The sequence below is a fragment of the Phenylobacterium sp. 58.2.17 genome, from assembly GCF_026411515.1.
GTDB lineage: Bacteria > Pseudomonadota > Alphaproteobacteria > Caulobacterales > Caulobacteraceae > Phenylobacterium.
This window is the reverse complement of the sequence record NZ_JAPMTQ010000011.1, coordinates 1-111470: the sequence shown is the minus strand read 5'-3', so window position 1 is coordinate 111470 and position 111470 is coordinate 1. Positions and strand designations below refer to the sequence as shown.

102 protein-coding genes, 1 tRNA gene, 1 other RNA gene and 1 riboswitch are annotated in these 111470 nt (G+C 69.1%); of the genes, 39 read left to right on the top strand and 65 right to left on the bottom strand.

All coding sequences use genetic code 11. The annotated features are described in order from the left end of the window. Positions 1-103: 103 nt before the first annotated feature. Positions 104-3253, bottom strand: a complete 3150-nt coding sequence (locus OUA97_RS10165) for a TonB-dependent receptor domain-containing protein (protein ID WP_267231779.1) — start codon at positions 3251-3253, stop codon at positions 104-106. A 469-nt stretch (positions 3254-3722) separates the two neighbouring features. Then, positions 3723-6698: a TonB-dependent receptor domain-containing protein gene (locus OUA97_RS10160; protein WP_267231778.1), complete on the bottom strand. Its 2976-nt coding sequence runs from the start codon at positions 6696-6698 to the stop codon at positions 3723-3725. 303 nt (positions 6699-7001) lie between these two features. On the opposite strand from OUA97_RS10160, the gene OUA97_RS10155 reads away from it, so the two are divergent. Next, a complete protein-coding gene (locus tag OUA97_RS10155; RefSeq protein WP_267231777.1) occupies positions 7002-7580 on the top strand; it encodes an acyloxyacyl hydrolase in 579 nt (192 codons plus the stop codon). 66 nt (positions 7581-7646) lie between these two features. Here the strand turns inward: OUA97_RS10155 and OUA97_RS10150 are convergent. Together OUA97_RS10150 and cpdR are read right to left on the bottom strand one after the other, a co-directional pair. Beyond that, positions 7647-7721, bottom strand: a tRNA-Val gene (locus OUA97_RS10150). Positions 7722-7811: 90 nt separating this feature from the next. Then, on the bottom strand, positions 7812-8171 hold the full coding sequence (gene cpdR / locus OUA97_RS10145; RefSeq protein WP_056023153.1) for a cell cycle two-component system response regulator CpdR: 360 nt from the start codon (positions 8169-8171) through the stop codon (positions 7812-7814). 155 nt (positions 8172-8326) lie between these two features. On the opposite strand from cpdR, the gene OUA97_RS10140 reads away from it, so the two are divergent. Beyond that, positions 8327-9235, top strand: coding sequence for an N-formylglutamate amidohydrolase (locus OUA97_RS10140; RefSeq protein WP_267231785.1), 909 nt, complete (start codon positions 8327-8329; stop codon positions 9233-9235). Here OUA97_RS10140 and recR read toward each other — a convergent pair. Next, on the bottom strand, positions 9232-9834 hold the full coding sequence (gene recR / locus OUA97_RS10135; protein ID WP_267231776.1) for a recombination mediator RecR: 603 nt from the start codon (positions 9832-9834) through the stop codon (positions 9232-9234). The two genes, OUA97_RS10140 and recR, sit on opposite strands and share 4 nt — an antisense overlap. Positions 9835-9920: 86 nt before the next feature. On the opposite strand from recR, the gene OUA97_RS10130 reads away from it, so the two are divergent. Next, positions 9921-10409 (top strand): GNAT family acetyltransferase, encoded by a 489-nt coding sequence (locus OUA97_RS10130; protein WP_267231775.1) that lies wholly within the window; start codon positions 9921-9923, stop codon positions 10407-10409. Further along, positions 10396-10914, top strand: coding sequence for a GNAT family N-acetyltransferase (locus OUA97_RS10125; protein WP_267231774.1), 519 nt, complete (start codon positions 10396-10398; stop codon positions 10912-10914). Before OUA97_RS10130 ends, OUA97_RS10125 begins: the two co-directional genes overlap by 14 nt. A gap of 14 nt (positions 10915-10928) precedes the next feature. Here the strand turns inward: OUA97_RS10125 and OUA97_RS10120 are convergent, their stop codons facing one another. From OUA97_RS10120 to ffs, 3 genes are all read right to left on the bottom strand, one after another. Further along, on the bottom strand, positions 10929-11255 hold the full coding sequence (locus OUA97_RS10120; protein WP_267231773.1) for a YbaB/EbfC family nucleoid-associated protein: 327 nt from the start codon (positions 11253-11255) through the stop codon (positions 10929-10931). A gap of 7 nt (positions 11256-11262) precedes the next feature. Then, positions 11263-13059, bottom strand: a complete 1797-nt coding sequence (locus tag OUA97_RS10115) for a DNA polymerase III subunit gamma/tau (RefSeq protein WP_267231772.1) — start codon at positions 13057-13059, stop codon at positions 11263-11265. Positions 13060-13096: 37 nt separating this feature from the next. Further along, positions 13097-13195: signal recognition particle sRNA small type (ffs, locus tag OUA97_RS10110), an RNA gene on the bottom strand. A gap of 60 nt (positions 13196-13255) precedes the next feature. Here ffs and nudC point away from each other — a divergent pair. Next, positions 13256-14185, top strand: coding sequence for an NAD(+) diphosphatase (gene nudC, locus OUA97_RS10105; protein WP_267231771.1), 930 nt, complete (start codon positions 13256-13258; stop codon positions 14183-14185). A gap of 6 nt (positions 14186-14191) precedes the next feature. On the opposite strand, the gene OUA97_RS10100 is transcribed toward nudC, so the two are convergent. The 3 genes from OUA97_RS10100 to OUA97_RS10090 form a co-directional block, all read right to left on the bottom strand. Next, positions 14192-14494: a hypothetical protein gene (locus tag OUA97_RS10100; protein ID WP_267231770.1), complete on the bottom strand. Its 303-nt coding sequence runs from the start codon at positions 14492-14494 to the stop codon at positions 14192-14194. Continuing rightward, positions 14494-15342, bottom strand: coding sequence for a prephenate dehydratase (locus OUA97_RS10095; RefSeq protein WP_267231769.1), 849 nt, complete (start codon positions 15340-15342; stop codon positions 14494-14496). The genes OUA97_RS10100 and OUA97_RS10095 overlap by 1 nt, the downstream gene beginning before the upstream one ends. Positions 15343-15421: 79 nt before the next feature. After that, positions 15422-16162: a 3-deoxy-manno-octulosonate cytidylyltransferase gene (locus tag OUA97_RS10090; RefSeq protein ID WP_267231768.1), complete on the bottom strand. Its 741-nt coding sequence runs from the start codon at positions 16160-16162 to the stop codon at positions 15422-15424. A gap of 139 nt (positions 16163-16301) precedes the next feature. Here OUA97_RS10090 and OUA97_RS10085 point away from each other — a divergent pair, with 139 nt between their 5' ends. Next, positions 16302-16976 carry a c-type cytochrome gene (locus OUA97_RS10085; protein WP_267231767.1) on the top strand — a complete coding sequence of 225 codons (675 nt, stop codon included), beginning with the start codon at positions 16302-16304 and terminating at the stop codon, positions 16974-16976. A gap of 6 nt (positions 16977-16982) precedes the next feature. On the opposite strand, the gene OUA97_RS10080 is transcribed toward OUA97_RS10085, so the two are convergent. Together OUA97_RS10080 and OUA97_RS10075 are read right to left on the bottom strand one after the other, a co-directional pair. Then, positions 16983-17816, bottom strand: coding sequence for an NlpC/P60 family protein (locus OUA97_RS10080; RefSeq protein ID WP_267231766.1), 834 nt, complete (start codon positions 17814-17816; stop codon positions 16983-16985). Beyond that, complete coding sequence (locus OUA97_RS10075) at positions 17813-19195, bottom strand: leucyl aminopeptidase family protein (RefSeq protein ID WP_267231765.1); 1383 nt, start codon at positions 19193-19195, stop codon at positions 17813-17815. Before OUA97_RS10075 ends, OUA97_RS10080 begins: the two co-directional genes overlap by 4 nt. A 100-nt stretch (positions 19196-19295) precedes the next feature. Between OUA97_RS10075 and OUA97_RS10070 the strand changes: the two genes are divergently transcribed. Continuing rightward, on the top strand, positions 19296-20138 hold the full coding sequence (locus tag OUA97_RS10070; RefSeq protein ID WP_267231764.1) for a tetratricopeptide repeat protein: 843 nt from the start codon (positions 19296-19298) through the stop codon (positions 20136-20138). Between the two features lie 16 nt (positions 20139-20154). Here OUA97_RS10070 and OUA97_RS10065 read toward each other — a convergent pair whose 3' ends face one another. Beyond that, positions 20155-20331, bottom strand: coding sequence for a hypothetical protein (locus tag OUA97_RS10065; protein WP_267231763.1), 177 nt, complete (start codon positions 20329-20331; stop codon positions 20155-20157). Further along, entirely contained in the window at positions 20328-20543 is a 216-nt protein-coding gene (locus tag OUA97_RS10060) for a hypothetical protein (RefSeq protein WP_267231762.1), read from the bottom strand. The genes OUA97_RS10065 and OUA97_RS10060 overlap by 4 nt, the downstream gene beginning before the upstream one ends. Positions 20544-20955: 412 nt before the next feature. Here OUA97_RS10060 and OUA97_RS10055 point away from each other — a divergent pair, with 412 nt between their 5' ends. Together OUA97_RS10055 and OUA97_RS10050 are read left to right on the top strand one after the other, a co-directional pair. After that, positions 20956-21177: a hypothetical protein gene (locus tag OUA97_RS10055; RefSeq protein ID WP_267231761.1), complete on the top strand. Its 222-nt coding sequence runs from the start codon at positions 20956-20958 to the stop codon at positions 21175-21177. A gap of 71 nt (positions 21178-21248) precedes the next feature. Further along, on the top strand, positions 21249-21626 hold the full coding sequence (locus tag OUA97_RS10050) for a hypothetical protein (RefSeq protein WP_267231760.1): 378 nt from the start codon (positions 21249-21251) through the stop codon (positions 21624-21626). Positions 21627-21771: 145 nt separating this feature from the next. On the opposite strand, the gene OUA97_RS10045 is transcribed toward OUA97_RS10050, so the two are convergent. After that, positions 21772-22803: an NAD(P)-dependent alcohol dehydrogenase gene (locus OUA97_RS10045; RefSeq protein WP_267231759.1), complete on the bottom strand. Its 1032-nt coding sequence runs from the start codon at positions 22801-22803 to the stop codon at positions 21772-21774. 341 nt (positions 22804-23144) lie between these two features. Here OUA97_RS10045 and OUA97_RS10040 point away from each other — a divergent pair, with 341 nt between their 5' ends. From OUA97_RS10040 to OUA97_RS10030, 3 genes are all read left to right on the top strand, one after another. Next, positions 23145-24689, top strand: a complete 1545-nt coding sequence (locus OUA97_RS10040; protein ID WP_267231758.1) for an L-serine ammonia-lyase — start codon at positions 23145-23147, stop codon at positions 24687-24689. Between the two features lie 25 nt (positions 24690-24714). Continuing rightward, positions 24715-26211 carry a hypothetical protein gene (locus OUA97_RS10035; protein ID WP_267231757.1) on the top strand — a complete coding sequence of 499 codons (1497 nt, stop codon included), beginning with the start codon at positions 24715-24717 and terminating at the stop codon, positions 26209-26211. A gap of 157 nt (positions 26212-26368) precedes the next feature. Then, a complete protein-coding gene (locus OUA97_RS10030) occupies positions 26369-28183 on the top strand; it encodes a flavin-containing monooxygenase (protein ID WP_267231756.1) in 1815 nt (604 codons plus the stop codon). 58 nt (positions 28184-28241) lie between these two features. Here the strand turns inward: OUA97_RS10030 and OUA97_RS10025 are convergent, their stop codons facing one another. Continuing rightward, entirely contained in the window at positions 28242-28679 is a 438-nt protein-coding gene (locus OUA97_RS10025) for an Rrf2 family transcriptional regulator (RefSeq protein WP_267231755.1), read from the bottom strand. 104 nt (positions 28680-28783) lie between these two features. Between OUA97_RS10025 and OUA97_RS10020 the strand changes: the two genes are divergently transcribed. After that, positions 28784-29677 carry an NAD(P)/FAD-dependent oxidoreductase gene (locus OUA97_RS10020; protein ID WP_267231754.1) on the top strand — a complete coding sequence of 298 codons (894 nt, stop codon included), beginning with the start codon at positions 28784-28786 and terminating at the stop codon, positions 29675-29677. Here OUA97_RS10020 and OUA97_RS10015 read toward each other — a convergent pair. Continuing rightward, on the bottom strand, positions 29674-30354 hold the full coding sequence (locus tag OUA97_RS10015; protein ID WP_267231753.1) for a Crp/Fnr family transcriptional regulator: 681 nt from the start codon (positions 30352-30354) through the stop codon (positions 29674-29676). The two genes, OUA97_RS10020 and OUA97_RS10015, sit on opposite strands and share 4 nt — an antisense overlap. An 83-nt stretch (positions 30355-30437) precedes the next feature. Between OUA97_RS10015 and OUA97_RS10010 the strand changes: the two genes are divergently transcribed. Then, positions 30438-31265, top strand: a complete 828-nt coding sequence (locus OUA97_RS10010) for a TauD/TfdA dioxygenase family protein (protein WP_267231752.1) — start codon at positions 30438-30440, stop codon at positions 31263-31265. A gap of 165 nt (positions 31266-31430) precedes the next feature. Beyond that, positions 31431-33560 (top strand): MASE1 domain-containing protein, encoded by a 2130-nt coding sequence (locus OUA97_RS10005; protein ID WP_267231751.1) that lies wholly within the window; start codon positions 31431-31433, stop codon positions 33558-33560. 58 nt (positions 33561-33618) lie between these two features. On the opposite strand, the gene OUA97_RS10000 is transcribed toward OUA97_RS10005, so the two are convergent. Next, positions 33619-34173 carry a TetR/AcrR family transcriptional regulator gene (locus tag OUA97_RS10000; protein WP_267231750.1) on the bottom strand — a complete coding sequence of 185 codons (555 nt, stop codon included), beginning with the start codon at positions 34171-34173 and terminating at the stop codon, positions 33619-33621. Positions 34174-34236: 63 nt separating this feature from the next. Between OUA97_RS10000 and OUA97_RS09995 the strand changes: the two genes are divergently transcribed. Both OUA97_RS09995 and OUA97_RS09990 read left to right on the top strand, forming a co-directional pair. Beyond that, a complete protein-coding gene (locus OUA97_RS09995) occupies positions 34237-34638 on the top strand; it encodes a hypothetical protein (protein WP_267231749.1) in 402 nt (133 codons plus the stop codon). An 83-nt stretch (positions 34639-34721) separates the two neighbouring features. After that, a complete protein-coding gene (locus OUA97_RS09990) occupies positions 34722-35108 on the top strand; it encodes a limonene-1,2-epoxide hydrolase family protein (RefSeq protein ID WP_267231748.1) in 387 nt (128 codons plus the stop codon). Between the two features lie 52 nt (positions 35109-35160). Here OUA97_RS09990 and OUA97_RS09985 read toward each other — a convergent pair whose 3' ends face one another. The 10 genes from OUA97_RS09985 to OUA97_RS09940 form a co-directional block, all read right to left on the bottom strand. Beyond that, positions 35161-36141, bottom strand: coding sequence for a type II secretion system F family protein (locus OUA97_RS09985; protein ID WP_267231747.1), 981 nt, complete (start codon positions 36139-36141; stop codon positions 35161-35163). Positions 36142-36145: 4 nt separating this feature from the next. Next, a complete protein-coding gene (locus tag OUA97_RS09980; RefSeq protein ID WP_267231784.1) occupies positions 36146-37123 on the bottom strand; it encodes a type II secretion system F family protein in 978 nt (325 codons plus the stop codon). A gap of 6 nt (positions 37124-37129) precedes the next feature. Then, complete coding sequence (locus OUA97_RS09975) at positions 37130-38656, bottom strand: CpaF family protein (RefSeq protein WP_267231746.1); 1527 nt, start codon at positions 38654-38656, stop codon at positions 37130-37132. Then, positions 38657-40153, bottom strand: a complete 1497-nt coding sequence (locus OUA97_RS09970; RefSeq protein WP_267231745.1) for an AAA family ATPase — start codon at positions 40151-40153, stop codon at positions 38657-38659. It abuts the gene before it with no gap. Next, positions 40153-40833 carry a CpaD family pilus assembly protein gene (locus tag OUA97_RS09965; RefSeq protein WP_267231744.1) on the bottom strand — a complete coding sequence of 227 codons (681 nt, stop codon included), beginning with the start codon at positions 40831-40833 and terminating at the stop codon, positions 40153-40155. Before OUA97_RS09965 ends, OUA97_RS09970 begins: the two co-directional genes overlap by 1 nt. Beyond that, complete coding sequence (locus OUA97_RS09960; protein WP_267231743.1) at positions 40830-42287, bottom strand: type II and III secretion system protein family protein; 1458 nt, start codon at positions 42285-42287, stop codon at positions 40830-40832. Before OUA97_RS09960 ends, OUA97_RS09965 begins: the two co-directional genes overlap by 4 nt. Then, the gene (cpaB, locus tag OUA97_RS09955; protein ID WP_267231742.1) at positions 42284-43147 is read right to left on the bottom strand and encodes a Flp pilus assembly protein CpaB; all 864 of its coding nucleotides are present in this window, start codon (positions 43145-43147) and stop codon (positions 42284-42286) included. The genes OUA97_RS09960 and cpaB overlap by 4 nt, the downstream gene beginning before the upstream one ends. A gap of 139 nt (positions 43148-43286) precedes the next feature. Continuing rightward, positions 43287-43802, bottom strand: coding sequence for an A24 family peptidase (locus tag OUA97_RS09950; RefSeq protein WP_267231783.1), 516 nt, complete (start codon positions 43800-43802; stop codon positions 43287-43289). Between the two features lie 124 nt (positions 43803-43926). After that, entirely contained in the window at positions 43927-44106 is a 180-nt protein-coding gene (locus tag OUA97_RS09945) for a Flp family type IVb pilin (protein WP_267231741.1), read from the bottom strand. Positions 44107-44204: 98 nt separating this feature from the next. Beyond that, complete coding sequence (locus OUA97_RS09940; protein WP_267231740.1) at positions 44205-44387, bottom strand: Flp family type IVb pilin; 183 nt, start codon at positions 44385-44387, stop codon at positions 44205-44207. Positions 44388-44691: 304 nt separating this feature from the next. Between OUA97_RS09940 and OUA97_RS09935 the strand changes: the two genes are divergently transcribed. From OUA97_RS09935 to OUA97_RS09925, 3 genes are read left to right on the top strand one after another with little or no spacing between them, the layout of a single operon-like run. Continuing rightward, the gene (locus OUA97_RS09935) at positions 44692-45084 is read left to right on the top strand and encodes a pilus assembly protein N-terminal domain-containing protein (RefSeq protein ID WP_267231739.1); all 393 of its coding nucleotides are present in this window, start codon (positions 44692-44694) and stop codon (positions 45082-45084) included. A gap of 54 nt (positions 45085-45138) precedes the next feature. After that, positions 45139-45759: a TadE/TadG family type IV pilus assembly protein gene (locus OUA97_RS09930; RefSeq protein ID WP_267231738.1), complete on the top strand. Its 621-nt coding sequence runs from the start codon at positions 45139-45141 to the stop codon at positions 45757-45759. Continuing rightward, positions 45750-46274, top strand: coding sequence for a TadE/TadG family type IV pilus assembly protein (locus OUA97_RS09925; protein WP_267231737.1), 525 nt, complete (start codon positions 45750-45752; stop codon positions 46272-46274). Before OUA97_RS09930 ends, OUA97_RS09925 begins: the two co-directional genes overlap by 10 nt. Here OUA97_RS09925 and OUA97_RS09920 read toward each other — a convergent pair. From OUA97_RS09920 to OUA97_RS09910, 3 genes are read right to left on the bottom strand one after another with little or no spacing between them, the layout of a single operon-like run. Next, positions 46264-47028 (bottom strand): aminotransferase class IV, encoded by a 765-nt coding sequence (locus OUA97_RS09920; RefSeq protein ID WP_267231736.1) that lies wholly within the window; start codon positions 47026-47028, stop codon positions 46264-46266. The two genes, OUA97_RS09925 and OUA97_RS09920, sit on opposite strands and share 11 nt — an antisense overlap. After that, the gene (gene pabB / locus OUA97_RS09915; protein WP_267231735.1) at positions 47025-48362 is read right to left on the bottom strand and encodes an aminodeoxychorismate synthase, component I; all 1338 of its coding nucleotides are present in this window, start codon (positions 48360-48362) and stop codon (positions 47025-47027) included. The genes OUA97_RS09920 and pabB overlap by 4 nt, the downstream gene beginning before the upstream one ends. Before the next feature lie 37 nt (positions 48363-48399). Then, positions 48400-49845 (bottom strand): MFS transporter, encoded by a 1446-nt coding sequence (locus OUA97_RS09910; RefSeq protein ID WP_267231734.1) that lies wholly within the window; start codon positions 49843-49845, stop codon positions 48400-48402. Between the two features lie 230 nt (positions 49846-50075). Between OUA97_RS09910 and OUA97_RS09905 the strand changes: the two genes are divergently transcribed. Next, a complete protein-coding gene (locus OUA97_RS09905; RefSeq protein WP_267231733.1) occupies positions 50076-51911 on the top strand; it encodes an ABC transporter ATP-binding protein in 1836 nt (611 codons plus the stop codon). A 145-nt stretch (positions 51912-52056) separates the two neighbouring features. Here OUA97_RS09905 and OUA97_RS09900 read toward each other — a convergent pair whose 3' ends face one another. The 3 genes from OUA97_RS09900 to OUA97_RS09890 all read right to left on the bottom strand — a co-directional run bounded on the left by OUA97_RS09900 (position 52057) and on the right by OUA97_RS09890 (position 55140). Then, positions 52057-53226 (bottom strand): pyridoxal-phosphate-dependent aminotransferase family protein, encoded by a 1170-nt coding sequence (locus OUA97_RS09900; protein WP_267231732.1) that lies wholly within the window; start codon positions 53224-53226, stop codon positions 52057-52059. Between the two features lie 85 nt (positions 53227-53311). Further along, positions 53312-54085 (bottom strand): tyrosine-protein phosphatase, encoded by a 774-nt coding sequence (locus OUA97_RS09895; RefSeq protein ID WP_267231731.1) that lies wholly within the window; start codon positions 54083-54085, stop codon positions 53312-53314. A gap of 50 nt (positions 54086-54135) precedes the next feature. Next, on the bottom strand, positions 54136-55140 hold the full coding sequence (locus OUA97_RS09890) for a YeiH family protein (RefSeq protein WP_267231730.1): 1005 nt from the start codon (positions 55138-55140) through the stop codon (positions 54136-54138). Positions 55141-55220: 80 nt separating this feature from the next. Between OUA97_RS09890 and OUA97_RS09885 the strand changes: the two genes are divergently transcribed. Beyond that, positions 55221-56105 carry a LysR family transcriptional regulator gene (locus tag OUA97_RS09885; protein ID WP_267231729.1) on the top strand — a complete coding sequence of 295 codons (885 nt, stop codon included), beginning with the start codon at positions 55221-55223 and terminating at the stop codon, positions 56103-56105. A gap of 144 nt (positions 56106-56249) precedes the next feature. Here OUA97_RS09885 and OUA97_RS09880 read toward each other — a convergent pair whose 3' ends face one another. After that, a complete protein-coding gene (locus OUA97_RS09880) occupies positions 56250-56927 on the bottom strand; it encodes a hypothetical protein (RefSeq protein WP_267231728.1) in 678 nt (225 codons plus the stop codon). 172 nt (positions 56928-57099) lie between these two features. Between OUA97_RS09880 and OUA97_RS09875 the strand changes: the two genes are divergently transcribed. Beyond that, positions 57100-59127: a TonB-dependent receptor domain-containing protein gene (locus OUA97_RS09875; RefSeq protein ID WP_267231727.1), complete on the top strand. Its 2028-nt coding sequence runs from the start codon at positions 57100-57102 to the stop codon at positions 59125-59127. A 77-nt stretch (positions 59128-59204) separates the two neighbouring features. Here the strand turns inward: OUA97_RS09875 and OUA97_RS09870 are convergent, their stop codons facing one another. Continuing rightward, positions 59205-60653, bottom strand: coding sequence for an AMP nucleosidase (locus tag OUA97_RS09870; RefSeq protein WP_267231726.1), 1449 nt, complete (start codon positions 60651-60653; stop codon positions 59205-59207). A gap of 123 nt (positions 60654-60776) precedes the next feature. Here OUA97_RS09870 and OUA97_RS09865 point away from each other — a divergent pair, with 123 nt between their 5' ends. The 4 genes from OUA97_RS09865 to htpX all read left to right on the top strand — a co-directional run bounded on the left by OUA97_RS09865 (position 60777) and on the right by htpX (position 65682). Beyond that, on the top strand, positions 60777-62027 hold the full coding sequence (locus OUA97_RS09865) for a dicarboxylate/amino acid:cation symporter (protein WP_267231725.1): 1251 nt from the start codon (positions 60777-60779) through the stop codon (positions 62025-62027). A 190-nt stretch (positions 62028-62217) separates the two neighbouring features. After that, the gene (locus OUA97_RS09860; RefSeq protein WP_267231724.1) at positions 62218-63696 is read left to right on the top strand and encodes a putative bifunctional diguanylate cyclase/phosphodiesterase; all 1479 of its coding nucleotides are present in this window, start codon (positions 62218-62220) and stop codon (positions 63694-63696) included. A gap of 116 nt (positions 63697-63812) precedes the next feature. Continuing rightward, positions 63813-64640: an alpha/beta fold hydrolase gene (locus OUA97_RS09855; protein ID WP_267231723.1), complete on the top strand. Its 828-nt coding sequence runs from the start codon at positions 63813-63815 to the stop codon at positions 64638-64640. 67 nt (positions 64641-64707) lie between these two features. Further along, the gene (gene htpX, locus OUA97_RS09850; RefSeq protein ID WP_267231722.1) at positions 64708-65682 is read left to right on the top strand and encodes a zinc metalloprotease HtpX; all 975 of its coding nucleotides are present in this window, start codon (positions 64708-64710) and stop codon (positions 65680-65682) included. Between the two features lie 55 nt (positions 65683-65737). Here the strand turns inward: htpX and OUA97_RS09845 are convergent, their stop codons facing one another. Beyond that, positions 65738-66532 carry an enoyl-CoA hydratase/isomerase family protein gene (locus OUA97_RS09845; RefSeq protein WP_267231721.1) on the bottom strand — a complete coding sequence of 265 codons (795 nt, stop codon included), beginning with the start codon at positions 66530-66532 and terminating at the stop codon, positions 65738-65740. A gap of 76 nt (positions 66533-66608) precedes the next feature. Between OUA97_RS09845 and OUA97_RS09840 the strand changes: the two genes are divergently transcribed. Continuing rightward, positions 66609-67208 (top strand): class I SAM-dependent methyltransferase, encoded by a 600-nt coding sequence (locus tag OUA97_RS09840; RefSeq protein WP_267231720.1) that lies wholly within the window; start codon positions 66609-66611, stop codon positions 67206-67208. 137 nt (positions 67209-67345) lie between these two features. Here OUA97_RS09840 and OUA97_RS09835 read toward each other — a convergent pair whose 3' ends face one another. After that, positions 67346-68374: a ribonucleotide-diphosphate reductase subunit beta gene (locus tag OUA97_RS09835; protein ID WP_416362423.1), complete on the bottom strand. Its 1029-nt coding sequence runs from the start codon at positions 68372-68374 to the stop codon at positions 67346-67348. A gap of 132 nt (positions 68375-68506) precedes the next feature. Here OUA97_RS09835 and OUA97_RS09830 point away from each other — a divergent pair, with 132 nt between their 5' ends. After that, on the top strand, positions 68507-69160 hold the full coding sequence (locus OUA97_RS09830; protein WP_267231718.1) for a glutathione S-transferase family protein: 654 nt from the start codon (positions 68507-68509) through the stop codon (positions 69158-69160). 21 nt (positions 69161-69181) lie between these two features. Here OUA97_RS09830 and OUA97_RS09825 read toward each other — a convergent pair whose 3' ends face one another. The 3 genes from OUA97_RS09825 to OUA97_RS09815 all read right to left on the bottom strand — a co-directional run bounded on the left by OUA97_RS09825 (position 69182) and on the right by OUA97_RS09815 (position 72622). After that, positions 69182-69427: a DUF2798 domain-containing protein gene (locus OUA97_RS09825; RefSeq protein WP_267231717.1), complete on the bottom strand. Its 246-nt coding sequence runs from the start codon at positions 69425-69427 to the stop codon at positions 69182-69184. Positions 69428-69602: 175 nt separating this feature from the next. Beyond that, positions 69603-70439: a lipid A-modifier LpxR family protein gene (locus OUA97_RS09820; protein WP_267231716.1), complete on the bottom strand. Its 837-nt coding sequence runs from the start codon at positions 70437-70439 to the stop codon at positions 69603-69605. 317 nt (positions 70440-70756) lie between these two features. Continuing rightward, positions 70757-72622, bottom strand: coding sequence for a ribonucleoside-diphosphate reductase subunit alpha (locus OUA97_RS09815; protein ID WP_267231715.1), 1866 nt, complete (start codon positions 72620-72622; stop codon positions 70757-70759). Between the two features lie 325 nt (positions 72623-72947). Continuing rightward, positions 72948-73095: riboswitch (yybP-ykoY riboswitch) on the top strand. Between the two features lie 79 nt (positions 73096-73174). On the opposite strand from OUA97_RS09815, the gene OUA97_RS09810 reads away from it, so the two are divergent. After that, positions 73175-73732 carry a TMEM165/GDT1 family protein gene (locus OUA97_RS09810; RefSeq protein WP_267231714.1) on the top strand — a complete coding sequence of 186 codons (558 nt, stop codon included), beginning with the start codon at positions 73175-73177 and terminating at the stop codon, positions 73730-73732. Here OUA97_RS09810 and OUA97_RS09805 read toward each other — a convergent pair. The 3 genes from OUA97_RS09805 to OUA97_RS09795 form a co-directional block, all read right to left on the bottom strand. Continuing rightward, a complete protein-coding gene (locus OUA97_RS09805) occupies positions 73729-75513 on the bottom strand; it encodes an SLC13 family permease (RefSeq protein ID WP_267231713.1) in 1785 nt (594 codons plus the stop codon). The two genes, OUA97_RS09810 and OUA97_RS09805, sit on opposite strands and share 4 nt — an antisense overlap. Positions 75514-75665: 152 nt before the next feature. Then, entirely contained in the window at positions 75666-76856 is a 1191-nt protein-coding gene (locus tag OUA97_RS09800; RefSeq protein ID WP_267231712.1) for an OmpA family protein, read from the bottom strand. 490 nt (positions 76857-77346) lie between these two features. After that, entirely contained in the window at positions 77347-79152 is a 1806-nt protein-coding gene (locus OUA97_RS09795) for a cation:proton antiporter (protein ID WP_267231711.1), read from the bottom strand. Between the two features lie 84 nt (positions 79153-79236). On the opposite strand from OUA97_RS09795, the gene OUA97_RS09790 reads away from it, so the two are divergent. The 4 genes from OUA97_RS09790 to OUA97_RS09775 all read left to right on the top strand — a co-directional run bounded on the left by OUA97_RS09790 (position 79237) and on the right by OUA97_RS09775 (position 83985). After that, positions 79237-79545 (top strand): hypothetical protein, encoded by a 309-nt coding sequence (locus OUA97_RS09790; RefSeq protein WP_267231710.1) that lies wholly within the window; start codon positions 79237-79239, stop codon positions 79543-79545. Positions 79546-79619: 74 nt separating this feature from the next. Beyond that, a complete protein-coding gene (locus OUA97_RS09785; RefSeq protein ID WP_267231709.1) occupies positions 79620-80117 on the top strand; it encodes a copper chaperone PCu(A)C in 498 nt (165 codons plus the stop codon). A gap of 101 nt (positions 80118-80218) precedes the next feature. After that, positions 80219-81850 (top strand): AMP-binding protein, encoded by a 1632-nt coding sequence (locus OUA97_RS09780; RefSeq protein ID WP_267231708.1) that lies wholly within the window; start codon positions 80219-80221, stop codon positions 81848-81850. A gap of 89 nt (positions 81851-81939) precedes the next feature. Then, positions 81940-83985, top strand: a complete 2046-nt coding sequence (locus tag OUA97_RS09775; RefSeq protein WP_267231707.1) for a M13 family metallopeptidase — start codon at positions 81940-81942, stop codon at positions 83983-83985. A 358-nt stretch (positions 83986-84343) separates the two neighbouring features. On the opposite strand, the gene hisG is transcribed toward OUA97_RS09775, so the two are convergent. The 10 genes from hisG to OUA97_RS09725 all read right to left on the bottom strand — a co-directional run bounded on the left by hisG (position 84344) and on the right by OUA97_RS09725 (position 94855). Beyond that, positions 84344-85294, bottom strand: a complete 951-nt coding sequence (gene hisG, locus OUA97_RS09770) for an ATP phosphoribosyltransferase (protein ID WP_267231706.1) — start codon at positions 85292-85294, stop codon at positions 84344-84346. Next, entirely contained in the window at positions 85291-86424 is a 1134-nt protein-coding gene (locus OUA97_RS09765) for an ATP phosphoribosyltransferase regulatory subunit (RefSeq protein WP_267231705.1), read from the bottom strand. The genes hisG and OUA97_RS09765 overlap by 4 nt, the downstream gene beginning before the upstream one ends. Further along, positions 86421-87890: a histidine--tRNA ligase gene (hisS, locus tag OUA97_RS09760; protein WP_267231704.1), complete on the bottom strand. Its 1470-nt coding sequence runs from the start codon at positions 87888-87890 to the stop codon at positions 86421-86423. Before hisS ends, OUA97_RS09765 begins: the two co-directional genes overlap by 4 nt. A 290-nt stretch (positions 87891-88180) precedes the next feature. Continuing rightward, complete coding sequence (locus tag OUA97_RS09755; RefSeq protein ID WP_267231703.1) at positions 88181-88831, bottom strand: glutathione S-transferase family protein; 651 nt, start codon at positions 88829-88831, stop codon at positions 88181-88183. After that, positions 88828-89301 (bottom strand): SRPBCC family protein, encoded by a 474-nt coding sequence (locus OUA97_RS09750; RefSeq protein ID WP_267231702.1) that lies wholly within the window; start codon positions 89299-89301, stop codon positions 88828-88830. The genes OUA97_RS09755 and OUA97_RS09750 overlap by 4 nt, the downstream gene beginning before the upstream one ends. Further along, on the bottom strand, positions 89285-89635 hold the full coding sequence (locus OUA97_RS09745; protein WP_267231701.1) for an ArsR/SmtB family transcription factor: 351 nt from the start codon (positions 89633-89635) through the stop codon (positions 89285-89287). The genes OUA97_RS09750 and OUA97_RS09745 overlap by 17 nt, the downstream gene beginning before the upstream one ends. An 86-nt stretch (positions 89636-89721) precedes the next feature. Then, a complete protein-coding gene (locus OUA97_RS09740; protein WP_267231700.1) occupies positions 89722-90576 on the bottom strand; it encodes an SDR family NAD(P)-dependent oxidoreductase in 855 nt (284 codons plus the stop codon). Between the two features lie 47 nt (positions 90577-90623). Next, a complete protein-coding gene (pgi, locus tag OUA97_RS09735; RefSeq protein ID WP_267231699.1) occupies positions 90624-92240 on the bottom strand; it encodes a glucose-6-phosphate isomerase in 1617 nt (538 codons plus the stop codon). 113 nt (positions 92241-92353) lie between these two features. Beyond that, the gene (locus OUA97_RS09730) at positions 92354-94483 is read right to left on the bottom strand and encodes a protein-disulfide reductase DsbD family protein (protein WP_267231698.1); all 2130 of its coding nucleotides are present in this window, start codon (positions 94481-94483) and stop codon (positions 92354-92356) included. An 81-nt stretch (positions 94484-94564) separates the two neighbouring features. Further along, on the bottom strand, positions 94565-94855 hold the full coding sequence (locus OUA97_RS09725; protein ID WP_267231697.1) for a hypothetical protein: 291 nt from the start codon (positions 94853-94855) through the stop codon (positions 94565-94567). Positions 94856-94958: 103 nt separating this feature from the next. Here OUA97_RS09725 and OUA97_RS09720 point away from each other — a divergent pair, with 103 nt between their 5' ends. After that, entirely contained in the window at positions 94959-95351 is a 393-nt protein-coding gene (locus OUA97_RS09720) for an acyl dehydratase (protein ID WP_267231696.1), read from the top strand. Positions 95352-95412: 61 nt separating this feature from the next. Here OUA97_RS09720 and OUA97_RS09715 read toward each other — a convergent pair whose 3' ends face one another. Beyond that, on the bottom strand, positions 95413-96216 hold the full coding sequence (locus OUA97_RS09715; protein WP_267231695.1) for a SapC family protein: 804 nt from the start codon (positions 96214-96216) through the stop codon (positions 95413-95415). Between the two features lie 212 nt (positions 96217-96428). Here OUA97_RS09715 and OUA97_RS09710 point away from each other — a divergent pair, with 212 nt between their 5' ends. Next, positions 96429-97310, top strand: coding sequence for a MaoC/PaaZ C-terminal domain-containing protein (locus OUA97_RS09710; RefSeq protein ID WP_267231694.1), 882 nt, complete (start codon positions 96429-96431; stop codon positions 97308-97310). Positions 97311-97366: 56 nt separating this feature from the next. Continuing rightward, a complete protein-coding gene (locus OUA97_RS09705; protein WP_267231693.1) occupies positions 97367-98167 on the top strand; it encodes an acid phosphatase in 801 nt (266 codons plus the stop codon). Here the strand turns inward: OUA97_RS09705 and OUA97_RS09700 are convergent. The 5 genes from OUA97_RS09700 to OUA97_RS09680 form a co-directional block, all read right to left on the bottom strand. Next, positions 98164-98700 (bottom strand): GNAT family N-acetyltransferase, encoded by a 537-nt coding sequence (locus OUA97_RS09700; protein ID WP_267231692.1) that lies wholly within the window; start codon positions 98698-98700, stop codon positions 98164-98166. The two genes, OUA97_RS09705 and OUA97_RS09700, sit on opposite strands and share 4 nt — an antisense overlap. Next, positions 98697-99224 (bottom strand): GNAT family N-acetyltransferase, encoded by a 528-nt coding sequence (locus OUA97_RS09695; protein WP_267231691.1) that lies wholly within the window; start codon positions 99222-99224, stop codon positions 98697-98699. The genes OUA97_RS09700 and OUA97_RS09695 overlap by 4 nt, the downstream gene beginning before the upstream one ends. Positions 99225-99258: 34 nt before the next feature. Next, positions 99259-100137, bottom strand: a complete 879-nt coding sequence (gene aguB / locus OUA97_RS09690) for an N-carbamoylputrescine amidase (protein ID WP_267231690.1) — start codon at positions 100135-100137, stop codon at positions 99259-99261. Next, a complete protein-coding gene (locus OUA97_RS09685; protein WP_267231689.1) occupies positions 100137-101144 on the bottom strand; it encodes an agmatine deiminase family protein in 1008 nt (335 codons plus the stop codon). The genes aguB and OUA97_RS09685 overlap by 1 nt, the downstream gene beginning before the upstream one ends. Before the next feature lie 125 nt (positions 101145-101269). Continuing rightward, positions 101270-104581 carry a TonB-dependent receptor gene (locus tag OUA97_RS09680; RefSeq protein WP_267231688.1) on the bottom strand — a complete coding sequence of 1104 codons (3312 nt, stop codon included), beginning with the start codon at positions 104579-104581 and terminating at the stop codon, positions 101270-101272. A 216-nt stretch (positions 104582-104797) separates the two neighbouring features. On the opposite strand from OUA97_RS09680, the gene OUA97_RS09675 reads away from it, so the two are divergent. After that, positions 104798-106354, top strand: a complete 1557-nt coding sequence (locus tag OUA97_RS09675) for a glycosyltransferase family 39 protein (protein ID WP_323690649.1) — start codon at positions 104798-104800, stop codon at positions 106352-106354. On the opposite strand, the gene msrA is transcribed toward OUA97_RS09675, so the two are convergent. After that, the gene (gene msrA, locus OUA97_RS09670) at positions 106323-106901 is read right to left on the bottom strand and encodes a peptide-methionine (S)-S-oxide reductase MsrA (protein WP_416362424.1); all 579 of its coding nucleotides are present in this window, start codon (positions 106899-106901) and stop codon (positions 106323-106325) included. The two genes, OUA97_RS09675 and msrA, sit on opposite strands and share 32 nt — an antisense overlap. A gap of 203 nt (positions 106902-107104) precedes the next feature. On the opposite strand from msrA, the gene OUA97_RS09665 reads away from it, so the two are divergent. Beyond that, on the top strand, positions 107105-108022 hold the full coding sequence (locus OUA97_RS09665; RefSeq protein ID WP_267231686.1) for a transporter: 918 nt from the start codon (positions 107105-107107) through the stop codon (positions 108020-108022). Positions 108023-108026: 4 nt separating this feature from the next. Here the strand turns inward: OUA97_RS09665 and OUA97_RS09660 are convergent, their stop codons facing one another. The 3 genes from OUA97_RS09660 to OUA97_RS09650 form a co-directional block, all read right to left on the bottom strand. Then, positions 108027-108668, bottom strand: coding sequence for a 3-oxoacid CoA-transferase subunit B (locus OUA97_RS09660; protein ID WP_267231685.1), 642 nt, complete (start codon positions 108666-108668; stop codon positions 108027-108029). A 1-nt stretch (position 108669) separates the two neighbouring features. Then, entirely contained in the window at positions 108670-109386 is a 717-nt protein-coding gene (locus OUA97_RS09655) for a CoA transferase subunit A (protein ID WP_267231684.1), read from the bottom strand. Positions 109387-109458: 72 nt separating this feature from the next. Then, positions 109459-111306, bottom strand: a complete 1848-nt coding sequence (locus OUA97_RS09650) for a monovalent cation:proton antiporter-2 (CPA2) family protein (protein ID WP_267231683.1) — start codon at positions 111304-111306, stop codon at positions 109459-109461. Positions 111307-111470 lie beyond the last annotated feature (164 nt).

The window sequence follows — 111470 nt, the reverse complement described above, 5'->3', positions numbered from 1 at the left end:
TTTCGGGTGATCCGGGGGCCCCACAGTGACGCGTACCCCATACAAGACAAAACGCCGCCCCCTCTCGGGGACGGCGTCTGCCTACGCGTACTGAAGCTGAAGCCTAGAAGCGCTTCTTCACGGCCACCGCGAAGACGCGGCCCAGCGGGTTGGCGCTGGAGGGGTCGTAGTTGTACTGGGTGCCGATCGCGAACGGCGGCTCTTCGTCGAAGATATTCTGCACGGTCGCGGTCAAGGTGGTGTCCCACGGCAGTTCGGCCCGATAGGTCAGGTCGTGCTGCCAGTATTCCGGGATCTTGGTCGTGGTCTTGGTGGCGATCGCCAGACCGATCGAGTTGCTCTCGACTTGGTTGACCGAGCTGATGAAGCGAGTCTGCCAACGCAGGTTGTGGATGCCGCTCGACCAGTTGACGTAGGCGTTGGCCCGCAGCCGGTTGTAGCCGGTGAAGATCGACGCGCGGTAGGTGCCCGCCCGTTCCTGGGTGCCGCGGGCCGGAGCCGGGACGCCTTCGATCAGGTAGGGGTCTTCGTCGTACTGGATCAGGTAGGTGCCGTCGAAGCCGGTGGTCAGCTGACCGTCGAACAGGTCGCCGACGTCGAGGCTGGCCTGGAAGTCGACGCCCGACGTCTTCACCTTGCCGCCGTTGATGTACTGCGTGCGGTACGACTGGACGTTGGCGCGGCCGCAGCCCAGGTCGGTGAAGGTGAAGCGCGAACGCAGCGCCACATAGGCCGGGTCCGTGCTGGTGCAGACGTTCGCGCCCGTCGACGGGAACGCGGCGGCCAGCATGTCGGTGGCGCTTTCGAGGATCAGCTGATCTTCGAAGTCGAAGCTCCAGTAGTCGACCGTGGCGCGGAACGCCCCGATCTTGGCCATCGCGCCGACGCTGTAGGTGAAGGCGGTTTCCGGATCGAGGTCCGGGTTGCCGTACTGGTCGTTGGCGCGCCATGTGCCGTTGGCGTTGGTCAGACCGCGGGTGAAGTTCGTGGTCGTGATGATCGCCGACGGGGCGCGGTAGGTGGTGCCGACCGACCCGCGCAGGGCCAGCCAGTCCAGGGCCTGCCAGCGCAGCGAAGCCTTCGGATTGAAGGTCTCGCCCTGGCCCGCATAGTACTCGTAACGGGCAGCCAGGGTCAGTTCGAGGTCGTCGGTGATCGGCAGCAGGGTCTCGGCGAAGACCGAGCTGATCTCACGCGAGACGTCGTACTGGGCCAGGTTGGCGTTGAACAGGTACGGCCCGGTGGGCACCAGGCAGTAGGGCTGTCCGTCGCCGAACGGCGGGGAGTCGACGCAAGGCGTGGCGTTGACGTCGTGGAGGATTTCCGGGTTCTGCTTGTACTGGTCGTAGCGGTACTGGGCGCCGGCGGCCCACTTCACCGCACCGCCGCCCAGCTCCCACGGCAGGTCGCCGTTCAGGACAATGTCGGCGACGAACAGGCGGGTCGACATCTTGTTGACCAGCCGCTCATCCATCCAGTCGACCACCTCGTTGCGGGCGGCGACGGCGTCATTGAAGCCCGGGATGGCGCTCGAGCCGACATAGAACGGGTTGGCCGGGACGTCCGACAGGCTCTGATCGAAGCCGTTCGAGAACGGGTTGAAGTAGTAGCAGCCCATCGCCGCGTTGCCGGCGTTGTTCTGCCAGTTGTTGGTCTCGGCCGCGGTGCACTGGTCGGCGGCGCCGGCCCGGCTGGCGAAGCCGCGCAGGCCCTGTTGCAGGCGGTTGACCGACAGGTCTTCCTGAACGCGGGTGTAGTCCTGCTGCTGATAGGTCAGCGCGCCGTCCCAGTTGATCCCGAACGGCAGCTCGCCCTTGAAGCCGCCCGACACGCGGAAGGTGTCGACCTTGTAGGAATAGTGGGCGTGCTTGTCTTCGGTGTACGGGTTGCCGCCGAAGCCGATCGGACGCCAGGCCGTCTGGCTGGCCGCCACGCCGTTGGTCGCCGCCGTGGCCACCGCCGTGCGCGCCGCGTTCAGCGCCGTCTGGCAGCTGGCCGCGTCGATTCCGTAGGGCAGCACCGAACCGTTACAGTTAGCGCTGTTGACCTGGTTGACCAGGGCCATCAGGCCCGGGTTGCTCGCCGGAATGTAGAAGCGGCCCTGGTCGGACGGGCTGAGCGCCGGGATCGGCGAGGTGCCGCCGGCCGACAGCGGGGTCGGGAACTGATTCGGCCCGGTCACCGCCCAGCTCTGGTTGGGCGTGTCGTGCATGGCGTAGAGCACTTCCACATTGGCCGACAGGGTGTCGGTGATGTCGAAGTTGAACTTGCCGTAGGCCTGGAAGTGCTCTTCTTCCTCAACCAGGTTGTCGAACACTGTGTACTGGAACTGGCAGGAGTTGGCGTCGGGATTGAGCTGACGCAGGCCGATCACGGCGGAGATGTTGTAGGGCGCGCCGCCGTTGGCCGCACAGCCGATGTCCGGCAGGCCGGCGCCCAGCGTCGCCGAGGTGAAGCCGGTGTTCGGGCTGCCCGCGAACGACGAGATGACATTGTACTGGCCGGGGTTGCCGGTGCTGGCCCAGCCGCCGAGCGGATTTTGCAGGAAGCCGTCGACGCCGGTGCGCAGCGCCCAGTCGCGCTCCTGGATCGGCAGTTGCGAACGGTGGCGATAGCCGAGCGTGATCAGGGCGTCGGCGTTGTCCCACTTCTTGCCCCAGGCGAGGTTGGCTTCGTAGTCGCCGTCCGAACCGTCGATGAACTGGTACTGTCCGCTGAACTCGAAGCCGTCGAGATCGGTGCGGGTGATGAAGTTTACGACGCCGCCGATGGCGTCCGAGCCGTAGGTGGCGGCCGCGCCGTCCTTCAGCACCTCGACCCGGCCGATCGCGGCCGTCGGCAGCAGGTTCACGTCGACCGAGTTCAGGCTCTGCGGCGAGACCGGCACGCGCCGGCCGTTGAACAGCACCAGGGTCCGCGAGCCGGTCGTCGGCGAGTTGAGGTTGCGCAGGTTGATGGTCGCCGCGCCCGACCCCGAGCCGAAGCGGTTGTTTTCGCCGATCACCGCCCCGGACGACGGGATGGTCTTGATCAGCTGGACCATGGTGGGCGACCCGCGCGCCTCCATTTCCTTCGAACCGATGACATCGACCGGCAGGGCGGCGTCTTCAGGCGTCCCGGCGATGAATGAGCCGGTGACGACCACCTCCTCTACCGTGGCGCCGCCATCCTGGGCGGCGGCCGTACCCGACACGCCGAACGCCAGGGCGACGGCCAAAAGCGACCCGCCGCAGAAATATCTGCTCTTCAACATAAGTGTTTCCTTTCCCCCTCGGGCGCGCGCGGCGATTGAAATGCCGCGTTTATCTATGCCCGAGTATGGCGATCATCGACGCAGATGCGCCAAGACGCCAGTACGTTGTCGCCCTCATTGCAAACTTGAAATGCGGCACAGATCAGCGCATATTTTTGACATAACTGAGAGTTTTTGAAATCAACCACATACCGTCTTGAGTAAATTTTGATCACCCAGGAATAATACTTACTAAGATATTGGTTTTGCGTATTTTCTGGATTTTTGGACCAATCCAAACGACGCCCGGATCAAACCGGAGCTTCGAATAATTCGCTGCGCGCTAAAAACGCCGCCGCAGGACGCCCTCGGACGGGTGTGGCGCCGGCGCCGCGCCCATAGAAAAAGGCGCCGCGGGGGAAGCCCACGGCGCCTTCAGGTCACAATCGGAGCCGGCTGCAAGACTCAGCTCGCAGCCGTCCCGTGAGCGTCAGAACTTCTTTTTGACCGCCAACTTGTAGGTGCGGCCCAGTGCATTGCCGGTGAACGGGTCATAGTTCAGGTCGAGGCGGGCGAACGACGGCTCGGTGTCGAAGAGGTTGTCGATCGACACGTTGACCGTCACATCCCACGGCAGGAAGACGCGATAGTCGAGCTCGTGCACCCAGCTCTCATCGATCTTCGCCCCTTCAGGCTGGATCGCTCCATTGACCGGGTTCGCCGCGAAGATCGAGGCCCGCTGATCGACATAGGAGTCGATGTAGTTGACCGTCCAACGCAGGTTGTGCGCCCCGTGGGTGTACTCGGCATAGACCGAGCCCTTGAGCTGCGGCAGCGAGGTCGCAGTCAGCTGGTAGTTGAGGTAGCCGGCCGCATCGAACTCCTTCTCGACCGTCACGTCGCCGATCTTGAACGGGTCGACCTTGTATTCCAGCGTGTAGGTGACCGAGCCGCCGATCCGCAGATCGCCGCCCCAGACGTCGCCAGCGTCGTAGTCGGCGAGCACGTCGATGCCGGAGGTCTTCACGCCCGGACCGTTGGTCCAGTTGGTCCGCACCCGCGAGATCGTCGCGATGCTGCAAGCGCCCTGGAACACGAAGCGGGCCTGCAGATCGGCATAGGCCGCCTGGCCGCAGTTGGTCGAGAGACCACCCGGGAACATCGTGTTGACCATCGAGGCAGAGGGCTCGGCGACGATCGGGTTCTCGAAGTCGAAGTTCCAGTAGTCGACGCTGCCCTTGAAGTTGCCGACGTTGAGGATGGCCCCGACGCTGTAGGTGGTGGCCTTCTCCGGCTCCAGATCCGGGTTGCCGAAGATGTCGATGGCGCGGAAGGCGCCGCCGATGAACGACAGGGCCGTCACGCTCGACGTGGTCAGCTGGGTCAGCGGCGGACCGCGGAAGGTCGAACCAGCCGAGGCGCGGAACGCCAGGGCCTCCGTGGCCTGCCAGCGGACGGCGACCTTCGGATTGACGGTCGAACCGGTTTCGCCGCCGTAGTCCTCGTAACGGGCGGCCAGCTGGATCTGCAGGTCGTCGGTGACCGGCAGCGCCATTTCGGCGAACAGCGCGTAGACGTCGCCCTCGAGATCGGCCTCCTCGCCGGTGCCGAGGAACATCAGCGGCCCGTTGCGCACCGAGCACGAGGTCGAGCCGTTGAACGGCGTGTCGATGCAGGGGTTGGCGTCGATGTTGCTGAGGTCGTTGTACGACGAGGTGAACAGGCTGCGGCGGAACTGCGCCCCGGCCGCCCACCCGACCGCGCCGCCGCCCAGCTCCCAGCCGAGCTCGCCGTTGAACACTGCGTCGGCGACGAACAGCTTCGAAGACTGCTTGGTCGAGACCTCCTGGAAGAACCAGCGCACCAGCTCGGGATTATTGGCCAACGAGGCGTTGAAGCCCGGATTGGTCTGACCGGTGATGGTGTTGTTGGCGATCGCGTTGGAGAACGGGTTGAAATAGTAGCAGCCGAGCGCGGCGTTGCCGGCGTTGGTCGTGAAGTTGTTGGTTTCGGCCGCGGTACAGCCGCCGGCCGTGCCGTTGTTCAACGAACCATAGCCGCGCAGGGCCATCTGGAAGCGCGACACGATCGTGTCGTAGCCGGTCCGCACCCCGGTCTCCTGGCCGTAGGTCAGGGCGAAGTCATAGCCGATAGCGTCGTTGAACTGACCCTTGATGCCGCCGCTGACGCGGAAGGCGTCATAGTGACGGCGGCCTTCCGACGGCCCGTAATCGAAGGCTGGGTTGCCGCCGAAAGACAGCGGCCGATAGCGGACGCCGGGGATGTGGACGCCGGTCGCAAAGGCCGGGATCTGCGTCGGGTTGGCGTTGCGGTAGGCGATGAAGCCCGGGTTGCTGGCCGGGACGAAATAGCCGGCCAGCACCGAGGCCGGCAGTTGGCCGACGGTCGGATTGGTGTTGGCCGTCGGGGTCTGCAGCGCCAGGTAGGACGGCGAAGTCTTCCACTCCGGCACGTCGGTCTCGGAATAGAAGACCTCGACATGCAGTTGGGCGTTGTCGCCCAGGTCGGCGTTGGCTTCCCCGTAGAGCTGGAAGCGATCCTCTATCTCGACGAGGTTGTCGTAGGGGATGAAGTTGAAGAAGCAGGCCGGCAGCGCGCCGCCCTGGACCACCCCGCCCAGCGCGCCGCAGCCGTTGTCGAGCGCGAAGCCCGCCGCCGGAATGAAGGCGCCCGTAGCCGGGTTGTTGGTGACCGGCAGGAACGGCGCGACGGCGTTGCCCGCCGACCAGCCGCCTTCCGGGTTGTTGAAGTAGGACTGGGCCGCCCAGTCGCGTTCGGTGGTCGGCAGCTCCGAGCGATGCTGGTAGCCGGCGCTCAGCAGGACGTTGCCGTTCTCCCAGGTGTGGCCCCAGATGATGCTGCCGTCATAGTCGCCGTCGGACCCGTCGATGTAACGGTAGCTGCCGTTCAGCTCGAGGCCTTCGAAGTCCTTGCGGGTGATGAAGTTCACGACCCCGGCGATGGCGTCCGAGCCGTAGGTGGCGGCCGCGCCGTCCTTCAGCACCTCGATCCGGCCGACCGCGGCCGAAGGAATGATGTTGGTGTCGACGATCCCCGCGCCGCCTTGGCCGAACGGGTTCGGCGCCATGCGGTGGCCGTTGATCAGCACCAGGGTGCGCTGGGCCCCCAGGCCCCGCAGGTTGACCGAGCCCGAACCTTCCGAGCCCTGGGCCCGCGGGTCGAACTGGTTGGTGTCGCCCAGCACGCCGCTGGAGACCGGCAGCGCCTTCAGAAGTTCGACGGTGCTCGGCGAGCCCTGTTTGGCCAGGTCGTCGGCGCCGATCACGTCCACGGGCAGAGCCGCGTCCTCGGGCGTGCCGCGAATGAAGGACCCGGTGACCACCACCTCCTCGACGGTGCTGGCCTGTTGGGCATAGGCCTGGCCGCCGAGGGCCAGAGCGACGGCCATGACTGAGCCGCCGCAGAGATACCTGCTCTTCAACATCATTTTCCTCCCCCTCGACGGACGCCGTTTTCGATCTGACGCGATGGTCGCCCGTGGGTGAGAGGATCAGACGCGAGTTCGCAGCCCCCGCGCTAGGTGAATTTTGCAGCCTCGCAATAAAGCATTCGAACTGCGTTCAAATCGCAACACCGTTATTCGGCAAGGTTTTTTGACATCCGACAACAAAACTGGGCCCTTCGCACGGGTTGACGCAGCGTCCCATGGACATCGGCTTCGACCCGGACCAGGTCCTCGGGGTTTCGCCCCATAGGCGCGGCCCGAGGGCTTCGCTCTACTGCGCCCATGAGGTGGGCGCCATTCTCGCATGAAGTACGGCTGACCGCGGCCCTGGGGGTCGCCCTGGGCGCCGCCAGCGGCGCGGCGCAGGCTCAGGAGCTCCGTGTCGGGGCCGGGTATTCGCCGCACGGGCCGGAAGAGGGCGCCTCGGTGATCGTCGAGTACCTGTTCCCGCCGGTCCAGGCCCTCAAGGCGGTCGGGACGCCGCGGCCGTTCCTCAGCACCCAGCTGAGCCTCGACGGCTATACCAACTACGCTCAGGGCGGACTGATCTGGCGGTTCGAGCGCCAGCAGGCCTATCTGGACCTGGGGGCCGGCGTGGCGGTGCACGACGGCTCGCTCTACCTGGCGCGCCCCGAGCCCGGCCAGCCGCATGAAGAGAACCTGCGCCGGCGGGCGGCGCGGGACGAATATATCGAGTTCGACAAGCGTTGGGTGTTCCACGCCACGTTCGCGGTCGGCTACCGGCTCAATGAGCGCTGGGCGGTCGAGTTCGAGGGCCAGCACTGGAGCAACGGCCAGTTCGGCAGCGACACCCACGACGGGGTCGACAGCCTGGGCCTGCGGGCCGCCTATCGCTTCTGACCGCGGACAGGCGTTCGCCGCGCAGCAGCTAGGCGGCAAGGGCTTGGAGCTAGCTTGTCAGGAGGATGGTGGACGTGACAGGGATTGAACCTGTGACCCCCTCGATGTCAACGAGGTGCTCTCCCGCTGAGCTACACGTCCGAACCAGTCGGCTCCCTTTCGGGAACGGGAGGCGGCGGTATAGCGGCGAGGGCCAGCTTACGCAAGCGCCCAAAACCGCATTTTCACACCTTATGCGGCGGCCATCATCCGCTCCACCTCGGAGACGATCTCGCGCAGGTGGATCGGCTTGGACAGCACCTTGGCGCCGGGAGGGGCGCTCTCGCCCGCGGCCAGGGCCACGGCGGCGAATCCGGTGATGAACATGATGCGCAGACCCGGGTGCCGGGCCGCGGCTAGACGCGCCACTTCGATCCCGTCCATGCCTGGCATGACGATGTCGGTCAGCAGCAGGTCCCAGTCCTGGTCGAGCACCGCGGCGGCTTCCTCGCCGTCGGCGCAGGAGGTCACCTCATAGCCGGCCCGCTCCAGGGCGCGGGACAGGAAGCCGCGCAGCGAGTCGTCGTCTTCGGCGAGGAGAATTCGGGGCATGGGAGCTCGCAAGGCGTAGTCGTAAGGCTCCATATTAGCTGGGCAGACGTAAATCGCCGATGAACCCGCCCCCAAAAGGCTCTGGGCGCTCCGGGGCCCGCGCGCGGCGTGCGATCTGTTTGACCCGCGCGGAGACGCACCGTCATATGGCGGCGATGAACGCCTGGGAGCCCCTCGCCGCCGATCGTCCAGCCCCGGCGCTCGCCCCCTTCGAGGTGCGGCGTGCAGCGGCCGACGGCGCCCCTGCGCCGACCCCCCTGGTGTTCGCCTCGCCGCACTCCGGGCGGCTCTATCCCGACGACATGATGGCCGCCGCCGCGCTCGACGCCCTGGCCATTCGCCGCTCCGAGGACGCCTTTGTCGACGAGCTGATCAGTTCGGGCCCGGCCCAGGGCGCGGCGCTGATCTGCGCCAACCTGGCGCGGGCCTATATCGACGTGAACCGCGAAGCGTTCGAGCTGGACCAGGCGATGTTCGCCGACGAGCTGCCGGACTTCGCTCGCGCCCGAACCGCCCGCGTCGCCGCCGGCCTGGGGGCCATCGCCCGCGTGGTTTCCGAAGGCCAGGAGATCTACGCCCGCAAGCTGACCTTCGCCGAGGCCCGCCGGCGGATCGACGGCGTTCACGCGCCCTATCACGCCGCCCTGGCGCGACTGCTGGGCGAGGCGCACGCGGCCCACGGCTATGCGATCCTGATCGACTGGCATTCGATGCCGGCCGCAGCCGCCAAGGCCGGCGGCCGCGACGGCCCCTGCGACATGGTGCTGGGCGACCGCTTCGGCGCCTCCTGCTCCAGCCTGGTGGCCCAGAAGGTCGAGCGAGAGCTGGAAGCCCGCGGCTACAAGGTGGCCCGCAACGCCCCCTATGCCGGCGGCTACACCACCGAGCACTACGGCCGCCCGAACCGGCGCACCCACGCCCTGCAGATCGAGATCAACCGCGGGATCTATCTGAACGAGGGCACGCTGGAGCCGACCAAGGGCTTCCAGCGGCTGAAGGCCGACCTCGACGAGGTCATCGCCGCGCTCGGCGCCGCCGACTGGTCGGGCCTGAATAGAGCTTAGGCCGGCCGGCGCGCGCGCATGGCCTGGTTGATCGTGCCGTCGTCGAGCCAGTCGAGCTCGCCGCCGACCGGCACCCCCCGCGCCAGCATGGTGACGCTCACCCCGGCCCCTTCGAGCCGTTCGGCCAGGTAATGGGCCGTGGTCTGGCCGTCGACCGTCGCCGGCAGCGCCAGGATGACCTCGCGCACCCCCGCATCGGCGGCGCGAGCGACCAGCGGCCCGATCCGCAGCGCCTCCGGGCCGACGCCGTCCAGCGCCGACAGCAAGCCGCCCAGCACGTGATAGCGGCCGCGGAAGGCGGCGGCTCGCTCCATGGCCCACAGCGCGCCGACCTCCTCGACCACGCAGATCAGCGCCCCGTCGCGCTGGGGGTCGGTGCAGATCGCGCAGGGGTCCTGGGTGTCCAGCGAGCCGCAGACGCCGCAGGTCTTCACCCGCGCGGCCGCCGTCGACAGGGCCTCCGACAGCGGCAGCAGCAGCTGGTCGCGCCGCTTCAGCAGCGCCAGGGCCGCACGCCGGGCCGAGCGCGGGCCGAGGCCCGGCAGCTTGGAGAGCAGTGAGATCAGCCGTTCGATCTCGGGGCCGGCGGATGCAGCCAAGTGAACTCCGTCCAGGATGGGCGCCAAGCCCGGAAAACGACACTCTGCCGCGAAGCAGCAACGCGGGGGAGGATGGAGATGCGGCCGTGACAGGACAAGAGGCGCCGCTCTCAGGCCTCGATATCGAACCCATCGCCGATCCTGACGTCGACGCCGTCGTCGCCCTGTGGCGCGCCTGCGGCCTGACCCGGCCTTGGAACGACCCGTACGCCGATATCGCCCTGGCTCGCCGCACCGCCAGCGCGACGGTCCTGGTCGGCCGGGCCGACGGCGAGATCACCGCGACGGCCATGGCCGGCTCCGACGGCCATCGCGGCTGGGTCTACTACGTGGCGGCCGCGCCTGACGCCCGAGGACGCGGCCACGGGCGCGCCATCATGCGCACGGCGGAGGCCTTCCTGAGGGCTCAAGGCGTGCAAAAGGTCGAACTGCTGGTGCGCGCCGACAACCTCTCCGCCCGCGACTTCTATGACCGGCTCGGCTACGTCACGGAGGAGGTCACGGTGATGAGCCGCCCGCTCGTCGACGCCCCCCATTCAGATGCCGAGGAAGCCGCTCCAAATGGTCGTTTCTGATCTTCCTCAAGTCGAGGGGGCGCAACTCGCCCTGATCTCCGGAAGCGCGGTCCCCGAACTGCAGGAACTGCTGGAGCGCTGCGCCGACTTCGAGGTGATGGTCACCGGCTCGCCGCCCGACGCGCACGCCGCCGCCGACCTGCTGGTCGAGGTCCCGCCGGAGCACGCGCTGCGCGACAAGCTGGTGATCGGGGTCTGGACGGACCAGGGACTGACGGCGGCCATCGACCTGCTGCGGGATTTTCCCGATCCGCACGCCTGGTATCTGGGGATGCTGCTGGTCGCGCCCGAAGCGCGCGGCCGCGGACTGGGCGCAGCCATTGTCGCGGCTCTACGGCCCTGGATCGTCGCCAAAGGCGGCTGGACGATCCGGCTGATCGTCCAGGAGCAGAACCCCGCCGCCCTGCGGTTCTGGAACCGTCAGGGGTTCGTCGAGGTCGGCGCGGCGGTCCAGGAGCTGGACGATCGCACCAACCAGGTGCGCCGCCTGGAACTGCGGCTCTGATCTAGAACTTCGGCCTAGAACTTCGGCATGCCCGGCAGGCCCATGGCCGCCAGCGGGCCGGCGGCCTCGCGCATCAGTTCGGACTGCTGGGCGTCGAGCTTACGCTTGGCGTCGGCGTGAGCAGCCACGATCAGGTCCGAGATCACCTCGCCCTCGCCCGGCGCCAGCAGGCTCTCGTCGAGCTCGACGCCGGCCATCTCGCCGGTGCCCTTCAGGGTCACCTTGACCATGCCGCCGCCGGAGGTGCCTTCGACCACGATCTCGGCGATGCGCGCCTGGGCGTCGGCCAGCTTCTGCTGCATGGCCTGGGCCTGCTTCATGATGGAGCCGAGGTCTTTCATCGCAATCTCACTCTTCGTCTTCGTCGTCTTCCGCGCCCTCGGTGACAGGCGCGACATCCGGCTGCGGCAGGTTGCGCACGCCGACAATCTCGGTCCCCGGGAAGGCCTGCATCACCGCCAACACGAAGGGATCGGCCTCAATCTCGGCGCGGACCTCCTGGGCCTCACGCTTCTGACGCTCCCAGGCGCTCTCGGTTCCGCCGCCGCCGCGCGCGGCGATCAGCCAGGGCTGGCCGGTCCACTCCTTGAGCCGCGCCACCAGGCGCTGGGCCAGGTTGTTCGGCGCGCCCTGGACGGGCTCGTACTCGATCGCCCCCTGGCGGAAGCTGATCGGGCGCACGAAGCGCTCGACGTCGAGCTGCAGGACGATGTCGCGCTTGTTCTTGATCAGCGTCAGGACGTCGGCGAACGAATTCAGGGTCGGAACCGCGTCGGCCTGCTCCTGCGGCGCAGCCATGACGCGCGCCTGCGCGGTCACGCCGCCGCCGCCCATCGCCGCAACGCCGCCGCCCCCACCGCCACCGCCGCCGCCAGGCGCAGGACCGCCCGGAAGCTGGTCGCCGGCCGCCAGGCGCTTGAGCGCCTCTTCCGGGCCCGGCAGGTCGGCGGCATAGGCCAGGCGGATCAGCGCCATGTCGCAGGCCGCAGCCGCGTCCGGGGCGCGGCGCACCTCCTCGTGGGCCTTCAGCAGCAATTGCCAGATGCGCGAGAGATTGCCGGCCGAGACCGAGGCGCCCACCGCCGCCAGCCGCGCGGCCTGCTCCTTGGGCAGGGTCAGGGCCTGCGGGCCGATCGCCTTGGCCACCGAGGCGCCGTGGGTGTGGTCCATCAGGTCCAGCATGATCTGGCCCGGCTCGGCGCCGAAATTGTAGAGCCCGCGGAAGGTCTCGACCGCCGGCCCGGCCTGGCCGCGCATCACCTGCTCGAACAGGCTGATGGTCTGGGCCCGGTCGGCCAGGCCCAGCATGTCGCGGATCGAGGCGGCGGTGACCGTCTGGCCGGCCTCGGCCTGGACGATCGCCTGGTCGAGCATCGACTGGGCGTCGCGCATCGAGCCTTCGGCGGCGCGCGCGATCAGCAGCATGCCCTCGGCCTCGACCCGCGCGCCCTCCTTCTCGGCGATCATCTCAAGGTTCTTGATGATCACGTCGGGCTCGACACGGCGCAGGTCGAAACGCTGGCAGCGCGACAGGATGGTCACCGGGACCTTGCGGATCTCAGTGGTCGCGAAGATGAACTTGGCGTGGGGCGGCGGCTCTTCGAGCGTCTTCAGGAGCGCGTTGAACGCCCCTGTCGAGAGCATGTGCACCTCGTCGATGATGTAGACCTTGTAGCGGGCCTCGACCGGGGCGTAGCGCACCCCATCCAGCAGCTCGCGCATGTCGTTGACGCCGGTGCGGCTGGCGGCGTCCAGTTCCAGCACGTCCATGTGCCGGCCCTCGATGATGGCGCGGCAATGCCGCCCCTCTTCCGAGAGATCGAGATTCGGCTCGTGGACGGTGTCGGTGTCGTAGTTGAGGGCCCGGGCCAGCAGGCGCGCGGTGGTGGTCTTTCCGACCCCGCGCACCCCGGTCAGCATAAAGGCGTGGGCGATCCGGCCGCTGGCGAAGGCGTTGCGCAGCGTGCGCACCATCGCCTCCTGGCCGTACAGGTCGGCGAAGGTGCGCGGGCGGTACTTGCGCGCGATGACGGTATAGGCGGCGGATTCTTCGGTCGGCGCAGGCGGCGGCGCCGCAGGCGCGCCGAACATGTCGCTCGTATTGGGGTCGCGCTCGAGAATCTCGGGTTCGTCGTCTTCTGCCATTGGCGCCCGAGGATGGAGGCTTGAGCCTTGTGGGGCTGGGTGGAGACCGAACGACGACCCGGAGCGAAACTCGTTGTGGCTGCTTCCTTCCGGACCTGACCAGGTTGGCGAGGCGTCCGCCCGTCGCCGATCTCCGCCCCCTATATCGCGACCTTGGCGCTCGCGCGCAAGCGCCAGCGCAGCTACAACTCCGCCCATGCCGCTTTCCGCCCATCAAAACACCTTCGCCGGCAACCCGCTGAACCGCGCCAGCGAAAGGCGCGGCGACGTTTCCTGGCTGGCCGAAAAACTTCTCGCCCAGGACTCGCTGGCCATCGCGCTCTGGAACGGCCAGCCGTTCGTAGAGACCGCTCCGGACGGCGGCGTGCAGATCGCCTACCTGCCCTCGCGCATGGCCGAGGACCTGGCGGGCGGGGCCGAACGCCTGCTGTTCATGGGCTTGTGGCAGGAGACCGCAGTCTTCGCCGTCGACCTCGAGGGCGGCCACGATCCGGCCGACGGCCCGCTGGCCGGGCTCGGGCGATTCGAGGACCTGCGGGCCATGGCCCTGCGGCTGCCAGCCACCGACGCGGCGATCATGGCCACCGCCAAGTCGATGTTCGAATGGCGGCGACGCCACCGGCACTGCTCGTCCTGCGGCGAACAGACCGACGTCGTCGACGGCGGCTGGAAGCGCGCCTGCCCGGCCTGCAAGGCCGAGCACTTCCCGCGCACCGACCCGGTGGTGATCATGCTGGCCGTCCACGGCGACCGCTGCATGCTCGGGCGTCAGGAGATCTGGCCGAAGGGGATGTTCTCGGCCCTGGCCGGCTTCCTGGAGCCCGGCGAATCTATCGAGGAGGCCTGCGCCCGCGAGCTGGAAGAAGAGGCGGGGCTGAAGACCCTGTCGGTCGAATACCACTCGACCCAGCCCTGGCCCTATCCGTCGTCGCTGATGATCGGGCTGATCGCCCAGGTGGCCAGCGACGAGGCGACCCCCGACCAGACCGAGCTGTCGGAAGTGCGCTGGTTCACCAAGGCCGAAGCCCGCGACGTGCTGGCCGGCAAGGTCGAGGGCACGTTCGCCCCCGGCGCCATGGCCATCGCCCACCAGCTGCTGAAGACCTGGGCCGAGAGCCCAGACTAGAAGTCCCTAGGCGCCGACCTTCAGGCTGACCTCGACGTCGTCGCCGCGCCGCGTGCGGCGCTCGAGCCGCGCCTGGCCGATGGCGTTGGACAGGTCGGCCGCGAAGGCGCGAACCTCCGGCCGCAGGTCGCCCAGCACGACGATCCGGTAGGGCGGCGACAGCTCGCTCATGGTCCCGAACACCATCGAGTCCACGAAGGCCTCGACGCTGGAGCCGTGACCGGGCAGCGCCTGGATGGTCTCCTGCAGCAGCTTGGCGAATTCCTTGCGGTTCCAGCAGCCGCTGGCGTCAATCTCGATGGTGTTCATCAGCCGGCTCGCGAACGGAAGGGGTCGGCCGGATAGACGCCGAGGATCTCGAAGCGTTCCGAGAAGAACTTCAGTTCGTCGAACGCCAGGGCCAGGCCGCGATCCTCGGGCCGCCCATCCACCTCGGCATAGAAGAAGGTCGCGGTGAAGGCGCCGTTCTCCATGTAGCTCTCGAGCTTGGTCATGTTGACGCCGTTGGTCGCAAAGCCGCCCAACGCCTTGTAGAGCGCGGCCGGAAGGTTGCGGACCCGGAAGATGAAGCTGGTCACGCAAGGGGTGGTGAACGGCGGCGGCGGCGGATCCTTGTCGGCCGTCATCACCAGGAAGCGCGTGGTGTTATTGTGCTCGTCCTCGATGTCGCGGGCGACGATGTCGAGGCCGTAGAGCTCCGCGGCCAGGGCCGGCGAGACCGCGCCGCGGGTCGGGTCCGGATGCTCCGACAGCAGCTTGGCGGCCAGGGCGGTGTCGCCCACCGGCTCGGTCTTCAGGCCCATGCGGCGCAGGGACTTGCGGCATTGGCCGAGCGCGATCGGCATGGAGGCGACGGTCTCGACGTCCTCCAGCTTCACGCCGGGGTTGACCATCAGCTGGAAGTGGATCGGCTTGAACCGCTCGCCGATGATCTTCAGGCCCGAGGACGGCAGCAGATGGTGGACGTCGGCGACGCGGCCCGCGATCGAGTTCTCCACCGGGATCATGCCCAGCTGGCAATCGCCGTGCTTCACCGCGTCGAAGGCCTCCTCGAACGAGGCGTGGGGGACCGGCTCCATGTCCGGAAACGCCGCGACGCAGGCCTCGTGGCTATTGGCGCCGAGCTCGCCCTGGAAGGCGATGCGTCCCTTGGTCATGCGTGGTCCCTTGCGTACTCCGACCATTTTCCGCCGAAGTGGCGGCCGGTTCGGCGTAGAAAATGGTCTATCTAAAAAATCATTGAGCATTCGCTCGCGCGAATGCTCGGGCTCGTTCGAGGTCGGCGGGGTTGTCGACCGAGATCGGGGCTTCGTCGATCACCGCGGCCCAGATGGACAGGCCCATCTCCAGGGCGCGCAGCTGCTCCAGCCGCTCGCGAAGCTCCAGCGGCGACGGCGGGGCGGCGCAGAACCGCGCCAGCGCCTCGCGGCGGTAGCCGTAGACCCCGTGGTGCAGCCACACCGGCGCGTCGCCATAGAGCACAGAGCGGGTGAAATAGAGCGCCCGGGCGCTGCGGCCGTCGGGGGCCATCGCGGCCACGACCTTGGGAATATCGGGATTGCTGCGCTCGGCGACGTCGGCCTCGGCGACCATCACCGTGGAAATATCGCAGCTCGGCTGATCGACCAGCAGCCGGGCCGTCGCCTCGACGACGGCGGGCGCGACGAACGGGATGTCGCCTTGCAGGTTGATCACCACGTCGTGCACGCCGGCCGGATCGAGGCTGTTCAGCGCCGCCAGGATGCGGTCCGAGCCGGACGGCAGGTCGGGATCGGTCAGCACCGCCTGGCCGCCCGCGGCCCTTACCGCCTCGACGATCTCGGCGTCGCCGGCGGCCACCGCCACGGGTCCGACGCCGGCGGCCTGCGCCTGGCGCAGCACCCGGACGATCATTGGCAGACCCTCGATATCGGCGAGGGGCTTTCCCGGCAGCCGAGTGGCCGCCATGCGCGCTGGAATAAGGACGATCGGTTTCATGACACCCGGAAGCGACCAACTGGCTGGTTGCGCGGGCGGCGGTAGCGTGTAAGAGAGCCGGGCGCAATAAGGGGCGGGGATTCCCGTGCTGACGCCAGCCCGCTTTTGGCTGGCCGTTGAGAGGGCCGATTTAGAGACTATGAGCGACCTGACGTTCAATAAAGTCGCGGGCGCCGTGCTTGCGACCGGCTTGGCCATTGTCGGCCTGCGTGAAATTTCGTCGGGCGTCTTCGCCCCCCATCCGGTCGAGAAGCCGGGCTACGCGATCGAGGTCGCCGAGGAGGCGGGCGCCGGCGGCGGCGCGGCCGAGGCGCCGATCGACTGGGGCACCGTGCTGCCGACCGCCGACGTCAAGGCCGGCGAAGCGGTCTTCGCCAAGTGTAAGTCCTGCCACACCATCGAAGCGGGCGGCGCCAACGGCACCGGTCCCAATCTTCACGGCATCCTCGGCAAGAAGTCCGGCCAGCACGCCGGCTTCGCCTACTCGCCGGTCATGGTCGAACACGGCACCCACGGCGTCTGGACCTTCCAAGAGACTTCGGAATTCCTCAAGGCGCCGCAGAAGCACCTGCCGGGCACCAAGATGACCTTCGTCGGCCTGAAGAAGGCCGAGGACCGCATCAACCTGCTGGCCTATCTGAACACCCAGGGTTCGAACCTGCCGTTCCCGGCGCCGAACCCGGCCGCCGCCGCTGCTCCGGCTGCGGACGCTGCTGCGGCTCCGGCCGCCGCCGAAGGCGCGGCTCCGGCCCCGGCCGAAGGTGCTGCGGCTCCCGCCGCGGCGGCTCCGGCGGCTCCGGCCGCCGCGCACTAAGCCTTTCTAATAACGGCGGAAAGCGGTGGGTTCGCCCACCCCCGCCGCGACGTAGCGAGCCCTTGTCACCGACAAGGGCTCGATTGCTGTGGCCATATGGTGCGCGTTGGCGTGCACGATGGTCTCGCCGTCCAGCATCATGGCCACGTGGCCCTTCCAGAACACCAGATCGCCGCGGGCCAGCTCGCCCTCGGCCACCGCACCCCCGCCCTGCGCCTGCTGGTCGGTGTCGCGCGGCAGGGCCACCCCGCACGCGCCAAACGCTTGCAGCGTAAGGCCCGAGCAATCGAGGCCGAGGCTCTCGCGCCCGCCCCAGAGATACGGCGCCCCGAGATAGCGCAGGGCCACGGCGGCCGGATCGGTCTCGAACACGCCGATTTCAGCCAGGTGATCCTCCACGAACCAGCCGATCCCGGCGGCCCGGGCGAAGCGGCCTTCGCGCTCTTCGATGTCCAGCAAGCTGCCGAGCGAGTACGGGCCGAGCGCCCGCGACTTGATGCTGGGCGCCTCGAAGGCGTAGCTGCGCAGCGCCGATAGCTTCATATTCGGCGCCCTATCGGCAGGTTTCAGCGCCGATAATTCCACAAACCCGACATAACCGTCGCGGCGGGCCTGGCCCCAGGCGTAGCCGCCTTGCTCGTCGAGGACGTCAAACCCTTCTCCGTAAAGCAGTTGGTCGACCTGCTCGGCGCCGGCGGCCGGCTCACGCAAAATCCCAGCGGCAGGTTTTGCGCAGACGTATCGGCGCCTATCGGCATAGCGATCGGCAGCGACGACAGCCTCCAGCTCGCGGGCGGCCAGGTCGCCGCGGGCCAGGGTCACGCGGGGGTCGAAGCTCATGCGTAGCGGCCCGCCAGCATCGCATAGAGGGCGCGAATCGACTGCGCTTCGCCGCCCGAGGGCCAGCCCGGCCGGCCGCGCGGGTTCCAGGCGAAGATGTCCAGGTGGACCCACGGGCCGCTGGGCGCGAACTTCTGCAGGAACAGGGCCGCGGTCACCGAGCCGGCCTGGGCCCAGGCGTCGGAATCGTTCTTCAGGTCGGCGACGTCGGAATCGAGCGAGTCGGCGTAGCCCTTCCACAGCGGCATCCGCCACAGCGGGTCGGCGACGGCGGCGGCGGCGGCCTCGATCTGAGCCGCCAGCTCCTCGTCGTCGGTGTAGTAGGGCGGCAGCTGCGGGCCGAGCGCCATGCGCGCCGCGCCGGTCAGGGTGGCCAGGTCGATGGTCAGGGCCGGCTCCAGCTCGGCCGCGCGGGTCAGAGCGTCGGCGAGGATCAGCCGGCCCTCGGCGTCGGTGTTGCCGACCTCGATGGTCAGCCCCTTGCGGCTGCCCAGCACGTCGCCGGGCCGCATGGCGTCGCCCGAGATCGCGTTCTCGACCACCGGCAGCAGGATCGCCAGCCGCACCGGCAGGCCGGCGGCCATCACCATCCGGCCGAGCGCCAGGGCGTGGGCGGCGCCGCCCATGTCCTTCTTCATGTTGCGCATGCCGGCCGAGGGCTTGATGTCGAGGCCGCCGGTGTCGAACACCACGCCCTTGCCGACCAGGGCGACCAGCGGATTGTCGGCCGCCCCCCAGGTGATCTCGATCATCCGCGGCGCGCGCTCGGGCGTCGCGGCGCGGCCGACGGCGTGGACGGCCGGATAGTTCGCCTCCAAGAGGCCCTCGCCGGTGACCACGGTGACCTGCGCGCCGTACTGCTCGGCGATCTCGCGGGCGATGGTCTCGATCTGCAGCGGCCCCATGTCGCCGGCCGGGGTGTTGACCATGTCGCGGGCCAGCGCGCAGGCGTGGGCGATGCTGCGCACCTCGGCAACGTCGACGCCCTCGGCCGCCACCAGCCGCGGCTGCTTGTCGCCCTTCTTCTTGTAGCGATCGAAGCGGTAGCTCCCGAGCGCGAAGGCCAGCGCGATCTGGTCGGCGGCGATCTCGGCCGGGGCCGAGGCGATGCGGTAGTCGCCGGCCGGCAGCCTGGCCGCCAGCACCCGGAAGCCCTGGGCGTCGCCGGCCGCGCCGAGCCCCAGCAGCACCCGGTCGATCCCGCCGGCGGTGTCGGGCACGACCAGCACCTGGCCGGCCTTGGCCTTGAAGTCCGAGAGTTCGGCGAAGGCCTTCACGAACGCCTGGCGGCCCTCGAGGAAGCCGGCCAGCTCGCTGTCGCGCAGGGCGTGGACCGGGACGACGGCGCCCTCGGCATGGTCGACGACGACTTCGGTCATGGCGTTCTCCTGCCCCGCCCGGCGGCGGAAAATTATGCTTAACGCTTCCTTTAAGCGGGCGGGGCGAAGCTGGCGGCGATCACCCGGAGCCCGTCATTCCATGTGTCGCATGTCGGCCCTCGCCGCAACCGCCCTCGCCTTCGCCTTGGGCTCCAGCCCGGCCCTCGCCTTCCCGTTCGGCAAGAGCGCCGACAAGGCAGAGGCGGGGGACAAGGCGCCCGCCACGGCCGCGCCAGCGCCGCGCAAGGCCAGCGCCCAGGAGCGCGCCCAGGTGGCGCGGCTGGACCCGCTGGCCCGCGCCGCCTTCTGGGCGCACGAGACCCAGCTCGACGCCAGCGACGCCGAGGCCGGGATCAAGCTCTCCCAGGCCCTGCGCCAGATGGGCAACTACGGCGACGCCTTGCAGGCGGCCGAGCGCGCGCTGATCGTCGCGCCGAACGACGTCGAGGCGCTGCTGGAGGTGGCCCGCAGCCAGATCGGCCGCGGCCAGGGCTTCTACGCCATCGACCCGGCCCGCCGCGCCGAGAAGCTGGCCCCGCGCGACTGGCGCATCCCCTCGCTGCTGGGCGTCGCCTACGAGCAGGCCGACCGCTACGACGAGGCGCTGGCCGCCCACCGCCAGGCCCTGGCCCTGGCCCCGGACAATCCCGTCGCGCTGGGTAATCTCGGCATGTTCTACGCCTCGCGCGGCGACACCGCGAAGGCCGAGGCGACCCTGCGCCAGGCCGCCGCCCGCCCCGACGCGCCGATCGCGGTGCGCCAGAACCTGGCCCTGGTGGTCGGGCTGTCGGGCCGCATCGACGAGGCCGAGCGCCTGGCCCGCCAGGACCTGCCGCCGGAAATGGTCGAGAACAACCTCGCCTGGCTGCGCAGCGCCCAGGCCCCGGCCCCCGCGCCGAGCGCGGCGAGCGCGCGGTCGTGGGAGAGCCTGCGGACCCCTTGAGAAACGTCGCTCAGGCTCAATGGGTTGTGGGGCGCTCTTCCTCGATGATCGCAACGAGGGTCTCCCGGCCATCCGGCGGCCAGAACGCGATCTCCAGCAGCAGTTGTTCGATCTCGTAGGGCGCTGCGGTCCGCAGCCACTTTCTCAATTGGACGATCGAGTCGAGGGGAAGTCGCGCAACGAGCGGCGTCATGATCGCCCCGCTTCGCCGGCGGCGCGCGGGGGCTCGCCTCCGGACGACACCAGCCGGTCGCCTTGCCACACCGAAACCTTGGTCGCGCTGTCGTGTTCGCTGAGCACCGCCGACGCTCGCCGCGAGGCGCTCGCGTCGCTGGAACAGTAGATCGCCTCGAAGCTGGCGGACACCCCATCTGCTTTGGCGGGGTAGATCATATAGAGTTTCATCGTCGGCTCCGGCTGAGGCAGGGAGCTTCCCGGTGCAGCTAAAAGCTTCCAGATTTCAGTAAAAACTCAGTCATACGTCGCTAGATAGAACGGTACGCCGAATTTTTTGGACTCGAAACAAAATTCATAATTTGTGATAAATCCGACAACTCGCCGGTTGCGCCGCAACGATTTCAATTTTGATCGGTTTATACTTCATGGATTTTCGGCACACGCCACTAGAACGTGCGTTTCAACTCGCCAGAACGGGAGACTTTCCGGGAGTAGGCGCCGTTGTCGACCGTCTTCGCGTCGAGGGATTCAGCGTGACTCAGATTGAGGGACCGCTGCTCAAGCGCCAGATCCGCGACCTCTGCGCGGCGTCGCGCGCCGCCAAGGACAAATAGCCCGTGCGTCCGGCGCCTCGCGGCCGGTGGACGTCGCGGCGCTGGCGACATGGGAGGCGGAGGTCATGACGCTCCAGTACGAAGCGCGCCGTGACGAAGCCGGTTGGACGGTGTTCGATCGCTGGACCGGGATGACCGTGATCCTCAGTCGCGTCCGACTGGCCGGGCTGTCCGCGCTCATGGCGGAGGAAATCGTCGAGCGCCTCAACAGCGAACAGGAACGCGGCGACCGCACGATCCATCAGTAGCGTAGCCGCCGCCACCGATCCAAAGCGCGACTGTCGCGCGGCTGACGCAGAGGCCGTGCAGGCTGTCGCCCATGCGAATCGCGGCGCCGCTCGTCCTGGCTTTCGCGCTGGCGGCGGGCCAGGCTCCGGGCCTTGCTCGCGCCGCGCCGCCGATCGAGGCGGCGTTCGGCAACACCGTCGTCTCGACCTTCGCCGACGGCAAGACCCAGCACATCTGGTTCGACGAGGGCGGCGGCTATAGCGCCAGCGGCCGGCGCGGGCAGCGGTCCAGCGGGCGCTGGAACCTGAAGGGCGGCGAGATCTGCCTGCGCCAGCTGCGCCCGTTCCCGGCCCCGATCGTCTATTGCACGCCGGTCCCGAAGGACGCGGCGACCGTCGCCTGGACCTCGAAGGCGCTGGACGGCCGGCCGGTGCGGCTGCAGCTGGTGCGGGGGCGGTTCGGGCCGTGAGCGCCACCGCAACACCGCTCATCCCCGCGAAGGCGGGGACCCATTCGGCGCTTCGGCCTGGCTAGGCGGATTGTCGCGGATTCAGCTTGGGTCCCCGCCTTCGCGGGGATGAGCGGTGAGTTGGGGACCGCCTTCGCGAGCGACGCTACGGCCGCAGCACCGCCCGGCCGTGGATCTTGCCCTCGCGCAGCCGCTGGTAGACGTCGACCGCCTGGTCGAGGGCGAAGGTCTCGATGTCGGCCTTGATGGCGCCGGACTGCGCGAGCGCGATCACCTCCATCAGCTCGGTGCGCGAGCCCCAGTAGGGGATGCTGACCTGGGTGCCGTAGGGCGGGTTGTTCGCCGAATAGCTGAGCACGCCGCCGGCCAGGCCGACGATGGTCAGGCGGCTGGCGCGGCCGACCGTGCGCGCGCAGAGGTCGACGGTCGGCTGGGCGCCGACGAAGTCCAGCGCCACGGCGACGCCGCGCGGGCCGGCGAGGTCGGAGATCTCCTCGACCGCCAGATCGCCGTTGCGGGTGTTGATCGTGTGGGCGACGCCGAGCTGGCGGGCGTGGGCGAGCTTGGCCTCGTCGATGTCGCCGGCGATGATCTTCGCCGAGGTCATCGCCTGGAGGATCTGCACGGCCATGTGGCCGAGGCCGCCGACGCCGAGCACCAGCACCGTGGCGTCGGGGGTCAGCAGCGGCAGCGCCGCCTTGATCGCGTGATAGGGGGTCAGGGCCGCGTCGCTGAGCGGGGCGGCGGCCAGCGGGTCGAGGCCGCCGAGCGGCACCAGCAGCCGCGCCGAGGGGACGATCATGAACTCGGCCATGCCGCCGTCGGAGCCGAGGCCGCCGCCGTAGCTTTCGATCGAGGCGTGGCGCTCGCAATAGTTCTCGGCCGAGGACTGGCAGGTGCGGCACTGGCCGCAGCCCCAGGGGCCGTAGACGGCGACGGCGTCGCCCTCCTTCCAGCCGGTGACGCCCTCGCCGAGCTGCTCGATCCAGCCGGCGTTCTCGTGGCCGAGGGTGAAGGGGCCCGGCACGCTGAAGCCGTGGTCGAGCACATGCAGGTCTGAGTGGCAGACCCCGGCCCCGCCCATCCGCACCAGCACCTGGCCGGGGCCGGGGACGGGCTTGGGGATATCGACGACCTCAGGCGGACGGCCGGAGGCGATGAAGCGGACAGCCTTCATGCCGGGACTCCTGGTTGTGGTGGCAGGAGTTTGGGCGGCTGGCGTCGGGGAAGGCAATGGTTGACGACGCGCGAGCCGCACAGGCGCGCCGGAGAAGCACGGTGAAACGTGTTTCCCACCGCCCTCTACCTCTGAATTCATAACAGTCGCAAATCTCGACCTGCGGGCGCGCGGCCCGAAGCATCGGGTACTTAGGGGATACGCGCAGGCGGCCTAGGCACTTCACCCTATGCTAGGCTCGAGCTTTCGGCCGCATCATGCATGAACCGGATTTCTTCAAAAGGTTCAGGGTGATGACCAGCGACTTCGAGTCCGAAAAATACCCCGTTCCACAATTGGACATGAGCCAGCCGCCCCCCGGTTCGGATCGGCGCGCGTTCATGGTGCGCAGCGCCATGGCCGCGGCGATCGCGACGCTGACCGGACGCCCCATCGCGGCCTATGCGCAGACGCCGGCGACCTCGCCGCAAGACTCGGTCAAGCTCGATCCGAGTCTCAACGTGGTGAAAAAGTCCAAGGGTCCGGTGATGACCCTGGTCGACGAGTTCTACAAGGTCGGTCCCGGCCCCTCGTCGTCCCACACCATCGGGCCGATGCGGATCACCTATGACTTCTACCAGCGGGCCGCCAAGCTGCCGCCCGACCAGCTGAACCAGGCCACAGCCCTGCAAGTGAACCTCTTCGGCAGCCTGAGCGCCACCGGCAAGGGCCACGGCACCGAGCGCGCGGCGCTGGCCGGGCTGATCGGCAAGGAGCCGGCGACGGTCGATCCGGCCTTCCTCGACAGCCTGGCCGCCGATCCGAACCAAACCTTCAAGGTCAAACTCGGCGACAAGGAAATCCCGGTCTCGCTGAAGAACATCATCTACGACGCCACCAAGGGCGACTTCCACCACCCCAACACCATGACGGCCAAGCTGCTGGCTGGCGACAAGGTGCTGTTGGAACAGGAATACTATTCGGTCGGCGGCGGCTTCATCGAATGGAAGGGCTACGAGCCGCCCAAGAAGAACCCGCCGAAGTATCCGTATGAGCGGATCAGCCAGGTCATCGAGCACTGCAAGCGCGACAACATCTCGATCGCCCAGCTGGCGCGGGCCAACGAGACGGCGATTTCCGGCAAGAGCGACGCCGAGATCGACGCCTTCCTCGACAAGATCCTCGGCGCCATGGAGGCGACCGTGAAGACCGGACTGGCGGCGCCCACCTCGACCCTGCCCGGACCGATCAAGCTGAAGACCAAGGCGCACGACGTTTATGAGAGCGCCCAGAAACAGGAGGGCGAGGCGCGCCGGGCCATTGGCCTGGTCGCCGCCTACGCCCTGGCCGGTTCGGAGGAGAACGCCCGCGGCCACCTGGTGATCACCGCCCCAACCGGCGGATCGGCCGGGGTGCTGCCAGCGGTCATCTACTCGCTGGGCCCGAACGGGGTGAAGATGTCGAAGGAGAAGCTGCGCGAAGCGCTGCTGGCTGGCGCGGTCATCGGCTATCTCTGCAAGCACAACGCCACCCTGTCGGCGGCCGAGGGCGGCTGCCAGGCCGAGATCGGCGTCGCCTCGGCCATGGGCGCGGCGGCCATCTCCCAGGCCTATGGCGACAGTCCGCAGGTGGCGGCGAACGCGGCCGAGGGCGCGTTGGAGCACCACCTGGGCATGACCTGCGATCCGGTGGCCGGTTTCGTGCAGATTCCCTGCATCGAGCGCTGCGCCTTCGGGGCGGTGAAGGCCTGGACCGGCTATCTCATCGCCAAGAACGAGATCCCGACCAATCGCCGGGTGGACTTCGACTCGACGGTCGACGCACTCGCCCTGACGGCCAAGGAGATGAACTCCAAGTACAAGGAGACCTCCGAGGGCGGGCTGGCGGTCTCGCTCGTGCTCTGCTGAGGCGCCTGTGGAGCCGGGGGCATCATTGCGGCGAGCGATCGCGGCCGGCGCGCTCGCCGCCGCGCTCGCGACCCCCGCCCAGGCGCAGGACCGGCCCGCCACGACCGCCGAACTGGAAGCGCAGGTCAACGCGCTTCAGGCGCAGCTACGCGCCATGCAGGAGCAGCAGCAGGCGCTGACTGCGACGCTTGGCCGGCTGCAACAGCAGCTGAACAGCCAGAGCGCGGCGGCTGCGGTCCCGCCGCCCACCGCAACGCCCCCCGTGCAGGCGGCGCTCGCCCCGCCGCTGGCGGCGACGGCCTCGAGCGAGTCGATGGGACAGAAGCTGGCCGAGCGTTATCAGGACGGCATCGTCATCTGGCAGACGCCGGACGACGCCAAGGTGCCGTTCCTGTTGAAATACAACATCAACTCGCAGGTCCGGTACCTGAACACCACCTCGGGCGACGAGACCTTCACCGACCATCTGGGCGCGGTGCGCGCGGTCAATCTGCGCAACGACATCACCGTCAACCGCACGATGTTCATCCTCGGCGGCTACATCTTCGATCCACGGCTGCGCTACAGCTCGACGGTGTGGACTTCGGCCGGGTCGAACTCGATCGTCATCGCCGGCAACATCGGCTGGCAGTTCAACAAGGCCTTCACCCTGACCGGCGGCTATACCGGCGTGCCCGGCAGCCGCTCGCTGGTGAACACCTTCCCGTTCTTCCAGTCGACCGACCGAACCATGGCCGACAACTTCTTCCGTCCGGGGTTCACGCAAGGCATCTGGGCCAACGGCGACATCACCAAGGAGCTGCACTACCTGGCTTTCGTCGGCAACGGGCTGAACACGCTGAACATCTCGGCGGCCAAGATCGACGAGAACCTGATGGCGTCGGGCAGCCTGTGGTGGGAGCCGCTCGGCGACTACGGCCCGCCCGGCAAGTCGCGCAATATGTACGACGACTACTACGCCGCGTCGAACCTGCGCATGCGCCTGGGCACGTCGTTCACCTGGGCGCGGGAGGACCGCTTCTCGGACCTCGACCAGTCGAGCCCGGAGAACACTTCGATGCACAATTCCGACGGCGTGCTGACCTTCGCCACCGGGGCTTTCGCGCCGGGGGTGACCGTGGAGAACGCCACCTATCGGATGTGGGCCATCGACGCGGGCCTGAAGAAGGCCGGCTGGTCGGTCAACGGTCAGTACTATTTCCGCTGGTTGGATGACTTCAAGGCCGACGGCCCAATGCCGATCGACAGCACGTTCGACCACGGCTTCGAGCTGTCGGCGGCCGGGTTCGTCATCCCCGAGAAGCTGATGGCCTATGGCCGCGGCTCGATGGTGTTCGGCGAGTTCCGCGACTCCTGGGAGGCCGGCGTCGGCGTGAAGTGGTACTTCGTGCCGACCGAACGCATGTGGCTGACCGCCGAGGTGATGCGCGTGGTCGACGTGCCCTATGGCGGCGTCTTCACCCCCTACACCGCCGGCCTGACCGCCTGGGTGCCGATGGTCCAGGCGGTCTTGGCGTTCTGATCCTGGAAAGCCGAGCGGCCGGTCGCGCCTCCCCGATTGCAGAACGCCGATAACATACTGTATGTTCGAAAAATAAGACGCCCGCCGGGGCGTCGCTGCGGCCTGGGCCGGGCGGCGCGCTGAGCGGCGACATATTGATCAAGTTGGGGAATTTCGCATGACCGCCGTCACCGACGCGCCCGCCAAGGGGCGGATCGACAAGCAGGCGCTGCTGGCCCGGTACGTCGCCGAGCGCGACAAGCGGCTGCGGGCCGACGGCAACGACCAGTACCAGCAGCTGACCGGCCGCTTCGCCCACTATGCGCAGGACCCCTATACTCCGGTCACCGAGCGCGAGCCGAAGACCGACCATGTGACCTTCGCCTTCGTCGGCGGCGGCTTCGCCGGGCTGGTGACCGGGGCGCGGCTGGTCGAGCAGGGCGTCACCGACGTGCGCATCATCGAGAAGGGCGGCGACTTCGGCGGCACCTGGTACTGGAACCGCTATCCGGGCGCGCAGTGCGACACCGCCTCGATGATCTACATGCCGCTGCTGGAAGAAACCGGTCACATGCCGACCGAGAAGTACGCCCACGCGCCGGAGATCCTGGCCCAGTGCCAGCGGATCGGCAAACAGTACGGCCTCTATGAGAACGCCCTCTTCCACACCGAGGTGACCGACATCGCCTGGGACGAGGCCAATTCTCGCTGGGTGATCTCGACCAACCGCGGCGATGTCTTCACCGCCAGCTTCATCGGCCTGGGCACCGGGCCGCTGCACGTGCCCAAGCTGCCCGGCATTCCCGGCATCGAGGACTTCAAGGGCCACGCCTTCCACACCAGCCGCTGGGACTACGACTATACCGGCGGCGATCCGCAGGGCGGGCTGATGGAGAAGCTGGCCGACAAGAAGGTGGCGATCATCGGCACCGGGGCGACCAGCGTGCAGGCGGTGCCGCACCTGGCGCGGGCCTGCAAGGAGCTGCTGGTCGTGCAGCGCACCCCGTCCTCGGTCGACGTGCGCGCCAACGCGCCGATCGATCCGGAGTGGTTCGCGAGCATCGCCACCCCCGGCTGGCAGCAGCGCTGGCTGGAGAACTTCACCGCCAACCAGGCCGGCGGCAACGCCGAGGTGGACCTGGTGATGGACGGCTGGACCGACCTGTCGCGGCGCATCCGCGAGAAGATCGCCCAGCTGCCGCCGGGCGAGCGCACGCCGCAGAAGATGCTGGCCGCCTACGAGGACTCCGACTTCGAAAAGATGGAGGAGATCCGCGCGCGGGCCGCCGCGATCGTGCAGGACGGCGAGACCTCCGAGAAGCTGAAGGCCTGGTATCGGCAGCTCTGCAAGCGGCCGTGCTTCCACGACGCCTATCTGCAGGCGTTCAACGTGCCGGGCGTGCGGCTGGTCGACACCGACGGCCAGGGCGTCGAGAGGGTCACGGAAAACGGCTTCGTGGTCGGCGGGGTCGAGCACGAGGTCGACTGCATCATCTACGCCTCGGGCTTCGAGGTCGGCACCGACTACAAGCGCCGCTCGGGCTTCGAGGTGACGGGCCGCGACGGCCTGACCCTGTCGGAGGCCTGGGGCGAAGGCGTCAAGTCCAAGCACGGCATCCACGTGCGCGGCTTCCCGAACGCCTTCTTCGTGCAGCCGACCCAGGGCGCGAACCTGATCTCGAACATCCCGCACAACCTGACCGACTCCGGCCGCACCATCGCCGTCACCATCAAGCACGCCCTGGACGGCGGCTTCCGCGAGATCGAGGTCAGCCAGCAGGCGCAGGACGACTGGGTGGCGCTGATGCTGACCAGCATGGGCCGGATGACCGGGGCGCCGGACTGCACGCCCGGCTACTACAACAACGAGGGCCAGGACCCTGGGCCCGCGGCCAAGCTGAACGTCGGCTATCCGGCCGGGGCCAGCGCCTACTTCCAGTATATCGACGGCTGGCGGAAATCGGGCCAGTTCGAAGGTCTGGAATTCCGTTAAGCGCCGTCCTTTATTTTGGGGCGTGACGGGCGCTTCAACCGGCTTCCACTTGAAGCTGTCACGCCCCGCGCCCCGCCGCGAAGCGGTCGTCGAAATCGCGGGAGAGATCCCCGAGGGTGACGGCCGCGAACCGCGCGGAGATCAGGTCGCGGGCCTGACTGAGGGTTCCCTCCAGCGCGCCGTTGACCGCCTGCTCGACCAGGCATTCGGGATGGTCCTGCGACTGGCCGATGGCGAACAGCGCCGGCTCGCCCAGGGCCCGGTAGATGTCCATCAGGGTGATGTCGTCGAGGGACCGGGCCAGCGCCCAGCCGCCGCCCTGCCCGGACTCCGAGGCCACCAGCCCGTCGCGGCGCAGGCCGGCCATGGTGCGTCGCACGACCACGGGATTGGTCGCCAGCATCGCCGCCAGCTGCTCTGAGGTCGCCCGCCCGCCCAGCCGGTCCATATGGATCAGGGCGTGCAGCATTCGCGAAAGTCGGCTGTCGGTGCGCATGGCGCAGATATGGCCCCTGCGCACAATCGTAACAAGGACAGTTGCGGAAATGATCGCGACACCCATATCCGTAACTTCGAAAGTATCGAATACGGAGATGGACGATGTACGACGCGATCGTGGTGGGGGCGAGCTTTGCGGGCTTGTCGGCGGCGATGCAGCTGGCGCGGGCGCGGCGCAAGCTGCTGGTGATCGACGCCGGGGCGCCGCGCAACCGCTTCGCCGAGGCCGCGCACGGATTCCTCGGCCAGGACGGCGTCGCGCCGGCGGCGATCATGCGCACGGGCCTCAACCAGCTCAGCGCCTATCCCAGCGTCGAGTTCGCCGACGGGCTGGCGACCCGCGCCTGGGGCGAGATCGACGCCTTCCGGGTCGAGCTGGACGACGGGGTCGAGCTGGCGGCGCGGCGGCTGATCCTGGCCACCGGCGTGCGCGACGCCCTGCCCGACCTGCCGGGCCTGGCCGAGCGCTGGGGGACGAGCGTCCTGCACTGTCCCTACTGCCACGGCTACGAGATGAACCGCCGGCCGCTGGGCCTGCTCGGCGGCGACCCGGCCCTGGCGCTCAAGGCCGGGCTGATCGCCGAATGGGGCCCGACCACCCTCTTCCTGCAGGGCGGCGCGGCGCCCGACGCCGAGACGGCCGCCAAGCTGGCCGCGCGCGGGGTCGCCATCGAGGCTGCGCCCATCGCCGAGTTGGTCGGCGAGGCGCCGCGGCTGTCGGCGGCGCGGCTGGCCGACGGCCGCGAGATCGCGCTCGCCGGCCTGTTCGTCGCCCCACGCACCCGCCCGGCCAGCCCGCTGGCCGAGCAGCTGGGCTGCACCTTCGAGGACGGCATGAGCGGCCCCTATGTGCGGGTCGACGACAGGCAGCAGACCAGCATCCCCGGCGTCTATGCGGCCGGCGACCTGGCGATGCAGATGCACAACGGCACGCTGGCCTCGGCGGCGGGCGCGATGGCCGGGTTTGGCGCGCACCAGTCGCTGGTCGGGCTTTAGCTTTCCGCCACCCGCTCGAGCCGGCGCAGGTCGAGCACGGCGAGCCCGCCATAGTCGAGGTCGATCAACCCCTCGCGCGCGAACTCGAGCAGCAGGCCGTTGACGGTCTTGCGGCTGAGCCCGACCATCTCGGCCAGGGCCTGCTGGCTGAGCCGCAGCTCGGGCGGGCCCTGGCGGCTGCGGGCCAGGGCCAGCAGCCGCGAGGCCAGCCGCTGGCGCGGCGGCAGGGCGATGGCGTCGGCCGCCATCCGCACCGCGCCGCGCAGTTGCAGGTAGACGAGCGCGGCGACCGCGCGCCAGACCTCGGGCCGGGTGCGGGCGATGCGCTCGAGCCCGGCGTCGGAGACCCGGAGCAGCAGGCTGTCCTGGGCGCACACCGCGGTGACGATCCGGGGCCCGCCGCCGAAGGCCACGCTCTGACCCAGCGCCGCGCCGGGCCCGGACTGGCTGAAGCGCACCTCGCGGTCGCCGGGCGCCTGGCAATAGAGGTCGACCGCGCCCTCGATCACCACCAGCACGCCGGCCGCCTCGTCGCCCTCGGCCTGGGCCCAGCGGCCGGCGGCGAGCCGGGCGAGCTGGCCCTCGGCCAGCAGCGCCTCGGCCAGCTCGCGGCCATGCGGCGCCAGCCAAGTCGAGCCCAGCAGCACCGCCAGCGCCTTCCCGCGATCATCGGTCATGGCAAGACTGTAACCTGGGTGACAATCTTCAGCGAGCAGCGTTCCTAGATTTTGTGCAACATCACGCCAGGGAGGCGACCAACATGACCGCCATCGTCCGCGACACCGAAGGCTGCGGCGCCGAGATCGCCAACATCTCGCTGCCCGACGCCAGCGCCGCCGAGATCGACCTGATCCGCCAGACCGTCTTTCGCCGCGGCGTCGCCTTCCTGCATGGCCAGCACCTGAGCCCCGAGCAGCACATCGCCTTCGCCGAGCAGATCGGACCGATCGTGGTCAACCGCTACTTCCCGCCCTCGGAGAAGTACCCGCAGATCGCCAAGGTCGAGAAGACCGAGGCCCAGACCACCAACATCGGCGGCGGCTGGCACACCGACCACAGCTATGACGCCGAGCCGGCCATGGGCTCGGTGCTGCTGGCCATCGAGACCCCGCCGAGCGGCGGCGACACCATGTTCGCCGACATGTACGCCGCCTACGAGGCGCTGTCGGACGGCCTGAAGGCGACGCTGGCGTCCTTGCGGGCGGTCCATGCCTCCGAGCACATCTATGGAATGGACGGGGTCTACGGAAAGACCGACCAAGCGCACCTGGCCGGCAAGACCGACACCCCCAGCGCGACGCATCCGGTGGTGATCACCCACCCGGGCAGCGGCAGGAAGGCGCTCTATGTGAACCCGGCCTTCACGCTCGGCTTCGAGGGCTGGAACCGCGAGGAGAGCCGGGCCCTGCTGGCCTATCTCTACCAGCATGCGGTGAAGCCGGAGTTCGTCCACCGCTTCGCCTGGAAGCCCGGCTCGATGGCGATCTGGGACAACCGCGCCACCTGGCACCAGGCGATGAACGACTATCAGGGCCACCACCGGCTGATGCACCGCATCACCATCGCCGGCGGCCCGCTAGCAGCGTAGCGGCCCCGACCGCAATGTCCGCGGCGGGCGCGCAGCCGACAGCTTGCGGACATTGGTCGGTCGGAAGCGAGAGGGTCAGGAAGCAGGTGCGACAACGCCGTCGCCCATAGAGGGTTCAGGATCGCCTTTTCCGCCCCTTAACCCCTCAACGCTATTTGGGACGGCGTGCTCCAAGATTCGCCGAGAAGCCGTATCGCCATGCCTGTTCGCCAAGCGGGGCTTTTCCTGCTGGCGCTTGCAGGCGTGTACAGCCTGGCTTGGTTCTGCATAGAGATCCCGGAGCGTTCGGGCCTGGTCGCGCCAATCTGGCTTGCGAACGGGTTCCTGCTGGCTCTGTCGCTGAGGGCTCCTCCCCGCGGCTGGCCAATGTTGATGTTCGCAGGGTTCGCCGGCAATCTGCTTGCCTATCCTGGCTTCCAGGATGCGCTTGCCTCAGCCGTGCACTTCGCCGCCAGCGATGTCGCCGAAGTGCTAATCGCTCTTCTCCTGATCCGCCTTTCAATCGGCGCCGCTCCCGACTTCTCCAGTCGACGCGACCTGATCCTGTTCATCGTGGTTTGCGGTCTCATCGCGCCAGGCGCCGGCACGCTCCTGGCCAGCGGGCACCTGACTGGCGAACCGTTCGATCGTCCGGCCGGTCAAATGATCCGCTGGATGGTCGCCAATGCGATGGGACTTCTGGTTGCAACGCCGCTGCTGCTGGCCTTGGCGGATATGCGCGAGGACCTGCTCGAACGGCGCCCTGAGCCTGGCGCGCTGCTTTGTCTCGGGGGGCTGGGCGTCGTGCTCGTCGTCGCCCTGAGCAGCTCTGCCGTGGCGGCGTTGTTTCTCATCGCGCCAGTATTGATGTGGGTCGTCTTCAGACTTGAGCGCGTGGGCGCCGCCCTGGGCGGAGCCATGGTGGGACTGTCGACGATCGGCGCAACCCTATGGGGGCGAGGTCCAATCGCGGCCCAGGGCGCAGGGGCCGACGCGATGCTCCTGCTGCACGGCTTTCTGACTTCGCTGATGCTGACAAGTCTCGTCGTCGGCGCCGTCCTGCGCGAGAGGCGCGTGCTTCGAGAGCAACTAGCCATCGCCAGTATCGCCGCCGTTGCGGCGCAGGAACGGGCGTTGATGGAGGAGAGCAAGGCTCGCCAGGCGGCGGAAGTCGCTGCGGAGATGAAAGCGACTTTTCTGGCGGAAATGACCCATGAGCTGCGGACGCCAGTGACCAGCATGATCGGCTTCGCCCGCATCGCGCAGGATGAAGCTCCGGCATCGCTGGCCTCTAAGATTGAAAAGATCGTCGGTGCGGGCGAAGGCCTTCTGCAGACCGTGAACGACCTGCTCGACTTCTCCAAGCTCGAGGCGGGCCGATTGGTGATCAGGCCTCAGCCGACCGGGCTGCGCGAGTTGGGCCGAAAGGCGCTCGAATTGCTGGAGCCCCAGGCCGACGCCAAGGGCCTGAAGTTGGTGCATGAAGACGGTCCTGACTGGACCCTGATGGTCGACGGGCCGCGGCTGAACCAGATCCTCGTGAACTACCTTAGCAATGCGGTGAAGTTCAGTCCCACGGGCGAGGTTCGCCTGCGAACCCGGTATGATGTTGACCGGGGCATTCTACGGCTTGAGGTGAGCGACAACGGGCCAGGCGTTTCTCCAGAGCAGGCCTCGCTGGTCTTCGACCGATATGCACAGACGGAGGCTGGCGCAGCAGCGCCTGGAACCGGGCTCGGATTGTCGATCTGCCGCCAGCTCGCAGAAGCTATGAGCGGGTCCGTGGGAGTCGACAGCGCGCCAGGCGGCGGCAGCACCTTCTGGCTGGAAATCCCTGCGCAGTCGGTGCGCCCATTGGCGGCTAAGGCTTCGCCCCCGCAGCCCGCCATCGGCCAGCAATTTGAAGGAAGAGTTCTGGTCGCCGACGACAACCCAGGAAATCGTCACATCGCCCGGCACTTCCTGGAGGCGATCGGCTTTGAGGTCGTGGAGGCGACGAACGGAGCCGAAGCGGTCGAACAGGCGCGGGCAGCGACCTTTGACATCGTCCTCATGGACTTGAACATGCCTGTGCTGGGCGGACGCCAGGCCGCTGCAATCCTTCGGGAGAGCGAGGGGCCGAACCGGAGCGTCCCGATCATCGCCTTTTCGGCCGGAGCAGCGGAACACGGGGAGGGCCTCGATGGGCGTCTCTTCAATGGATTTGTCCAAAAGCCGCTGCAGCCACGCGAACTGATCGAAGCGCTCGCAGCCAGCGCGTCGCGGGCAAACAGCCGGGAGTCAGATTTCATCGTCCAGGCCGCGGCGGTATCCTGAACGGCCAATATCTCCTGCTGACGCGTTCGAGTCCGGCGCCTGCGGCGACGCCTTCCCATCAGTCCCTCGCCAAAGCCTCAAGGACCTCCACGGCCCGGAGGGCAGCCTCGTGGCCGGCGCCGATTTCCACCAGCACCAAGCCGTCCACGAGCGCCAGGATCCCCGCCGCCTGACCAGACGCGGAGTGTCCGTCGAGAGGACGCAACCGTTGCTCGATCCATTGCAGGAAGCCCTGCATCACCGCCGCTGAGATTTGGGCGAAGGGCGGCTCGCCTCTTCCCGCGGCGGCCACGACCTCAAGCCACAAGCGCATGTAGGGCAGGAAGTCCGGCTCGATGACGATCCGGGCGGCGCGTGCAGTCAAAGCGGCCGCTGAGAGCCGGGCGTCTTCGGGGATCGCCGCGTCCAGCCGTTCGGACATGGAAGCCGCCAGGCGGGCCATGACCTGTGCGAGCACCTCGGCCTTGTCGACGAAGTAGTAGAGCAGCATGCGATCGCTGACCTCTGCCGCAGCAGCCAGTTGCCGCAGGCTGGACTGCGACAAGCCGGTCCGCAGCAGATGGCCGGTCAGAGCTCCGATCACGCGTTCGCGTTGCTCATCTCTGGGCGACATGACTCCCCCTTGTAGCGACTGCTACATCGTGCAAACGTGTAGCGATCGCTACAGGAAACTAAGATGGACCTCGACCTCTACGAAATCCTGCCTTGGATTGCAGCCCTGGCGTTCGCGGCCATCGGGTTGATGCACGCCTCGGACCGTCCGCCCATGCGGGGATCATGGCTCGCGCCTAGCGCTCTCGCGGCCCTCCTCTTCGGGTGGAGCGCATTCACCATCGCTCGCGAGGGCTTCGCCGTTTGGGCCGAGCACACGCGCAACGCCTGGGGAAACCAGATTTGGTTCGATCTCCTGCTGGCCGCGGGGCTCGCGCTGACGCTGCTTTTCCCGCGGGCCAGGGCGGTCGGGATGCATCCCGCCCGATGGCTGCTGTTCGTGGGGTTGAGCGGCAGCATCGGCCTGTTCGCCATGCTGGCGCGATGCCTCTTCCTAGAAGAGCGCCGGCGGGTCGCCGCGCCCTGACCGGCGCGCCCCCTTCCGCATTCATCAGCCGCGTGCAGTTCGACACCATGGGCCCGGGAAGCGGCCCCGAAAGGAGCTTCACTATGACTGCCGAGACCTCTTCGTCGCTCGAGATCGTCCGGGGATTCATGAAGGACATGGAGGGGCTCGACTACGCCCGTGCCGTGCAAAGGGTGGCGGCCGACCTCGAGTATGTGAACCCCCCGCCAATCGGCACGGCCCATGGGCCCGACGGCATGCGGGCGGTTCTTGAGCCCTTCTTCGCCCCGACGCTCGAGAACGAGTTCGTGATCCTGCGAGACGCCATGGCCGGCGAGACCGTGTTCCTGGAAAGGCTGGATCGGCACCGGCTGGCCGATCGCTGGGTCGAGTTGCCGGTGACCGGAGTGTTTCGGGTCGAGCGAGGACTGATCACCTACTGGCGGGACTATTTCGACGCGGCGACGATCCTCAGCCAGTGGCCGAGCTAACGCCGCGTTGCGACCTGCGTCGTGGCCGCCGCCGTCAGAGGCCGTCTAACCGTCAGCCGCCGCCGGCCCGCATCAGGTCGCTGACCTTGAGCGCGGCGGGGCCGAGGATGACGATGAACAGCACCGGCAGGAAGAAGACGATCATCGGGATCGTCAGCTTGGCGGGCAGCTGGGCGGCCTTCTTCTCGGCGGCGGAGATGCGCATCTCGCGGTTCTCCTTGGCCATGACCCGCAGGGCCGCGCCCAGCGGGGTGCCGTAGCGCTCGGCCTGGATCATGGCGGTGGTCACCGACTTGATGCCCGGATGGTTGGTCCGCCGGGCCAGCCCCTCATAGGCCAGCCGCCGCTCGGGCAGGTACGAGATCTCGGCGGTCAGCAGGGTCAGCTCCTCGGCCAGCTCGATCGAGGCGCCGCCGATCTCCTGGGCGACCTTCTGGATCGCGGCCTCGATCGACATGCCGCTCTCGACGCAGATCAGCAGCAGGTCGAGCGCGTCGGGCCAGGCGCCGACGATGGAGTCGCGGCGCTTCTGCGAGACATTGGTGATGAACACGTTCGGCGCGTAGTAGCCGCCGGTCATCGCCGCCACCGCGAAGAAGAACCGGGTCATCGGCGGCAGGTCGAAATCGTTGACCAGGAAGAGGTAGCCGCCGACCACGATGAAGAACACGAACGGCAGGATGAACCGGAAGAAGTAGAAGGTGGAAACCGGGCGCGGGCCGCGGAAGCCGGCCTGGGCCAGCTTCTCGACCACCTTCGGATCCTCCAGCAGGCGCGAAAGCTGGAGGCGTTCGACGACCTTCTTGTAGAGTCCCTCGTCGACGTGGCGCAGGCTGCTCTGGCCGCGGGATCCGGCCAGGGCCTCGCGCGACTTGCGGCGCAGCTCCTCGCGGCGGGTCGACACCGACTTCAGCCGCGCCTCGAGACCGCGGCGGTTCATCATCGGCGTGGCGATGGTGACGATGGTCGCAAAGCAGACCACGGCCACGAAGATGGTCAGCAGGTTGGTCGGGTTGGTGAGTGTCTCGACCATGCCGTCAGAGCCTGAAGTTGATCATCTTGCGCATCGAGAGCACGCCGAGCGTCATCCAGAAGGCCCCGATCATCAGCATCACGCGGCCGCGCGGATCGGTGAACAGCGGGCCCATATAGTCGGGCGCGGTGATGAAGATCAGGATCGCCACCGCCGGCGGCAGGCAGCCGATGATCGCCGCCGAGGCCACCGCCTCGGCCGACAGCGCCTTGACCTTCTCGCGCATCAGCTTGCGCGAACGGATGACGGTGGAGAGGTTGCCGAGCGCCTCGGCCAGATTGCCGCCGGTCTTGGCCTGGATCGCCAGCACGATGGCGAAGAACCGCACCTCCGGGGTCGGCATCTCGGCGTGCATCTTGTCGAGCGCCTGGTCGATGGTCATGCCCATGCCGATGCCCTCGACCAGGCGGTGGAACTGACCGGCCAACGGCTCGGGCGCCTCCTTGGCGATGACCCGCAGGCTGTCATGCACGGGCAGACCCGACTTGATGCCGCGCACGACGATGTCCATGGCGTCGGGAAAGGCCTCGGTGAACTTCTTGATCCGCGACTTGGCGATCGCGCCCACCACCCAGCGCGGCAGGCCCAGACCCGCGGCGAAGGCCAGGCCGACGGCCGCCAGCGGCATCTTGGTGACCGCCCAGACGACCAGCAGCACCACGAGGGCGAGGCCCGCGCTGATCAGCCAGAACGTGCCGACCTTCATGCCGATGCCGGCCTGACGCAGCTTCGAGGAGATGCTGAGCAGGGCCTTCTTCTGCTCGCGGTCCTGATCCTTGAGCGTCTTGATGATCTGCCGGCGGCGCTGTTCCTGGGCGCTGACCACGGGGCGGCGGCGGTTGGCCTCGCGCACCTCCTCGCCGCCGACCAGGGCCTGGGCCCGCTTCAGCGTCTTGGCGTCGGCGGTCGAGCCGCCGGCCAGGGCGAGGCCGACGCCGGCGATGGCGACGAACCCGAGCACGGCGATCAGCAGCGTCAGCAGCATCGGCTATTCCGCCGCGTCGAGGGCTTCGGCCAGCTCGCGCTCCAGGCCGTAGTAACGGGCGCGGTCCCAGAACCGCGGCCGGGCGATGCCGGTGGAGCGGTGACGGCCGAGAACCTTGCCGTCGGCGTCGTCGCCGGTGATCTCGTAGACGAACAGGTCCTGGGTGATGATCACGTCGCCTTCCAGGCCGACCACCTCGGTGATGTGGGTGATGCGGCGCGAGCCGTCGCGCAGGCGGGCGGCCTGGATGATCACGTCGACCGAGCCGACGATCATTTCCCGGATGGTCCTCGAGGGCAGGCCGTAGCCGCCCATGGTGATCATCGACTCCATCCGGCTGATCGCCTCGCGCGGGGAGTTGGCGTGCAGGGTGCCCATCGAGCCGTCGTGGCCGGTGTTCATCGCCTGGAGGAGGTCGAAGGCCTCCGGGCCGCGGACTTCGCCGACGATGATTCGCTCCGGACGCATCCGCAGGCAGTTCTTGACCAGGTCGCGCATGGTGATCTGGCCCTGGCCCTCGAGGTTCGGGGGGCGGGTTTCCAGACGCACGACGTGCGGCTGCTGGAGCTGCAGCTCGGCGGCGTCCTCGCAGGTGATGACGCGTTCGGACGGGTCGATGAAGGCGGTCAGGGTGTTGAGCAAGGTGGTCTTGCCCGAGCCGGTCCCACCGGAGATGACCAGGTTGCATCGGCAGGCGCCGATGACCCCGAGAACCCGCGCCCCTTCCGGGCTGATGGAGGCGAACTCCACCAGGTTCTTCATGGTCAGCTTGTCCTTCTTGAACTTCCGGATGGTCAGGGTGGGACCATCCAGCGCCAAGGGCGGGGCGATGACGTTGACGCGGGAGCCGTCAGGCAGGCGCGCGTCGCAGATCGGCGAGCTTTCGTCGACCCGGCGGCCGACCTGGCTGACGATCCGCTGGCAGATGTTCATCAGCTGGCTGTTGTCGCGGAAGCGGACATTGGTCAGCTGCACGCGGCCGGCGACTTCGATGAACACCCGGCCGGCGCCGTTGACCATGATGTCGGCGATGTCGTCGCGGGCCAGCAGCGGCTCCAGCGGGCCGTAGCCGAGGACGTCGTTGATGATGTCCTGGACCAGCATGTCCTGCTCGGACACCGACATCGAGACGTTCTTGATCGCCACCAGCTCGGCGACGATGTCGCGGATCTCCTCGGCGGCCTGCTTGGTGTCGAGCTGGGCCAGCTGCGCCAGGTCGATCGTGTTGATCAGGGCGTTGAAGATCGTGGTCTTGGTGGCGTGGTAGTAGTCGCTCTGCTCGCGGACGACCTGGGTGGTCGGCGCCGGCCCCTGGGCGGCGCGCAGCTGTTCGAAGCCGAGGGTCGGCTTCGGGCCGGCCGCGGGCTTGGCGCGCTCGCTGGCCGGCGGCGGCGTCTGCACCGGCGCAGCCGGCGTGGACGACGGCTCGATCCGCTGCGGGCGCGTAGCGATCGCCGGACCTTCGGCGGCGGGAGGCGGCGCCTGGCGCGGCGCCTGCGACCCGCCTTCTGTGGGGCGCTTGCCGAACATCTACTTCTTCTTGAACAGGCCGGAGAACAGCGAGGTCTTCTGGACCTGCGGCGGCTCGCGGCGGGCGATCTGCTGAGCCAGCTGGTCGAGGCCCTCGGCGGCCTTCGACTTGGGACCGACCTCGCTGATCATCTGGCCGTTGTTGGCGGCCTGGCCGAACAGCTTGGGATCGAACGGCAGGCAGAGCGCCGGCGTCAGGTCGAGCGCCTCGCCGAAGTCCTTGACCGGAATCTCCGGCCGGCCGGGCACGCCGACCTGGTTCAGCACCAGGCGCGGCGGCGCATCGTTGGGCCGGGCGCGGCGGACCAGGTCGACCATGTTCTTGGCGTTGCGCAGCGAAGCGAGGTCGGGCGTGGCGACGATCACCAGATCGTCCGACGACAGCAGGATCTTGCGCTTCCAGGCGGTCCAGACGTGCGGCAGGTCGAGCACCACGAACGGCGCGGCGCCGCGGATCTTCTGGGTGACCTCCTCAAACGCCTCGGCCGAGATGTCGTAGTCGCTGTCGAGCGTCGCCGGGGCGGCGAAAAGCGACAGGCGCTCCGAGCAACGGGCCATCATCCGGTCCATCAGGACGGGATCGAGGCGGTCGGGCTGGCCGAGCGCGTCGGCGACGCCCTGCAGCGGGTCCTGGTTGAAGTCGAGCCCGGCGGTGCCGAACGGCAGGTCGAGGTCGACGAGCACCGCGCCGGTCTGCAGCCGCTCGGTGATCGAATAGGCGACGTTGTGCGCGAGGGTCGAGACCCCCGCCCCGCCCTTGGCGCCGCAGAAGGCGATCTGGCGACCGATGAACGGCGCGGAGGGGTCGGAGTAGAGGCCGGTGGCGGTGCGGACCAGCAGCAGCGGGTTGAGCGGCGGGACCAGATACTCCGACACCCCGCGGCGCATCAGCTCGCGATAGAGGGCGATGTCGTTGGCCGAACCGATGACCACCACCTTGGTGCCCGGGTCGCAGACCTCGGCCAGACGGTCGAGCTGAGCCAGCAACACGGGGGCCGGATCGGCGCTCTCGACCATCACCAGCGAGGGTGTGGCCTGGTTCTGATAGGCCTCGACGGCGGCGGCCAGTCCGCCCATGCGCACGACGACGACGCCGCGCTCCATGCGACGGTCGGCGGCGGCGACCTCGGCTAACTCGGCGGTCTCGGCGCTGGCGCAGTAGATGTGGACGGTGATCCGCGGCAGGCTGGCCTCGCCGAAGGCCGCCTCGGCCCCGGCGAGCATGTCATGCACGGGATTGGCGGGCGCCGGCCGCTCGGGCGGCAACGGCGGCACGGCGGGCTCGTCGAAGTCGTCCTCGGCGGCGGCCTCGAGCCGGGCCTCGGCGCGGGAGCTCTCGCGCACCGGCGGCAAGTCGGCGAAGGGGTCGCCGAACGGGTCGGCGGCGGCTTCGGCGGCGGGCGGCGGTTCGGGCCACGCGGCCTCCGGCGGCGAGGCGAACTCGTCGTCGGCGTCGAAGTCGAGATCGAAGGGATCGGCGCCCTGTTGCGGCTTCATCAGTTGACCACCTGCGACACCGTGCCCTTCGCCTGACTGTCACTGGCCGAGGAGGTGACCTCGCCCTTGCGGTACTTGCCGAGCGCCACGTCGCGGCGCTGGGCGTCGGCCGGATCGATGGCCGCCGGGCCGAGCAGGTCGGCCGGATTGGCGATCTGGGCCGCCATGTTGGCGGTGACAGAACAGCCGAATTGCGACTGCACCTCGTTGGTCGCCGAGCGTGAGATGTTGTCCCACTGCCGGCCGCAGGTCGGGATCGACACCGTGTAGCTCTCACGGCCGACGATCAGCGGCGCGCGGACGTCGCCCCCCGCCTCGTAGCCCTGGACGCGGACCTCGGCGCCGTAGCTGGCCAGCGTGGCGCGAGCGCCCTCGGTCGCGCGCGATACCATCGCCGCGTCGGGCCCGCCGACCGGCGCGCGCAGGGTGATCGGACCCCGCCCGCCGAGCCGCCATTCGCCGGCGAACCTAGCCAGGGCGTCCTGCTGGGTCGGCGACAGTCCCTGGGCGTGGACCGCCAGGCGGATCTCCGCCGTCTGCGGCTGGACGTCCGGGGTCCAGAGTTCGGTCGGGGTGCGGGCGGCCTGCGCGCGGGTCAGCTCCGGCGGCCGCGGCGTGCTGGCGCAGGCGCTGAGGGCCGCGGCGGCGAGCACCAGGACGGAAAGGCGAAGTGCGCTCATTCGATCACGTAGCCGTGCGGCCCCTGATAGCTGCGCCCCGATTGCGCCTGGGGATTGGCGTTGTAGGCCTTGAGCAGCGAGCCCATCAGCACGGTGGAGGGGTCGTCGGCGATCCGCAGGCCGTCGACCGGCGTCTGCAGGCGCTTGGGGTCGGTGGCGTCCACGATGTAGGGCGTCACCAGGATCACCAGCTCGCTCTCGCCGGCGAGGTAGTCGCGTGAGCGGAACAGGGCGCCGAGCACCGGCAGGGTGGTCATGCCAGGCAAGCTGTCGATGTTCTGCTTGGTCTTTTCCTGCAGCAGCCCTGCGATCATCATCGAGCCGCCGGAGGGCAGTTCGACCGCGGTCTCGGCCCGCCGCACGGTCAGGGCTGGGACCGTCAGGGTGGTGCCGGTACCTGGCGTGCCGATCGAGAAGGCGCCCTGGCTGGTCAACTCCGACACCTCGGTCGAGAGCTTCAGCGCGATTCGGCCCGACGACAGCACCACCGGGGTGAAGCCCAGGCCGACGCCGAAGGGTTTGAATTCGACCGATATGGAGCCGTTGTTGTCCTGGGCGACCGGGATCGGGAACTCGCCGCCGGCCAGGAACCGGGCCGATTCGCCGGAGACCGCGCTGAGGGTCGGCTCGGCGAGGGTGCGCACCAGGCCGACGCGTTCGAAGGCCTTCAAGGTGGCGTCGCCCTGATACTTGCCGCCGATCTCGCGGACCTGGGCGACGCCGCCGCCGAGCAGGGCGCCGTTGATCGCGAAGCTCGAAGTCGTCCCCAGTAGGAACTGGGTGCTGCCCAGTTCACCGAGCACGGCGTTCATATTGACGCCCAGCTGTTTGATGACGTTGCGCTGCATCTCGACGATGCGCACCTTGAGCATCACCTGGTCCTTGCCGGCGACGCTCATCATGTTGATCGCGCGGTCGGGATTGGCCAACGCGGCGCGGGCGATCTGCATGGCCTTGTCAGCGTCGGCCAGGTTCGCCACCTGGCCCGAGAGGATAAGGCTCTCGTTCATCGAATCGACCTGGACGCGGGCGCCCGGCACGATGCGGTTGATGGTCTGGGCGACCGCGGTCGGATCCTGATCGACCCGGATGTCGAGCGCCAGGATGCGGCGGCCGGCGGCGTCGAAGAACACCGCGTCGGTGGTGCCGCTCTTGAGGCCGAGGATGAAGATCCGCCGCGGCGAGCGCAGCATGGCGTCGGCAACGCCCGGATTGGTCACCAGCACGTCGCGGACATCGACCGGCAGCTCGATGATCGCCGACTTGCCGGTCGGCAGGTTGAGCGCCTGGGAGGCCGTCCCGCCGGTCAGGTTGACGCGGACCACCGCCGACTGGGCGGCCAGGCCCGCGGCCATGGCCGGGGCCGCGGCCTCGGCGGCCTGGGCGAAGGCCGCGCCCGGCGCGAGCAGAGCGGCGAGAGCGGCGAGCGCGGTGAGGATGCGGCGCGGCGTCATGGATTGGCGACCTCGGAGACCTGCCCGGCGCGGAACACGCGCACGCCCTGGGCGGAGGCGCGGCTGGCGACCCCGCGGCCCGGCGGACCGCCGATGTCGGCGTAGGAGCGTAGGGCGAGCTGCATCTCGCCCTGGGCCTTGCCGCGGGCGATGACCTCGACGTCGACGGCGGGAACTTCGATGGTGGCGACGCCGCCGACGATGGTGCGGGAGTCCTTGGCCGGTTCGATGTTCTGGTCGATGGCCAGGACGCGGACGTTGCGCATCAGCACCTCGGTCAGCATCGTCTTGGCGCCGCCGCTGGAGTCCTGACGGCTCTGCAGCACATCGACCCGGTCGCCCGGCAGGATGAAGCCGCCGGCGGCGGTTTCGGCGTTGATCGGTATGGCCATCGCGCGCATGCCAGGTTGCAGCACCACGGCCATGAAGCCGCTTTGGCCGGCGCGGACCACCTTGCGGGCCACCACAGGCTCGCCCGCGGCGAGGGCCTCCTTGACGATCGCGCCTTCGAAGGCCTGGATCGGCCCCTGGGGCATGACCAGATCGTTGGCGGCGCGGGCGGCCTTCTGCACGGCCTTGTCGGGCATCTTGGCCGGCAGGGCCGGGGCGGCGCCGTCGGTGACGAAGGCGGCGTTGAGCGCGTTGGCGGGCCAGGGCTGCCAGCCGAGGTCGGCAGGGGTCAGGCGGGTGCCGATCGGCAGCTCACGCTTGGCGACCAGCACCTGGACCACGGGTTGCGGCGGCGGCGCGGCGGCGACCGCCTCGGGCCGCTTGGGCGTGACCATGCCGCGCACGATGAAGGCCAGCCCAATGGCGGCGATCGCGGCGACGGCCAACAAGGCGATACGGGCGGGACCCATGGTCGGTGCTCGAGGCTCCGCGCAAGCGGGTGATCGGCGGGTGCGCCGCGGTCCGCGGGCGCACGCGATTCGGTCTACCGGCGTTTTGCCGGCATGGTCTGTTTGCGCGGCCCATGGTTAACGCGGCCTAAAGCCACGTTTAGAAACCGGGCCAGGCCTGCATCAGCGGCGAGGTCGCGAAGGTCGCCAGCGCCCCGGCGGCGATCGCCACCCCGTAGGGCACCGCCTCCTTGGGATCGGCCAGCCGCCCGAACCAGGCCGGGCCGCTGAGCACGTAGGGGCGCAGCAGCGGCGAGCGCAGGCTGATCAGCGCCAGCGCCAGGGCGCCGCCAGCCAGACCCGTCATCACCACATAGGAGAGCGCGGCCGGCGCGCCGAGCCAGAGGGCGGCGGCCGCGAACAGCTTGGCGTCGCCGCCGCCGATCCAGCGCAGGGCGAACATCCCGATGCCCACCGCCAGCGCGCCGAGCCCGATCAGCAGGTGCGCGCCGATGGCCATGGGCGCAATCCCGACCAGCAACGCCGCCGGGAAGAAGGCGAGGATCAGCAGGCCCGAGATCCAGTTGGGGATCGTAAAGCTGGTCAGGTCGCGCAGCGCGCCGACGATCACCAGCACCGGGAAGACGAGCAGCAAGACGGCCTGGAGGAGCGTGATCATGTCTGGATCGGTCCGGAACGTTTGTTCGACGGCACTTTGCGCGCCCAGCCGTGAATGGATGATTGAAAAGAAAAAGGGCCGCTACGGAGAGCGGCCCCTTTTTTCTGTTCGGTCCCGACGCCTATGGCGCAGGTGTCTGAGGAAAGGCGTTGGCGACGGCCTGAAACGCGTCGGTCAGCGCCACCGACAACGGCCCCAGGGCCGCGACCAGGACGATGGAGATGAGGGCGGCCATGAGCGCGTATTCGATGGCGGTCGCACCCGACTGCTGAACGCGGAACCGCTCAAGAAGCTCTCTCATTCGCAAACCCCTTCCCGGCAAACCGTGGTCGGAACATCACGTCGAAGGACGCAACCGCGGCGGCTTTCGCCGCCGCGGTCCGTCGAACCGTCGGCCCCTTACGGAGCGGGCGTCGGGTTTTCCAGGGTGTCCTGGATGTCCGAGAAGGCGGTCTTCAGGCCGTCGCCCAGGAAGCCCATGGCCGCGACCAGGGCCACGGCGATCAGGGCCGCGATCAGGCCGTACTCGATGGCGGTGGCGCCGGACTCGTCTTTGAGGAAGCGCGAAACGAACTTCGACATGCTCGATCTCCTTTTGTTTAGCGAGCAGATTGTTGAGGCATCAAACCTTTTGGTCTGCTCGCCCCGAAACGCAGGATGACTTTCGCAAACTTCGCTTAATCGGCAGTAAACAGTCATGTATAAACGAATTTTCACCCATGGTTTACTTGCGTTTACTGTAAATATCAATTAACCAAGGAGCCGGAATCGGGCGTTTTCGGCGTTTCGACATAATGATTCTCGCGCCCGCGAGGGGCCGAAAGTTCAGGCTTTATTGACCATTCCCATCGAGTCTTCGCTCGACGCCTTCACGCTGGAACCGCCCATGCGCCGCCCGATCCTGTCCCTGACGTTCGCCCTGGCCGCCCTCGCGGGGGCCGCCCAGGCCGCGCCGGCGCTGGTCGTCCCGATCGACCAGAGCACGCCCCTGGCCCTGCCGCGGGGAACCCGCGACGTGCTGGTCGGCAATCCGGCCATCGCCGACGTGAGCGTGATCGACGCCGGCAAGGCGGTGGTCAGCGGCCGCGGCTACGGGGTCACCAACCTGGTGATCATCGACCAGCTGGGCCGTACGGTGCTGGAGCGCCAGGTGGTGGTCGCCGCCCCCAGCCAGGGCCGGGTGTCGGTGATCCGCGGCCCGCGCGTCGAGGAGTACGCCTGCGCCGGCGGCTGCGAACGGTCCGGCGGCGACAAGGGCGGCGATTCAGCAAAGCCTTAAACCTCCGGTTAGCCAGACTTGGCTAGTCTCCGGCGCTCACGCCCTGGAGACGCCATGCTGCGCTCTGCCTCCCAGTTCCGCGCCGTCATCCGACGGTTCGTGCGCTCGCGCCGCGGCGCGACGGCGGTGGAGTTCGCCCTGATCAGCATGCCGCTGATGATCCTGCTTTTCGGGGTGCTGGAGCTGGCGATGATCCTGCTGGTCTCCGCGACCCTGGACACCGCCACCGACTTCGCCGCGCGCAACATCCGCACCGGGGTGTTCCAGCAGGGGCCCAGCACCATGAAGGGACAGGACGGCTTCCGCCGTCTGGTCTGCGTCAACATGAGCTGGCTGCAGCAGATGTGCACCCAGGCCGCGCCCAAGCCGGGCGACCCCGACCCTAACCCGCTGTTCGTCGAGGCCCGCACCTTCGACAGCTACGCCGCGGCCGGCGCTCTGCAGCGGCGCGACCCGAACACCTTCGACCCCGAGCAGACTGACTGGTGCGCCGGCAACCCGGAGGACATCGTGGTGGTCACGACCTATTTCAAATGGCCGATCGTCACGCCGCTGATCCGCCCGCTGTTCAAGAACTATGACGGCGGCCGGATGATCAGCTCGACCCGGCTGTTCCGAAACGAGCCGTTCAACCCCGCGCTCCCCCGACTCGGGAACAGCACCCAATGCCCGTGAGACATGACCTGATCGGTGACCGGCGCGGCTCGGCCGCCGTCGAGTTCGCCTTCATCGTGCCGATCGTGCTGGCGCTCTATTTCGGCATGGTCGAGGCGACCCAGGCGCTGCTGGCCAACCGCCGGGCCAGCGCGGTCACCACCGCGGTCGGCGACCTGGTGACCCAGCAAGCCCAGGTGACGAGCGCCGACGTCAACGGCATCTTCGGCGCCAGCACCGCGATCATGAAGCCGTTCTCGCCCGACAGCCTGGCGATCCGGGTGACCAGCATCGAGATCGACGCCAACGGCGCGCCAAAGCAGAAGTGGACCATGGACAACGGCCGCACCATTCCGGCCACCGACGTGACCACCGTCGCCCCCACCATGCGCACGCCGAACACCGCGGTGCTGCGTGCCGAGACGATCTACGAGTACTACACGCCGTTCCAGCGGATGCTGCCGGGCAAGTTCACCTTCCGGCACAAGATGGACCTGGCGCCGCGCGCCGGCGTGCCGATCGCGCTCAACCCCTGACCGCAGCGGCGAGCGCCGCGACCAGCGGCGAAGGATCCCAGGCGAACCCGTCCAGCGACCTTGCCTGGCGCACGCCGATCAGGCTGTTGGTCAGGAACACCGCGTCGGCGCGGGCCAGCTCGGCGACGCCCGAGCGGGTCTCGACGACGGTCAGCCCCTGCCCCGCCGCCGCCGCGATCACCTTCGCCCGCATGGTTCCGGCCAGCACGCCGCAGTCGAGCCCCGGCGTGTAGAGCCGCCCGCCCCACAGCCAAAAGACATTGGCCGCCGCCGCGCAGGCGACGTCGCCGCGGGTGTTGAGCATCAGCGCCTCGTCCATGCCGGCCTCGCGCGCCTGCGCCCGGGCCAGGACATTGTCGAGATAGGACAGCGTCTTCAGCCGCGAGGCGGGCGAGAACTCGTTGCGGCGCACCGTGCTGGTGATCAGGTCGGCCGGGTCCTGCGGAGCCGGGGCCGGGGCGGCCGAGGCGAAGAGGCGCACGGCCGGCGCCTGCGGCCGATCGAGACCGCGGCCGCCGGAGCCGGCGGTCAAGGTCAGGCGCACCGCCGCGCGAGGCCCGTCCAGTCCGGCGAGCGCCTGGGCCATGGCGGCTTGGGCCGCGGCGCGGTCGAGCGACGGCAGGCCGAGCGCCGCGCAGCCGGCGGCCATGCGCTCGAGGTGCGGCCCGGGATCGACGAGGGCGCCGTCGACCGCCAGCAAGGTTTCGAACAGGCCGTCGCCGAGCAGCAGGCCGCGGTCGTCGAGCGGGATCATGCGGGGGGCGCCTCCGTGAGCGCTTTCGCCAGGGCGGCGATCTTGGCTTCTGTCTCCAGGCGTTCGGCGTGCGGGTCGCTGCCTTCGACGATTCCGGCTCCGGCCCGCGCCTCCACCCGCCAGCCGTCGGCGGTCTGCACGCAGGCGGCGGTGCGGATCAGGACGCTGGAATCGAAGCCGCCGTCGGCGCCGGCCCAGAACAGCGAGCCGCAATAGGGACCGCGTGGGGTCTCCAGCTCGGCGATCACCTTCATCGCCTGGACCTTGGGCGCGCCGGTGATCGAGCCGGGCGGAAAGGCCGCGGCCAGCAGGTCGAGGGCGTCGCGGCCGGGGCTCAGCGCGCCAGTGACGGTCGAGACCAGGTGGTGGACGTTGGCGAAGCTCTCGAGCGCCCAGAGCGCCGGGACCTTGACGCTGCCGGGCGCGCAGACCCGGGCCAGGTCGTTCCGCATCAGGTCGACGATCATCAGGTTCTCGGCCCGGTCCTTGTCGCTGACGAGCAGCTCGGCGGCGAGGGCGGCGTCGCTCGCCGGGTCGGCGCCGCGCGGCCGGGTGCCCTTGATGGGCTTGGTCTGCGCCGCGCCGTCGCGGACCTGGAGGAAGCGCTCGGGCGAGTTGGAGACCAGGGCCAGGCCCGGCAGGCGCAGATAGGCGGCGAACGGCGCGGCGCTCTGGTCCAGCAGCCGGGCGAAGAGGTCGAAGGGCTGCACGCCCGGCGCCAGCTCGGAGGTCCAGGCGCGGGCGATGTTGGCCTGGAAGATCTCGCCGGCGCGGATGCGGGCGACGACCTGGGCGACCGCCGCCTCGTAGGCGGCCGGGTCGCTCGCCTGCAGCGGGCGGGCCAGGACGCCGCCGCGCGGCGCGCGGGGTGTGGCGTCCAGCCAGCCGAGCGCGGCGCGGGCGCGGGCCTGCGCCGTATCGTGGTCGCCGGCGCGGCCGACGGCGATCACCTTCCCGGCCTGACGGTCGAAGGCCAGGAGGGCGTCGTAGCGGGCGGCGGCGAGATCGGGCCAGTCCGGCTGGCGCGCCAGGCCCAGCGCCTCGACATGGTCGCCAAGCTCGTAGGCGGCCAGGCCCACCACCCCGCCCTGGAACGGCGGGCCGTCGGTCGCCGGCGCCGCGGGCGGGCCGAGCAGATCCCGCAGGCGGGCGAACGGCCGGCCGGCGTCGTCGGCGCGGTGCGTCAGGGTCGCAGACGGCGCGCGGGCGACATAGGACCAGCGCGCCTCGGCCCCGCCCGTGACCAGGCCCAGGGCCCACGGCTCGCCCGCAAAGGCGCTGAGCACCTCGGCCGGATCGCGCCAGGGCGCGTAGAGCTGGACGACGCAGGTCATGGCGCGGGCCTTAGCCCCAGCGCGGCGCCAGGGGAAGTCAGATGCGCCGGCCGCCGCCGCGCACGAACAGCAGACCGACGAAGCCGATGGCCAGCAGGATGGTGACCATGGCGAAGCCGCCCTGCTGGCTATGGGTCGCCTTGGTGCCCCAGTTGACCATCATCGGGCCGAGCCAGCCGGTGGCGACGCCCGACAGGGCGTAGACCCCGAAGAAGGCGCCGGTCTGATCGGGCGGGGTGATCCGCGTCAGCATGGTGCGGCTGGAGGCGTACTGCGCGGTGATGAACACCGCGTTGGAGAAGCTGATCAGGATGTAGATCCATTCGGGCAGGGTGCGGAACACCGGCCCGTCCCACATCGGCGGATGGGCGGCGGCGTCGAAGGCCCATAAGTAGAGGATCCTGTCCGGGGCCATGCCCAGCAGGGCGATGATGCCGAGCAGCGACATGAATATCTCGATCCGCACCGCGCCCTTGGGGCCGAGGCCCGCGTCGAGCCAGCGGCCGACGAAGCCGCCGAACACCGCCAGGATCGACAGGACGATGCCGTACATCAGCATCTCCAGCGCGCCCCATTTCATCACCCCGATAGCGTAGAGCCCGGAGTAGATGAGGATGGCGTTCATGCCGTCGACATAGAACATCCGGCTGACCAGATAGACGGCCGCGTCCTTGTAGCGGCGCACCGTGGCGACCATCCGCACCAGCTGGACCGCGCCGTTGCGGAACGCGGTCAGCATCGGCACGCCGGTCTTGGGCGCATCCGGGGTGAACAGGAACAGCGGCAAGGCGCCGATCGCGAAGATGCCGGCGGCGAGCAGCGCCACCACCCGCTCGGGCTCATGGCTGGTCGGATCGAGCCCGAACAGCGGCGCGGCGGGCACCCAGGCCCAATCGACCTTGCCCGGCAGGGCGAAGGCCCAGGCGGTGAACCCTAGGGCCACCACCGAGGTGAGGTTGCCGAGCGCCAGGGCCAGGCCCGAGGCCTTATGCGCCGCGTTGAGCCCGGCGGCGCGGACCAGCAGTGAATTGTGCAGCACCTCGCTGAACGCGAACAGCAGGCCGATGGCGGTGACCAGCAGCATGACCATGGTGACGCTGAGGCCGCTGTGGTCGGGCCTGGCCCACCATAGCGCGACCATCATCGGGACCATCAGCCCGACGATCAGGGCCAGCCAGCCCTTGCGCGGGCCCAGCTGGTCGATCGAGGCGCCGAGCAGCGGCGCGGTCAGCATCACCGCCCAGCCGGCGTACTGGCTCCATTGGGAGATCACCTCCTGGCCGCGCACCGGGTCGCCGACCATCACGCCCGCCACATAGGGCATGAAGATGTAGATGGTGATCAGGATGACGTAGGGATTACGGGCGCCCTCGAACAGCGACCAGGCGACCCCGCCGCGGTTCAGGCGGCCGTCGCCCATGACTTCGGCGTCGATCGGGAGGTCGGTGACCGACCCCGATCCGCTGGCTTCGACTGTACTCAAAGGCCTCTCCCGGACGCCCGCTCATGGCGGCGGACTTGGCCGGCAGGTTACGCCCCGGCGCGGGCTTGGGAATCGAAAAAGCGGCATGGCGGAGAGATAACGACGGTTGCCGACGCGGAGAGCCGGCGGCATAGTCCGGCGCGTCGACATCGGCCGACCCAGGGAGAGTGAAATGAGAACGTTCGTGTCCAACCAGAAAGGAAAATCCTCGCAACAGGACATGATCGTTCATGCAATCACGTACTCCGGGGGCGCTGGCGCAAGCAGACGCGCCGCATAACCCCCACGCACTTCGGCCGTCGCGGACGGTCGGCCTCGACGCCCAGGCTCGCGCCCGGGCGCTGAAATTCGTTTCCTACTATCGGCCGCACATTCCGCTGCTCCTGGCGGACCTGGCCTGCGCGGTGCTCGTCTCGGCGACGGCGCTGTTCCTGCCGCTGTGCGCCAACTATGTCGCCCGCCAGCTCGGCGCGGCGGGCGCGACGCCGCAGATCCTGAATCAGGTCTACGCGGTCGGCGGGGTCATGCTCGGCCTGCTGGCCGTGCAGGTGCTGGCGACCCTGTTCGTCGACTACCAGGGCCATGTGATGGGCGCGAAGATGGAGAGCGCGCTTCGCAAGGAGCTGTTCGAGCACTGCCAGACCCTGCCGTTCCGGTTCTACGACCGGACGCGGACCGGGCAGCTGATGAGCCGGATCACCAACGACCTGTTCATGCTGGGCGAGCTCTACCACCACGGCCCTGAGGACTTGGCGATCGCGGTGCTGAAGTTCGCCGGGGCGATCGCCATCCTCGCCTATCTCGACGTGCCGCTGACCCTGATGATCGTGGCCATCATTCCGCTGGCGGTGATCTACGCCCTGCACTTCAGCGGCCGGATGAACATCGCCCTGACGCAGTCCAAGCGGCAGGTCGGGGCGATCAACGAACGGGTCGAGGATTCGCTGGCCGGCATCCGGGTGGTGAAGTCGTTCGCGAACGAGGACGTCGAGAACCGCCGCTTCGAGACGGAGAACCTCAAGTTCCTCGACACCCGGCGGGCCGGCTACAGGAGCGAGGCGTTCTTCTCGGTCGGGACCACCACCTTCGCCCAGCTGATCACCGTGGTGGTCATCGTCGCCGGGGCGATCCGCGTGCAGCAGGCGCAGCTGAGCGTCGCCGACATGTTGACTTTCCTGCTGTGCGTGGCGGTGCTGATCGACCCCGTGCAGCGGCTGGCGAACTTCGTGCGGCTCTGGCAGCAGGGCTACACGGGGTTCACGCGGATGATGGAGATCCTGGAGACCGCGCCGGAGGTCGCCGACCGGCCCGGCGCGATCGTGCTGGACCGGCCGCGCGGGACGCTGGCGTTCCGAGACGTCAGCTTCCGCTACGACGAGGACGGTCCGCACGTGCTGCGCAACGTCTCGCTGGACATCCGACCCGGCGAGTTCGTGGCGCTGGTCGGAAGCTCCGGGGTCGGCAAGACGACGCTGTGCTCGCTGATCCCGCGGTTCTACGAGCCTAGCAGCGGGGCGGTGATGATCGACGGGACCGACGTGCGGGACCTGACGCTGAGCTCGCTCCGGCGCAACGTCGCGGTGGTGCAGCAGGACGTCTACCTGTTCGCCGGCAGCGTGGCCGAGAATCTGCGCTACGGACGGCCGGACGCCAGCGAGGCGGAGATCGTTGAAGCGGCCCGACGGGCCAACGCCCATGACTTCATCATGGCGCTGCCGAACGGCTACGACACCGACATCGGTCAGCGCGGGGTGAAGCTGTCGGGCGGGCAGAAGCAGCGGCTGACCATCGCCCGCGCCTTCCTCAAGGACGCCCCGATCCTGATCTTCGACGAGGCGACCAGCGCGCTCGACAACGAGAGCGAAAAGGCCGTGCAGGGCGCGCTGGGAGAGCTGGCCCGCAACCGCACGACCCTGGTCATCGCCCACCGGCTGTCGACGGTGCGGAACGCCGACCGCATCCTGGTGCTGACCGACCAGGGCGTCGCCGAGCAGGGCAGCCACGAGCAGCTGATCGCCGCCGGCGGGGCCTATGAGCGGCTCTACCGGATGCAGGCGAGCATCTAGGGGCGATGGACGATGCTCCCCCGCTGGGGGAGCTGTCAGCCGCATGGCTGACTGAGGGGGACTTTGACTCTCTTGAGAGCAGTCCCCCTCCGTCTCGGCGCTATGCGCCGATCCACCTCCCCCAGCGGGGGAGGATCTGATGGGTTCAGGCCAGCTTGGCGTCGGCGGCGGCGAGCGCGGCCTGGACGTCGGCCTTGAAACCTTGGGCGGCGAGGGCTTCGGCCAGGGCGTTGAGGCAGAGGCGGACGTGCCAGGGGGTGGCCGAGGCGCCCATCAGGCCGATGCGCCAGACCTTGCCCTTCAGCGGGCCGAGGCCGGCGCCGAGCTCCAGGTCCCACTTGTCGAGCACATAGGTGCGGACGGCGGCCTCGTCGACGCCGTCGGGAACGATCACCGCGTTGAGCTGCGGCAGGCGGTCCTTGGCGTCGACCAGGAACTTCAGGCCCAGCGCCTCGATGCCGGCGGCCAGCGCCTCATGTGTGCGGGCGTGGCGGACCAGGACGGCCTGCTGGCCTTCCTCGAACAGGGCGACCAGGCTTTCGTGCAGGCCGTAGAGCGCGTTGATCGGCGCTGTGTGGTGATAGGTGCGCCCGCCGTCGCCGCCCCAGTAGCTCATCAGCAGGTTGAAGTCGCAGAGCCAGTTGCGGACCTTGGTCTTGCGGCCGGTGATCGCCGCCTGCGCGCGCTTCGACAGCGCGATCGGCGACAGGCCCGGAGGGGCCGAGAGGCACTTCTGGGTGCCGGAATAGACCGCGTCGGCGTCCCAGGCGGCGACGTCGACGGTGATCCCGCCGAGCGAGGTCACGCAGTCGACGATCGAGAGCGCGCCGTGCTGGCGGGCCAAGCCGCAGAGGGTGGCGGCGTCCGAGCGCGCGCCGGTCGAGGTCTCAGCGTGGACGAAGGCCAGGACCTTGGTCGGGGCGGCTTTGAGCGCTTCCTCGACCACGGCCGGATCAACCGGCTTGCCCCATTCGAACTCGAGCTTCACGACCTCGGCGCCGGCCCGGTCGGCCATGTCGGCCATACGGCCGCCGAAGGCGCCGTTGATGGCGATGACGGCGCGGTCGCCCGGCTCCAGCAGGTTCATGATCGCCGCTTCCATGCCGGCGGTGCCGGGCGCGGGCAGCGGGACGCAGGCGTGGTCGGGGGCGTTGAACAGCCGGGCCAACGCGCCCTTGATCTCTTCCATCAGGTCCTGGAACTGCGGGTCCAGGTGGCCGATGGTCGGGCGGGCGAGCGCGGCCAGCACGCGGGGGCTGACGTCGGAGGGGCCGGGCCCCATCAGGATGCGCCGCGGCGGCTGGAAGCTCTGCATGACTGGTCCCCGTCTTTGTTGGTTGCGGGGACGCTTAGGGGATCGGGGCGGCGATGTCAGCCCAGGGATGACGCCCTGCGTTGGTTCAGCCCAGGATGCGGGCGGCGATGCGATCGCGCAGGGCGGTGTCGACGCCGAGGACTTCGGCCAGGTAGTTGTCGATCGAGCCGTGGCTCTCGGTCATCGCCGCGAAGGCCTCGGCCAGGAACGCCTCGTTGACGCTGACCGCCTGGCGCAGACCGGCGTCGTCGACGGTGACGCCGGTCAGGTCGTGGATCCAGGGGCCGAGGAACTCGATGCGCTTTTCGACGTCGGCCGCGGCGTTGGTCGCCAGGTAGTCGGCCATCGTGTCGTCGCGGTGCACCCCGGCGATGTGGTGAGTCAGGGCGCAGATCATGCCGGTGCGGTCCTTGCCCGCCGCGCAGTGCACGACCACCGCGCCTTCGGTGGCGGCCAGCGTCGCGAAGTAGCGGCTGAACAGGTCGATCATCCGCTCGGCGTGCGGCGCGGCGCGATAGAAGCCGAGGCTGTCGTTGAAGAACCAGTCGGCGTTGACGGCGGGCGCGGCCTTCAGCGCGTCGGCCCAGTCGTGCTCGGGACCGTCGATGTCGTTCTCGATCACCGCGCCGGCGAAGCCTTCCCAGCGACGGGACGGCTCGCGCTCGCGCTCGCGGCGGCGGCGCAGGTCGACGATCACCCCGACCCCGAGGTCGCGCAGCGCGGCGAGGTCGCCGTCGGTGGCGTAGGCGTGGTTGGCCGAGCGGAACAGCCGGCCGGCCTTCAGGCCTCGGCCGCAGGCGGTGCTGTAGCCGCCGAAGTCGCGGAAGTTGTCGATGGCTTCGAATTTGATCGTCGTCATGGCGGCGGATTTAGCGCGTCCCGGGCGTGATTTCGAGGGGGCGCGGCGCCTCAAGCCCAGCCGAGCAGGGTCAGCAGGCCAAGCGCCAGCGCCCCCAGCAGCAGCAGCGACAGGCTGGCCGCCGCCACGACCCGAGGCCCGGCCGCCAGCAGCGCCCGCACGTCGGTCCCGAGCCCCAGCGCGGCCATGGCGGCGATGGTCAGCCACGTGGAAACCTGGCCGGCGGCCTGGAGCGCCGGGGGCGGCAGGACGCCGGCCGCGCGCAGGGCGGCCAAGACCAGAAAGGCGACGACGAACCAGGGAACCAGCCGGCGCCAATCGGCGCGCTCCCCGCCGCGCGACAGCAGGCCGAGCGCCAGGCAGACCGGGCCAAGCGCGACGACCCGGGTCAGTTTGACCAGCGCCCCGACCTGCACCGCCGCGGCTCCGGCCGGGGCGGCGGCGGCCAGCACCTGGGGCACGGCGTAGACGGTGAGGCCGGCGAAGGCCCCGGCGGCCAGCGGCGCGAGACCCAGCCACGCGGCCAGAGCCGGGACGGCCAGCACCACCCCGACCCCGAGCACGGCGGTGAAGGCGATGGCCGAGGCGACGTCGTCCGGCTCGGCCCCGATCACCGGAGCGACGGCGGCGATCGCCGAGTTGCCGCAGATCGAGTTGCCGGCCGCGATCAGCACCGCCATGCGGCGCGGCAGGCCGAAGGCCCGTGCGATGGCGTAGCCGCCGGCCACCGACAGCGCGACGACCAGGGCGATCCCGGCCAGCATCGCCGGACCGACCGCCGCCAGGGCCGCGGCGCTGACGCCGGCGCCGAGCAGGGCGACGGCCAGCTCAAGCAGGGTGCGGGCGCTGAACTCGATCCCGCCGCTCCAGAGCGGGCCCGGCGTCCAGAGCGTGCGGACCGCGGCGCCGAGCAGGATGGCGAGAACCAAGGCCTCCAGCCAGGCGCGGCCGGTCAGCCGCGCCTCAAGGCCCTGCAGGCCGATGGCGGCGAGCCCGAGCAGCGCGCAGAGCAGCACCCCGGGCAGGCGATGGCGAATGGCGAGGGCGAGCGACATGCGCTCTTGTCCACCTTGGCGTTCGATCATTCCAACGCATTGTTCTTGCCATACCGATCGTCAATTCCGATCATATCGCCATGACCCTGGAGCAACTGCGCATCTTCGTGGCGGTGGCCGAGCGCCAGCACATGACCCGCGCGGCGCAGGCGCTGAACATCACTCAGTCGGCGGCCAGCGCAGCGGTCGCGGCGCTGGAGGCGCGGCACGACGCGCAGCTGTTCGACCGCGTCGGCCGCGGCCTGACGCTGAGCGAGGCCGGCCGCGCCTTCCTGCCCGAAGCCCGGGCGGTGCTGGCCCGCGCCGCCGACGCCGAGCGGCTGCTGGACGACCTGGCCGGCCTGAAGCGCGGACGCATCGACATCTTCGCGAGCCAGACGATCGGGGCCTATTGGCTGCCGCCGCGCCTAGCGGCGTTCGGGCGGGCCCATCCGGGGATCGAGCTGCACCTGGCGATCGGCAACACCGCCCAGGTGACCGAGGCGGTGCTGAGCGGGGCGGTCGAGCTGGGCTTCGTCGAGGGCGCGGTCGAGGCGCCGCGGCTGGAGCGGCGGCAGGTCGGCGCCGACCGGCTGGCGATGGTGGCCACGCCCGACCATCCGCTGGCGCAGGGCCGGGGTTTCGAGGTCGCCGCGCTGCTCGACCACCGCTGGGCGCGGCGCGAGGCCGGGTCGGGCACCCGCTCGGAATTCGAGCAGGCGCTGCGCGCCCTGGGGGTCGATCCCGACGCCCTGCCCTGCGCGCTGGTGCTGGCCTCGAACGAGGCGATCCTATCGGCGGTGACGCAGGGCGGGCTGCTGGCGGCTGTGTCGGAACTGGCCGCGCGGCCGCTGATCGCCAGCGGCGCGCTGGTCGCGGTCGGACCGGAACTGCCGCCGCGCCCGTTCGACCTGGTCCGTCACCCGGACCGCCGGCCGAGCCGCGCGGCTGCGGCGCTGCTGGATAGCCTGTCGGGCGCGCTCTAGTCCGACTTCGCCGCCAGGCGCGGCGCCCCAAAGTGGGGCCCAAACCCGCCGCACGACGGACAAGGGCCTATCGTCCGTGGGATCCTCGTGAAACGCTGATCTCGCTGACAGATGCACGTCGCGGTCGGGAGATCCTCCCGCCCCTCAGGCGGACGCTTCGGCCGCGATGACATAGTCGTGGCCGTGAGCGAGCCCGCCGTGCCGCAGGCATAGGTCGAGACTGCGCCCCCGCATCGTTTCGACCCACAGCCCCATGGCTGCGGCGAGGGAGGAGTCGGGCAGCTTGGCGAGGCGGCGCGCCGCCATGTCGAGCTGCCCGTTCACCCAGGCCGCGCGATAACGGTTGCCGAAGCGGCGTGCGGACAGCACCCGGTAGCCAGAGGCCCGCAGGCTGCTCACCACCCACTCGGCCGGGAATTCGCGATAGGGCGTCTCGCCGGCCAGCAGCAGCACCGCGTCGCGCAGCCGTCCGATGTCGCGCACCGCCCGCGCCGCCTCGGTGGGCGCCTCGCCGGTCACGTAGGGATCGAGCCCGACCACATAGAGCCGCTGCTTCACCAGCGGCCGCAGCCGCGCGAACAAGTGCGGCTGGAAATAGGGCGAGAAGCCCTCGACCGCGCCGACCAGATAGTCGGTGAGCACGGTGTCGAACCCCTCCCCGGCCAGCAGGTCGCCGTCGGTCCAGTTGCCGACGATCAGCCGATCCTGCGCGCGCAGCCGCGCGCCGACCCGCTCGCGAACCTGGTCGCCGTGCGCCGCCGAGCCGGTCACCGCGCACCAGCGGTCGGTGGGCAGCGCGGTCGACCACAGCGCCGAGTTCACGCCGGTCCCGGCGTCAAGAAAACTGCCCCAAGGGACGTCGCCCTGGAGGTGCTCGATATGGCGGAAAAGCGCCGAGGTCTTGAGGGGGCCTTGAGGAGCGGGAGGCATCTTGATGAATGTTACGTTATAACATAATGAGCGAGACTTCAGTCATGTGCCGGGGTCCCGTAAAATGCAACTTCGAACTGTCCTGCTCGCCGCCGCCAGCCTGTCGGCGACCGCCACCGCGGCCTGGGCCGACCAATCCGGGCCAGGCATGGAAATCGGCGAGATCGTCGTCACCGGCGACCCGCTGGGCCGCTCCGACCGGGAGGTGATCTCGAGCGTGGCCGTGGTGCGCGGCCAGGACCTCGACCATCGCCGGCAGTCGACGCTGGGCGAGACCCTGACCGGCCTGCCGGGCGTGAACTCCGACACCTTCGGCGGCGGGGCGAGCCGGCCGGTGATCCGCGGCCAGACCGCGCCACGGGTGAAGGTGCTGACCGACGGCGCGGCGATCATGGACGCCTCGGAAGTGTCCCCGGACCACGCGGTGTCGGGCGAGCCGCTGCTGCTGGAGGGCATCGAGATCCTGCGCGGGCCGAGCGCCCTGCTCTATGGCGGTGGGGCGATCGGCGGAGCGGTCAACCTGATCGACAAGAAGATCCCGACCGCCATTCCGGACGACGGCTTCGAGGGCGTCGCCGAGGTGCGGCTCGGCTCGGCCGACAACGAGCGGGCCGGGGTGGTCGGGGTGACCGGCGGGACCGGCAATTTCGCGATCCGGCTGGAGGCGGCCGGCCGCCGGGCCGACGACTACGAGGTCCCGGACTGGCCCGAGGACACGCTGGACGGCTCGTTCAACCGCAGCCGGACCGCGAGCCTGGGCCTCTCGTGGGTCGGAAGCCGGGGCTATCTGGGCGCGGCCTATACCGACCAGCGCAGCACCTACGGCCTGCCCGGTCACAGCCACGAATACGAGGACTGCCACCCGCACGGGTCGAGCCTGCACTGCGGCGGCCACGACCATGGCGACCATGATCACGACCATGACCACGAGCACGACCACGGCGCGCCGATCGTCGAGCTGAAGAGCAAGCGGGTCGACCTGCGCGGCGAGCTGCGCGATCCGCTGGCCGGGATCGAGCGCATCCGCCTGCGCGGCGGCTACACCGACTACGCCCACGACGAGATCGACGACGGGGTGGTGGCGACCACCTTCACCAACAAGGGCTATGACGCGCGGATCGAAGCGCAGCATGCGCCGATCGGCGCCCTGCGCGGGGTGGTCGGGGTGCAGACCGCGCGCAGCGACTTCGCGGCGGTCGGCGCGGAGTCGTTCATTCCCAAGAGCCGGACGACCAACTCGGCGATCTTCGTGCTCGAGGAGCTGGAGCTCGGTGATTGGCGGTTCGAGGGGGCCCTGCGCCAGGAGTGGCAGGACGCCCGCGCCCAAGGCCGCATCGACACCGACCACAGCCCGTTCTCGGCCTCGGCGGCGGCGACCTGGCGGTTCGCGCCGGACTATGCGGTCAGCCTGTCGGTCGCCCGCTCGCAGCGCGCGCCGAGCGCCCAGGAGCTGTATGCCCGCGGCGTCCACCTGGCGACCAACACCTACGAGATCGGGACCCCGACCCTGGACGTTGAGACCGCCAACTCGGTCGAGCTGAGCCTGAAGAAGACCGGCGGGGCGACGACCTTCTCGGCCAGCGCCTATCGCTACGCTTATGACGGCTACATCTTCGCCCGCACCCTGGACCAGTTCGAGGACTTCCGCCTGATCCGCTACAGCCAGGCCGACGCCACCTTCACCGGGGTCGAGGGCGAGGTGCGCCACGCCTTCGCGCCGGGCCTGTCGGCGAGCGTGTTCGGCGACTATGTGCGCGCCGAATTCGACGAGGGCGGCGACCTGCCGCGCATCCCGGCGGGGCGGCTGGGGGTGCGGGGCGACGTCGCCCGCGGCGACTGGTCGGGGAACCTCGAATATGTCCGGGTCTTCGAGCAGGACGCCGTCGCCGACTTCGAGACGAAGACGCCGGGCTACGACATGGTCAACGGCACGCTGGCCTACGACTTCACGGCCGGCGGCTTCGCCAGCCAAGTGTTCGTGCGCGGGACCAACCTGCTGGACGAGCAGGCGCTGAACCACGCCTCGTTCATCGCCGACGCCGCCCCGCTGCGCGGCCGCAACTTCGCGGTCGGGCTGCGGACGCGGTTCTAGGTCCTTTCCTCTCCTGAAGCGGGGGACCGTCCGCCGGGCGGTCCCCCGCCCTCATCAGGATGGGGGCGGAAAAGAACCTACCGGAACGGCGGCTCGTCGAAGCTGCGGAGCTTGCGCGAGTGGACCCGGGGGCCTTCCTCGCGCAGCAGGTCCATGGTGGCGATGCCGATCTGCAGGTGCTGGCCGATGGCGCGTTCGTAGAAGGCGTTGGCCTGGCCCGGGAGCTTGATCTCGCCGTGCAGCGGCTTGTCCGACACGCAGAGCAGCGTCCCGTACGGCACCCGGAAGCGGTAGCCCTGGGCGGCGATGGTGGCGCTCTCCATGTCGATGGCCACGGCGCGCGATTGATTGAACCGCAGCGACGAGGACGAGAAGCGGAGCTCCCAGTTGCGATCGTCGGTGGTGACCACCGTGCCGGTGCGCAGCCGGCGCTTGAGCATCTCGCCGCTTTCGCCGGTGACGGTCTCGGCGGCGCGGTTCATCGCCACCTGGATCTCGGCGATCGGCGGGATCGGGATTTCCGGCGGCAGCACGTCGTCCAGCACGTGGTCGTCGCGCAGATAGGCGTGGGCCAGGACGTAGTCGCCGATGGTCTGCGAGCCGCGCAGGCCGCCGCAGTGGCCGATCATCAGCCAGGCCTGCGGCCGCAGCACCGCCAGGTGGTCGGTGATGGTCTTGGCGTTGGACGGACCGACGCCGATGTTGACCAGGGTCAGGCCGCGCTTGCCCTTGGCCATCAGGTGGTAGGCCGGCATCTGGTGACGCCGCCAGGCGCCGTCGGCGACCACCTGCTCGGGGTTCTCGGTCTCCGCCGTCACCAGCACGCGGCCGGCGGCCGAGAGGGCGTCGTACTTGCCCTCGGCGATCTGCTGGCAGCCCCAGCGCACGAACTCGTCCACGTAGCGGTGGTAGTTGGTGAACAGGATGTAGGGCTGCACGTGCTCGGCCGGGGTGCCGGTGTAGTGCGCCAGCCGAGCCAGCGAGAAGTCGGTGCGCAGGCCGTCGAACAGGGCCAGCGGCCGGGTCGGCTCGAGGCTGGCGTCCCAGAAGCCGTCGGCGATCTCGTCGCCGATGTGGGCGAGCTCGGTGGTCGGGAAGTGGCGGGCGATCTCGGCCGAGCCGACATCGGCCATAGCCAGGTCGACGGCGCCGTCCAGCACGTAGGGGAACGGCATTTCCTGGCGCGAACGCCCGACGTCGATGGTGACCTCGAAGTCGGCCATCAGCAGGCTGATCTGCTCGGTCAAATAGTCGCGGTAGAGGTCCGGCCGGGTCACGGTGACCGAGTAGGCGCCGGGCTGCGACAGTCGGGCGTAGGCGCGCGACAGGCGCGGATAGCTGTGGCCCGGAGGCCAGGTCAGCCGCAGTTCCGGATAGGCGAAGATTCCTTCGGCGCGGGCCGCGGGACTGGGCGGCGGGCCGCCGGCCAGGAAGGTTTTCAGGGCGCTCCGCAGAGCTTCGACGGTCGTCTGATATTCGGTATTAAGCCGCTCGACGATGGCGGCTGCTTTCTCTTCGTTGAACATGGGTCAGTTTAGCCTGCTCTTGTGCAGGTTGCGAGACGTCTCTTTCACGCTTTTGCAAACCTATGGACGAAAGCCCCCATTGTCGGCCACAAGGCCTGCTCTAGTGACGTCGGGGGACCCGCCATGAACAGACTTTTCACCGCCTTCATTGTTGGGGCGATGGTGCTAGGGGTCCTCGTAGGCTGGGGCGTGAACCAGGGGCTGAGCCCCGAACAGGCCAAGTCCGTCGCCGACAACCTGACCATCATCACCGACGTCTTCCTGCGGTTGATCAAGATGATCATCGCCCCGCTGGTGTTCTCGACCCTGGTGGCCGGGATCGCCCACATGGAGGACGCCGCCTCCATCGGCCGGGTCGGCGTCAAGACCATGGCCTGGTTCATCACCGCCTCGATCGTCTCGCTGACCATCGGCCTGATCATGGTGCATCTGATCCAGCCCGGCGTCGGCATGGGCCTGGTCGACAGCGCAGGCCACGCGGCCGGCGCGGTCGACGCCAGCAAGCTGACCCTGAAGGAGTTCGTCACCCACCTGGTGCCGAAGTCGATCGTCGAGGCGATGGCCAACAACGAGATCCTGCAGATCGTGGTGTTCTCGGTGTTCGTCGGCACCGCCGTCGCGGCGCTGGACGACAAGGCCCCGGCCGTCACCGCCCTGGTCGACCAGATCGCCAACATCATGCTGAAGGTCACCGGCTACGTCATGAAGACCGCGCCGCTGGCGATCTTCGCGGCCCTGGCGGCCACCATCTCGACCCAGGGCCTGGGCGTGCTGGTCGACTACGCTAAGTTCGTGCTCGGCTTCTACGCCTCGCTCGGCGTGCTGTGGGCCCTGCTGAGCCTGGCGGTCGTCCTGATCGTCGGCAAGCGCGCCCTGCAGCTGCTCGGCCAGATTCGCCAGCCGGCGCTGCTGGCCTTCGCCACCGCCTCGTCGGAAGCGGCCTATCCGCGGACCCTGGAAGAACTGCAGAAGTTCGGTCTGTCGCGCCGGATCTCCAGCTTCGTGCTGCCGCTGGGCTACTCGTTCAACCTCGACGGCTCGATGATGTACTGCACCTTCGCGGTGATGTTCATCGCCCAGGCCTATGGCATCGAGCTGACCATCGGCCAGCAGATCACCATGCTGCTGCTGCTGATGGTGACCTCCAAGGGCATGGCCGGGGTGCCGCGCGCCTCGCTCGTGGTGATCGCCGCCACCCTGACCTACTTCGACCTGCCGGAGGCCGGCCTGCTGCTGATCCTCGGCGTCGACCACCTGCTCGACATGGGCCGCAGCGCCACCAACGTGGTCGGCAACTCGGTGGCCGCCGCGGTGGTCGCCAAGTGGGAGAACCAGATCGAGGAACCCGGCGAGGGCGAAACCGCCCGCGCCTGACCACCCTGACGGGCGCCTTTGCGGCGCCTGTTAACGGACGATTCCGGGATTGCCGCCTATTACGCGTAACCTTGATTTTTCAGGGCGCGCGGAAGGGGGCGACATGAAGGGCATCGTCTGGACGGAGATCCTGGGATCCATGGCGGATTCCAAGGGCCCCCGCGGACGGCGTCCAGGGGCCTGATCCGCCATGTCCCTTCCCATTCCCGCACCTGTGGCGCGCGACGCCGAAGCCCTGCTCATCGAGGCCCGGCAAGAGCTGCGGCAGGTCTCCGCCAGCCTGGCCGCGCGCATCGAGGAGCTGGAGACCGAGCGCGCGCTCACCATGCACCTGGCGCGGACCGACAGCCTGACCGGGCTGTTGAACCGCGGCGCCTTCACCGCCGCCCTGGTCGGGCGTCTGGAGGAGGCCCAGCGCAGCGGCGAGCCGGTGGCGCTGCTGGTCATCGACCTCGACCGCTTCAAGAACCTCAACGACAGCCTGGGCCATGACGCCGGCGACCAGCTGCTGGTCGAGATCGGCCGCCGGCTGAAAGCCTCCGCGCGCGAAGGCGACGTGGTCTCGCGCCTGGGCGGCGACGAGTTCGCGGTGATCGCCGCGGGCGCCGACGCCGCCGCCCGCGCCGCCGAGCTGACTTCGGCCCTGACCCAGACCCACACGATCTACGGCCGGGCGATCGCGCCGGGCGCCTCGGTCGGGCTCGCCGTCTATCCGACCAACGCAGCCGACGCGGCCGACCTGCAGCGGTTCGCCGACATTGCACTCTATCGCGCCAAGACCGCCGGCGGCAGCCGCTGGTCGGCCTTCGACGATGACCTGCGCAAGGCCACCGAAGCGCGCCACAGCCTGGAGACCGAGCTGCGCCGGGCGATCCCGGCCGGCCACATCGTTCCCTGGTTCCAGCCTGTGGTGAACGCCGCCGACGGGCGGATCATCGCCGCCGAGGTGCTGGCCCGCTGGAACCACGCCGAGCGCGGCATGATCCCGCCGGGCGTGTTCGTGCCGCTGGCCGAGGAGCTGGGCCTGATCGCCGAGCTGGACGGAGCGATCTTCCAGTCGGCCTGCCAGCGCGCCGCCCCCTGGGTCGCCGAGGGGATGATCGACACGATTTCGTGCAACGTCTCGCAGCGCGAGCTGATGGACCCGGCCTTTTCGCGCAAGCTGATCGCGCGGCTGGCCGACACCGACCTGCCGGCCACCGCCCTGACCGTCGAGATCACCGAGACCTTCCTGGTCCACGACCTCAGCTTGGCGCGCCGCCATATCGAGCGACTGGCCTCACGCGGCGTGCGCATTGCGCTGGACGACTTCGGCACCGGCTATTCGAACCTGCGCGCGCTGCTGCAGCTGCCGATCCATACGGTGAAGCTGGACCAGTCGCTGATCGGCGGGGTCGGCCGCGACCCGCGGGTCTCCAAGCTGGTCCGGGCCATGCTCGGCGCCGCCAAGTCGCTGGACGCCCGCATCGTCGCCGAGGGGGTGGAGGACGAGGCCCAGGCCATCTTCCTGCGCGCCGCCGGCGCCGACCGGATGCAGGGCTACCTGTTCGCCCGCCCGATGCCGGGCGACGACTGCGAGGCGCTGATGCGCGCCCAGGCGGCCGGCGCCGAGGCGCCCACCGACCGCATCATGGCCGCCGCCGCGACCCTGCGCACGGTCGCCTTCTAGGCAATCACCGGCATCGCGCCAGATAGGGCGCCGACCCGACTCGACAAACCTCCGCCCCGCCCACGTGATGCCGACGCCGCGCCCGGCGGCGCGGCGATCCAAGCGGAGCAACGAGCATGCCGACCATCACCACCACCGACGGCGCCGAGATCTTCTACAAGGACTGGGGCGCAGGACGTCCCCTCGTGTTCCATCACGGCTGGCCGCTGAGCGCCGACGACTGGGACGCGCAGATGATGTTCTTCCTGGCCAAGGGCTATCGGGTGATCGCCCACGACCGCCGCGGGCACGGCCGGTCCAGCCAGACCGCCGGCGGCCACGAGATGGACACCTACGCCGCCGACATGGCGGCGCTGGCCGCGCACCTGGACCTGAAGGACGCCGTCCACATCGGCCACTCCACCGGCGGCGGCGAGGTCGCCCGCTATGTCGCCCGCCACGGCGGCGGCGGGCGGGTCGGCAAGGCGGTGCTGATCGGGGCGGTGCCGCCGATCATGGTCAAGTCGGACAAGAACCCCGGCGGCCTGCCGATCGAAGTGTTCGACGGCTTCCGCGCCGCCCTGGTCGCCAACCGCGCGCAGTTCTTTCACGACGTGCCGGCCGGGCCGTTCTACGGCTTCAACCGGGCGGGGGCGAAGGTGTCGGAAGGCGTGATCGACAACTGGTGGCGCCAGGGGATGATGGGCGGCGCCAACGCCCACTACGAGTGCATCAAGGCCTTCTCGGAGACCGACTTCACCGAGGACCTGCGGGCGATCGAGGTCCCGGTGCTGGTCATGCACGGCGACGACGATCAGATCGTGCCGATCGCCGATTCCGCGCTGCTGGCGATCAAGCTGCTCAGGAAGGGCGAGCTGAAGGTCTATCCGGGCCTGCCGCACGGCATGTGCACGACTCATCCGGAAATCATCAACCCGGACCTGCTGGCCTTCATCGAGGCCTGAGCGAATTGGACGACGGGCGGGCGGCGAGCCTTGCGCCGCCGCCCTGCCCGCCCCCATATCCGGCCCCATGCACAATCACCTTCGCACCTTCATGCTGCTGGCGGGCATGACCGCCCTGTTCGTCGGCGTCGGCTACCTGATCGGCGGGGCGACCGGCATGGCCGTCGCGCTCGCCATCGGCGTGGCGATGAACTTCTTCAGCTACTGGAATTCCGACAAGATCGTGCTGCGCATGTACGGCGCGCGCGAGGTCGATCCGGCGACCTCCGAGCCGCTGCTGCGCAACTACGTCAACGACGTCTACGAGCTGGCCGACCGGGCCAACATGCCGCGCCCGAAGGTCTATGTGATGGAGACCGAGCAGCCGAACGCCTTCGCCACCGGCCGCGATCCCGAGCACGCCGCGGTGGCCGCCACCGTCGGCCTGCTGCGCATGCTGGACCGCCGCGAGATCCGCGGGGTGATGGCCCACGAGCTGGCGCACGTGAAGAACCGCGACACCCTGACCATGACGATCACCGCGACCCTGGCGGGGGCGATCTCGTCTCTGGCCAACTTCGCGCTGTTCTTCGGCGGCAACGACCGCGAGCGCCCGGGCGGGATCATCGGGACCATCGCGCTGATGGTGCTGGCGCCCATGGCCGCGGCCCTGGTGCAGATGGCGATCAGCCGCGGCCGCGAATACGAGGCCGACAAGCACGGCGCCGAGATCAGCGGCGACCCGCAGGCCCTGGCCAGCGCGCTGCAGAAGATCGAGGCCTACGCCCACGGCATCGTCAACGTCACCGCCGAGCGCAATCCGGCCACCGGCCAGATGTTCATCATCAACCCGCTGGCGGGCCGCGGGGCGGACAACCTGTTCTCAACCCACCCGGCCACCGGCAACCGCGTCGCGGCGCTGATGAAGATGGGCGTCGGCCGCGGCGCCCCGCCGCGCCAGCAGGACCCGATCGTCAGCGGCGGCGGCCGCTGGGGCGGCGGCGCGACCGCGGTGCCGACCACCGAGCAGAGCAAGCCGCAGGGCGGACCCTGGAACAGCTAGGGCCCAAAGCTAACGGCCCCAGCAGCCCGGTTTCGCCGCCCTGGCGGTCAATGCCCTAGCGCCCCTGGAACACCGGCTTGCGCTTTTCGAGGAAGGCGCGGCGGGCTTCCTGGCCGTCCTCGCTGCGGAAGGCCCGGCCGATGTTGGCGACCTCGTAGCGGAGCTGCTGCTCCATATCGATCGACTCGTAGGACTTCACGATGCCGCGCTTGAGCAGGCGCAGGGTGATCGGCGACCACTCGCAGAGCTGGGCGCAGTACTCGGCCAGCCGGGCGTGGAAATTCGCGTCGTCGACCGCCTCGCCGGCCATGCCCCAGTCGAGCGCCTCGGCGCCGACGATCGTGCGGTTCTCCATCATGAAGCGCATGGCGCGCTCATAGCCCATGACTTGCGGCAGGGTGATGGTCAGGCCGGCGTCCGGCGAGCCGCCGATGCGGGTATAGCCGGCCATCAGCCGCGCGCTGGAGGCGACCAGGCGCACGTCGGTGGCCATGGCCAGGCCTAGGCCCGCGCCCACCGCCACGCCGTTGATCCCGCCGACCACCGGCTTGTCGCAGCGCTTGCGCAGGGCGAGCACGAACTGGCCGACCCAGCTGATGTCGTCGAGCTGGGCGGTCATCGCCGAGTCCGGGTGGTAGGGCTCGGAGCCCGACAGGTCGAGCCCGGCGCAGAAGGCGTCGCCCGAGCCGGTCAGGGCCACGACCCAGACATTGTCGTCGCGGGCGGCGGCGTCGACCGCCTCGATCACGCCCCAGGCCAGCTGCTGGCTGAGCGCGTTCTTCTTCTCCGGACGGTTCAGGCGGATGGTGCGGACGTGACCGGCGTCGGACACCTCGACAAGCTTGGACATGGTTTCCCCGTTTCTTTGCGTTGACGGGACAATGGACGCGGTGGGAGGTGGTGGCCAGACCTAAGGGGAGGACGGCATGGCCCAGATGCACGACGCAGACACCCTGGCCTTCTATGACCGCGAGGCGGCGGCCTACGCCGCGCGCCAGCGGGGCGCGCCGGTGCGGCTGCAGGCCTTTCTCGAACAGCTGCGGCCGCGGGCGCGCATCCTGGAGCTGGGCTGCGGCGCCGGCCAGGACGCCGAGCTGATGACCACCGCCGGCTTCGAGGTCACCCCCACGGACGGCTCGGCGGGCCTGGCCGCAGAGGCGGAGGCGCGGCTGGGACGGCCGGTGCGGGTGATGCGGTTCGAGGAGCTGGACGAGACCGCCGCCTATGACGGCGTCTGGGCCAACGCCTGCCTGCTGCACGTGCCCGAGGACGGACTGGCCGCCGTGCTGGCCCGCATCCACCGGGCGCTGAAGCCGGGCGGCCGCTTCCACACCGGCTTCAAGGCCGGCGACGGCGGCGGGCGCGACAGCCTGGGCCGCTACTACAATTTTCCCGACGAGGCGCGGCTGCGGGCCGCCTACGCCGCGGCCGGCGACTGGGCGGCGCTGACCATCACCCCCGGCAAGGGCGGCGGCTTCGATGGGGTGATGCGCGACTGGCTGTTCGTGGATGCGGTGCGGGGATAGCGCCGCACCGTGTCATCCTGGTTTGCGCAGCAAGATCGGGGCTCATTCGCCGAGCCGAAGGCTTTGGCGCCCTGAGGCATCAGGTGTTCATGGGTCCCGGACAGCCGCTATGCGGCTTCCGGGATGACGCTTGAGACCTACTCCGCCGCCTCGCTGCGCTTGGCGAGCATGTTGTCGAACGACGACCAGACGCCGTCGGCGCCGTGCCACTGCCCCTTGGTCGCGGCCTTCGAGTACTCGGTCGAGCGGGCCTCGAAGAAGTTGGCGTGCTCGACGCCCGAGAGCATCGACTGCAGCCAGGGCAGCGGATTTTCCTTCACGCCGTAGACTTCCGGCAGATGCAGCTGGCGCAGGCGCCAGTCGGCGATGAAGCGGATGTAGGCCTTGATGTCCTCGGGGGTCATCCCCTGGATTTCGCCGGCCTCGAAGGCGAGGTCGATGAACTTGTCTTCCAGGCCGACCACGGTCTTGCAGCAGTCGACGATGTCGTCGCCGACGCTCTTGGTGACCGCGCCGGTCTCCTTGTTGAACGCGTGGTAGAGCTTGATGATGCCTTCGCAGTGCAGGCTCTCGTCGCGCACCGACCACGAGACGATCTGGCCCATGCCCTTCATCTTGTTGTGGCGCGGGAAGTTCATCAGCATCGCGAAGCTGGCGAACAGCTGCAGGCCCTCGGTGAAGCCGCCGAACATGGCGAGCGTCCGGGCGATGTCGGCGTTCGAATCGACGCCGAACTTCTGCATGTAGTCGTGCTTGTCGCGCATCGCCTGGTAGTCGAGGAACGCCGTGAACTCGGAATCGGGCATGCCGATCGTCTCGAGCAGCAGGGCGTAGGCGGCGATGTGGATCGTCTCCATGTTGGAGAAGGCCGACAGCATCATCTTCACCTCGGTGGGTTTGAAGACGCGGCTGTAGCGTTCCATGTAGTTGTCGTTCACCTCGACGTCCGATTGGGTGAAGAACCGGAAGATCTGGGTGAGGAGGTTGCGCTCCTTGTCGTTGAGCTTGGCCGCCCAATCCTTGAGGTCTTCGCCCAGCGGCACCTCTTCGGGCATCCAGTGGACCTGCTGCTGCTTCTTCCAGAAGTCATAGGCCCACGGATAGCGGAACGGCTTGTAGGCGAAGGACGGGGTGAGCAGGCCGGGCTGAGCGGACGTCGCGGTCACGGGTGCGGCTTTCGAATCTGACGGCTGGTGTTGGAGCATATCTAGGCGCCGTTCGGGCATCAGCGGAAGGGCATATCTTGTGGTTGGGTCATCACATTACACGCAACATGTTGTGGAACACGGGGATGAACCATGAGCGCTGAATATGTCGTCCACGGGGCCGCCGGTTCAGGTTCCGTGCCCGTCGAAGCGACGCTGACCCTGCTGGGCCTGCCCTATCGGGTGGTCGAGAACGCCCCTTGGGCCAGCCGGGCGGCGGCCGACGCGGTGGGCCAGGTCAACCGGCTGCGCCAGGTGCCGGCGGTGATCCTGCCCGGCGGCGAGCTGATGACCGAGAGCGCGGCGATCCTGATCCACCTGGCCGACCGCCATCCGCAAGGCCGCCTTGCGCCCGCCCCGGACGCGCCCGCGCGCGCGCAGTTCCTGCGCTGGATGAGCTACCTGCCGGCGCAGATCTATTCGATGTTCTGGGTGCGCGACGAGCCCAGCCGGCTGGCGGCGGACGCGGCGGCGGAAAAGGTGATCCTTGAGCGGACCGCCCAGCGCATAGCCGACTGCTGGCGGATGATGGACGAGCAGGTCGCGCCGGGCGACTACATCCTGGGCGACGCGCTCAGCGTGCTCGACCTCTACGTGGCGGTGATGTCGCGCTGGACCCCGCGGCGCAAGGTCTTCTACCAGGCCGCCCCGAAGCTGACGGCGGTGGTCCGCCGGGTCGACGCCGATCCACGGCTGGCCGAGTTCTGGGCCCGGCGGATGCCGTTCGAGGGGGCGTGGGAGGGCTGAGCGCCCTCCCCGCCCGCTCGGTCAGGCCGGCTCGACGATCAGGGCGACGATGCGCCGGACCACCGGCAGCAGCACCAGCAGGGCCGGAAAGGCGACCAACCAGGAGACCGCCCAGGCGCCCATCCAGGCGGCGGGCATAGCCGGGGTGGCGCCGACGCTCTTGAGCGTCGAGATCCCCGAGACCAGGAAGGTCATCAGAATGGAAAGCACGAAGGGCATGACGACGCCGGCGAAACGCGCGGGCAACCGGCGGGGAAGTGCAGGCATATGGAACTCCGTAAGCGCCGCGCGATGCATCCGATCCGGACTGGCCGGACCTGATCCCTCGCCCGGGCGGGCAGGGTGGATGCGTTGGCTGACGTAAACGCTTACGGAAGCACGGGACGCGCTGCGACCCCCGTCATAGCGATATTCAGATATATCTCAAGTCGGATCGGCTGCGTCACTTCTGAGGCTTGATCGAGAAGGTGAAGGCCAGGACCGAGTCCTCCTTGGTCTCCTGATTGAAGACCATGTGCTCGCCCTTCACCTCGCGGTGGATGTAGCCGAACGAGGTCTGCATCGCGCCCTTGCGGTAAGCCACGCCGACATGGGCGTCGCCGACCAGGGCGCTGGAGGGGTCGGTGGTCCAGCCCTGGCCGTCCCAGCCGTTGGCGTTGCGCAGCACGTTGAGCCCGACCGCGCGGCCGCTGGCGGCGGCGAACAGGTACCAGCGGCCCTGGTCGCCATAGGCCTTGCCGTCGCGGACCCCGAGGTCGTTGAGGCGGTCCTCGACTTCGCCGTCGCGCTTCTGGGCGACGGTCAGGGTGGCGCCGGCCTCGGCCTGGCCGCCGCTGTTGGAGAGGCCGACGCCGGTGTGCGGGGTGACAGCCACGTCGAGTTCGCCGGCCCCGAAGCGCACCGGCGCCCAGTCGCGGGTGACAGCGATTTCGTAGGCGTCGGCGTCGAACTGAGCGGCGCGCGTGTCGATGTTGGCCGGCAGGCCGCTGGGCGAGCGCTCGGCGCCGCCGACGCTGAGCCGCATGGTGTCGACCGAGCCACGGGCGGTCTTGCCGAGTTGGAAGTTGTTGGTGGTCCAGCGGACCTGGGCGCCGTCGGCGGCGAACTGCTCGCGCTCGATGAGGTTGGCGAAGTCGTCCTGACGTATCTTCGGCGCCTTGTCCGGCGCGAAGGCCGCGCCGCTCCGGTCCGCGTCACCGCCAGGCCTCGGGACTTGGGCCGCGCCCTCCGTCGCAGCGCCAAAACTCAAGGCGATGGCCAGCCCAGCCAACAGCCTCATCAGCAAATCTCCCGTACCGCATCGTTGAGCGTGCGGCTCAACAAGCACCCTTCCATGATGATGGAATGACGCCAACGGGAAATCCGTTCCTCTGCCCTGCGTCACATAGGGTTTACACCTGAGGTGGCGCGCCCCTGGGCGCGGAACTGCGCCAGACTGGGACAAAACAGGGAAAATGCGCGCAATTTGCGCGCGCCGACGCGAACAGGCGACGTAGCGCGGGCGCCGTCCGGACAGCCATCGAGGGGCGCGAAGGTCCCTCGACTCAGGTCTTTGAGAATCTCCGCCGCCGGAGGGCGGCGGTTAGAAGCCGGCGCCTACTGGCAGGCCAGGCATTCCTCGTAGTCGGTGCGCTCGGACGGTGCGTCGATGATCATGGCCGCACCCTCGCCGCCCGCGTGGGCCGCGCGCTGCACCGACTTGGAGCGCAGGTAGTAGAGCGACTTGCAGCCGCGCTCCCAGGCCTGCCAGTGCAGCATGTGCAGGTCCCACTTGTCGACGTCGCCCGGCAGGAAGACGTTGACCGACTGCGACTGGCAGATGTCCGGGGTGCGGTCGGCGGCCAGTTCGATGACCCAGCGCTGGTCCAGTTCGAAGGCGGTCTTGAACACGTCCTTCTCGTCCTGGGTCAGGAAGTCGAGGTGCTGGACCGAGCCTTCGTTCTCCAGGATCGAGTCCCAGACCTGCGAGGTGTTCTTGCCCTTCTCGTCGAGCAGGCGCTCCAGGTAGGGGTTCTTGACCGCGAACGAGCCCGACAGGGTCTTGTGGGTGTAGATGTTGGCCGGGATCGGCTCGATGCCCGCCGAGGTGCCGCCGCAGATGATCGAGATCGAGGCGGTCGGGGCGATGGCCAGCTTGTGGCTGAAGCGCTCCATCACGCCCTTCTCGGCCGCGTCCGGGCAGGCGCCGCGTTCGGCGGCGAGCTTGCGCGAGGCCGCGTCGCACTGGCGGCGCAGGTGCTTGAACAGGCGCATGTTCCAGCTCTTGGCCAGGGCGCTCTCGAACGGCACGTTCTGCATCTGCAGGAAGGAGTGGAAGCCCATCAGGCCGAGGCCGACCGAACGCTCGCGCCGGGCGGCGTAGACCGCGTTCTTCATTTCAGGCGGCGCGCTGCGGATGAAGTCCTCCAGCACGTTGTCGAGGAAACGCATGACGTCCTCGATGAAGGTCGGGTGGTCGCGCCACTCCATGAACTTCTCGGCGTTGACCGAGGACAGGCAGCAGACCGCGGTCCGCTCATGGCCCAGGTGGTCGGTCCCGGTGTGGAGCATGATCTCCGAGCACAGGTTCGACTGGCGCACCGACAGGCCGAGGTCGCGCTGATGCTGCGGCATCGAGCGATTCACGGTGTCGGAGAAGATCAGGTAGGGCTCGCCGGTCTGCAGGCGGATCTCGAGGATCTTCTGCCACAGCGAGCGGGCGTCGACTTCGCGCAGGACTTCCTGGTTCTTCGGCGAACGCAGGCCGAACATGGCGCCCTCGCGGACGGCCTCCATGAACTCGTCGGTGATGTTGATGCCGTGGTGCAGGTTCAGGGACTTGCGGTTGAAGTCGCCCGACGGCTTGCGGATCTCAAGGAACTCCTCGATCTCCGGGTGGTGGATGTCGAGATAGACCGCGGCCGAGCCGCGGCGCAGCGAGCCTTGCGAAATCGCCAGGGTCAGCGAGTCCATCACCCGGATGAAGGGGATGATGCCGCTGGTCTGGCCCGCGCCCTTGACCTTCTCGCCGATCGAACGGACGCCGCCCCAGTAGGTGCCGATGCCGCCGCCGTTGGAGGCGAGCGCGACGTTCTCGTTCCAGACGCTCTGGATGCCGTCGAGCGAATCGCCGACCGCGTTCAGGAAGCAGGAGATCGGCAGGCCGCGACCGGCGCCGCCATTCGAGAGCACCGGGGTGGCCGGCATGAACCAGAGGTTCGAGATGTAGTCGTAGACGCGCTGGGCGTGCTCGGCGTCGTCGGCGTAGGCCGTCGCCACGCGGGCGAACATGTCCTGGTAGCTCTCGCCGGCCAGCAGGTAGCGGTCCTCGAGGGTGGTCTTGCCGAACTCGGTCAGCAGGGCGTCGCGCGAGCGATCGACCTCCACCTTCCGGACGAGCTGGAGCGCAGGCCGTTCAGCCCGGTCCGGGGCCGTCTGGGTCGCTTCCGAAACCGTCCGCATCACCGCTTCGCCGCTGCTCATGCCCCAAAACCCATAACTATCAGATGCTTTGCCTCCGGGACACCGCCCGGCCGTCGTCACCGCTATATCTAGTGGCTGCCCCGCCCCCGATACGCTCCATATGGGGCCATGAAGGCTAATGACTCGTCAACGGTCTGGAGCGGTCATCCCCACGAGAATTTCGTTAACGCCTCATTTACCTTTAACGCCAGGGCTTGGCGGGCTTGAGTTTTCCACAGGCGCTCCGCGCCCGGACAAAGGCCGCGCTCACGCGACTGTGAATTCTGGGGGTGGTTTGATCGCGAGTCGTTCGCACTTGCCCACCCGGCGCCACCACCCTATCCACACGTCCGTCACTGGGGAGTAGCCGCCCGCAGCTCCAGCGGGGGACACGTCAACAGACTTGCCGAGGACCTTGAGGGTTCGAAGCATGGCGTGTTCGGCAAAGGCCTTGAGTCGCTTCGGCGGTCGGGCGCTTGGCGAGACCTTTGGCTTTCGTGCGTCGGTCCATGCGGGGTCGGCGGCGCGGAAGGCCATTGGTATGCCTCGACCCCGCCAGGACGCTTGTTCTCTATGGAAGCCTTCCTCGTCTCGACCGGCCTCGTGGCCGTCGCCGAAATCGGCGACAAGACCCAGCTGCTGGCCCTGTTGCTGGCCGCGCGATTCCGAAAACCCGCGCCGATCATTCTCGGCATCCTCGTCGCCACCATCGCCAACCACGCCCTGGCCGCCTGGGTCGGGGTCGCGGCCGCCGCACTGCTGAGCGGCCCGTGGATGAAGTGGGTGCTGGGCCTGGCCTTCATCGGCTTCGGCGTCTGGGCGCTGATTCCCGACACGTTCGAGGAGAGCGACAAGCCCAAGGACCGGGCCGGCGTGTTCCTGACCACCCTGGTGGCGTTCTTCTTCGTGGAAATGGGCGATAAGACCCAGGTCGCGACCGTCGCCCTGGCGGCGAAGTTCCACCAGGTGCTGGTGGTCGCGGCGGGCACCACGCTGGGCATGATGATCGCCAACGTGCCGGCGGTGCTGATCGGCGAGGCCGCGGCCACCCGCCTGCCGCTCAAGTACATCCGCTGGGCCGCGGCGGCGTCCTTCGCGGCGATCGGGGTCTGGATCCTGGTCGCGAGCTAACCCGCGGTCAGCGGCCAGAACCAGGCGATCAGCGGCGCGCCCAGGACCAGCACCAGCAAGGTCAGGGGCGCGCCCAGACGGGGATAGTCGGCGAATCGGTAGCCGCCCGGCCCCATCACCAGGGTGTTGCACTGGTGGCCGATGGGCGTGAGGAAGTCCGACGCCGCGCCGACCGCCACCGCCATCAGGAACGGGTCGGGATTGAGCCCCAACTGGCGAGCCATGCTGGCCCCGACCGGCGCGACGATCAGCACGGTCGCGGCGTTGTTGAGGAACGGCGTAGCGGCCATGGCCACGGCCATGATCGACACCAGGGCGATCATCGGCGACTGGCCGCGAAACACGCTGGAGAGCCAGCCGCCGATCAGTTCGGCCCCGCCGGTCGTAGAGATCGCCTCCGAGACCGGGATCATCGCAGCGATCAGCACGATCAGCGGCCCGTCGACGGCGGCGTAGGCCTCACGCATGCGCAGGGCGCCGACGACGATCATCGCCACCGCCGCCCCGAAGAAGGCGATGGCTACGGGGACGACCTGGAAGGCGACCAGCACCATGGCCGCCGCCAGGATCACCGCCGGGGCGAGCACGTGGCGGATGCCGCCGAGCCGCACCTCGCGCTCGGCCAACGGCAGCAGGCCGAGCGCAGCCAGGGCGGCGGGCAGCGTGCGCTCCGAACCCTGCAGCACGATGATGTCGCCGGCGCGCAGGCGGATGCGGCCGGGCCGCTGCTTGAGGTCGAAACCGGAGCGGCTGACCGCCAACAGGTTCACGCCCTGCCGGCCGTAGAGGTCCGACTGCTGGGCCGAGCGGCCGATCAGTTCCGATTCGCCGCCGACCACCGCCTCGACGACGCGGACCTCGTCGGTCGGCTCCTCCATCGCGACCGGTCGGTCGGAACGGGTCAGCCGCAGCTTGCCGCGGTTGATCAGCTCGTCGAGGGGCTGGGGCTCGCCCTGCAGCAGGAGCACGTCGCCGGGGCGGACCTTGGTGTTGGGATGCGGCCGGGGGCGGCGACGGCCGCCGCTGAGCAGCATCATCACCCGCGCCTCGCCGCCGGCCAGATCGTGCAACGCGCCGATCCGCAGGCCCGCCAGGGGCCAGTCCTCGGGAGCCTCGACCTCGGTGAGGTAGGCGTTGGCGGCCAGGGCCTCCTCGAGGTTGACGGCCGGCGCGCGATCCTTGGGCAGGATGCGGTAGGCGAAGGCCAGAAACACAAAGCCGATCGCCGCCAGCGCCAGGCCGACCGGCGCATAGTCGTACATGCCGAACGGCTTGCCGAGCAGTTCCTCGCGGACCTGCGAGACGATGATGTTGGGCGCGGTGCCGACCAGGGTGACGATGCCGCCGAGCATCGCCCCGAACGCCATCGGCATCAGCAGTCGCGAGGGTGAGGATCCGGTGCGGCGCGAGAGCTGCAGCGCCACCGGCATCAGGATGGCCAGGGCGCCGACGTTCTTGGTGGCGGTCGAGAGGATCGTCACCGCCGCGGTGAGCACCGGGACCTGGCTGCGCTCGGTCTTCAGCCGCGGGATCAGCGGGCGCAGCGCCGCCTCGACGATGCCGGACTTGGCGAAGGCGGCGCTGACCACCAGGGCCGCGGCGATGATCACCGTGATGTCGTTGGAGAAGCCGTCGAAAGCGCTCTTGGCCGGGACCACGCCGATCGCCACGCCGGCCAGCAGCGCGCAAATCGCGATGACGTCATAGCGGAAGCGCCCCCAGATGAAGGCGCCGATGGTCAGCGCGACGAGTCCGAAGGCCAGTCCCTGGTCGAGCGTCATCGTCGCTACCTGCCCCGCCCTCTGCGGCGGAGCTTGGACAACGCCGCACGGCGGCGAAGGCTGCGCCCTTCCGCAAATCAAGGGGCCCAAAGCAAAAGAGCCCGGCCTTTCGGCCGGGCTCTCCGCTAGATCGGCTGATCGCCGAGATCGACTTAGAAGTTGATGTCGATCGTCGAGCGGCGGTTCAGCGGTTCCTTCACGCCGTCGGCGGTCGGGACGGCGAGTTGGGTTTCGCCCTTCCAATCCACTTGCAGCGCGCCTTGGTTCACGCCCAGGCCCACGAGGGCGTCGGCGGTGGCCTTCGCACGACGTTCCGACAGGCGGACGTTGTACGCAGCCGAACCCGAGGTGTCGGTGTGGCCGACCACGATCACGCGGGTCGCGTTGCCGCTGGTCGCGTAGGTCGCAGCTTCCTGGATCACCGTCTGGGCTTCCGGCGTCAGCACGTACTGATCGAACGGGAAGTAGACGATGAACTGCTTGGCCTCATACGCCGGCGGAGGCGGCGGCGGAGGCGGAGGCGGCGGGGGAGGCGGCGGCGGGGGCGGCGGGGGCGGCGGCGGGGGCGGCGGCGGCGCGAACGAGTAGCGCAGGCCGACGGTCACCGACTGGTCGTTGTATTCGCCCGTAAAGACGCCCGGCTGCAGAGCGTGCGAACCGGTCGACGCGAAGTCGAGGTCCGTGCCGCCCAGGTAGCGGTAGGTCAGGTCGACGTTCAGACGGTCGGTCGCGCGCCAGGCCAGACCAGCGATCAGCTGCCAGGCCAGGGCGGTGTCGTCGTCGTCGATGGTCAGGTTCTGGATCGACGGGTTGGCGGCGCTGAACGCACCGGTCACCGACGAGAACTGGCCGACGGCGTCGACGGTCACGTGGTTGATACCGATACCGGCGCCGACGAACGGATTGATGACCGCGCCGGGGGCGATGTCATAGATCACGTTGCCCATCAGGGTCCACGACGTGATGTCGCCCGAGGCCGCGCCGCAGTTCGGGGCGGCGGCCGAGCGGACCACGCCCGGGGTGCAGAGGCCGAGGATCGAGTTGTTCGAACCACCGCGGATCGACTCGATGTCGCCCGGACGGTAGCCGCCTTCGAGTTCGACGCGCCAATGCTCGTTCAGCTGGTAGCCGAGACGGGCGAAGCCGGTCCAGTCTTCTTCCTGGTTGAAGGTCCAGTTGTAGGGCGAACCGCCAGCGGCGTTGTTCGACGATTCACCGTCGATGCCGTCCGGCCAGTGATAGCCGAGGTCGACGGCGCCATACCAACCAACTTCTTGCGCCGAAGCACCCGACGCGGCGAACACCGCAGCCAGGGCGGCCCCCGCTAGGAGTTTGAATTTCATATTCAGAGCCCTCTCTTGCCCTCTGCTGCGGCCAAATGACCCAGCGCTGTTATATCAAGGCCCAACCATTACGAAAGTGTCGCTAGAGCAACACCTTCGCCAATTCGCCGGCGCCTCTCAAATCCAACCCCAGGACGTTACACAATCTTCCCCTAGGCGATCAACTTCGGGGCGAGAGACACATCCCTCGTTCGGTCGTCAACGATGCGCCTGGGCTACATCACGACGCCGAATTCTTGTTGTCGGCTTACGTCCCCGAAAGGCGTCCACGCTGCGCAGCGCGCGCACCACTCGGCTGGAGCCGATTGATTCTCTTGAACTATGAGCGCACTCGCCAGGACCGTCCAGTCCACGCGGGGCGCGAATGTCCGCACACCGCAAGCAAGCACCCAGATGTCTGGCTGGCCACTCCCCCTTCGCCTAAGACGCGAATCTCGTCTCCGGTTCCAGCGGACAACGTCGCCTCAACGGCTTAGTTCCGTCTCGACCGTCAGTTTTCTTGCGCGCGTCGGTAGCGCCGGACTCTTCCCCCCAGAGCCTCGGGCCGATTGAGCGCCTTTCGGAACTCATCGCGCCGCTCGTGGATCGATGCGATGATTAGTCCCATTGGCACCCCGATCTCAACCAAAACCGCCTCCGACAATTGTAAACTAGCTTCAACCGTCTCGGGCACGGCGTCGGTGGCGCCCAGCTCGTAGAGCCGCTGGGCCTGGCGCGCGTCGCGGGCGCGGGCGACGATGGTCAGGTCCGGCCGCATGGCCCGCGCGGTGGCGACGATCGCCTCCACCCCCTCGGGCGAATCCATGGTCACCACCAGGGCCGGGGCGCTCTCCAGCCCGCAGCGGCGCAGGAACTCCTGGCGCGAAGCGTCGCCGAAGTAGATCGCCTCGCCGGCATGGCGGGCGGCCTCGACCAGCTTCGGATCGCGCTCGGCCGCCACCCAGGCGATGTCGTGCCGGTGCAGCATGTCGCCGACCAGCTTGCCGACCCGGCCGTAGCCGACGACCAGCACCTTGGGCGTCTCGGCGGCGGCCGCGTCGGCGGCGGGCGCAGCCGCCGGCTCGGCCGCCAGCCCCTGGCCGCCGGTCTTGCGCCCGCCCAGCCGCAGGCCCGCCGCGGCCAGCAGCGGAATGCACATCATCGAGATGGTCGAGGAGACCAGCACCATCTGGCCCAGCGGCCGCGGGACGATGCCGTCGCCCATGGCCGCCGACAGGATGACGTAGGCGAACTCCCCGCCCCCGGCGAGCAGCAGGCCGGCCTCCAGCGCCCCGCGCCAGGGCAGGCCGAACAACCGTCCGAGCCCGAACACCACCGTGGCGTTGAGCGCCACGACGCCGACCGACATGCCCAGGATCGCCCACGGCTTGGCGGCCAGCAGCGACAGGTCGAGCCCGATGCCGACCGAGAGGAAGAACAGGCCGAGCAGCAGGCCCTTGAACGGCTCGATGGTGACCTCGACCTCATGGCGGTACTCGGTCTCGGCCAGCAGCAGGCCGGCGATGAACGCCCCCAGGGCCATGGAGAGGCCGGTCAGCGCGCTGACCAGACCTGCGCCGATGACCACCAGCAGGCAGGCGGCCATGAACAGTTCCTCGCTCTTGGCGCGGGCCACCGACTTGAGCATCGGGCGCAGCAGCAGCCGGCCGAAGGCGACCAGGATCATCACCCCGAGCGCGGCCGGCGCGAAGGCCAGCAGCAGGCGCGGCGAGAACACCGCATCCTCGCCGCCGCCGCGGCCGAGGATCGCCAGGGTCACCAGGATCGGGGCGACGGCCAGGTCCTGGAACAGCAGCACGGAGAAGGTGGCCCGCCCAGCGGGCGAGTGCTGGCGCTTGTGCTCGGTCAGGATCTGCATGACCACCGCGGTCGAGGATAGCGCCAGGGCCGCCCCGATCGCCGCGGCCGGGGCGACATCCAGCCCGAGGGCCATGGCCGCCAGAGCGATGGCCGCCAGGCACAGGCTGACCTGCAGCGCGCCCATGCCGAACACCCAGCGCCGCATCAAGCGCAGACGCTCCCACGACAGCTCCAGGCCGATCATGAACAGCAGGAAGACCACCCCGAACTCGGCCAACTGGGCGATTTCGTCGGGATTGGCGATGGTGAAGTAGCCGAGCCAGGGAAAGGCGCCGCTAAAGGCGCCCAGGCCGAAAGGGCCAAGGACGACCCCCGCGCCGAGGAAGCCGAGGATGGGACTGATCCGCCAGCGGCGGAACAAAGGCACGATCACGCCGGCGGTGGCGAGAAAGAGGACGACATCCTTATATTCGCCGGGCGAAACGTGACCTTCCATGCGCTCTCCTTCTGTGATGAGCGCCACTATGGGGTTTCGACGCCTCTTGCGTAACCCGTTGGGCGGACCTTAAGACGCCCGCCCATGCACTTCGGCCGAAAAAAGCGCGCGGCGCGGGCGAGCCTGGGGGGCCTGGGGGGCCTTGCGGCCCTTCTGGCCTTGTTCGCCGAGGCGCTGCTGCCGGGCGCCGCCGTGGCGGCCGAATCGCTTTCGACCGCTCGCGTCGAGCTCTGCACCGAGAACGGCGCCGAGACGGCGGTCATCGGCGCCGACGGCCAGGAGCGGAAAGGCGGCGTCGCCGGACTGCCCCGCCACGATTGTCTGGCCGCCGCCCTGGCCGCCGTCGTCACGCCCGAACTGGCGGTCGCGCCGGCCAAGGCCCGCCCTGCCTGATCGTCTGAGCCGAAACCGACCGCACCGTCCGCGCGCCTGCGGCCGAACCCCACCAACGCTAGAGGACGCCCCCCATGCGACACCTTGCGATCATCGCCGCCGCCGCTGCGGCCCTGACCTTGTCCACCGCCGCCCAGGCGGCGAGCTATCGGCTCGGAACCCTGGAGGTGGTCGACCCGTGGAGCCGGCCGGCCGCCGCGAACGGCAACGGCGGCGGCTTCATGACCATCGTCAACCGCGGGGCCGGCGCCGACGCCCTGGTCGCGGTCGAGACCCCGGCGGCGCGCAAGACCGAGGTGCACCGCTCCTCGACCGCCGGCGGGGTGATGAAGATGGAGCGCCAAGACGCCGGCGTCGCCATCCAGGCCGGCAAGCAGGTGGCCTTCGCGCCCGGCGGCTATCACGTGATGTTCCTGGGCCTGACCAAGGCGACCAAACTCGGCGACAAGATCCCGGCGACGCTGGTCTTCAAGAGCGGCGCGAAGCTGAAGGTCGAGTTCCAGGTGGCCGCGGCCGCGCCCGGAACCGCAAGCGGCAAGGCGCCGGCGGCGGATGCGCACCACCATCACTGAGCCGTTACGCGGCAAGGCGCAGCGATGACCAAGGGCGGCGTTGACAGCGCCGCCCCCCGCGTCGTCTATGCCCTCCATATTTTAAGAATGGAGGATCGTCCTTGGTTTGGAATTACGCCAACCTCTGGGAGTCCGTCGCCGACGCGACCCCTGACCGCCCCGCCCTCATCCATGGCGAGCGTCGCCTGAGCTGGCGCGAATTCGACCGCCGCGCCAACGCCCTGGCCCAGGCCATGGTCCAGGCCGGCCTGACCCAGCAGTCGAAGGTGGCGGCCTATCTCTACAACGGGCCCGAGTACCTCGAGAGCTACTACGCCGCCTTCAAGGCCGGCCTCGTCCCGTTCAACACCAACTATCGCTACGGCGGCGACGAACTGACCTATCTGTTCGACAACGCCGACGCCGAGGCCGTGGTGTTCCACGCCTCGTTCGCCGAGATGGCCGACAAGGTGCGCGGCCGCCTGCCCAAGGTGAAGATCTGGATCGCCGTGCCGGAAGCCGGCCATCCGGTCCCCGACTGGGCAGCCGACTACGACGCCATCGTCGCGGCCGGCGCCGACCGCTTCGAAGCCCCCTGGGGCCGCACCGCCGACGACCTGCTGATCATGTACACCGGCGGCACCACCGGCATGCCCAAGGGCGTGATGTGGCGCCAGGAGGACCTGTTCAAGGCGCTGGGCGGCGGGGCCAACCTGCTGCTCGGCCTGCCGCCGTTGGAGACCGTGGCCGAAGCCGGCCAGCGGGCCAAGGCGGTCGACGCTTCGGGCGCGCCGCTGAACATCACCATCCCGGTCGCCCCGCTGATGCACGCCACCGGCCAGTTCATCTCGTTCGGGACCCTGATCTCGGGCGGTGCGGTCGCCACCCTGACCGGCCGCAAGTTCGACCCGGCGGTGCTGTTCGACGAGGTCGAGCGCCTGGAGGCCGCCGGCCTGATCATCGTCGGCCCGGCCTTCGCCGCGCCGATGCTGGAGACCCTGGACGCCAATCCGGGCCGCTGGACCATGCCGTCGCTGAAGCGCATCGCCTCGTCGGGCGCCATGTGGGGTCTGGAAAACAAGCAAGGCCTGCTGAAGCACCTGCCGAACGTGATGCTGATGGACAGCCTCGGCTCGTCCGAGGCCCTGGGCCTGGCGTCCTCGACCTCGGGCGCGGGCCAGGCGACCAGCACCGCCAAGTTCGTGACCGGCCCCAACGCGGCGGTGTTCACCGAGGACGGCGTGCGGGTCGAGGCCGGCTCGGGCGTCCGCGGCCTGGTCGCGGTCGGCGGCCACACGCCGATCGGCTACTACAAGGATGAGGAAAAGTCGGCCAAGACCTTCCGCACCTTCGAAGGTCGCCGCTGGAGCGTGCCGGGCGACTGGGCGACCGTCGAGGCCGACGGCTCGATCACCCTGCTGGGTCGCGGCTCGCAGGTGATCAACACCGGCGGCGAGAAGGTCTTCCCCGAAGAGGTCGAAGAAGCCCTGAAGCGTTTCCCGGGCGTGCGCGACGCGGCCGTGGTCGGGCTGCCCGACCCGCGCTTCGGCGAGCGTATCGGCGCGATCGTGGACTTCGGCGGCGACAACCTGCCGACCCTGGCCGAGCTGTCGGCGCACGTGAAGGGCCTGCTGGCCGACTACAAGGCCCCGCGCGAGCTGGTGCTGGCCCCGGTGGCCCGCGCCCCCAACGGGAAGCTGGACTACAAGGCGCTGAAGGCCCAGGCGATCGCCGCCCTGTCCACCGACGCCTAACGTAACAAAAAAGTAACGTGCTTCAGAGGGCGCGGCCGGTCCACGGTCGCGCCCTCTTCGTAAGACCCTCAGAAGGCTCGAAAATACCGATGAAGACCCTCTGGCTGGGCGCGGCTTCCGCCGCGGCCCTTCTCTGCGTGTCGGCCCCGGCGCTGGCGGACAACCTGCCCGACCTCTCCAAGGCGCCGCGAATGGGCCCCTGGGGCTTCGACATGGCCGGCCGCGACACCTCAGTGGCCCCGTCGCACGACTTCTTCGAGTACGCCAACGGCACTTACCTGAAGAAGCTCGAAATTCCGTCGGACCGCTCGCGCTTCGGGGCCTTCGACGCCCTGCAGGACCTGTCGCAGGAGCGCATGCGCGCGGTGACCGAGAAGGCCGCCGCCAACAAGGCCGCGACCGGCGAGGAGGCCCAGGTCGGCGCCTTCTACCGAAGCTACATGGATGAAGCCGCGGTCGAGGCCCTGGGCGCCAAGCCGCTGGCCGGCGACCTGGCCGCCATCGGCAAGATCAAGACCAAGGCCGAGCTGGCCGGCCTGATGGGCGCGACGATGCGCCAGTTCGGCGGCGCGTTCTTCGGAAGCTACATCCACGACGACGCCAAGGCGCCCGATCGGTACACCGTCTATGTCAACCAGGGCGGGCTGGGCATGCCCGACCGCGATTACTACCTGGCCGACCGCTTCAAGACCCAGAAGGCCGCCTACCAGGCCTATGTCGCCAAGCAGCTGACCCTGGCCGGCTGGGCCAAACCGGCCGAGCACGCCGCCGCCATCGTCGCCCTGGAGACCCAGATCGCCGAGGCGTCCTGGACGCGAGCCGAGAGCCGCGACGACGACAAGACCTACAACCCCTACACCGTCGCCGATCTGCAGGCGTACGCGCCAGGCTTCGATTGGGCCGCCTACCTGAAGGGCGCCAAGCTGGACACGGTCGACCGCGTCGTCGTCGCCCAGAACACCGCGTTCCCGAAGATCGCCAAGATCTTCGCCGACACGCCGATGGACACCCTGAAGGCGTGGTCGGCGTTCCACCTGGTCGACCAGGCCGCCCCGTACCTGTCCAAGGACTTCGTCCAGGCCAGCTTCGAGTTCCGCAACAAGACCCTGTCGGGCCAGCCCGAGCAGCGGCCGCGCTGGAAGCGCGCGGTGGCGGCCACCGACAACAACCTCGGCGACCCGCTGGGCAAGCTCTATGTCGCGGCCTACTTCCCGCCGGAGAGCAAGGCGAAGATGGAGACGCTGGTCGCCAACGTCAAAATCGCCATGAAGGGCCGGATCGAGAAGCTCGAGTGGATGGGCCCGGACACCAAGGCCAAGGCCCTGGAGAAGCTGTCGAAGTTCGGCGCCAAGATCGGCTATCCGGACAAGTGGCGCGACTTCTCGGGCCTGGAGGTCAAGGACGGCGACCTCTACGGCAACGTCAAGCGGGCCAGCGCCTTCGACTGGGACTACCGCGTCGCCCGCCTCGGCGGCCCGGTCGACAAGGACGAGTGGCTGATGACCCCGGCCACGATCAACGCCTACTACCTGTCGACCAAAAACGAGATCGCCTTCCCGGCCGCCATCCTGCAGCCGCCGTTCTTCGATCCCGACGGCGACCCGGCGGTGAACTACGGCGCCATCGGCGGGGTGATCGGCCACGAGATCACCCACGGTTTCGACGACCAGGGCCGCAAGTCCGACGGCGACGGCAAGCTGACCGACTGGTGGACGGCCGAGGACGCGGCCAAGTTCGACGCCCAGGCCAAGAAGTTCGGCGCGCAGTATTCGGCAGTCGAGGTGCTGCCGGGCGCGCGCATCAACGGCGACCTGACCATGGGCGAGAACATCGCCGACCTGGGCGGCCTGCTGGTGGCGCTGGACGCCTATCGCCTGTCGCTGAACGGCCAGCCCTCGCCGGTCATCGAGGGCGTCACCGGCGACCAGCGGGTGTTCCTGGGCTGGGCCCAGGTGTGGCGCGGCAAGTACCGCGAGGACATGATGCGCCAGCAGCTGGTCTCGGACCCGCACTCGCCGCCCCAGTACCGCGTCGACGTGCCGGTCAAGAACATCGACGCCTTCTACGAGGCGTTCGGCGTCAAGCCGGGCGACGGCATGTACCTGGCCCCAGGCGACCGGGTGCGGATCTGGTAGGGCGCGGCTGAGGTCGCGAGAAGGGCGGCGCCCCAGCCCGGGGTCGCCGCCTTTTCTTTGGGTTTCGATGTTTTTGACATTTTGGTCAAAATTTTCGTCGGCCAAAAATTTGGCCCGCTGCGGGGGATAATCGCAGCGGGCCATATTTTGAGCAGTCGCTCTTATAGAGCGGGCGTTTCCTCCCCGAAACGCCGGAGACTGTCGGACTTGGTGGCCGTCATGTCTCTCGCAGGACTGAGAAAACGGTAATTTCTGACCCGAGTCAATGCGCCGAAATCGATGAACTCTGGATTTATCGATCAGATTTGCGCGAGCGGGATATTTTCGCCCGTTTTGGGGATTCTTTTTGACGGTATCGTCAATTCCTCACTCGCCTGCGTAGTTCATCGCTCGACACACAACCCACGTCATAGACGAAGTCCGGCCGCGAAGCAGTCACCGGCCCGATTCCGGCGGCCGCCAGCGTCAAGGACGCCTCGGCCACCTTGCCGGCCGGCACCAGCAACCCGTTGGGACGGCGGGTCGCGCCGTCCGCCACCAGGGCGTCGACGACCGGCGTCTCGCGCGGATCGGCCGGCCAGATCAGGGTGGCGCTGTCGTGGGCGGCGGCGCGCGCCTCGATGACCCGCAGCAACCGCTCGGCCGCCGCAAGTTGATCTTGGCTCCAGGATGCACGCAGCGAGGCCGTCAGATGGGCCTGGCTCTTCAGGATCACCCCGTCGCCGAGCACCTTCAGGCCGTTGGCGACCAGGGTCGCGCCGGTGGTGGTGATATCGACCACCAGCTCAGCCGAGCCGGCCGCCGGCGCTCCCTCGGTCGCGCCCCCGGATTCGGTGATCCGGTAGTCGGCGACCCCATGCCGTGCGAAAAACGCCCGGGTCTGGACCAGATACTTGGTCGCCACCCGCATGCGCCGGCCCGAGCGGGCCAGCAGGTCGTGGCCCACCTCCTCGAGGTCGGCCATGGTCTCGACGTCGATCCAGCTCTTGGGCACGGCGACGACGAGGTCGGCGCGGCCGAAGCCGAGCGCGCGCAACAGCAGCACCCGGGCGTCGACGTCGCCGCCGCGTTCGCGCAGCAGGTCCTCGCCGGTGACGCCGAGGTGCACCTCGCCAAGGTCCAGCGCCTCGGCGATATCGCCGGCCGACAGCAGCCGCACCTGGATGCCGGGCACGCCCTTGAGCTCAGCCATGTAGCCGCGCGATCCGCCGGCCACGGACAGCTTCAGGCCGCAGTCGCCGAGCCAGGCCTCGACCTGCTCCTTCAGGCGCCCCTTCGACGGGACGGCGAGAATAAGGGGTTCGCTCACGACTCGCCTCCCGCCCAGGCCCGCCAGGGCCGGACCACGCATCCGACGGCGCGCGCGCCGCTCGCTCCGCCCAGCCGCGAGGGCAGGCTGTCATAGCGCCCGCCGACCGCGACGCTGCGCTCGGGATCGAGCGCGGCCGAGCGGACCTCGAAGGTCAGGCCGTCATAGTAGTCAAAGGCGTGACCCAGGGCGGTCGCAAAGCGCATCTTCGCCGCCGGCACGCCGGCCGCGGTCAGCAGTTCCAGGCGCTCGGCCCAGGCCGCCAGCGGGACGTCCAGCGCCCCGGCGCCGGCCACCGCCCGCATCGCGTCGAAGGCCGCCTGCGGCGCATCCTCGATGGCCAGGAAGCGGCGGATGCGGTCGGCCTGATCGCCGGTCAGGGCCGGGGCCTGGGCCGCCTGGGCGCGGCGGATCAGCCGCTGGGCGATCTCGGCCGGGCCACGGCCGCCGACCGGGTCGATCCCGGCCAGGGCCCAGACCTCTTCCAGCACAGTGGCGGCCTCGGCCTCCGACAGGCCCGAGAGCAGGCCGGCGAGCTTGCCGTCGTCGCTCGGCGCGGCGGCCACGCCTTCGGCGCGGGCCAACTCGGCGGCCAGCAGCCGCGGGCGCGCGGCGACCCGCTTGACCCGCGCGGCCAGCGGGGCGGCGAGCCCCAGGGTGTCGACGAAGGCGGCGAAGAGCGCGATGTCGCCGAGCCACAGGGAAAGGTCGCCGCGTCCGCCGGCCACGGCCGAGCGCCAGGCCAGGGCGGCGATCTGGGCGTCGGCTTGCGCCACCGAGGCTTCGGCTCCGTCAAAGCTCTCCAGGCCGATCTGGCGGAACTCGTCGGGACGGCCCGGCTCGGGCGAGGCGCGGAAGGCCTTGCCCTCATAAAAATAGCGGCCGGAGGAACGGCCGCTTTCGAGGTGCTGGCGCACCACCGGGACGGTGAAGTCGGGGCGCAGGCAGGTCTCCTGCCCGCCTTCCGACTGCACGACGAACAGCCGCGGGCGCATGGCCTCGCCGGCCAGCTCCAGCAGCAGGCCGAGCGGCTGCAGGATCGGGGCGTCGACGACCTCGGCCGCCTGGTCCAGGAACGGCGCGCGGATGGCGGCCAGCGGCTCGGCGGGAACGGCGGGTTCGGCGCTCATCGGCCGGCCTCGATGATCTTGCCCACGGCCGCGACCAGCTCGGCGCGGTCGATGGTCTGCTGGCCCGGACGCTGTTCGCGCCACTCGGCGTTGTCGGCCACGCCCGAGGAGAGCGCGCGGCCGAGGTCGAGGTCCTTGATGGTGACCTTGCCGGCGGCGATCTCGTCGCCGCCCAGCATGATCGCGGCCGGCGCCATGCGGCGGTCGGCGTACTTCATCTGGGCCTTCATGCCGGCCGAGCCGAGATAGACCTCGGCCGGAATGCCGGCGGCGCGCAGTTCGCCGACCACCGAGAAGTAGTGCGTCATGTCGTCCGGGGTGAAGGCGATCACCACCACCGGGCCGCGGATGTCGTCGCCGAGGTCCTTGCCGGCCGCGCGGAGGGCCGAGACCAGACGTGAGACGCCGAACGAGAAGCCGGTGGCCGGCACCTGCTCGCCGGTGAAGCGGGCGACGAGGTCGTCATAGCGGCCGCCGCCGCCGATCGAGCCGAAGCGGACGCCGCGGCCTTTCTCGTCCTTGGTCTTGAGCAACAGCTCGGCCTCGAACACCGCCCCGGTGTAGTACTCGAGCCCCCGCACGATCGAGGGGTCGAAGGCGGCCCGCTCGACGCCGACCCCGAGGCTGGTCAGGGCCTTGTCGATCGCCGCCAGTTCGGCCAGGCCTGCGTCGCCCTCGGCCGAGCCGCCGATGATGCCCGCGATCTGGTCGAGGGTTTCGGAACGGCCGCTCAAGCCCGCGCCGACGAAGGCCAGCACCGCCTCGGCGCCGGCCGCGTCGAGGCCCGCGCCCTTGGTGAAGTCGCCGGACTCGTCCTTGCGGCCCTCGCCCAGCAGCAGGCGCACGCCGTCCGGACCCAGGCGGTCCAGCTTGTCGACGGCGCGCAGCACCGCCAGCTTCTGGGCGTCGTCCTTGACGCCGGCCGTGGTCAGCAGGCCGTTCAGGAGCTTGCGGTTGTTGATCTTGATGATCGCCGAGCCGCTCGGCAGGCCAGCGGCTTCCAGCCCCTCGACCGCCATGGCGATGATCTCGGCGTCGGCTTCGGGCCGGGCCGAGCCGACGGTGTCGGCGTCGCACTGGATGAATTCGCGGAAGCGGCCGGGACCGGGCTTCTCGTTGCGCCAGACCGGGCCGAAGGCGTAGCGGCGGAACGGCTTGGGCAGCCCTTCCTTGGTCTCGGCCACGAACCGCGCCAGCGGCGCGGTCAGGTCGTAGCGCAGGGCCATCCACTGGTCGTCGTCGTCCTGCAGGGCGAAGACGCCCTCGTTCGGACGGTCGGCGTCGGGCAGGAACTTGCCCAGGGCGTCGGCGTACTCGAAGGCTCCGGTGTCGAAGGCCTCGAAACCGTAGCGTTCATAGACGGCGGAGACCTTGGCCAGGATCTGGCGCTCGGCGGCCAGGTCGCGGGCGCGGCGGTCGTTGAAACCGCGCGGGGCGCGGGCCTCGGGGCGGGGAGCGTCGGTCATGGCGCTCGCCTAGCGGGTCGCAGCGCGCGCGGCAAGGCGCGGCTGGGTTTGAGAAGCGGAGATGTCCATTCGTCAGGTCCTTGAAAAGGAGAACTTCGACGGATGGAGCTGGATCGCCCGGAGCCCCATCCGCTGGTGCGGGTGGCTCGGGCGGGGTCGCTTTTAGGCCATGCGATCCCAGGCCGATCCCGCGTGTGCGGTCGGATGGTGATGGCCGTGATGGTACGAAACCCGGGTCATTGCGACCCGGGTCTTAGACGCAAAGCGTGAAGATGGCGAGTCCGGACAGCTCAGGCCGGCTCAAGCTCGACGAAGTCGCCCAGCTGGGCAGCCAGCGCCTTCTGGAAAGCCGGCCTGGCCTCGCAGCGGGCCTGATAGGCGGCCAGGGTCGGGAACTTGGCCATCAGGTCAGTGTGACGCAGGTTGCGCAGCACCGTGACCATCATCAGGTCGCCGGCCGTGAAGCCGTCTTCCTCCAGATAGTCCCTGTCGCCGAGACTGGCGGCCAGTTCGCCGAGCCGCTGCTCGACGAAGGCGACTAGGCCCGGCCGGCGCAGACGCGCCCACTCCTGGTCGGCGTTGAAGAGGTCGAGCTCGGCCAGGTTCTGGATCGGCGGCTCGATGGAATTGAGCGCCGCGAACAGCCAGGCGGTCGCCCGGGCCCGACCGTCCCGGTCAGGCGGCATCAGGGCCGGGGCGCCGGCGGCGATGTGCAGGACGATGGCCCCGCTCTCGAACATCGCCAGCTCGCCGTCGCGATAGGCCGGGACCTGGCCGAACGGCTGCAGGGCGCGGTAGGCGGCGGTCTCGCGGTCGTCGAAGTCGATCAGCCGCGCGCGATAGGGCAGGCCCGCCTCCTCCAGCGCCCAGCGGACGCGCAGGTCGCGGACCAGGCCGCGGGCGAAGGGCGGAACCCACTTGAAGGCGGAAACCTCGATCATCGTGCATCCTCCGTGTCGAGATAGACGGCCAGCTTGTCGACCAGCGAGCTCCAGCCCTGGGTGTGGGAGTCGCGCGCCTCGAGGCTGGCGAACGGGGCCTGGTGGAAACGGAACAGGGTGCGGCCGCCGGCCAGGGCGGCGAACATGACGGTGACGGTGTTGTCGACGCCCCAGGCGCCGTCTTCCCAACGGAAGCTCATGACGATCTTCTGGCCGTCGACGATCTCGCGATAGGTTCCGGTCATCCAGTGGTCGCCGCCGGAGGCGTCGCGGATGCAGGCGCGATAGGCGCCGCCGACCCGGAAGTCCTGGTCGAACACGACCGTGACGAAGTCCTTGGGCCCCCACCAGCGCATCAGGTGCTCGGGGCTGGTCCAGACCCTGAAGACCAGGTCGGGCGGCGCGTCGAAGATGCGCTCGATCAGCAGTTCGTCGTCCTGCAGGACGGCGGTGTCAGTCGCTGGGGTCATGGTCCTTGGCCTCCTTGGCCTGGAGCTCGGCGAGATAGGCGTCCATCCGTTCGAAGCTGCCGTCCCAAAACCGGCGGTAGTGCTCGATCCAGCCGGCGGCGTCCTTGAGCGGTCCCGCATTCAACTGACAGGGCCGCCATTGGGCTTCGCGCGTCCGCGAGACGAGGCCGGCCTGTTCGAGCACCTTCAGATGGCGGGAGACGGCGGGCAGGCTGATCTCGAACGGTTGGGCGAGATCACTGACGGAGGCCTCGCCCAGGGCGAGGCGCGCCAGGATCGCGCGCCGGGTCGGATCGGCCAGGGCCTGGAAGGTGGTGCTGAGCGGGTCGGACATCGTCTTTATTTAACAGATAAGTTAATTAACTTATCTGTTAAATGCAAGGGGCGCGTTTTCGGCGGCGCAAGCGGCCGGCGTTGCGGTCAACCCAGGGCGGGGGTGACGTACTCCATGCCCTCGAGCGCCGGGCTGGCGTCGGCGGCGTCGAAGCCGGCCATGATCCGGCCGAAGCGGCCCTGGACCAGGCCGCGCATGTCCGGATGGGTGAAGATGTAGCGCTCGCCTGCCTGGACCGCCTCCAGCACCCGCCGGCCGACGCGGTCCGGCTCGATGCCACTGTCGACGGGCGAGCCGCCGGGGCTGGCGACCGGCTCGGTCGGACCGCCGTACTTGGCCTGGCGGGTGCGGCCCGACTTGTTGATCTTGGTCTTCACGAAGCCGGGGCAGAGCACGGCGACATTGATGTTCTCGGGCGCCAGCTGCCCGGCCCAGCCCTCGGACATGCCGACCACGGCGTACTTGGTGGCGGTGTAGGGCTCCATGCCCGGCACCGAGATCATCCCGGCCATCGAAGCGGTGTTGACGAAGCAGCCGCCCTCGCCGTGCGCGCGGACGTGCGGCAGGAAGGCCTCCATCCCATAGACCACGCCCATCAGGTTGACCGCGACGATCCAGTCCCAGTCGGCAGGCTTCACCTCGCCGATCGGGCCGCCCGCGCCGACGCCGGCGTTGTTGCAGACCAGGTGCACCTTGCCGAAGGCCTCGACCGTCGCCTGGGCCGCGGCGACCACCGCGGCGCGGTCGCCGACATCGCACAGCACGCTGGCGGTGCGGACCTGACGCGCCTCCAGCTCGGCGACGGCGGCCGCCAGCGGCGCCTCCTCGATGTCGGCCAGCATGACGTTCATGCCCGCGCCGCCGAAGGCGTGAGCCATGGCCAGGCCAAGGCCGCTGGCCCCGCCGGTGATGAAGGCGGTCTTTCCGTTCAGGTCACGCATATGGGCCTCTCCCCTCTTTTCTTGTTCTGCCTCGGCCCGGCTCAGACTCAGGCCTTGAGCCGGCTCACCAGTCGCTCGGTAGACGGATCATGCGCCCCGCGCGGCCCGCCCTCCAGTTCGCCGAGGATCCGCGTGGCGAGCGTCTTGCCCAGCTCCACGCCCCACTGGTCGAAGCTGTTGATCTCCCAGAGCACGCCCTCGACGAAGGTCTTGTGCTCGTAGAGCGCGATCAGCGCGCCGAGCGCCCCGGGCGTCAGGCGCTGCAGCAGGATGAAGCTGGACGGGCGGTCGCCATGGAAGGTCTTCTGCGGCGCCAGCACGTCGATGGCGGCCGCGTCCATCCCCTGGCCCGTCAGCTCGGCGCGGACTTCGCTTTCCGGCTTGCCGACCATCAAGGCTTCGGCCTGGGCGATGGCGTTGGCCAGCAGCTTGGTCTGGTTGGAAGGCTCGCCCTCGGCCGCTTCGGCGACGGCGATGATGTCCAGCGGGATGATGTCGGTCCCCTGGTGCATCAATTGGAAGAAGGCGTGCTGGACGTTGGTGCCGGCGTCGCCGAACACCGCCGCGGCGGTGGCGCGGGCGACCGGGCGGCCATGGACGTCGACCTGCTTGCCGTTGGATTCCATCTCCAGCTGCTGGAGGAAGTTGGGCAGCAGCCGCAGGCGCTGGGCGTAGGGCACCACCGCCCGGATCGGCCGTCCCAGGCCGTCGCGGTTGAAGATGTGGGCGAGCGCCAGCAGCACCGGGGCGTTGGCCTCCAGCGGCGCGGCGCGGAAATGCTCGTCCATCGCCCGGCCGCCGGCCAGGAACGCCTCGAACGCCTCGGCGCCCAGCGCGATTACGCAGGACAGGCCGACCGCCGACCACACCGAGTAGCGGCCGCCGACCCAGTCGCGGAACCCGAAAATCTGGTCGGCCGGCACGCCGAAGGCCTGGGCGACGCCCGGCGCGGCCGAGACCGCCAGCAGGTGCGCGTCGCCCGCCTGGCCCAAGGCGGCCCGCAGCCAGGCGCGGGCCACCAGCGCGTTGGCGATGGTCTCCTGGGTGGTGAAGGTCTTGGAGACCACGACGACCAGGGTGCTGGCCGGGTCGAGCCCGTCGAGCGCCAGGGCCATGTCGGCCGGATCGACATTGGCGGCGAAGCGCAGCTCGATCTGCGGGCTGAGGGGACGCAGCGCCTCCCAGACCAGCCGCGGACCGAAGTCCGAGCCGCCGATGCCGATGTGGACGATGGCTTTGAAGGCCTGGCCGGTCGCGCCGCGCTTTTCGCCCGAGCGGACGGCGGCGGCGAGGGCGGCCATGCCCTCGCGGGTGGCGTCGACCTCGGCCGAGACCGGCTGGCCCTTGGCCCGGAAGTCCGCCCCTTTGGGCGCGCGCAGGGCCATGTGCAGGGCGGCGCGGTCCTCGGAGGGGTTGACCGCCTCGCCGGCGAACTGGCGCTCGCGCGCGGCCTCGATCCCGCCGGCCCGCGCCAGCGTCAGAGCGATCTTCGCCTCGGCCAGCGACCAGGGCTGCTTGGAAAGGTCGAGCAGCAGCTCGGGCGCCTCGACGCTAAGCCGGTCCAGCCGATCCGGCTCGGCCTTGAACAGGTCGGCGATGCGACGCTCGCGGGCGGCCTGGGCGGCGGCTTCCAACTGGGTCCAGGCGGCGGCGAGGTCGGTCATGCTCAATCCTACTTGGTGCAAGGGCCTGTTTGAGACGGTCGCGGGGCGTTTAGGGTATCGCCGTTAGCAAATGGCGCCCGCCTTGCCGGAGCGTCCGGCGCCTGCCCCGCGGGTCAGCGGCCTTGCGCGTCCTGCAAAGCCCGGACGACAAGGCCTTCGGTGAGGATCTGCGGCAGGATAACCCCCTCGCCGCCCTGGGCGCCATAGACGAGGTAGAGCGGAACCCCCGCCCGCCCGTGCCTGGCGAGCTCGGCCTCGATCACCGCGTCCTTCCGCGTCCAGTCGGCCTTCAAATAGACCGCGCCGGTCTGCTGGAAGGCGTCGGCGACCGCCTGGCTGGTTAGGGCGACGCGTTCGTTGACCTGGCAGGTGACGCACCAGGCGGCGGTGAAGTTCACGAACACCGGCTTGCCGGCGGCCCGGGCCGCGGCGAGCTTCTCGGGGGAATAGGCCTCGTAGGGCACGTTCGCCTTGCCGCCGCCCGAGGCGGCTTCGGCGGCGGCCGGCTCGCCATAGTTCGGCCAGACCGCGGCGGCAGCGGCGACCAGGGCCAGCACCCCGCCCACGGCCAACGGCGCGATCACCGTGGCGCCGCTGGCGCGGCGGCGCTGGGCCACGCCGAGCAGCCAGGCGCCGAGGGCCAGCACGATCGCGGCCATGAAGATCCGCGCCAGGGCGGTGTCGCCGGCCTGCAGGGTCAGCACCCAGACCAGCCAGGCGGCGGCCCCGTACATCGGGAAGGCCAGCAGCTTCTTGAACCCGTCCATCCACGGCCCCGGCTTGGGCAGGCGCGACAGCAGGCCCGGCACGAACGCGGCCAGCGCGAACGGCGCGGCGAAGCCGAGGCCGAGCGCCAGGAACACGGCCAGGGCGGCGGGCGCGCTCTGGGTCAGGGCCCAGCCGAGCGCGGGGGCCATGAACGGCGCGGTGCAGGGGGCGGCGACGACCACGGCCAGGGCGCCGGTGAAGAAGGCCCCGACCAGGCCGCGCTTGCCGGCCAGGCCCGTGCCGACGCCCTGCAGCGAAGACCCGACCTCGAACACGCCCGACAGGTTCAGGGCCACGGCCAGCATCAGCAGGGCGAGGCCCGCGACCACCGGCGGCGACTGCAGCTGGAAGCCCCAGCCCACCGCCGCGCCGCCGGCCCGCACCGCGATCAGCAACAGGGCGAGGGCCAGGAAGGTAGCCAGCACCCCGACCAGGAAGGCCAGGCCCTGCGCCCGGGCGGCTCTACGCTCATGCGCATGGCCGGCGAGGGAGGCGGCCTTCATCGCCAGGATCGGGAACACGCAAGGCATCAGGTTGAGGATCAGACCGCCGAGGAAGGCGAAAGCCGCCGCCATCGGGAGGCCGAGCGCGCCGGACGCGCCGCCGCTCGCCCGGGCCGGCGGGCCGAGGCCGGAGGCGCCGGCCGGCAACGCCCCCTCGCTGGCCGCGATCTCATAGGCCCTGTCGCCGAGCGTCAGCACCCCGGCCATCGCGGTTGGGGCCTGCGGCTGCTGGAAGGCGTAGCCGGGGGTCAGCGTCAGGGTCAGTCCGTCCGGGCCGGCCTCGATCGCCTGCGGCTTGGCGTGGTCGATCACCGTGGAGTCGAAGGGGAAGAAGTAGGCCTCTGAGAGGTCGGCGCCCTTGAGCGCCTCGCCGGTGACCGCCAGGGCCAGCGCCGGGCCCTGCTTGGAGAAGACGGCGTTGAGCCCCGCCGGCGCTGGCGCATTGGCCAGCGTCTTGGCGATCGGGCCGCTCCATTCGGGATTCGGCTCGGCCAGGCCCTCGGCGACCGGCAGCGCCAGGGTCAGTTCAGCCTCTTCAGGGACGCAGATCTCCTCGCACACCAGGAAGGTGGCATGGGCTTTGAGGTTCACGATCTCGCCCGGCTTGGCGCTGGCGGGCGCGGTGATCGCCACCGGCAGCAGCACCTCGTCCTTGTAGCCGTAGTTCATCAGCGGCCCGGTCGGCTGGCGCGTGGGCGCCGGCCAGACGATCTCGCCGGCGGTCCAGCCGCCGGGCAGGGTCCAGGCGATGCGCGTCGCCTCGCCGCTGTCGCCGGAATTGCGCCAGTAGGTGTGCCAGCCCTTGTCGATCTTCTGGCGCAGGGCGACGTAGGTGGTCGCGCCCGGCGCGATCGACTGGTCGCGGGCCACCAGTTCGGCGACCAGGTGGCCGGTATCCACCGGCTGGGCGGCCGCAGGAAGCGCCCAGACGAGGGCGAAAGCCGCCAGGAGCTTCGCAAGAAGGCGCGTCATCCGGTCATCCCGTTCAGGTACGACCCGCTATATGGCCCGCCGGCGCGCCCGCGCAAAGCGACGCTGACGTCGCGACCGACCCTACTCGGCCAAGGCCAGCCAGCGGCGCGGCCATTTCCAGCCGAGCGGCCGCACCTCGCCGGGCTTCAGCGCCAGCGTCTTCACCGTGCGCGGAGCCAGCGGACCGATGACGTGCACCGGCTCCAGCCCCTTGACCGGGCTGGCCGCAACGCCGCCGATCAGCATGGCGCGGTCGATGGCTGTCCACTCGGCCTTGTTGCGATCCTCGTGTCCGACTGCGAAGAAGTGGCGCACGGGCGCCGGTTCCCCCGCCAGTTCGATCATCACTCCGATCAGCCACCCGCTCGACATCACCGCCTCATAGGCCGCCGCGCCCGCTCACAAAAGCTCGACTTGTCACCGTCAGGCGCGATGATCGGCGAATCAGCGTTTTTCCGAAACTGGAGTGCGTACCGTGCCCGCGTCGTTCGATGACATCGAAATGGGTCAGGTGGTTTCGTTGGGAGAGATCCCGGTCGAGCCCGCCGCGCTCGAGGCCTTCATCGCCGCCTTCGCGCCAGGTTGGCCCACGGAGCGGGGCGCGCCCGACGCCATGGTCTATGCGCTGTGGTGCCGGCTCGACGCCGCCTCGGCCCTGGAGTGGCCGCAGACCAAGCGCCTGGGCGTCGACGCCCTGCGCTGGGCCCGCAACCCGCCGGCCGGCGAACTGCTGCGCGGCCGGATGACGGTGATGGGCAAGGACCCGGTCGGCGACGGCAAGGGCATCGTCATCGCCCAGCACGACCTGCTCGACGAGGCCGGCCGGCTGGTCTTCTCCTGCCTGACCCGCAGCGTCTTCGCGCGCTAGATCCCGAAACGAAAACGGCGGACCGCAAGGCCCGCCGCTCCGAATTGGCTTTGCCGCGCCCTTAGGCGTTGGCGGCGGCCGGCGTCTGCGGCGCACGGGCCATGGCCAGGGCGATCAGGCGATCCCAGCCGGCCAGCGAGACCAGGTGGGCGTAGATCTGCGCCAGGGCGCCGTTGTCGCGCAGCTCGATGAACTTGTCGTGCGGCAGGGCGTTCAGCTTCTCTTCCGAGACGCCGAAGTACTCGGCGATGGTCTGCTGCGGGCCGGCGCTGCCGTCCGGATTGGTCGGGGTGAACAGCGCCTTCTTGGTCTCGAACAGGTCCAGGCCCTTCAGCAGGTCGACGAAGCTCTGGGTGCGCTGACGCTCCATCTCGTAGTCGTTGCAGAAGTTGATGCAGTTCTGCGTGTACTCGGTCGGCTTGCCGTCGGCGTCGAAGAACAGCATGTCGGCGTCGGCCTTATCGACGATGAACTCGGCCGAGCGGTCGATGCAGAGCACCATCTGGCCGGCGTTGTTGTCGGTGGCGAACACGAACGGATAGCGGCGGATGTAGGCCGGGACGTAGACGCCCGGTTCGAACAGGCCGTTGTCCTGCAGGAACATGTTCTGGCCGAGGTTCAGGCCCATCACCGCCAGCGGAATCTTGTCGTCGCCGACGAAGATGATCGGACCGCAGAGCGACGAGACGCCGAACTCGGTCACGGTCAGCGGAACGGCGTGACCTTCCTTGGCGAAGGTGAACGGGCCCGGCAGGCTCTTCACGCCCAGGCCGCTGTGCAGGTCGATGGAGAGCGGTTCCGGCTTCGAATAGAAAAGCACGTTGCCGGTGATCTGACCCATGCCGGTCGGGGTTTCGTTCGCCATGAAATACCTTCGATGATCCTGGGCGATTGATAGGGTTGCGCGAGCGGGCGGTTGTTTTGGCTTGTGCGCCGTCTCGGGCGAAGTCGCCGCTTCTACCCGATCGGGCAGACGCCCGCAAACCTGCTCGCAGCCTGCTTGCCTCCGCTGGAGCGAAACGCTTCAATTCGCCTCATTCGATAAGGCCGCCAAGGCCACATACCGGAGGATATATTTTGCCGATCTTTTATCCCGACATTCTCGACCAGAAGACTGCGCACAGGACTTTCTCCTACGACGACAAGGACGTGATGCTGTACGCGCTGGGCGTCGGCATGGCCCGCGACCAGATGAACGAGACGGAGCTGGCCTTCGTCTACGAAAAGAACCTCAAGGTGATCCCGACCGCCGCCACCGTGCTGGCCTCGGGCATGCGCGGCGCGGCAGGTCCGGCCCCGGAGATGCCGGCCGGCCACCGCCCCAGCCAGATCAACTTCCTGATGGTCGTGCATGGCGAGCAGAAGGTGGAACTGCACAAGCCGCTGCGCGCCTCGGGCACCTACACCGCCCAGGGCCGCACGGTCGGCGCCTACGACAAGGGCGCCGGCAAGGGCGCGGTGATCATCAACGAGACCGTCTGGACCGATGAAAAGGGCGAGAAGGTCGCCACCCTGACCGGCTCCACCTTCGCCCGCGGCGACGGCGGCTTCGGCGGCCCGTCGGAAGGCGCCCCCGAGCCCCACGTGGTGCCGACCCGCGCGCCGGACATCTCGGTCGACTTCGACACCCGCGACGACCAGGCTCTGCTCTATCGCCTGAACGGCGACCGCAACCCGCTGCACTCGGATCCCGAAGTCGCCAAGAAGGCCGGCTTCGACAAGCCGATCCTGCACGGCCTGTGCACCTACGGCATCACCTGCCGGGCGATCCTGCAGGAGGTCGTGAACTTCGACCCCGACCAGATCTATTCGCACCAAGCCCGCTTCTCGGCCCCGGTGATCCCCGGCGACACCATCACCGTCGACATCTGGAAGGACGGCAAAAACATCTCGTTCGAGGCCCGCGTGAAGGCCCGCAACGCCACCGTCATCAAGAACGGCCTGACCGTCCTGCGGTAGGTCGTCCGCCTCCGGAACGGTTCCCAAGGCTTGGGAGCCGTTCTAGAGAGGCGCCCATGACCCGTAGCTTCAGTATTGTCGCCGGCATGGCCCTGGCCGCCGCCCTTGCCGCTTGCGCCACCACCAACACCGCCGACGCCCCGCCGGTGGACGAGAGCCTGGCGCCCGCGCCGCTCAACCCGCCGCCCACCGACCTGACCGGCTATCTCGCCGAGGGCGACCTCAACGGCGCGGCCCTGCTCGGGCCGCCGCCGACGCCGCAGAGCCTGACCGGCCAGGCCGACCGCGCCCGCTACGAGGAGACCCGCGCCCTGGCCGGCTCGCCGCGCTGGAAGCAGGCGGTGGTCGAGAACGACCTGTGGGGCGGCGGGGCGCTGAAGCAGTACGCCTGCAAGCTGGGCGTCTCGATCGACGAGAAGCAGACGCCGACCGCGCTGAAGATCATGCACCGCGTCGAGCTGGACGTGCGCACGGTCGGCAAGCCGGCCAAGGACCACTACAACCGCCCGCGCCCGATGATCGGCGACGACAAGCCGATCTGCATCCCGCGCGAAGACTGGATGAAGACCAACGCCTCCTATCCGTCCGGCCACTCGATGACCGGCTGGGCCTGGGCGCTGATCCTGGCCGAGCTGGCCCCGGCCAAGGCCGATGCGATGCTGGACGTCGGCAAGCAGATCGGCGAGAGCCGGATCATCTGCGGCGTGCACTACGCCAGCGACATCGAGGCCGGCCGCACGCTGGCCAGCGCCATGGTCGCGCGGCTGCATGGCGATCCGCAGTTCCAGTCGGACATGAAAAAGGCCCGCAGCGAGATCGCCCGCGCCAAGGCCGCGCCGAGCGGCTGCGCCGCCTAGGACCGACGCGCCCGATAGAGGACGGTCGGCCGCATCGGATCGTCCTCTGCGTGACCAGGACCGGGGAAGCCGCTTAGCTCGGCGTCGTAGACCATGCCGAGCCGCTCCATCACCGCGCGCGAGCGCAGGTTGACGGCGGCGGTGATGGCGTCGATCTCCGGTAGGTCCAGACGCGTGAAGCCATCGTGCAACACCGCGCGCGCCGCCTCGGTCGCATAGCCGTGTCCCCAGGCCTCGCGGCTCAGCCGCCAGCCCATGTCGATGAACGGCCGCACCGGCAGCGCCTCGAACGAGGGCATCAATCCGCACGCTCCGACGAAGGCGCCGTCCTCGCGCCGCTCGATGGCGAAACGGCACATGCCAAGACGGGCGAAGGCGTCGTGGGCGCGATCCATGTAGGCGCGGGCCCGCTCGCGGGTCAGCACCCCGCCCAGCCAGCGCATCACCTCCTCGTCGCGGGACATGGCCGCGAACGGCTCAAGGTCCTCCTCTCGCCATTGGCGCAGGATCAGGCGCTCGGTCTCCAGCCTCATCGACGGGCCACGTAGACGACGTGCCGGTTCAGCGGATGATCGGCAGCCAGCCGCGGATGGTCGAAATCGCGCGACGGGTCGGCGACCATGCCGATCTTCCGCATCACCCCTTGCGAGGCCAGGTTGGTGTCGGCGGTGAAGGCGATGAATTCATCCTGGCCGAGGTTCTCGAACGCCCAGGCCAGGACGGCGCGGGCCGCCTCGCTGGCGTAGCCCAGTCCCCACGCCTGCGGGATGAAGCGCCACTCGAGCTCGATGGCCGGGCCGACGGGCAAGGCTTCGTTGACCGGGGCCAGTCCGGTCATGCCGATCAGTCGGCCGTCGGACCTGCGCTCCACGGCCCAGGCGCCCCAGCCATGCTCGGCGATGTGAGCGTTCAGACGATCGAGCAGCGCGTCGCTGCCGGCCCGGTCCAGCGTTCCGCCGAGCCAGGCGCCGACCTGCGGATCGCCGTTCAGAGCGGCGAAGTCGGCTCGGTCCTCTTCGCGGTAGGCGCGAAGGATCAGGCGCTCGGTCTGGATCATGCGAACGAGGTTACATGATCCAGACCTGCCGAAGCTAGGCCGGGCGCGGCCCCGTCAACGCCCCGTAGAGATCGGTGCGGCGGTCGCGGAAGAAGCCCCAGGCGGCGCGGTGCGTCTGCAGGAAGTCGAGGTCGAAGCTCGCCTGCACGATGCCCTCGTCGCCACGCCCCAGTTCCGAGACCAGGTCGCCGCGATGGTCGGCGATGAACGACGAGCCGTAGAAGGTCTGGCCGCCGTTCGGGTAGCCGTCCCACGGCTCGAAGCCGATGCGGTTGGCGCCGACCACCGGGATGACGTTGGAGACGGCGTGGCCCTGCATCGCGCGCCGCCAGGGCAGCGCGGTGTCGAGGCTGGGATCATGCGGCTCCGAGCCGATGGCGGTCGGATAGAACAGCACCTCGGCGCCCATCAGCGCCATGGCGCGGGCGCATTCGGGGTACCACTGGTCCCAGCAGATGCCGACGCCCAGGCGGCCAAACCGGCTGTCCCAGACCTTGAAGCCGGTGTCGCCGGGCCGGAAGTAGTACTTCTCCATGTAGCCCGGCCCGTCGGGGATGTGGCTCTTGCGATAGAGCCCCATGAGCGAGCCGTCGGCGTCGATCATCACCAGGCTGTTGAAGTAGTGCGGGCCTTCCTTCTCGAAGATCGAGACCGGGATCACCACGCCCAGCTCGGCGGCCAGCGGCGCCAGGGCGGCGACGCAGGGGTGTTCGCGCCAGGGATAGGCCTGCTTGAACCAGTGCTCCTCCTGGGCGACGCAGAAGTACGGGCCCTGGAACAGCTCCGACGGCAGGATCACCTGAGCGCCCTTGCCGGCGGCCTCGCGGATGAAGGCCTCGGTCTTCTTGATGTTGGCGGCCAGATCCATGCCGTAGCTGGTCTGGATCGCGGCGACGTTGATCGTGCGGGCCATCAGGCGGGCTCCTGCTGGGTGATGCAGTGGAAGGAACCGCCGCCGGTCAGGATGGCCATAGACGGCAGGCCGATGACCTTGCGGTCAGGGAACACGCTTTCAAGGGCCTGCAGCGCCAGGTCGGCGGCCTGGCCCTCGCCATAGGTCGGCATGATCACCGCGCCGTTGGCGATGATGAAGTTCATATGGCTGGCCGGGGCGGCCTTGCCCTCGGCGCCCTCGATCCAGCCCGGGGACGGGATGCGCACGACCTTCAGCTTGCGGCCCTGGGCGTCGGTCGCCTCGGCCAGGCGGCGGGCGGCGTCGTCATAGGCCTCGATGTTGACATCACCGCGGCCAAAGCCGACCGGGCAGACGGCGACGCCGGGGGCCACAAAGCGCGCCAGGTTGTCGACGTGGCCGTCGGTGTGGTCGTTGGCCAGGCCCTCGCCCAGCCAGATGGTCTTGGTCGCACCGAACGCCTGGGCGAAGGCCGCCTCGGCGGCGCCTTGCGTCCAGCCGGGATTGCGGTTGGGGTTCAGCACGCACTGGCCGGTGGTCAGCACGGTCCCGGCGCCGTCGTGATCGACCGCGCCACCCTCCAGGATGAAGTCGTGCGGGTTGAGCGTCACGCCGGAAGCCTCGGCGATCTGGGCGGCGACCTCGTCGTCGTGGTCGAGCTGGTACTTGCCGCCCCAGCCGTTGAACCGGAAGCCCTGGGCGAGGTCGGCGCCGTTCTGCTTGGCGAAGATCGGGCCGGTGTCGCGCAGCCAGATATCGCCGAAACGGCCGGGCACGATCTCGATCCCGGCGACGTCGCCGAGCAGGCGGCGGGCATCGGCCTCGCCGGCCGGGCTGCCGGTCAGCAGGCGCACGCGCTCGGCGCCCGGGCCGGCCAGGGCGCGGGCCAAGGCCGCGACCTCTTCCTGAGCCTGGGGGAGGTCGTCCTCCCAAAGGTCCTCGTGACTGGGGAAGCCCAGCCACATCGCGCGGTGCGGAGCCCATTCGGCGGGAACGAGAACGGTCATGGCCTGCCTTCATCCAATGAACGCGCGCAGATGGGCGGACGCGGCCCCCCCGTCAAGCATCGCATAGAAAAAGGGGCGGCCCGTCGCCGAGCCGCCCCTTCCGATCTGGCTCTAAGCCCGAAGGTCTAGAACTTGTACTTCGCGCCGATCTTGATCTGCCACAGCGAGTTTTCGCTGCGCAGGAACGGCTTCACCGGCTGCTGGAAGGCGCCGCCGACGCCGGTGCCCGAATAGGTGTAGGTCGCGCCCGGAGCCGCGCAGGCCGGAGCCCCGCCGGCGCCGCACTGGACGTTCACCACCGGCACGCCGCGGTAGAAGTCGTACTGTTCGACCACGCCCCACTCGTCGTTGAGCAGGTTCCCGAGGTTCTCGATGTCCATATAGACCTCGAGCTTGGCGCCGTTCGGGAAGAACGCCGGCAGTTCCTGGCTGAGGCGGATGTCGACCGTGGTCACGTCCGGGTTGGTGAACGAGTTCCGCGGCACGATCTTGCCCGCATAGCCGATCAGGCCCGACTGCTGCAGGAAGCTGTTGAACGCCGCCACGTCGAAGCCGGCCGCATAGTTGACGCGCGGGTCCGAGGTCGCGGTGACCTGACCGCCCACCGCCGCCGGCACGTAAAGCAGGGCGTTCGACGAGGCCTGGCGACCCGAATAGCTCGAGACCGAGTTGCCGAAGTCGTTGTCGAAGCCGCTCGTGGCGCTGTTGGCGAAGGTGTAGCTGAACGGCAGGCCGGTGCGGCTCTGCGCGAACAGCCGGATCGAGGTCTCGTTGTCCCCGAAGAACTTGCGGGCGTAGGAGACGTCGAACGCGAAGCGCTCGCGGATCTCATAGTCCGAGGTCGCCGCCGGCGGGTTCTGGACGTCCGACGAAGCGAACCGGGTGTAGCTCGACTGGGCGATCGAGCTGGTCATCGGGTTGGCGTCGGTGGCTTCGGTGTGGGTGTAGATGAACTTGCCGCCCAGACCTTCCAGGACGCCTTCGTTCCATTCCTTGGCGATGGTGATCGCGTAGGATTCCGAGCCGCCCTTGTCGGTGTTCGCCAGCATCAGGTCGTACGAGTTGCCGGTCGTGTCGCCGATGGTGTTGCGGCCATAGACCGGACGGCCGTCCGGAGCCGTGCCGATCTGCTTGGCGCGCAGGTCGGTCCAGTACAGCGCGTTCTGGTTGGACATCCGCACGTAGTCGGCCTGGACCAGCCAGCCGTCGCCGAAGCGGCCCAGGTCGAACTCGTAGCCGACCGACAGGTTGCCCTTCCAGGTCACCGGGATCTGGAACGACGGGCTGATGACGTTGGTGTTGCCGCCGCGCGGCGTGAAGGTGCAGCCCGTCGGCGCCTTGGTGATGTCGACGTTGGTCAGGTTGGCGCCGGTGCAGATGGCGTTGGTCTGGTTGACGCCGTTGTTCGAGAAGGCGTTCGACACCCAGACGTTCAGGCCGGTCGACGAGAAGCCGCCGAAACCGCCGGAGACGCGCAGGCGATCGGTGGGCTTCCAGTTGAACGACACCCGCGGCAGCACGACGTACTTGCCGTCGAGGTTCTGCTGGTTGGAGAAGCCGTTCCGCGAGGCGAACGCCGAGTTGTAGGTCGGCATGTCGTCCATCGAGTAGGTGTCGAGGCGAACGCCGGCCAGGACGTCGAGGTTCGGCAGCACCTGGATGCGGTCTTCGGCGTAGGCGCTGGTCAGGCGGTAGCCGAAGCTGGCCGCGCCGAGACGGGCCGTGCCGAGGGTGGCCGGGACCGTGCCGCCGTTCGGATCGACGCCGCCGGTCAGGGTGAAGCCCGAGGCGACGCGGTTCAGGTAGTTGGCGTAGCTCGAGAAGGTGTAGGTCCCGAGCGAGTTGGCGACGAAGACGTTGAAGACGTCGTCCTGCTCGGTCCGCAGGCCGACCATGAAGTCATGGATGCCCATGTGGTAACGGGCGATCGCCTCGATCGTGTCGACCTTCACGTTCAGATAGTTGTCGTGACGGTTGATGTCCGCGCCGTAGCGGAACTGGGCGTTGCCGGCGCCCGGCAACACGCCCGGCATGTCGTTCACGGTGACGTCGACCTGGCCGACGCTCAGGCCGCCGAGCGGCAGCTGCTGGGTGTCGGTTTCCTTGCGCGAGTAGCGCAGCTCGGTCGAGAAGGCGTCCGTCCACTGCGAGTTCAGCTGGGCCGTATAGACCGTCAGCTCCTCGATCTTGTTGTAGTCGTTGGTCTCCAGGCCGATCCGCGGCTGGGTGACGCTGTTGCCCTGGGCGAAGGTCGAGGTGACCGACCCGTTCAGCGAATTGCCCGACGTGCTCTGCCACGAGAACTCGGCGCGGTGGTTGTCGTTGATGTTCCAGTCGATCTTGACGAGCTTCTTCTCGTCCTCGACCGGGAAGGCGCCCGACAGGAAGTTGCCCGGATCGTAGCCGTAGATGCGCTGGGTGTCGGCCTGGAACTGGTCGACGGCGCCCGTGGTGATGCGCGGGATGATCACCGAAGCGCCCGAGCCGACCGGACCTTCGTCGAAGCCGAGTTCGCCGTCGAACTTTTCGTAGGCGGCGAAGAAGAACAGGGTGTCCTTGATGATCGGACCGCCCAGGGTGAAGCCCCAGGTCTTTTCCTCGAACGCCGAACCGGCCGGCTTGCCGCGCACGGTGTCGCCCTGGAAGTCACGGCCGCTCTTCTCGCCGAACAGCGAGCCCGAGAAGTCGTTGCCGCCCGACTTCAGCACGGCGTTGATCTGGCCGCCGGTGAAGCCGTTGTTGATCGGGCTGTAGGGGGCGATCGAGACGTTGACCGCGCCGACCGCGTCCAGCGGGAAGGGCGAGCGCTGGGTCGGATAGCCGTTGTTGTTCAGGCCGAAGTCGTCGTTCTGGCGGACGCCGTTGACGGTCAGCTGGTTGAAGCGGGTGTTGGTGCCGGCGAATGACAGCGCGTCCTGGTTCGAGACGTCGATGGTCGCGAACGGGTCGAGACGGGCGAAGTCCTTGATGTCGCGGCTGATCGACGGTAGCGATTCGATCGCCGCGGCCGAGAAGTTGGTCGAGGGGCCGCCTTGGCTCGGCGTGGCCAGCGCGCCGGTCACCACCAGCTCTTCGACCGCCGCGGAACCCGCGCGGTACATGTCGAGCTGGACGTTCGCCGGGTCGCCGACGCCGACGTTCTGCAAAGTCGCCTGGCTGCGCTCGAAATCCGCCGCCGTGGCGACGATGCGGTACGGGCCGCCGACGCGCAGGCCGCGGGCCGAGAAGTAGCCGTCAGCGCCGGTGACCGAGGTCGAGGTCGCGCCGGTCGGGACGTGCGTCACCGTCACCGTGGCGCCGGCCACGCCCGCGCCGCTTTCGTCCGTAACCTGACCACGCACCGAGCCGGTGGTTTCCTGCGCATACACCGCGCTGGACATGGCGCACACGAGCGCCGTCAACGCCGCGCCGGCGGCGAGCCTATTCATCATTCGCATTAAGGTCCCCTAATCCAACGGGAACGGGACGAACTCTAAGGTTCATGCCCCCCATTCCTGGCGGCCCCTATAGCCCGGAAAATTCGCCTGTGGGTGACGGAATCGTGACGGCGTGGTCACTTGACGTGACGGTCGCCAAATAAGCTGGCGCCTGTCGCTTTACAGACACGCTGACCCGCGCAAGTTTCCGGCCATCGACGACGCGAAGAGGCGGCTTTGCCCAGCACCCCACTGTCTGCGCACGGAACCGACCGCCATTGGCGCGCGGTGCTGATGATCACCCTGGCGCTGACCGCCGTGCGGATGGTCGCGCTGTTCGCCACGCCGCTCGAACTCTATCCCGACGAAGCGCAGTACTGGCTTTGGTCGCGCACGCTCGACTGGGGCTACTATTCGAAGCCGCCGATGGTGGCCTGGCTGATCTGGGCGACGACCTCGATCGGCGGCGACGCCGAGCCGTGGGTCCGCTTCTCCGCCCCGCTGCTGCATGCGGCGACCACCTTCTGCGTGTTCGCGATCGGCCGGCGGCTCTACGATTCCACCGCCGGCTTCGCCGCCGCGGCGCTCTATCTGCTGATGCCGGCGGTGCAGCTGTCCTCGCTGGTCGCGGCGACCGACGCGCCGCTGCTGATGTTCCTGGCCCTGGCGCTGCTGGCCTATGTCGAGATGCCGGCCGGCGACGCCCGCCGCCGCCTCTGGCTGGCCGCCGGGTTCGGCGCGGCGCTGGGCCTGGCCTTCCTGTCGAAATATGCGGCCGTATACGGACTGATCGGCCTGGCGCTGCACCTCGTCGCCTCGCCCGATGCGCGCCGGGTCTGGACCCTGAAGTCGGCGCTGGCCGCTTTGGCCGCCTTGCTGGCGACCCTGGCCCCCAACCTGATCTGGAACGCCGCGCACGACTTTTCGACGCTCCAGCACACCGCCGCCAACGCCAACTGGAGCGGTCGCCAGCTGTTCAATCTCGGCGAACTCGGCGACTTCCTGGCCTCGCAGTTCGGCGTGTTCGGCCCGATCCCGTTCGCGGTGCTGCTCGGCGGCGCGGCGGTGCTGGCCTTCCGTCGCCGACTGACGCCGGCCGACGTGCTGCTGATCTGCTTTGCGCTGCCGGCGATCCTGATCGTCACCGGCCAAGCGTTCATCAGCCGCGCCAACGCCAACTGGTCGGGCGCCGGATACGCCCCGGGCGTGATCCTGGTCGCGGCCTGGCTGGTGCGCTGGCGGGCCCGCTGGTGGCTGATCGCGGCGCTGGCGCTGCAGGGCGCAGTGGCCGCGGTGTTCCTGGCCTGCGTGCTCAACCCCGGGTTCGCCGACCGCGTGGGCCTGTCGAACGCCTTCAAGCGCGCCAAGGGCTGGGAGCAGATGACGCAGACCATGGCCGAGCGGGCCATGCGCGAACCGCCCGGTTCGCTGAGCGCGATCGCGGTCAACGACCGCTTCCTGTTCAACGCCGCCGCCTATTACGGCCGCGAGTTCTTCGGCCAGAACGGCGAGCCGCCGCTGAAGATGTGGGTGCGCGAGGCCCACCCCCAGAACCAGGCCGAGAGCGTCGCTCCCCTGACCGTAGCCGACGGCCGGCGGGTGCTGGCGGTCAGCCTGGAGCAGGTGTTCTTAGGCGAGATGAAGGCCGACTTCCGCGCCACGTCCGGCGAGGAAATCGTCAGCGTCTGGCTGGACCCCAAGCGCAAGCGCAAGGCCGAGCTATTCATCGCCGAGGGCTTCACCCCGGCCCCCCGCGATCCGGTTACTGGTAAGCCGATCCCCAGACAGCCTTGAGCGCGCGGTCGCGGCCGCAACCGATGCGGTAGGCGTTGTAGTTCGCCGGGTTTTTGCGGGCGTAGTCCTGATGATAGGCCTCGGCCGGCCAGAACCTGCCGCCGGTCAGGATACGGGTGGCCACCGGCTTGCCGAGGGTCTTGGCGACCTGCGCCTTCACCGCCTGGGCGGTCGCCGTTTCGGCCCCGCCTTCGACGAACACCGCCGTCGTATAGGACGGCCCGCGGTCGCAGATCTGGCCGCCGGCGTCGGTCGGGTCGATGTGGTGGAAGAAGCCCTCGACCAGCTTGGCGTAGCTGATCTTGGCCGGGTCGTAGGTCACCTTCACCGCTTCCAGGTGGCCACGGTGATTCTGGTAGGTGGGGTTCTGTAGCGCGCCGCCGGCGTAGCCGGAGACCGCGCTGGTCACCCCGGGCAGGCTCTCCATCGCCTTCTCGGTCGACCAGAAACAGCCGCCGGCGAAGACCGCGGTCGCGGCTTGCGCCGCCGGGGCCAGGGCCAGCGTGCTCAGCGTCGCCAGGGCGGCGGCGGTGCGAAGGGTCTTCATGGACTTCATGATCTCACCTCAAGGCGGCGGAACAAGATCCGCCGCAGTCTGGTGAAGATACGGACCCATGCCACCGGCAGATGCCGGCGCCTGCACATTCTGATGCGACGACGCGCGGGTTTCACCTGATAGCCGCGGGAGTTGCACGGCGGCCCCACTAGCCGACGATCTAAGTTCCGACCCACCTCCCGCGAGGAGTCACAATGCACCGCCGACAGGTGGGACACCTGAGGCTCGCCGGCGGCCTCCTGCTCGCCCTTGCGGCCTCAAGCGTCGCCGCGCAGGAACTCGAGCCGCGCTCCTATTCGCCATCGCCGGTCGGCGCCAACTTCGCCGTCGCCGGCTACGGCCGCTCCACCGGCGAGATCCTGTTCGACGCGTCAGGCCCGATCTCCGACGCCCATGCCGAGATCAATCTGGCCACGGCCGGCTACAGCCGGGTGTTCGACCTGGGCGGCCATCAGTCGAGTCTGACGGTGGCGGTCCCCTACCTGTGGGGCGACGCCGAAGGAAACGTGGGCGAGGTCGGCCGCGCGATCTCACGTTCAGGCTTCGGGGACGTCAGGCTGAAGTTCAGCACCCTGCTGGTCGGCGGCCCGGCGCTCTCGCCCAAGGCCTTCGCGGCCAGGAAACCCGGCCCTATCATCGGGGCCAGCCTGCTCGTCGTCGCGCCCACAGGCGAGTACATGCCAGACAAGCTGATCAATCTCGGCGCCAATCGGTGGGCCTTCAAGCCGGAGATCGGCGTCGCCTATCCAATGGGCAGATGGCAGGCCGACGCCTATGCCGGCGTCTGGATCTATGCCGACAACGACGACTTCCTGCGCGGCCTGACCCGCTCACAGGAGCCGATGGGCACGTTCCAGGCGCACCTGACCTATACGTTCCGCCCCGGACTTTGGGCTGGGGTGAACGCCACCTACTACACCGGCGGCGCCACGGTGACCGGCGGGGTCCGAGACATCAATCGCCAAGAGAACGCCCGGGTCGGCCTGACTCTCGCCGTGCCGGTGGCCCAGCGCCAGTCGCTGCAGTTCAGCTATTCCCAGGGCGCCCTGACCAGGTACGGCGGCGACTTCACGTCGTTCGCCGTGGCTTGGCGCACCCTGTGGTTCGACTGACGCCTTAGAGCGCGAGCTCGAACGCCGCCTCGGTCTTGGCCTTGACCTCGTCGACGCTGACGCCGGGGGCCAGTTCGACCAGTTTCACCGGGGTCTTGCCGCGGTTGATCTCGAAGACCCCCAGCTCGGTGATCAGGAGGTCGACGACGCCAGCGCCGGTCAGCGGCAGGCTGCATTCCTTGAGCAGCTTGGGGGCGCCCGACTTCTCGCAATGGTCCATGACCACGACGACGCGCTTCACGCCCGCCACCAGGTCCATGGCCCCGCCCATGCCCTTGACCATCTTGCCCGGCACCATCCAGTTGGCTAGGTCGCCGTTCGCCGCCACCTGCATGCCGCCCAGGATCGACAGGGCGATATGACCGCCGCGGATCATCGCGAACGAGTCGGCGCTGGAGAAATAGGACGAGCTCGGCAGCTCGGTGATGGTCTGCTTGCCGGCGTTGATCAGGTCGGCGTCCTCTTCGCCCTCGTAGGGGAAGGGACCCATGCCCAGCATGCCGTTCTCGCTCTGCAGCGTCACGTGCATGCCCTCAGGGATGTAGTTGGCGACCAGGGTCGGGATGCCGATGCCCAGGTTCACATAGAAGCCGTCGCGCAGTTCCTTGGCGGCGCGGGCGGCCATCTCGTCACGGGTCCAGGCCATCTTAAGCGCTCGCCTTCTCTTCGCGGGGACGGGTGGTGACCCGTTCGATGCGCTTCTCGTAGACCGCGCCCTTGACGATGCGGTCGACGAAGATGCCGGGCGTGTGGATGTGGTCCTTGTCGATCGAGCCGATCGCCACGAGGTTCTCGACCTCGGCGACCGTGACCTTGCCGGCCGTGGCCATCATCGGATTGAAGTTCCGGGCGGTCTTTCGATAGACGAGGTTGCCCTCGGCGTCGCCGGTGTGGGCCTTGACGATGGAGAGATCGGCGATGAGGCCGCGCTCCATCACATAGGTCTCGCCGTCGAACTCGCGGACTTCCTTGCCCTCGGCCACAAGGGTGCCGACGCCGGTCTTGGTGAAGAAGGCCGGGATGCCGGCGCCGCCGGCGCGGATGCGCTCGGCCAGGGTGCCCTGCGGATTGAACTCCAGCTCCAGCGCGCCCGACAGGTAGAGCTGCTCGAACAGCTTGTTCTCGCCGACATAGGACGAGATCATCTTCTTGATCTGGCCGCTCTCGAGCAGGACGCCGAGGCCGAAGCCGTCGATCCCGCAATTGTTGGACACCACCGTCAGGTTTTTGACGCCGGATTCCTTGATCGCGCCGATCAGGTTCTCGGGAATGCCGCAGAGGCCGAAGCCCCCGGCCATGATGGTCATGCCGTCGAACAGCAGCCCAGCCAGGGCGTCCACGGCGTCGTTGCGGGTCTTAGCCATGAGGCCCCTTTAAGCTGCCAGCGCGTCGTTGAGAACAGGGTCAGGTGAAAAAATTCATCAGTTGGCGAAGAATTACTCGGCCAGCGCCTTGGACGACTTCTTCATGGCGTCGGCCGCCTCCTTGTTGCCGGCCTCGCCCTCCTTGCGCGGGACGGAGAACGGCTCCGGCGTCGGGGTCTGCATGTTGCCACGCATCAGCCAGCGTCCCTCGGCGATGCCGCCGGCGACCTGCAGCTCCAGCCGCTCGGTGTCGCGTCGACGCACGTCGCGGGTGATCTCGGCGGCCTCGACCTCGTCGACGCCGAGCGAAATCAGGACGTTCTTGCCGAACACCAGGGCCGACTCGAAGGTCTCGCGGATCTGGTAGTCGACGCCGGCCTTGATCAGCCGCAGCGAGTGGCCTCGGTCGAAGGCGCGCACGAACAGCTTGGCCAGCGGGAATTCGGACTTCACCAGCTCGACGATCTTGTCGGCGACCTCGGGTTTGTCGACGCAGACCAGGATCGCCTCGGCGTTGGTCGCGCCGGAGGCGCGCAGCACGTCGAGCCGGGTGCCGTCGCCGTAATAGACCTTGAAGCCGAAGGTGCCGGCGGCGCGGATCATCTCGACGTCGGTCTCGATCAGCGAGACCTCCATGCCGCGGGCCAGCAGCGGCTGGCTGACCACCTGGGCGAAGCGGCCGAAGCCGATCATCAGCACCCGGCCTTCGAGATTGGCGGCCAGTTCGATCCCGTCCATCGACTCCTTGGGCGGCGGCATCAGCCGGGTGAGCACGATCACCACCAGCGGGGTCAGCGCCATCGAGAAGATCACGATGGCGGTCATCGCGGCGCTGGTCCGGCCGTCCATCACCCCGGCCGCGACCGCCGCGCCATAGAGCACGAAGGCGAACTCGCCGCCCTGGGCGAACAGGGCCGCGCGCTGGATCGCCTCGCGGTTTCCCGCCTTGAATAGCCGCGCGACGCCATAGATGCCGGCCGCCTTCACCGCCATGAAGGCCAGCACGCCGAGCACGACCAGGGCCCATTCGGCGGCCACCACCGACAGGTCCAGCGACATGCCGACGCTGAGGAAGAACAGGCCCAGCAGGATGCCGCGGAACGGCTCGATGTCGGCCTCGAGCTGAAAGCGGAAGGTCGACTCCGAGAGCAGCACCCCGGCCAGGAACGCGCCCATGGCCATGGAGAGGCCGCCCCACTGCATGAAGAGCGCTGTGCCCAGCACCACCAGCAGGGCCGCGGCGGTCATGATCTCGCGCGCACCTGTGCGGGCCAAGATCTGGAAGAACGGGTTCAGCAGCCAGCGGCCGGCGGCGATCACCGCGGCGATGCAGCCGAGGCCGATCAGCAGGCCGAGCCAGACCGGGCGGCCGTCCTCGACGGCGCCGCCGCTCATCGTGCCCAGCACGACCACCAGGGCCAGCAGCGGCACCACCGCCAGGTCCTCGAGCAGCAGGATCGAGACCGCGCGTTGACCGGCCTCGGTCGCGGTCTCGCCGCGCTCGTCCAGCATCTTCATGATCACGGCGGTGGAGGACAGCACGAAGCCGCTAGCGCCGACCACCGCCGCCGCCGGCGGCAGCCCCGCCAGCAGCGCCACGCCCGACAGCAGCGCGCAGCAGACCAGCACCTGGGCCGCGCCGAGACCGAAGATCTGGCCCCGCAGGCTCCACAGCTTGCTGGGCCGCATCTCCAGCCCGATGATGAACAGGAACAGCACCACGCCGAGTTCGGCGACGTGCAGGATGGCCTCGGGGTCGGCGAACAGCTTGAGCCCGAACGGGCCGATCACCAGGCCCGCGGCCAGGTAGCCGAGCACCGATCCCAGGCCCAGCTTGCGGAACACCGGCACCGCCACCACCCCCGCCGCCAGCAGGGCGACGGCGTGACCAAGGTTCATCCCCGCAGCCTCTGCCGCCATCGACGCTCCAATACGCTTGCCCGCCCCTCCGAGCAGGGCGGCCCTCGCGCGTATGTGGTGTCAAAAGGCGCCGCGGCGCAACGGGGAGCGCCGTCGGCGCCGCATGGGAAGCGGGGGGGGGGGGGGGGGGGGGGGGGGGGGGGGGGGGGGGGGGGGGGGGGGGG

What these genes read in the sequence shown, in the direction of transcription:
- OUA97_RS10080 (WP_267231766.1), bottom strand. Translation starts at nt 17,816, where the DNA reads ATGAGCTTCGACCCCCGCGTGACCCTGGCCCGCGGCGACCTGGCCGCC.
- OUA97_RS09820 (WP_267231716.1), bottom strand. Translation starts at nt 70,439, where the DNA reads ATGAGGCTGTTGGCTGGGCTGGCCATCGCCTTGAGTTTTGGCGCTGCG.
- OUA97_RS10140 (WP_267231785.1), top strand. Translation starts at nt 8,327, where the DNA reads ATGAACGCCTGGGAGCCCCTCGCCGCCGATCGTCCAGCCCCGGCGCTC.
- OUA97_RS10030 (WP_267231756.1), top strand. Translation starts at nt 26,369, where the DNA reads ATGACCGCCGTCACCGACGCGCCCGCCAAGGGGCGGATCGACAAGCAG.
- OUA97_RS09655 (WP_267231684.1), bottom strand. Translation starts at nt 109,386, where the DNA reads ATGGCTAAGACCCGCAACGACGCCGTGGACGCCCTGGCTGGGCTGCTG.
- OUA97_RS10050 (WP_267231760.1), top strand. Translation starts at nt 21,249, where the DNA reads ATGCGAATCGCGGCGCCGCTCGTCCTGGCTTTCGCGCTGGCGGCGGGC.
- OUA97_RS10075 (WP_267231765.1), bottom strand. Translation starts at nt 19,195, where the DNA reads ATGACCGAAGTCGTCGTCGACCATGCCGAGGGCGCCGTCGTCCCGGTC.
- OUA97_RS09750 (WP_267231702.1), bottom strand. Translation starts at nt 89,301, where the DNA reads ATGACCCCAGCGACTGACACCGCCGTCCTGCAGGACGACGAACTGCTG.
- msrA (WP_416362424.1), bottom strand. Translation starts at nt 106,901, where the DNA reads ATGAAGACCCTTCGCACCGCCGCCGCCCTGGCGACGCTGAGCACGCTG.
- OUA97_RS09975 (WP_267231746.1), bottom strand. Translation starts at nt 38,656, where the DNA reads ATGTTCGGCAAGCGCCCCACAGAAGGCGGGTCGCAGGCGCCGCGCCAG.
- OUA97_RS09695 (WP_267231691.1), bottom strand. Translation starts at nt 99,224, where the DNA reads ATGATCCAGACCGAGCGCCTGATCCTTCGCGCCTACCGCGAAGAGGAC.
- OUA97_RS09930 (WP_267231738.1), top strand. Translation starts at nt 45,139, where the DNA reads ATGCTGCGCTCTGCCTCCCAGTTCCGCGCCGTCATCCGACGGTTCGTG.
- nudC (WP_267231771.1), top strand. Translation starts at nt 13,256, where the DNA reads ATGCCGCTTTCCGCCCATCAAAACACCTTCGCCGGCAACCCGCTGAAC.
- OUA97_RS09815 (WP_267231715.1), bottom strand. Translation starts at nt 72,622, where the DNA reads ATGAGCAGCGGCGAAGCGGTGATGCGGACGGTTTCGGAAGCGACCCAG.
- OUA97_RS09865 (WP_267231725.1), top strand. Translation starts at nt 60,777, where the DNA reads ATGAACAGACTTTTCACCGCCTTCATTGTTGGGGCGATGGTGCTAGGG.
- OUA97_RS10020 (WP_267231754.1), top strand. Translation starts at nt 28,784, where the DNA reads ATGTACGACGCGATCGTGGTGGGGGCGAGCTTTGCGGGCTTGTCGGCG.
- OUA97_RS10045 (WP_267231759.1), bottom strand. Translation starts at nt 22,803, where the DNA reads ATGAAGGCTGTCCGCTTCATCGCCTCCGGCCGTCCGCCTGAGGTCGTC.
- OUA97_RS10040 (WP_267231758.1), top strand. Translation starts at nt 23,145, where the DNA reads ATGAGCCAGCCGCCCCCCGGTTCGGATCGGCGCGCGTTCATGGTGCGC.
- OUA97_RS10065 (WP_267231763.1), bottom strand. Translation starts at nt 20,331, where the DNA reads ATGACGCCGCTCGTTGCGCGACTTCCCCTCGACTCGATCGTCCAATTG.
- OUA97_RS09900 (WP_267231732.1), bottom strand. Translation starts at nt 53,226, where the DNA reads ATGCAGAGCTTCCAGCCGCCGCGGCGCATCCTGATGGGGCCCGGCCCC.
- OUA97_RS10000 (WP_267231750.1), bottom strand. Translation starts at nt 34,173, where the DNA reads ATGTCGCCCAGAGATGAGCAACGCGAACGCGTGATCGGAGCTCTGACC.
- OUA97_RS09785 (WP_267231709.1), top strand. Translation starts at nt 79,620, where the DNA reads ATGCGACACCTTGCGATCATCGCCGCCGCCGCTGCGGCCCTGACCTTG.
- OUA97_RS09775 (WP_267231707.1), top strand. Translation starts at nt 81,940, where the DNA reads ATGAAGACCCTCTGGCTGGGCGCGGCTTCCGCCGCGGCCCTTCTCTGC.
- OUA97_RS10095 (WP_267231769.1), bottom strand. Translation starts at nt 15,342, where the DNA reads ATGACCAAGGGACGCATCGCCTTCCAGGGCGAGCTCGGCGCCAATAGC.
- OUA97_RS09920 (WP_267231736.1), bottom strand. Translation starts at nt 47,028, where the DNA reads ATGATCCCGCTCGACGACCGCGGCCTGCTGCTCGGCGACGGCCTGTTC.
- OUA97_RS09935 (WP_267231739.1), top strand. Translation starts at nt 44,692, where the DNA reads ATGCGCCGCCCGATCCTGTCCCTGACGTTCGCCCTGGCCGCCCTCGCG.
- OUA97_RS09945 (WP_267231741.1), bottom strand. Translation starts at nt 44,106, where the DNA reads ATGAGAGAGCTTCTTGAGCGGTTCCGCGTTCAGCAGTCGGGTGCGACC.
- OUA97_RS10025 (WP_267231755.1), bottom strand. Translation starts at nt 28,679, where the DNA reads ATGCGCACCGACAGCCGACTTTCGCGAATGCTGCACGCCCTGATCCAT.
- OUA97_RS09970 (WP_267231745.1), bottom strand. Translation starts at nt 40,153, where the DNA reads ATGAAGCCGCAACAGGGCGCCGATCCCTTCGATCTCGACTTCGACGCC.
- OUA97_RS09805 (WP_267231713.1), bottom strand. Translation starts at nt 75,513, where the DNA reads ATGACGCTCGACCAGGGACTGGCCTTCGGACTCGTCGCGCTGACCATC.
- OUA97_RS09700 (WP_267231692.1), bottom strand. Translation starts at nt 98,700, where the DNA reads ATGAGGCTGGAGACCGAGCGCCTGATCCTGCGCCAATGGCGAGAGGAG.
- OUA97_RS10060 (WP_267231762.1), bottom strand. Translation starts at nt 20,543, where the DNA reads ATGAAACTCTATATGATCTACCCCGCCAAAGCAGATGGGGTGTCCGCC.
- OUA97_RS10010 (WP_267231752.1), top strand. Translation starts at nt 30,438, where the DNA reads ATGACCGCCATCGTCCGCGACACCGAAGGCTGCGGCGCCGAGATCGCC.
- OUA97_RS09860 (WP_267231724.1), top strand. Translation starts at nt 62,218, where the DNA reads ATGTCCCTTCCCATTCCCGCACCTGTGGCGCGCGACGCCGAAGCCCTG.
- OUA97_RS10070 (WP_267231764.1), top strand. Translation starts at nt 19,296, where the DNA reads ATGTGTCGCATGTCGGCCCTCGCCGCAACCGCCCTCGCCTTCGCCTTG.
- OUA97_RS09665 (WP_267231686.1), top strand. Translation starts at nt 107,105, where the DNA reads ATGCACCGCCGACAGGTGGGACACCTGAGGCTCGCCGGCGGCCTCCTG.
- OUA97_RS09845 (WP_267231721.1), bottom strand. Translation starts at nt 66,532, where the DNA reads ATGTCCAAGCTTGTCGAGGTGTCCGACGCCGGTCACGTCCGCACCATC.
- OUA97_RS09740 (WP_267231700.1), bottom strand. Translation starts at nt 90,576, where the DNA reads ATGCGTGACCTGAACGGAAAGACCGCCTTCATCACCGGCGGGGCCAGC.
- OUA97_RS09830 (WP_267231718.1), top strand. Translation starts at nt 68,507, where the DNA reads ATGAGCGCTGAATATGTCGTCCACGGGGCCGCCGGTTCAGGTTCCGTG.
- OUA97_RS09650 (WP_267231683.1), bottom strand. Translation starts at nt 111,306, where the DNA reads ATGGCGGCAGAGGCTGCGGGGATGAACCTTGGTCACGCCGTCGCCCTG.
- OUA97_RS09730 (WP_267231698.1), bottom strand. Translation starts at nt 94,483, where the DNA reads ATGACGCGCCTTCTTGCGAAGCTCCTGGCGGCTTTCGCCCTCGTCTGG.
- OUA97_RS09895 (WP_267231731.1), bottom strand. Translation starts at nt 54,085, where the DNA reads ATGACGACGATCAAATTCGAAGCCATCGACAACTTCCGCGACTTCGGC.
- OUA97_RS09765 (WP_267231705.1), bottom strand. Translation starts at nt 86,424, where the DNA reads ATGAGCGCCGAACCCGCCGTTCCCGCCGAGCCGCTGGCCGCCATCCGC.
- OUA97_RS09890 (WP_267231730.1), bottom strand. Translation starts at nt 55,140, where the DNA reads ATGTCGCTCGCCCTCGCCATTCGCCATCGCCTGCCCGGGGTGCTGCTC.
- OUA97_RS09715 (WP_267231695.1), bottom strand. Translation starts at nt 96,216, where the DNA reads ATGGCGAACGAAACCCCGACCGGCATGGGTCAGATCACCGGCAACGTG.
- OUA97_RS09725 (WP_267231697.1), bottom strand. Translation starts at nt 94,855, where the DNA reads ATGTCGAGCGGGTGGCTGATCGGAGTGATGATCGAACTGGCGGGGGAA.
- OUA97_RS09905 (WP_267231733.1), top strand. Translation starts at nt 50,076, where the DNA reads ATGCAATCACGTACTCCGGGGGCGCTGGCGCAAGCAGACGCGCCGCAT.
- OUA97_RS09840 (WP_267231720.1), top strand. Translation starts at nt 66,609, where the DNA reads ATGGCCCAGATGCACGACGCAGACACCCTGGCCTTCTATGACCGCGAG.
- OUA97_RS10120 (WP_267231773.1), bottom strand. Translation starts at nt 11,255, where the DNA reads ATGAAAGACCTCGGCTCCATCATGAAGCAGGCCCAGGCCATGCAGCAG.
- OUA97_RS10160 (WP_267231778.1), bottom strand. Translation starts at nt 6,698, where the DNA reads ATGTTGAAGAGCAGGTATCTCTGCGGCGGCTCAGTCATGGCCGTCGCT.
- OUA97_RS10100 (WP_267231770.1), bottom strand. Translation starts at nt 14,494, where the DNA reads ATGAACACCATCGAGATTGACGCCAGCGGCTGCTGGAACCGCAAGGAA.
- OUA97_RS09685 (WP_267231689.1), bottom strand. Translation starts at nt 101,144, where the DNA reads ATGACCGTTCTCGTTCCCGCCGAATGGGCTCCGCACCGCGCGATGTGG.
- OUA97_RS10165 (WP_267231779.1), bottom strand. Translation starts at nt 3,253, where the DNA reads ATGTTGAAGAGCAGATATTTCTGCGGCGGGTCGCTTTTGGCCGTCGCC.
- pabB (WP_267231735.1), bottom strand. Translation starts at nt 48,362, where the DNA reads ATGACCTGCGTCGTCCAGCTCTACGCGCCCTGGCGCGATCCGGCCGAG.
- OUA97_RS10115 (WP_267231772.1), bottom strand. Translation starts at nt 13,059, where the DNA reads ATGGCAGAAGACGACGAACCCGAGATTCTCGAGCGCGACCCCAATACG.
- hisS (WP_267231704.1), bottom strand. Translation starts at nt 87,890, where the DNA reads ATGACCGACGCTCCCCGCCCCGAGGCCCGCGCCCCGCGCGGTTTCAAC.
- OUA97_RS09855 (WP_267231723.1), top strand. Translation starts at nt 63,813, where the DNA reads ATGCCGACCATCACCACCACCGACGGCGCCGAGATCTTCTACAAGGAC.
- OUA97_RS09790 (WP_267231710.1), top strand. Translation starts at nt 79,237, where the DNA reads ATGCACTTCGGCCGAAAAAAGCGCGCGGCGCGGGCGAGCCTGGGGGGC.
- pgi (WP_267231699.1), bottom strand. Translation starts at nt 92,240, where the DNA reads ATGACCGACCTCGCCGCCGCCTGGACCCAGTTGGAAGCCGCCGCCCAG.
- OUA97_RS09870 (WP_267231726.1), bottom strand. Translation starts at nt 60,653, where the DNA reads ATGTTCAACGAAGAGAAAGCAGCCGCCATCGTCGAGCGGCTTAATACC.
- OUA97_RS09810 (WP_267231714.1), top strand. Translation starts at nt 73,175, where the DNA reads ATGGAAGCCTTCCTCGTCTCGACCGGCCTCGTGGCCGTCGCCGAAATC.
- aguB (WP_267231690.1), bottom strand. Translation starts at nt 100,137, where the DNA reads ATGGCCCGCACGATCAACGTCGCCGCGATCCAGACCAGCTACGGCATG.
- OUA97_RS09885 (WP_267231729.1), top strand. Translation starts at nt 55,221, where the DNA reads ATGACCCTGGAGCAACTGCGCATCTTCGTGGCGGTGGCCGAGCGCCAG.
- OUA97_RS10085 (WP_267231767.1), top strand. Translation starts at nt 16,302, where the DNA reads ATGAGCGACCTGACGTTCAATAAAGTCGCGGGCGCCGTGCTTGCGACC.
- OUA97_RS10125 (WP_267231774.1), top strand. Translation starts at nt 10,396, where the DNA reads ATGGTCGTTTCTGATCTTCCTCAAGTCGAGGGGGCGCAACTCGCCCTG.
- OUA97_RS09745 (WP_267231701.1), bottom strand. Translation starts at nt 89,635, where the DNA reads ATGTCCGACCCGCTCAGCACCACCTTCCAGGCCCTGGCCGATCCGACC.
- OUA97_RS09825 (WP_267231717.1), bottom strand. Translation starts at nt 69,427, where the DNA reads ATGCCTGCACTTCCCCGCCGGTTGCCCGCGCGTTTCGCCGGCGTCGTC.
- OUA97_RS10090 (WP_267231768.1), bottom strand. Translation starts at nt 16,162, where the DNA reads ATGAAACCGATCGTCCTTATTCCAGCGCGCATGGCGGCCACTCGGCTG.
- htpX (WP_267231722.1), top strand. Translation starts at nt 64,708, where the DNA reads ATGCACAATCACCTTCGCACCTTCATGCTGCTGGCGGGCATGACCGCC.
- OUA97_RS09925 (WP_267231737.1), top strand. Translation starts at nt 45,750, where the DNA reads ATGCCCGTGAGACATGACCTGATCGGTGACCGGCGCGGCTCGGCCGCC.
- OUA97_RS09940 (WP_267231740.1), bottom strand. Translation starts at nt 44,387, where the DNA reads ATGTCGAAGTTCGTTTCGCGCTTCCTCAAAGACGAGTCCGGCGCCACC.
- OUA97_RS09795 (WP_267231711.1), bottom strand. Translation starts at nt 79,152, where the DNA reads ATGGAAGGTCACGTTTCGCCCGGCGAATATAAGGATGTCGTCCTCTTT.
- OUA97_RS09985 (WP_267231747.1), bottom strand. Translation starts at nt 36,141, where the DNA reads ATGGTCGAGACACTCACCAACCCGACCAACCTGCTGACCATCTTCGTG.
- OUA97_RS10015 (WP_267231753.1), bottom strand. Translation starts at nt 30,354, where the DNA reads ATGACCGATGATCGCGGGAAGGCGCTGGCGGTGCTGCTGGGCTCGACT.
- OUA97_RS10155 (WP_267231777.1), top strand. Translation starts at nt 7,002, where the DNA reads ATGAGGTGGGCGCCATTCTCGCATGAAGTACGGCTGACCGCGGCCCTG.
- OUA97_RS09705 (WP_267231693.1), top strand. Translation starts at nt 97,367, where the DNA reads ATGACCCGTAGCTTCAGTATTGTCGCCGGCATGGCCCTGGCCGCCGCC.
- OUA97_RS09755 (WP_267231703.1), bottom strand. Translation starts at nt 88,831, where the DNA reads ATGATCGAGGTTTCCGCCTTCAAGTGGGTTCCGCCCTTCGCCCGCGGC.
- OUA97_RS09995 (WP_267231749.1), top strand. Translation starts at nt 34,237, where the DNA reads ATGGACCTCGACCTCTACGAAATCCTGCCTTGGATTGCAGCCCTGGCG.
- OUA97_RS09680 (WP_267231688.1), bottom strand. Translation starts at nt 104,581, where the DNA reads ATGCGAATGATGAATAGGCTCGCCGCCGGCGCGGCGTTGACGGCGCTC.
- OUA97_RS09960 (WP_267231743.1), bottom strand. Translation starts at nt 42,287, where the DNA reads ATGACGCCGCGCCGCATCCTCACCGCGCTCGCCGCTCTCGCCGCTCTG.
- cpaB (WP_267231742.1), bottom strand. Translation starts at nt 43,147, where the DNA reads ATGGGTCCCGCCCGTATCGCCTTGTTGGCCGTCGCCGCGATCGCCGCC.
- OUA97_RS09800 (WP_267231712.1), bottom strand. Translation starts at nt 76,856, where the DNA reads ATGAAATTCAAACTCCTAGCGGGGGCCGCCCTGGCTGCGGTGTTCGCC.
- OUA97_RS09875 (WP_267231727.1), top strand. Translation starts at nt 57,100, where the DNA reads ATGCAACTTCGAACTGTCCTGCTCGCCGCCGCCAGCCTGTCGGCGACC.
- OUA97_RS09965 (WP_267231744.1), bottom strand. Translation starts at nt 40,833, where the DNA reads ATGAGCGCACTTCGCCTTTCCGTCCTGGTGCTCGCCGCCGCGGCCCTC.
- OUA97_RS09660 (WP_267231685.1), bottom strand. Translation starts at nt 108,668, where the DNA reads ATGGCCTGGACCCGTGACGAGATGGCCGCCCGCGCCGCCAAGGAACTG.
- OUA97_RS09990 (WP_267231748.1), top strand. Translation starts at nt 34,722, where the DNA reads ATGACTGCCGAGACCTCTTCGTCGCTCGAGATCGTCCGGGGATTCATG.
- cpdR (WP_056023153.1), bottom strand. Translation starts at nt 8,171, where the DNA reads ATGCCCCGAATTCTCCTCGCCGAAGACGACGACTCGCTGCGCGGCTTC.